General features: G+C 64.1%; 90 protein-coding genes (1 of these 90 running past the window's edge). 28 read left to right on the top strand and 62 right to left on the bottom strand.

The window, feature by feature from the left end; translation table 11 throughout:
• The 4 genes from AC07VH_RS22070 to AC07VH_RS22085 form a co-directional block, all read right to left on the bottom strand.
• A partial coding sequence (locus tag AC07VH_RS22070; RefSeq protein ID WP_494804034.1) for a beta strand repeat-containing protein occupies positions 1-4854 on the bottom strand: 4854 nt, incomplete at its 3' end.
• A gap of 16 nt (positions 4855-4870) precedes the next feature.
• The gene (locus AC07VH_RS22075) at positions 4871-6481 is read right to left on the bottom strand and encodes a ShlB/FhaC/HecB family hemolysin secretion/activation protein (RefSeq protein WP_494788976.1); all 1611 of its coding nucleotides are present in this window, start codon (positions 6479-6481) and stop codon (positions 4871-4873) included.
• A 210-nt stretch (positions 6482-6691) separates the two neighbouring features.
• Positions 6692-8947, bottom strand: a complete 2256-nt coding sequence (locus AC07VH_RS22080; protein WP_494788977.1) for a CHASE2 domain-containing protein — start codon at positions 8945-8947, stop codon at positions 6692-6694.
• Positions 8944-10566, bottom strand: a complete 1623-nt coding sequence (locus AC07VH_RS22085; RefSeq protein ID WP_475415567.1) for a GAF and HD-GYP domain-containing protein — start codon at positions 10564-10566, stop codon at positions 8944-8946. Before AC07VH_RS22085 ends, AC07VH_RS22080 begins: the two co-directional genes overlap by 4 nt.
• A gap of 198 nt (positions 10567-10764) precedes the next feature.
• On the opposite strand from AC07VH_RS22085, the gene AC07VH_RS22090 reads away from it, so the two are divergent.
• Positions 10765-11661: an MBL fold metallo-hydrolase gene (locus AC07VH_RS22090; protein ID WP_475415568.1), complete on the top strand. Its 897-nt coding sequence runs from the start codon at positions 10765-10767 to the stop codon at positions 11659-11661.
• 169 nt (positions 11662-11830) lie between these two features.
• Here the strand turns inward: AC07VH_RS22090 and AC07VH_RS22095 are convergent, their stop codons facing one another.
• The 7 genes from AC07VH_RS22095 to rpsF form a co-directional block, all read right to left on the bottom strand.
• Complete coding sequence (locus AC07VH_RS22095; protein ID WP_072452470.1) at positions 11831-12844, bottom strand: inorganic phosphate transporter; 1014 nt, start codon at positions 12842-12844, stop codon at positions 11831-11833.
• Between the two features lie 39 nt (positions 12845-12883).
• A complete protein-coding gene (locus AC07VH_RS22100) occupies positions 12884-13510 on the bottom strand; it encodes a DUF47 domain-containing protein (protein WP_010400015.1) in 627 nt (208 codons plus the stop codon).
• Between the two features lie 94 nt (positions 13511-13604).
• Positions 13605-14990, bottom strand: a complete 1386-nt coding sequence (locus AC07VH_RS22105; RefSeq protein ID WP_071322553.1) for a replicative DNA helicase — start codon at positions 14988-14990, stop codon at positions 13605-13607.
• Between the two features lie 135 nt (positions 14991-15125).
• Positions 15126-15581 (bottom strand): 50S ribosomal protein L9, encoded by a 456-nt coding sequence (gene rplI / locus AC07VH_RS22110; protein WP_034783456.1) that lies wholly within the window; start codon positions 15579-15581, stop codon positions 15126-15128.
• 27 nt (positions 15582-15608) lie between these two features.
• Entirely contained in the window at positions 15609-15899 is a 291-nt protein-coding gene (gene rpsR / locus AC07VH_RS22115; RefSeq protein ID WP_010400024.1) for a 30S ribosomal protein S18, read from the bottom strand.
• A gap of 25 nt (positions 15900-15924) precedes the next feature.
• Positions 15925-16224, bottom strand: coding sequence for a primosomal replication protein N (gene priB / locus AC07VH_RS22120; RefSeq protein ID WP_086144118.1), 300 nt, complete (start codon positions 16222-16224; stop codon positions 15925-15927).
• A gap of 20 nt (positions 16225-16244) precedes the next feature.
• Positions 16245-16631, bottom strand: a complete 387-nt coding sequence (gene rpsF, locus AC07VH_RS22125; protein WP_010400028.1) for a 30S ribosomal protein S6 — start codon at positions 16629-16631, stop codon at positions 16245-16247.
• 275 nt (positions 16632-16906) lie between these two features.
• Between rpsF and lexA the strand changes: the two genes are divergently transcribed.
• The gene (gene lexA, locus AC07VH_RS22130) at positions 16907-17542 is read left to right on the top strand and encodes a transcriptional repressor LexA (RefSeq protein WP_475415637.1); all 636 of its coding nucleotides are present in this window, start codon (positions 16907-16909) and stop codon (positions 17540-17542) included.
• Between the two features lie 65 nt (positions 17543-17607).
• On the opposite strand, the gene AC07VH_RS22135 is transcribed toward lexA, so the two are convergent.
• From AC07VH_RS22135 to leuC, 16 genes are all read right to left on the bottom strand, one after another.
• Positions 17608-18849: a cystathionine gamma-synthase family protein gene (locus AC07VH_RS22135; protein ID WP_489630184.1), complete on the bottom strand. Its 1242-nt coding sequence runs from the start codon at positions 18847-18849 to the stop codon at positions 17608-17610.
• Positions 18850-18892: 43 nt separating this feature from the next.
• The gene (purF, locus tag AC07VH_RS22140; protein WP_475415570.1) at positions 18893-20416 is read right to left on the bottom strand and encodes an amidophosphoribosyltransferase; all 1524 of its coding nucleotides are present in this window, start codon (positions 20414-20416) and stop codon (positions 18893-18895) included.
• 39 nt (positions 20417-20455) lie between these two features.
• On the bottom strand, positions 20456-20944 hold the full coding sequence (locus AC07VH_RS22145; RefSeq protein WP_251350435.1) for a CvpA family protein: 489 nt from the start codon (positions 20942-20944) through the stop codon (positions 20456-20458).
• Positions 20945-20964: 20 nt separating this feature from the next.
• Positions 20965-21969 (bottom strand): SPOR domain-containing protein, encoded by a 1005-nt coding sequence (locus AC07VH_RS22150; protein WP_494788978.1) that lies wholly within the window; start codon positions 21967-21969, stop codon positions 20965-20967.
• A 24-nt stretch (positions 21970-21993) separates the two neighbouring features.
• Positions 21994-23292, bottom strand: coding sequence for a bifunctional tetrahydrofolate synthase/dihydrofolate synthase (gene folC, locus AC07VH_RS22155; RefSeq protein WP_494788979.1), 1299 nt, complete (start codon positions 23290-23292; stop codon positions 21994-21996).
• A 101-nt stretch (positions 23293-23393) separates the two neighbouring features.
• Positions 23394-24266 (bottom strand): acetyl-CoA carboxylase, carboxyltransferase subunit beta, encoded by an 873-nt coding sequence (gene accD / locus AC07VH_RS22160; protein ID WP_010400390.1) that lies wholly within the window; start codon positions 24264-24266, stop codon positions 23394-23396.
• Positions 24267-24463: 197 nt separating this feature from the next.
• Positions 24464-25261 carry a tryptophan synthase subunit alpha gene (trpA, locus tag AC07VH_RS22165; protein WP_494788980.1) on the bottom strand — a complete coding sequence of 266 codons (798 nt, stop codon included), beginning with the start codon at positions 25259-25261 and terminating at the stop codon, positions 24464-24466.
• Between the two features lie 86 nt (positions 25262-25347).
• On the bottom strand, positions 25348-26598 hold the full coding sequence (gene trpB / locus AC07VH_RS22170) for a tryptophan synthase subunit beta (protein WP_475415575.1): 1251 nt from the start codon (positions 26596-26598) through the stop codon (positions 25348-25350).
• A complete protein-coding gene (locus tag AC07VH_RS22175; protein ID WP_475415576.1) occupies positions 26591-27274 on the bottom strand; it encodes a phosphoribosylanthranilate isomerase in 684 nt (227 codons plus the stop codon). Before AC07VH_RS22175 ends, trpB begins: the two co-directional genes overlap by 8 nt.
• 22 nt (positions 27275-27296) lie before the next feature.
• Entirely contained in the window at positions 27297-28127 is an 831-nt protein-coding gene (truA, locus tag AC07VH_RS22180; protein WP_071076099.1) for a tRNA pseudouridine(38-40) synthase TruA, read from the bottom strand.
• A 146-nt stretch (positions 28128-28273) separates the two neighbouring features.
• Positions 28274-30835, bottom strand: a complete 2562-nt coding sequence (locus tag AC07VH_RS22185) for a motility hub landmark protein FimV (protein WP_494788981.1) — start codon at positions 30833-30835, stop codon at positions 28274-28276.
• 183 nt (positions 30836-31018) lie between these two features.
• On the bottom strand, positions 31019-32146 hold the full coding sequence (gene asd / locus AC07VH_RS22190) for an aspartate-semialdehyde dehydrogenase (RefSeq protein WP_494788982.1): 1128 nt from the start codon (positions 32144-32146) through the stop codon (positions 31019-31021).
• 45 nt (positions 32147-32191) lie between these two features.
• Entirely contained in the window at positions 32192-33262 is a 1071-nt protein-coding gene (gene leuB, locus AC07VH_RS22195) for a 3-isopropylmalate dehydrogenase (RefSeq protein WP_409028109.1), read from the bottom strand.
• Positions 33263-33272: 10 nt separating this feature from the next.
• The gene (leuD, locus tag AC07VH_RS22200) at positions 33273-33920 is read right to left on the bottom strand and encodes a 3-isopropylmalate dehydratase small subunit (protein WP_436553080.1); all 648 of its coding nucleotides are present in this window, start codon (positions 33918-33920) and stop codon (positions 33273-33275) included.
• Between the two features lie 51 nt (positions 33921-33971).
• The gene (locus AC07VH_RS22205) at positions 33972-34094 is read right to left on the bottom strand and encodes an entericidin A/B family lipoprotein (protein ID WP_010400408.1); all 123 of its coding nucleotides are present in this window, start codon (positions 34092-34094) and stop codon (positions 33972-33974) included.
• A gap of 164 nt (positions 34095-34258) precedes the next feature.
• Positions 34259-35662: a 3-isopropylmalate dehydratase large subunit gene (gene leuC / locus AC07VH_RS22210; RefSeq protein ID WP_475415581.1), complete on the bottom strand. Its 1404-nt coding sequence runs from the start codon at positions 35660-35662 to the stop codon at positions 34259-34261.
• A gap of 312 nt (positions 35663-35974) precedes the next feature.
• On the opposite strand from leuC, the gene AC07VH_RS22215 reads away from it, so the two are divergent.
• The gene (locus AC07VH_RS22215) at positions 35975-37111 is read left to right on the top strand and encodes a S41 family peptidase (protein ID WP_494788983.1); all 1137 of its coding nucleotides are present in this window, start codon (positions 35975-35977) and stop codon (positions 37109-37111) included.
• A gap of 52 nt (positions 37112-37163) precedes the next feature.
• Here the strand turns inward: AC07VH_RS22215 and AC07VH_RS22220 are convergent, their stop codons facing one another.
• Together AC07VH_RS22220 and AC07VH_RS22225 are read right to left on the bottom strand one after the other, a co-directional pair.
• The gene (locus AC07VH_RS22220) at positions 37164-39053 is read right to left on the bottom strand and encodes a chemotaxis protein CheA (protein WP_494788984.1); all 1890 of its coding nucleotides are present in this window, start codon (positions 39051-39053) and stop codon (positions 37164-37166) included.
• On the bottom strand, positions 39053-39913 hold the full coding sequence (locus AC07VH_RS22225) for a protein phosphatase CheZ (protein ID WP_494788985.1): 861 nt from the start codon (positions 39911-39913) through the stop codon (positions 39053-39055). The genes AC07VH_RS22220 and AC07VH_RS22225 overlap by 1 nt, the downstream gene beginning before the upstream one ends.
• Before the next feature lie 466 nt (positions 39914-40379).
• Between AC07VH_RS22225 and AC07VH_RS22230 the strand changes: the two genes are divergently transcribed.
• The 6 genes from AC07VH_RS22230 (at position 40380) to AC07VH_RS22255 (ending at position 44906) form a co-directional block, all read left to right on the top strand.
• Positions 40380-40847, top strand: coding sequence for a universal stress protein (locus AC07VH_RS22230; protein WP_326457199.1), 468 nt, complete (start codon positions 40380-40382; stop codon positions 40845-40847).
• A gap of 142 nt (positions 40848-40989) precedes the next feature.
• On the top strand, positions 40990-41634 hold the full coding sequence (locus AC07VH_RS22235) for a response regulator (protein ID WP_034750556.1): 645 nt from the start codon (positions 40990-40992) through the stop codon (positions 41632-41634).
• 337 nt (positions 41635-41971) lie between these two features.
• Complete coding sequence (locus tag AC07VH_RS22240) at positions 41972-42778, top strand: Crp/Fnr family transcriptional regulator (RefSeq protein ID WP_475415638.1); 807 nt, start codon at positions 41972-41974, stop codon at positions 42776-42778.
• A gap of 240 nt (positions 42779-43018) precedes the next feature.
• A complete protein-coding gene (hemP, locus tag AC07VH_RS22245) occupies positions 43019-43216 on the top strand; it encodes a hemin uptake protein HemP (RefSeq protein WP_034750559.1) in 198 nt (65 codons plus the stop codon).
• Between the two features lie 85 nt (positions 43217-43301).
• Entirely contained in the window at positions 43302-43628 is a 327-nt protein-coding gene (locus AC07VH_RS22250; RefSeq protein WP_494788986.1) for a hypothetical protein, read from the top strand.
• 48 nt (positions 43629-43676) lie between these two features.
• Positions 43677-44906, top strand: coding sequence for a DUF2325 domain-containing protein (locus AC07VH_RS22255; protein WP_489630173.1), 1230 nt, complete (start codon positions 43677-43679; stop codon positions 44904-44906).
• Positions 44907-44918: 12 nt separating this feature from the next.
• On the opposite strand, the gene AC07VH_RS22260 is transcribed toward AC07VH_RS22255, so the two are convergent.
• From AC07VH_RS22260 to AC07VH_RS22280, 5 genes are read right to left on the bottom strand one after another with little or no spacing between them, the layout of a single operon-like run.
• On the bottom strand, positions 44919-46283 hold the full coding sequence (locus AC07VH_RS22260) for a sulfite reductase subunit alpha (protein ID WP_494788987.1): 1365 nt from the start codon (positions 46281-46283) through the stop codon (positions 44919-44921).
• A 12-nt stretch (positions 46284-46295) separates the two neighbouring features.
• Positions 46296-47336 carry an FAD:protein FMN transferase gene (locus AC07VH_RS22265; RefSeq protein WP_494788988.1) on the bottom strand — a complete coding sequence of 347 codons (1041 nt, stop codon included), beginning with the start codon at positions 47334-47336 and terminating at the stop codon, positions 46296-46298.
• Positions 47337-47362: 26 nt separating this feature from the next.
• Entirely contained in the window at positions 47363-48187 is an 825-nt protein-coding gene (locus AC07VH_RS22270; protein ID WP_494788989.1) for a DUF4198 domain-containing protein, read from the bottom strand.
• Positions 48188-48197: 10 nt separating this feature from the next.
• Entirely contained in the window at positions 48198-48713 is a 516-nt protein-coding gene (locus AC07VH_RS22275; protein ID WP_475415591.1) for a DUF2271 domain-containing protein, read from the bottom strand.
• 33 nt (positions 48714-48746) lie between these two features.
• Entirely contained in the window at positions 48747-49445 is a 699-nt protein-coding gene (locus AC07VH_RS22280) for a PepSY-associated TM helix domain-containing protein (protein ID WP_494789065.1), read from the bottom strand.
• 218 nt (positions 49446-49663) lie between these two features.
• Here AC07VH_RS22280 and AC07VH_RS22285 point away from each other — a divergent pair, with 218 nt between their 5' ends.
• Positions 49664-50161: a pyridoxamine 5'-phosphate oxidase family protein gene (locus tag AC07VH_RS22285; RefSeq protein ID WP_494788990.1), complete on the top strand. Its 498-nt coding sequence runs from the start codon at positions 49664-49666 to the stop codon at positions 50159-50161.
• Between the two features lie 87 nt (positions 50162-50248).
• The gene (locus AC07VH_RS22290) at positions 50249-50848 is read left to right on the top strand and encodes a DUF2239 family protein (protein ID WP_475415593.1); all 600 of its coding nucleotides are present in this window, start codon (positions 50249-50251) and stop codon (positions 50846-50848) included.
• A gap of 9 nt (positions 50849-50857) precedes the next feature.
• On the opposite strand, the gene AC07VH_RS22295 is transcribed toward AC07VH_RS22290, so the two are convergent.
• From AC07VH_RS22295 to AC07VH_RS22355, 13 genes are all read right to left on the bottom strand, one after another.
• A complete protein-coding gene (locus tag AC07VH_RS22295; RefSeq protein ID WP_494788991.1) occupies positions 50858-51124 on the bottom strand; it encodes a hypothetical protein in 267 nt (88 codons plus the stop codon).
• Between the two features lie 222 nt (positions 51125-51346).
• Positions 51347-51718 carry a KGG domain-containing protein gene (locus tag AC07VH_RS22300; protein ID WP_494788992.1) on the bottom strand — a complete coding sequence of 124 codons (372 nt, stop codon included), beginning with the start codon at positions 51716-51718 and terminating at the stop codon, positions 51347-51349.
• Between the two features lie 192 nt (positions 51719-51910).
• Positions 51911-52585 carry a ligase-associated DNA damage response endonuclease PdeM gene (gene pdeM, locus AC07VH_RS22305; protein WP_494788993.1) on the bottom strand — a complete coding sequence of 225 codons (675 nt, stop codon included), beginning with the start codon at positions 52583-52585 and terminating at the stop codon, positions 51911-51913.
• Positions 52582-55041, bottom strand: a complete 2460-nt coding sequence (locus tag AC07VH_RS22310) for a ligase-associated DNA damage response DEXH box helicase (RefSeq protein ID WP_494788994.1) — start codon at positions 55039-55041, stop codon at positions 52582-52584. Before AC07VH_RS22310 ends, pdeM begins: the two co-directional genes overlap by 4 nt.
• A gap of 7 nt (positions 55042-55048) precedes the next feature.
• Positions 55049-56689, bottom strand: coding sequence for an ATP-dependent DNA ligase (locus AC07VH_RS22315; RefSeq protein ID WP_494788995.1), 1641 nt, complete (start codon positions 56687-56689; stop codon positions 55049-55051).
• Entirely contained in the window at positions 56682-57722 is a 1041-nt protein-coding gene (locus AC07VH_RS22320; RefSeq protein WP_494788996.1) for a ligase-associated DNA damage response exonuclease, read from the bottom strand. Before AC07VH_RS22320 ends, AC07VH_RS22315 begins: the two co-directional genes overlap by 8 nt.
• 86 nt (positions 57723-57808) lie before the next feature.
• Positions 57809-59488 (bottom strand): RecQ family ATP-dependent DNA helicase, encoded by a 1680-nt coding sequence (locus tag AC07VH_RS22325; RefSeq protein ID WP_494788997.1) that lies wholly within the window; start codon positions 59486-59488, stop codon positions 57809-57811.
• Between the two features lie 106 nt (positions 59489-59594).
• Positions 59595-59993, bottom strand: a complete 399-nt coding sequence (locus tag AC07VH_RS22330; protein WP_326457217.1) for an MAPEG family protein — start codon at positions 59991-59993, stop codon at positions 59595-59597.
• A gap of 48 nt (positions 59994-60041) precedes the next feature.
• Positions 60042-63440, bottom strand: coding sequence for a hybrid sensor histidine kinase/response regulator (locus AC07VH_RS22335; RefSeq protein ID WP_494788998.1), 3399 nt, complete (start codon positions 63438-63440; stop codon positions 60042-60044).
• Positions 63437-64561, bottom strand: coding sequence for a hybrid sensor histidine kinase/response regulator (locus AC07VH_RS22340; protein ID WP_494788999.1), 1125 nt, complete (start codon positions 64559-64561; stop codon positions 63437-63439). Before AC07VH_RS22340 ends, AC07VH_RS22335 begins: the two co-directional genes overlap by 4 nt.
• 105 nt (positions 64562-64666) lie before the next feature.
• On the bottom strand, positions 64667-65275 hold the full coding sequence (locus tag AC07VH_RS22345; protein WP_494789066.1) for a chemotaxis protein CheB: 609 nt from the start codon (positions 65273-65275) through the stop codon (positions 64667-64669).
• A gap of 1 nt (position 65276) precedes the next feature.
• Positions 65277-66101: a CheR family methyltransferase gene (locus AC07VH_RS22350; protein WP_475415603.1), complete on the bottom strand. Its 825-nt coding sequence runs from the start codon at positions 66099-66101 to the stop codon at positions 65277-65279.
• Between the two features lie 124 nt (positions 66102-66225).
• On the bottom strand, positions 66226-67212 hold the full coding sequence (locus AC07VH_RS22355; protein WP_475415604.1) for an aldo/keto reductase: 987 nt from the start codon (positions 67210-67212) through the stop codon (positions 66226-66228).
• Between the two features lie 89 nt (positions 67213-67301).
• Here AC07VH_RS22355 and AC07VH_RS22360 point away from each other — a divergent pair, with 89 nt between their 5' ends.
• Both AC07VH_RS22360 and AC07VH_RS22365 read left to right on the top strand, forming a co-directional pair.
• Entirely contained in the window at positions 67302-68192 is an 891-nt protein-coding gene (locus AC07VH_RS22360; RefSeq protein WP_494789000.1) for a LysR family transcriptional regulator, read from the top strand.
• 67 nt (positions 68193-68259) lie between these two features.
• On the top strand, positions 68260-68769 hold the full coding sequence (locus AC07VH_RS22365; RefSeq protein ID WP_494789001.1) for a GAF domain-containing protein: 510 nt from the start codon (positions 68260-68262) through the stop codon (positions 68767-68769).
• On the opposite strand, the gene AC07VH_RS22370 is transcribed toward AC07VH_RS22365, so the two are convergent.
• The gene (locus AC07VH_RS22370; RefSeq protein WP_475415607.1) at positions 68770-69357 is read right to left on the bottom strand and encodes an O-methyltransferase; all 588 of its coding nucleotides are present in this window, start codon (positions 69355-69357) and stop codon (positions 68770-68772) included.
• Positions 69358-69395: 38 nt separating this feature from the next.
• Complete coding sequence (locus AC07VH_RS22375) at positions 69396-70286, bottom strand: DMT family transporter (RefSeq protein ID WP_494789002.1); 891 nt, start codon at positions 70284-70286, stop codon at positions 69396-69398.
• A 107-nt stretch (positions 70287-70393) separates the two neighbouring features.
• Here AC07VH_RS22375 and AC07VH_RS22380 point away from each other — a divergent pair, with 107 nt between their 5' ends.
• Both AC07VH_RS22380 and AC07VH_RS22385 read left to right on the top strand, forming a co-directional pair.
• Positions 70394-71173, top strand: a complete 780-nt coding sequence (locus tag AC07VH_RS22380) for an AraC family transcriptional regulator (RefSeq protein ID WP_475415609.1) — start codon at positions 70394-70396, stop codon at positions 71171-71173.
• 83 nt (positions 71174-71256) lie between these two features.
• On the top strand, positions 71257-73719 hold the full coding sequence (locus AC07VH_RS22385) for a tetratricopeptide repeat protein (protein WP_494789003.1): 2463 nt from the start codon (positions 71257-71259) through the stop codon (positions 73717-73719).
• Here AC07VH_RS22385 and AC07VH_RS22390 read toward each other — a convergent pair.
• From AC07VH_RS22390 to AC07VH_RS22405, 4 genes are read right to left on the bottom strand one after another with little or no spacing between them, the layout of a single operon-like run.
• On the bottom strand, positions 73716-74363 hold the full coding sequence (locus tag AC07VH_RS22390) for an FABP family protein (protein ID WP_494789004.1): 648 nt from the start codon (positions 74361-74363) through the stop codon (positions 73716-73718). The genes AC07VH_RS22385 and AC07VH_RS22390 overlap by 4 nt on opposite strands.
• A 59-nt stretch (positions 74364-74422) precedes the next feature.
• Complete coding sequence (locus tag AC07VH_RS22395; protein WP_494789005.1) at positions 74423-74947, bottom strand: hypothetical protein; 525 nt, start codon at positions 74945-74947, stop codon at positions 74423-74425.
• A gap of 2 nt (positions 74948-74949) precedes the next feature.
• Entirely contained in the window at positions 74950-75753 is an 804-nt protein-coding gene (gene map / locus AC07VH_RS22400) for a type I methionyl aminopeptidase (RefSeq protein WP_100874007.1), read from the bottom strand.
• 17 nt (positions 75754-75770) lie between these two features.
• On the bottom strand, positions 75771-76370 hold the full coding sequence (locus tag AC07VH_RS22405; protein WP_474292289.1) for a TetR/AcrR family transcriptional regulator: 600 nt from the start codon (positions 76368-76370) through the stop codon (positions 75771-75773).
• A 113-nt stretch (positions 76371-76483) separates the two neighbouring features.
• Between AC07VH_RS22405 and AC07VH_RS22410 the strand changes: the two genes are divergently transcribed.
• The gene (locus AC07VH_RS22410; RefSeq protein ID WP_494789006.1) at positions 76484-77998 is read left to right on the top strand and encodes an AMP nucleosidase; all 1515 of its coding nucleotides are present in this window, start codon (positions 76484-76486) and stop codon (positions 77996-77998) included.
• Between the two features lie 439 nt (positions 77999-78437).
• On the top strand, positions 78438-80960 hold the full coding sequence (locus AC07VH_RS22415; RefSeq protein WP_494789007.1) for a TonB-dependent receptor: 2523 nt from the start codon (positions 78438-78440) through the stop codon (positions 80958-80960).
• A 135-nt stretch (positions 80961-81095) separates the two neighbouring features.
• Here AC07VH_RS22415 and AC07VH_RS22420 read toward each other — a convergent pair whose 3' ends face one another.
• Both AC07VH_RS22420 and AC07VH_RS22425 read right to left on the bottom strand, forming a co-directional pair.
• The gene (locus AC07VH_RS22420; RefSeq protein ID WP_475415614.1) at positions 81096-81566 is read right to left on the bottom strand and encodes a cyanophycin metabolism-associated DUF1854 family protein; all 471 of its coding nucleotides are present in this window, start codon (positions 81564-81566) and stop codon (positions 81096-81098) included.
• A 2-nt stretch (positions 81567-81568) separates the two neighbouring features.
• Positions 81569-83851, bottom strand: a complete 2283-nt coding sequence (locus tag AC07VH_RS22425) for a cyanophycin metabolism-associated ABC transporter (protein WP_494789008.1) — start codon at positions 83849-83851, stop codon at positions 81569-81571.
• 467 nt (positions 83852-84318) lie between these two features.
• Between AC07VH_RS22425 and AC07VH_RS22430 the strand changes: the two genes are divergently transcribed.
• The 7 genes from AC07VH_RS22430 (at position 84319) to AC07VH_RS22460 (ending at position 98259) form a co-directional block, all read left to right on the top strand.
• On the top strand, positions 84319-86496 hold the full coding sequence (locus AC07VH_RS22430; RefSeq protein ID WP_475415616.1) for a cyanophycin synthetase: 2178 nt from the start codon (positions 84319-84321) through the stop codon (positions 86494-86496).
• A 194-nt stretch (positions 86497-86690) separates the two neighbouring features.
• Positions 86691-89261 carry a cyanophycin synthetase gene (gene cphA, locus AC07VH_RS22435; RefSeq protein ID WP_475415617.1) on the top strand — a complete coding sequence of 857 codons (2571 nt, stop codon included), beginning with the start codon at positions 86691-86693 and terminating at the stop codon, positions 89259-89261.
• 177 nt (positions 89262-89438) lie between these two features.
• Entirely contained in the window at positions 89439-92585 is a 3147-nt protein-coding gene (locus AC07VH_RS22440) for an EAL domain-containing protein (protein WP_494789009.1), read from the top strand.
• Between the two features lie 228 nt (positions 92586-92813).
• Positions 92814-95471 carry a TonB-dependent receptor gene (locus AC07VH_RS22445; protein WP_494789010.1) on the top strand — a complete coding sequence of 886 codons (2658 nt, stop codon included), beginning with the start codon at positions 92814-92816 and terminating at the stop codon, positions 95469-95471.
• A gap of 167 nt (positions 95472-95638) precedes the next feature.
• On the top strand, positions 95639-95911 hold the full coding sequence (locus tag AC07VH_RS22450; RefSeq protein ID WP_494789011.1) for a hypothetical protein: 273 nt from the start codon (positions 95639-95641) through the stop codon (positions 95909-95911).
• A 44-nt stretch (positions 95912-95955) separates the two neighbouring features.
• A complete protein-coding gene (locus tag AC07VH_RS22455) occupies positions 95956-96852 on the top strand; it encodes a MurR/RpiR family transcriptional regulator (RefSeq protein ID WP_494789012.1) in 897 nt (298 codons plus the stop codon).
• Positions 96853-96936: 84 nt separating this feature from the next.
• Positions 96937-98259: an aspartate aminotransferase family protein gene (locus AC07VH_RS22460; RefSeq protein WP_494789013.1), complete on the top strand. Its 1323-nt coding sequence runs from the start codon at positions 96937-96939 to the stop codon at positions 98257-98259.
• Here AC07VH_RS22460 and AC07VH_RS22465 read toward each other — a convergent pair.
• The 7 genes from AC07VH_RS22465 to tssF form a co-directional block, all read right to left on the bottom strand.
• A complete protein-coding gene (locus AC07VH_RS22465) occupies positions 98256-98519 on the bottom strand; it encodes a PAAR domain-containing protein (protein WP_494789014.1) in 264 nt (87 codons plus the stop codon). The two genes, AC07VH_RS22460 and AC07VH_RS22465, sit on opposite strands and share 4 nt — an antisense overlap.
• Before the next feature lie 28 nt (positions 98520-98547).
• Positions 98548-99846, bottom strand: a complete 1299-nt coding sequence (locus AC07VH_RS22470; RefSeq protein ID WP_494789015.1) for a hypothetical protein — start codon at positions 99844-99846, stop codon at positions 98548-98550.
• Positions 99843-100565: a hypothetical protein gene (locus AC07VH_RS22475; RefSeq protein WP_494789016.1), complete on the bottom strand. Its 723-nt coding sequence runs from the start codon at positions 100563-100565 to the stop codon at positions 99843-99845. Before AC07VH_RS22475 ends, AC07VH_RS22470 begins: the two co-directional genes overlap by 4 nt.
• Before the next feature lie 688 nt (positions 100566-101253).
• A complete protein-coding gene (locus tag AC07VH_RS22480) occupies positions 101254-103506 on the bottom strand; it encodes a T6SS effector phospholipase Tle3 domain-containing protein (protein ID WP_494789017.1) in 2253 nt (750 codons plus the stop codon).
• 25 nt (positions 103507-103531) lie between these two features.
• Entirely contained in the window at positions 103532-106276 is a 2745-nt protein-coding gene (locus AC07VH_RS22485) for a type VI secretion system Vgr family protein (RefSeq protein ID WP_494789018.1), read from the bottom strand.
• A 48-nt stretch (positions 106277-106324) separates the two neighbouring features.
• Positions 106325-107353, bottom strand: coding sequence for a type VI secretion system baseplate subunit TssG (tssG, locus tag AC07VH_RS22490; RefSeq protein ID WP_494789019.1), 1029 nt, complete (start codon positions 107351-107353; stop codon positions 106325-106327).
• Positions 107314-109146 carry a type VI secretion system baseplate subunit TssF gene (gene tssF, locus AC07VH_RS22495; RefSeq protein ID WP_494789020.1) on the bottom strand — a complete coding sequence of 611 codons (1833 nt, stop codon included), beginning with the start codon at positions 109144-109146 and terminating at the stop codon, positions 107314-107316. Before tssF ends, tssG begins: the two co-directional genes overlap by 40 nt.
• 291 nt (positions 109147-109437) lie before the next feature.
• Between tssF and AC07VH_RS22500 the strand changes: the two genes are divergently transcribed.
• The 4 genes from AC07VH_RS22500 to AC07VH_RS22515 form a co-directional block, all read left to right on the top strand.
• Complete coding sequence (locus AC07VH_RS22500; RefSeq protein ID WP_494789021.1) at positions 109438-111657, top strand: protein kinase domain-containing protein; 2220 nt, start codon at positions 109438-109440, stop codon at positions 111655-111657.
• On the top strand, positions 111654-112211 hold the full coding sequence (locus AC07VH_RS22505; protein ID WP_475417972.1) for a hypothetical protein: 558 nt from the start codon (positions 111654-111656) through the stop codon (positions 112209-112211). The genes AC07VH_RS22500 and AC07VH_RS22505 overlap by 4 nt, the downstream gene beginning before the upstream one ends.
• A 403-nt stretch (positions 112212-112614) precedes the next feature.
• Entirely contained in the window at positions 112615-115290 is a 2676-nt protein-coding gene (gene mutS, locus AC07VH_RS22510; RefSeq protein WP_494789022.1) for a DNA mismatch repair protein MutS, read from the top strand.
• A protein-coding gene (locus tag AC07VH_RS22515; protein WP_494789023.1) for a hypothetical protein crosses the window boundary here: on the top strand, positions 115287-115343 show its 5' end (the start). 969 nt of this gene lie beyond the right edge of the window; the window shows 57 of its 1026 coding nt (coding positions 1-57); the start codon lies at positions 115287-115289; its stop codon lies off the right edge, out of view. Before mutS ends, AC07VH_RS22515 begins: the two co-directional genes overlap by 4 nt.

Here is a 115343-nt window from a genome sequence, read left to right on the forward strand (position 1 = left end):
CGTCAAGGCATCGCCCTGGACGCGGTCGTCGCCAAAGCCCACTTGCGCGCCCGTCGTGCCGTCATACGTCTTGTTGATGCCAGTAAAACTCACGTTCAGGGTGCGCGCCGCGATGTCGGCCGTGGTGCTGCCAGAGTTGGCGCCCAGCACATAGTTGCCGGCGTCGCCGCCGCTCACGCCCACATTGGTCACCGTGACGGTTTTGCCAATACCTGCGTTCTTGTTGCCAAACGCGGCAGTGCCCGCCACCGTCAAGGCATCGCCCTGGACGCGGTCGTCGCCAAAGCCCACTTGCGCGCCCGTCGTGCCGTCGTAGGTCTTGTTGACGCCGTTAAAGCTTACGTTCAGGGTGCGCGCCGTGATGTCGGCCGTGGTACTACCCGCATTTCCATTGAGTACATAGTTGCCCGCATCGGCGCCCGTCAGGTGACCCGTCGCCACCTGATAATCGACCACTTTGCCAGTGCCGACATGCTTGTCGCGGAAGCTGCCCTGCAAATCCGCCATGGCGACCTGGTCGCCCGTTACCAGGCCTTCGAAGTAGCCATTCAGGGCCGCCTGCAAGGTGCCGTCGTAGACGCGGCTCTGCGCGCCCGAAACGCCATAGTTCAGGACGCGCGCCGTGATGGCCGCCGTGCCATCGGCCGTCGTCGCGGCCAGGCTGTAGTTGCCCAGTTCATTGCCGCCCAGGGCCAGGCCGCTGGCGTGCACGGCCTTGCTGGCGCCCACATTCTTGTCGAGGAAGGCGGCGCTGCCGCTGACGCTGATGTTGTCGCCAGTGACCACGTTGCCCAGCAGGAAACTGACGCCATCGTAGCCCAGGGTGCCGTCATAGACCTTGCCATTGCCGCCGAGGCTCACCGTCAGCGCGCGCGGCGTGATGGCGAAGGTGGTCGTGCCGCCCATGGTGATGTCGTACTTGGTCGACCACAGGCCCGTCGCTTCGTAGCTGCCCACGTTGCGCGCGTTGCCGTAGCCGAGGCTGCCATTCACGCCCACATCACCGTCGAGCAGTCCCACGTAGCCGATCGAGCCGAGGAAGGCGGCCAGCTGGCCATCGTAGACCTTGCCCGTGGCATTGCCCGAGAGATTCACCTGCAGCGGCTTGAGGAAAGCCTTCAGCATCGGCGTCGTGTAGCCTTCGTAGATGCGCCACACGCTGCTGAAATTGTAATCGTTGAAACTGCCTTGCTGCCGCATCTGCGCCGTGCTGCGGCCGCTGGAGCCGCCGCCATCCATCTGCACCAGCGACGTTTCATAATTGAAAAAACCATAGGCGAACGGCGAACCGGTAGCCACGCGGCCGGCCACCGCGCCCACCGCCGCATAGCCGTCGCCGGTCACGGCGCCGCTGCTGAAGACATGGCTGACGCTGCCCGTGCTTTCACCGACCAGCCCGCCCATGTTTTCCCAGGGTAAGATGGAATCGGCAATGCCGGCCCGGCCCACGGCGCCGCTGGCATACGCATCGTCGATGCTGCCGCCGTTCAAGCCCACCAGGCCGCCGATGCTGCGCGCGCCGCTGACCTTGCCGGTGGCATAAGACTGGCTCAGCGCCCCCTGGTTGTTGCCGACCAGGCCGCCGATCATCTCGCGCGCGCCCGTCACCGCGCCGGTGGCGTACGAGGTCGCGATGCTGGCGCCGGACGCATTCGATCCCGCCAGGCCGCCGATGGCGCCGCCGCCATCGGCATTCACGCCGGTGACGGCGCCGCTGCTGGCCGACAGCGTGATGGCGCCGCCGTTGCTGCCCACCAGGCCGCCGACATTGCGCTGGCCGCTGACGGCCACGCTGCTGTTCACGCCGTCGATAGTGCCGCTGACGACCTCGCCCGCCAGCGCGCCCACGTTCGCCGTGCCGGTGACGCTGCCGCCGCTCAGGGTCAGGTTGCGCAAGGTGCCGCCCTGCACGGCGCCAAACAGGCCCGCGGCCGAACCTGGGACCAGGCTGCGGTCGATCTTCAAATTGCTGAGCGTAAATCCGCCGCCATCGAACACGCCGGAAAAACCGCTGCCGCCGCCGGCGATCGGCACGAAGCCCTGGCCATCGTTCCAGTTCGTCGTGCCGCTGGCGTCGATATTGCCGGCCAGGCGATAGCTGTTGCCCAGACCCAGGCTGGCGATGCCTTGCACGCCATAGATATCGGCGATCAGATAGGGCGAGGACGTGCCGCCGTCGCCGCCGCTCGCGCGCAGGAAACTCCCCTGCGCAATGCTGAAGCCGCGCGCGGAAAACCCGGGCAGGCTGGCACTGTTTTGCACCCAGCGGCCGCCATCGAGCAGGAAATCGCCACCCACGCTGACGGCGCCGCTGGCGCTGATGTTGCCGCCGGAAGCCAGGGTCAAGCCCCTGGCCACGCTGAGGGGACCGTTCAGGTTGATATTCCCGCCCGTGCGCAGCACAAGTTGGTTCAGCTCGCCTTGCGACGCCAGGTCCAGCGCGCCCATGAGATTGACGACCCCGCTAAAACTGTCGCCGCCCACCAGCACGGTACCGGCGCTGATGGTCTTCAATTCCGCTTCGCTCAGGCCCAGGCTGCTGGCATTGTCCGCCGCCCCCGTGCCCAGGGTAATGGTGCCCACGCTGGAACGGCGGTTCAGACTGACGGTGCCGCCCGCCGTGGCCGCTACCGATTGCGCACCGCCGCCGAGGCTCATATTGTCGGCAACCAGATGGAGCGCCCCTGCGGACAAGCCGCCGCCGCTGGCGACCGACAGCAGGCCGGCGGCCGTGACGGCGATGCTGCCGCCGTCCTGGCGCAGCGCCAAGGTGTTCGCTACGAGCACATTGCCGCCGCTTTCGAGCACGAGGTTCTTCACGCCGCCGCCCGCCGCGACAATCGCCAGGTCGATCGCCTGCTCCACCGTCAGGTCGCCGCCGGCGGCACTGCCGATATGCACGCTGCCGGCGGCGATACGGTTCAGTTCGGCATTGGTCAGGCGCAGGCCGTTACCGGGCTTGTCGCCCAGCACGATCTCTCGTCCCGCGCTGAACGCCTGCATGGTCACCCCGGCATTGCCGGCGGCGCCGCCAACATTGATGGCGCCGTTGATGCTGATGTTGTCCGCCTCCAGCAGCACCGTCTGGCCGGCGACGCCGCTGCCCAGCAGCTGATCGCCGCTGCCCGTCAGGTCGATGGAACCCCCGGCGACATTCGCGCGCAAGGTCAGGTTGCCGTTGCCGACATTGACCGAGCCGACGCCGAAAGTGATGCCGGCGCCGGACAGCCGTACCTCGCCATTGCCGCTGCCAAGCGCCGCGTTCAGGTTCACGTTCGAGCCGGCGCCATAGGCCAGGCCGGCGGCCGCATCGTTGGCCGACAGCGTGATATGGCCGCCATTGGTGGTGATGGGCGCATTGACATTGATGATCTCGCCCGCCTGCGCCGTCAAGCCCACGCCTTGCTGCGCGATGTTGATGGCGCTGTTGAAATTGATGCGATGCAGGGCCTGCAAGGTGACGTTGCTGCTGGCCCCGGAAATCAGGTCGGCGCCGATGCTGGCGTTGCCGGTGGATGGCGCGTCGGCGAACTGGTCGAAGCTGCTCAACTGACCGCCCGAACCGGCGACCACGGTGATATCGTAAGGATCGAGCAGCCAGTTGCCGCGCTTGCCATGCGCCGCACTGGTATCGACGCGGATGCCGTCGACGGCCAGGTAATGGCCCGACGTTTCCACAAAGCCGCCGTCGCCGCCCTGCGTGCCGCCGCGCGCGGACATGCTGCCGTGCACCTGGGCCGATTCATCGCCCCAGGCGATGACCTTGCCACCGTTGCCGCTGACGATGGCATCGGCGGTCACGCTGGCATCCTTGCCAACCAGCACTTGCCGCGCATTCTGCACGGCCGCGTTCTTGCCCTGGTAGTCGCCGCCCAGCAAGACCGTGCCGCCGCCCGTGGCACCGCTGGCGTCGACCTTCGCATTGCCCAGCAAACCCACCTGCTCGCCGAGCACCTGGATCTGGCCGCCCGTGCCGGCCGCGCCCGTGGCGCTGGTGACGCTGCCCGCTTCGAGCAGCGCCTTGCCGCTGGCCTTGAGCACGATCCTGCCGTTCTCGCCGACGACGGCGCTGTTGGCGTTGAGCACGCCGCGCTGGCTGACCAGTGCGCCGGCCATGCCGATGCTGCCGCCCTGGGCGATGATCTGCCCCAGGTTCAGGGCCTGGTCGGCTGGCGCCGAGACCAGCACGCGCAATTGCGGATTGCCGGGGTCGGCCAGCTGCACGCTGCGCCCGGCCGCCAGGATCACTTCGCCATTCGGCGCCGTGATGATGCCCGTGTTTTCCACGTTCGGCGCGATCAGCAGCACTTGCCCGCCCTTGCCAGCGTTGATGGTGCCCGCATTGCCGACGGCGCCGGCCACGCCGCCGGCCGTGAACTGGCGCTTGCCGGCCAGGAAGTCCTCATTCGACATGCCCAGGCTGGAAGCGACCAGGCCGTTCACGTCCACTTTCGCGCCCTGGCCGAAGACGATGCCGTTCGGGTTGATCAGGAAGACCTTGCCGTTCGATTCGAGCGCGCCCAGTATCTTGCTGGGGTCTTGTCCCGTGATGCGGTTCAGTACGGCGCTATTGCCGTTCTGCTGGATGAAGCGCGTGATTTCGCCCGCATGGATGGAAAAGCTCTGCCAGTTGATGATGGTGTTGGGCGTGTTCGTGATCGAGAAGACGTTGCCCTGCTGGTTGAACGTCGCCTGTCCATGGACCACCTGTGGCAAGGCGGGGTTGGCCTGCGCGGCGCCGAAACAGCCGGCCAGCAGCAGCGCCAGCGCCGTGCGGCGCAGCGGTAGCGCATAGGGTGACGAAAAGGCAGGCGTCAGGATGAAAACGGAGGCGTGCTGGACGTGGTTGTGCATGGTGTTCATCCTGATGCTAGTAGGCCAAGGCGAGGCGGAAATGCAGGCGGTTGGCGCCCCGCTGTCCCGTGTCGCCGCCATTGACGACATGGGCGTAATCGAGTTGCAGATTGGCGTCGCGGCTCAGCAGCAAACGCAGGCCGAGGCCGCCGCTGCTGATGCCTTGCGACGCGCTTTCGCCGGGCAGCGCATGGTTGCGGCGCAGCCAGGCCGTGTCATAGAACGCCAGCGCGCGGCACTGGTAAGCGAGCGCCTGGCCGCACCAGTTCGGCGTGTACAGTTCCAGGTTCAGGTTGACGCCCGAATCATTCGCTACCTCGCGCTCGGCAAAGCCGCGCACGGACGCGGCGCCGCCGGCGCCGAACTGCTCGCCCGGCACCAGCGCGTCGGGCGTCACCTGCGCGTTGGCCAGCGCGCGCCATTGCCAGTCGCCGGCCAGCACGCGGCCCGTGCTGGCGCTCAGGCGCAGCGTGTTGTAGGCCGCCTTGGCATGCGCGCGCACGCGGTCGAAATCGGCTTGCGCGCCATGCTTGCCGCCAGGAATGTTATGCGCGAAGGTGACCGCCACGCTGGTCTCGCCCTCGGGCAAGGTCCAGTTGCCGATATAGCTGATGCTGAGCGGATGCACGGTGACGTCGGCACCCAGTTCCATGCCGAACAGCTGCACGCTGTTGCGGTAAGCCTTGTAATCGACGCCGTACACGAGCTTGGGTTCGAAATCGCCGCTGCGGGCAAAGTTCTGGTTGTAGCGGATGCCGGCCATGCTGCCCTGGCCGCTGACGGCCAGGTCGAAAATGCCGGCCGAGACGCTGCCCGAATCGACGTTCGAATAGCTGGCGAAAAAGTCCATCGAGTCGCCCAGCGCATACAGCGGCAAGTGGTAGCCGGCGCCATACACGCCCACCTTGTCCGGCTTTTCCAGGCTGCTCGTGTATTGCAGGCTGGCGACGTGGTCGCGGCCGAACAGGTTGGCATGCTGCAGCACCACGCCCACGTGCGTCTTGCCCGTTTGCGCATTGCCCGTGTTGTCCACGTTGAGCATGGCCTTCCAGGGCTTTTCATCGGCCACCGTGACGATGGCATCGATGGCGCCCGCCGGCTCGTCGGCCTGCAGCCGCACTTCGATCTTGCGCGCCGGGTTTTCATTGGCCAGCTTCAGGCTTTGCGACAGGGCCGGCACGTTCGGCGTCCCGCCTTCGCGCAGGGATGGCAAGGCGCGCCGCACGTTGGCCTCGTCGACCCAGGCGTTGCCGCTGATAACAAGCTTGCCCAGCGGCGTTTGCAGCACGCTCAGACGCACCACGCCACGCTCCAGTTCCTGCTCGGGCAGTTGCACCTGCACGGCGCTGTAGCCGCGCTCGCGGTAAGCCCCTTCCAGCGCCTCGACGGCGCGGGCGATGTCGGAAAAATCGCGCTGTGCTCCCGTAAAGGGCGCCAGCAAGGCTTGCACCTGCGCGGACGTGAGCAGGGTATTACCCTGGACGTCGAAGCGGCGGATCTCGAAGCGCGGCACACCATCGTCCTGCGTGGCAGGAGCGGCTTCATCCATGGAAACGGCGGCGCCGGCGGCGCCGACGGCGAACAGCAGCGCGGAACCCGCAAGCAGGTGCACCAAACGATATGTCATGTGAAGGATTTCTTGTGTAACCGGACAAGCGCGCGGCCCGCAGGCGCCAGCGTGTCCGGCAATGGATTGAAGACAAATTTTAGACGGCTTTTAGTTTCCAGTCAGAAATTTCTAACATTTCTCCCTGATTTTTATCGCAACGCAACATACAACGCGCCGGGCATGCTGAAAAATGCCGGCATGGCCAGCCTTTTCCGGCGCGATGACAGGCTATTTGCTGTGCAATTCTGTCACGCCATCCCAGCCGGCCGGCGGTGGCGCGTTGCGGTATTGCGCCAGACGCGTCGCGTAGAGCCGGTACAGGCCATCATCGGGAAAGTCCGCCTGCAGGCCGGCCAGCTGCGCGCCAGCCGCCGCCCAGTCGCGCGCGCGCAGCCGGGCCAGCACCGCATGCCAGCGCTCGATCTGCGCCAGCTCGGCCGCTGCGGCACCGGCCAGCAGGCAGCGCGGCTCGAAGATGGCCACCGCTTCCTGCTTGCCCAGCACGCGTATGCGATCGAGTTCGCGGTACAGGAATTCCGGGGCGGCCGCGCGCGTGGCCCCGCCCACCACGATGCCCACGCCATACAGCTTGCTGGCGCCTTCCAGGCGCGCGGCCAGGTTGACGCTGTCGCCCATCACGGTATAGGCGCGGCGGATGCGCGAGCCCATGTCGCCCACATGCATGGGGCCCGTATTGAGGCCGATGCCGATGCGCAGCGCCGGCCAGCCGCGCGCGCAAAACCGCTGGTTCAGCCGCGCCGCGCTTTGCTGCATCAGCAGGGCGCTGGCCACGGCCCGGCTGGCGTGGTCGCCAAAGGCGACGGGCGCGCCCCAGAACGCCATCACGGCGTCGCCGATGTATTTGTCCAGCGTGCCGCCATGGCTGTCGCGGATATCTTCCGACATGGCCGTCAAGTATGCGTTGATGTATTCGCGCAGCGCAGCCGGCGCCAGCTGCTCGGAGATGGCCGTGAAACCGCGCACGTCGGCAAACAGCACCGTCAGTTCGCGGTTCTCGCCCTCCATGGTGTAGCGGCGCGGATCGTCGGCCATCTCGGCCACCAGCTCGGGCGCCACGTATTCGCCGAAGCGCGCCACCAGCGCGCGCCCCTTGCGCACCTCGAAAAAGTAGCCCCACGCCAGATTGGCGACGAACAGCGCAAGGATCAGCAACAGCAGCACGGCGCCGCCCAGCACCAGGTCGTGCACGGCGTACAGGTACAGGTTGATGCCGATGGCGGCGGCCAGCGCGGCCACGGTGGCCAGCATCACGCCAGCCGGCGGCAGCACGGCCAGGGCGCCCGCCAGCAGCAGGCCACACAGCACGATCTGCACCAGTTCCAACGCCAGCGCGTAGTCGGGCCGCGCCTTGAAGCGCCCGTCGAGCATGGACTTGATCAGGTTGGCGTGCACCTCCACTCCCGGATATTCGGCATTCACGGGCGTGGCGCGGATATCGTTCAAGCCGGGCGCCGTGGTGCCCACCAGGACGATGGCGCCCTTGAGCAGCGCGGGCGGCACCGTGCCGGCCAGCACATCGGCAGCCGACACGTAGCGGAAGGCGCCGCCATCGGGGCCGCCCGCGCCGCGGTACTGCACCGTGGTCGTCAAGGCTTCGCCGACAGGAATCGCCAGCGCGCCGCGCGGCGTGAACAGCATGATGTGTTCGAGGCCGCCGCTGGCCAGTTCGCGCGCCGACAGGGTATCGGCCGTGCCCGTGAAACGGGGGGAGATGGCGCGCGCCTGCAGGTAGACGGCGACGGTGGCCAGCGACAGCGAAGGGTAATAGCCGTCGCCGATGCGCTGCAACAGGGTCGAGGAACGCACGACGCCGTCGGCATCGGTCAGCGCCGTGAAGATGCCGGCGCCCTGCGCGGCCGCCTGCAGGGGCGCGATATTGGCTTCATAGCCGCGCGCCACATAGGCCGTGACCGTGCGCCCGTTCAAGTCGGCGACGGTGAAAGCGGGTTTGGGCAGCACGCCCTTCCTTTGCTGCTCCGAGACGCTGTAGCCCAGCACCACGGGCTGGCCGCGCATGGCCTCGGCAAACAGGCCGTCGTAGTCCATGGCCGGGCGCAGTTTTTCCAGCTGCGCCGGCAGGCCGGCCACGTCGGCCAGTGCGCCGCGCGCCAAGCCTTGCAGCACGGCGTAGCCGGAACTGGTATCGGCTTCGGGAAACGAGATATCGAAGCCCAGCGCGGCCACGCCGTAGTGGCCCGTGAGCTGGCGCACCAGGCGCGCCTGGATGTCGCGGCTCCAGGGAAAGCGGCCCACGCGGGCCAGGCTTTTCTCGTCGATGTCGACGATGACGATGCGGCGGTCCAGCTGCGGCGCATCCAGGCGCATGCGCCAGTCGCCCAGCATGGCATCGAACCGTGCGATCGTGTCGTTGCCGGCCAGGCACAGCACGGCGGCCGCCACGCTGAGGAGCAGGCCCAGCGCGAAACGCGCGCCATGCTTGCGCCAGGCCAGCGGCAGCTTCACGGGGTATAGCCCGGAATGGCCGCCTCGTCGACGGCATCGATCTGGCTCGGATGCATGTGCTTTTCAGCGAAGGTCAGATAGACCTTGCTGCGGATGAACACGTCGAACAGCTCCGGGTCGATATGCCCGTTCAAACTGAAATTGCCGAGGATGCGCAGCGATTCGGACAGCGACTTGCCCTTTTTATACGGCCGGTCGCGCGCCGTCAGCGCCTCGAAGATGTCGGCAATCGCCATCAGCCGCGCCGGCACCGACATCTGCTCTTTCGTCAATCCCCGCGGATAGCCCTTGCCATCCATGCGCTCGTGGTGGCCGCCCGCGTATTCCGGCACCTTTTGCAGGTGCTTGGGCCACGGCAGCGCTTCGAGCATGCGGATCGACACGCTGATATGGTTATTGACGATGGCCCGCTCGGCCGCCGTCAGGGTGCCGGCGCGGATGGTCAGGTTTTCCGTCTCGTCGGCATCGAGGAAATCGCGCAGTTCGCCGTCGGCCGCGCGCCAGCGGCGACGGGCGATCTGCCGCACTCTTTCCTGATCGGCCTGCGCCATGCTTTCGCCGCCGATGTTGACCCTGCGGATGAAGTCGCGCTCCTCGCGCAGCGCCGCCTGTTCCAGTTCCAGCGCGCGGGCGATGGCATCTTTCTGCTGCGGCTGCGCCGCCTGCTGGCGCAGGGCCGCGATCTCGGCGTCGCGCAACAGCACTTCGTAGCGCGTGTCGATCAGGGCGATGCGGTCGAAAATCGTTTCCAGCTTGGTGGCCTTGTCGACCACGTGCACGGGCGTGGTGATCTTGCCGCAATCGTGCAGCAGGCCGGCCAGCCACAGCTGCTTGCGCTCGTTGTCGCTGAGCCGGAAATCGGCCAGCGGCCCCGTTTGCGTCGCGTGTGCGGCATCGGCCAGCAGCATCGTCAGCTCGGGCACGAACTGGCAGTGCCGCCCCGTGTAGGGCGACTTTTCGTCGATGCCGATATTGATCAGGGTGACCAGCGATTCGAGCAGCTCTTCCAGCTGCGAAATGAGCAGCTGATTGGTCAGCGCCACCCCAGCCTGCGCGGCCAGCGCCTCGATGAAGCGCTGGTCGGTGGAGGAAAAGGCGCGCACCTGGCCCGTCTCGCCATCCTTGGCATTGACCAGCTGCAGCACGCCGATCAAGTCGCCCTCGTGGTCGCTCATGGGCACCGTCAGGATCGATTGCGTGTGGTAGCCGTGGTGGCGGTCGAAATCGCGCATGCCGGAAAAATTGAAGCCCTCGTCGCGGTAGACGTCGGCGATATTCACGCTGCGGCGCAGGTTCGCCGCATACGCCGCCACCGAGGCCAGGTTGGGCTGGCCCGCGCCATCGAACAGGGGCACGCCGGGCAAACCCATGTCCGCCCCCTGCGCGATGCCCAGGCTGTCGTTGACGCTGATGTCAAACGCCAGCTGGCGGCCCTCAAGCGCGGGCCGGTACAGGGTCGCGCCGTCGGCGCCGCTCATGCTTTTTGCCAGCAGCACGATGCGCTGCAACAGCGCGCCGATATCGTGCCCTTCGCCGCCCAGGCCATGGCCGAGCGCGACACTGAGTTCGGTCAATTGCTCCAGTCTGTGGGCGATTTTCTCAGGGTGCAACTGAGGCATGTTGGCGGCAATCAGGTAATGGGCAAGCAAAAAAGGGGAAGTCGGCAAGCGCCAGTGTAACGGCCACCCTGCGCACTGTACATTACTTAGTCACAACAAAATGAAATAACTTTCCGTATTGCAACACACATAAATGTTGCCGCCAATCTCATTAATTAGAATAGAATTAACAATAATTACACCGTAACAAGGTACTGAATGAAATTCACGTTCAGGGGCGTGCGCGGCTCCATCCCCTCCCCCGGCCCGCGCACGGCGCGCTATGGCGGCAACACCACGTGCATCGAGGTGCGCACCGACAACGATAGCCTGATCATTCTCGATGCGGGCAGCGGCATCTTTTCACTGGCGCAGCAGCTGCCGCCGGGCCAGCCCGTCGACGCGCACGTCTTCATCACGCACAGCCACTGGGACCACATCCACGGCTTGCCCATGTTCTCGCCCCTGTTCGTGGCCGGCAACCGCATGCGCCTGCATGGCGCCCTGGACGGCACCAGCGGGCGCGGCATCGAGCACGTGATGGCGGTGCAGCTGCAGGGCAGCTATTTTCCCGTCAGCGAAGCGGCCATGGCGGCCAGCATCGAGTACCGCACCCTGGCGCCGGGCGACATCGTCGACGTGGGCGGCGCGCGCGTGCGCGGCGCGGAAATGAACCATCCGGTGGTCAACCTCGGCTACCGCATCGACTGCGGCGGCGCCTCGTTGTTTTTCAGCGGCGACCATGAACCGTTCTACAACCTGCATCCGCCCGGCCACGCCGACCACGCGGCCTGCGCGGCGCGCAATGCGCAGCGCCAGGCCGGCATCGATGCGCTGGTCGCCGGCGTCGACGCGCTGATCATGGATTGCTCGTACACGCGCGAGGAATACCCGGGCAAGCAGGGCTGGGGCCACGGCACCTTCGACGCCGCCTTCGACCTGGCCCTGCGCTGCGGCGCGCGGCGCCTGTACTGCACCCACCACGAACCGACGCGCAGCGACGAGCAGCTCGAAGCCGTGTTTGCCGACGTGATGGGCCGCTATGCCAGCCGCCTGGCCGGCCTGCAGGTGTTCCTCGCCAGCGAGGGGCTGACGGTGGAACTGGCCGGCGCATAAAAAAAGGAACCTTACGGTTCCTTTTTTATACATGCGCCCAGTTGGCCCGAGGCCCTCTGAAAACCGTAGCGAGCAAGCCCGATATCGGATTGAGTAGCGGAGCTGTACTTTAGTACAGTGAGCAACGGAGATTCGATAGTGGGCTGCGCAGTAGGTTTGCAGAGGTGCCTTACATGATGTGGTGGCCAATCCACCAGGCGACTGCGGCAACAAACGCGGAAGCGGGAATCGTGAAGATCCAGGCCCAGACGATGTTGCCCGCCACGCCCCAGCGCACGGCCGACATTTTCTGCGACGAGCCGACGCCGACGATGGCGCCCGTGATCGTGTGCGTGGTCGACACGGGAATGCCCAGCGCCGTCGAGACGAACAGGGTGATGGCGCCGCCCGTTTCGGCGCAGAAGCCGCCGACCGGTTTGAGCTTGGTGATCTTCTGGCCCATGGTCTTGACGATGCGCCAGCCGCCGAACAGGGTACCGAAGCTGATCGCCGTGTAGCACGAGATGATGACCCACATCGGCGGCATGGCATCGGCCGCGCTGGAGTAGCCGGCAGCGATCAGCAGCATCCAGATGATGCCGATGGTTTTTTGCGCGTCGTTGCCGCCGTGGCCCAGGCTGTAGGCGGCGGCCGATACCAGTTGCAAACGGCGGAACCACTTGTCGACCTTGCGCGGCGTCGAGCGCACGAAGATCCACGACACGAGCAGCATCATGATGGAACCGAACACGAAGCCCAGCACGGGCGCGATGACGATGAAGGCCACGGTTTTCCACAGGCCGGCCGCGACCAGCGCGCCCGTGCCCGACTTGGCGACGGCGGCGCCCACCAGGCCGCCGATCAGGGCGTGCGAGGACGACGATGGAATGCCGTAGTACCAGGTAAACAAATTCCAGAAGATGGCGCCCATCAGCGCGCCGAAGATCACGTACTGGTCGATCACGGCCGGGTCGATGGTGCCCTTGCCCACCGTGGCGGCCACGGTCAGCTGGTGGAACACGAAGATGGCGACGAAGTTGAATGTGGCGGCCATGGCAACCGCGGTCTGCGGTTTCAATACGCCCGTCGAGACCACCGTGGCGATCGCGTTGGCGGCATCGTGGAAGCCGTTCATGAAGTCAAACAGCAGCGCCAGGACGATCAACAGGCCTAGCACGTAGATGCTGATTTGTATGGTCATTATAGTTTCTTTTCTGATTCTGGTTCAGGACAGGCCCAACGCTTACGCGTTTTCGACGATGATGCCTTCGATAATATTGGACACATCTTCGCAACGGTCGGTCACGGTTTCCAGAATTTCGTAGATCGCTTTCAGCTTGATCAGGTTGCGCACGTCCGGCTCGTCGCGGAACAGCTTGGACATCGCGGCGCGCATCACGTGGTCGGCGTCCGATTCCAGGCGGTCGATCTCTTCGCAGATGGCGACGATCTTGCGCGAGTTGTCCATGTTGTGCAGCATGGCGACGGCGTCGCGCACTTTCTCGGTGCAGGCCAGGACCAGTTCGGCCAGGCGCTTGGCTTCCGGCGTGACGGCCTTCAGGTCGTACAGCGAGACGGTTTGCGCCGCATCTTCCAGCAGGTCGAGGATGTCGTCCTGGCGCGTGATCAGCTGATGGATGTCATCGCGGTCGATCGGCGTGATGAAGGTCTTGTGCAGCATTTCCACGGTGGCGTAGGTGACCTTGTCCGCCTGTTTCTCGATGCTTTCGATCGCATGCACGCGGTTTTCCAGGTCGTCGAAATTGGTCATCAGGCCGAGCATCTCTTTCGCGCCCTTGACGCACAGTTCCGCGTGCTGGTTAAACAATTCAAAAAACTTGCCCTCAGTGGGCATCAAGCGTCCAAACATGTCATTCTCCGTTAAGCATTGAGTCGTGTTATTTACTACAGAAAGCCGCCCCGTATGAGGGGGCGGCCAATGGAATTGCCAGTGCTGCTGAGTCTTAGTCGCCTTGGTAAAGCGCCAGGCCACCACTGTAATTGCCAAATTTGGTGTACTGCCCCATGAAGGTGAGGCGGATGCTGCCGATTGGGCCGTTACGCTGTTTACCGATGATGATTTCGGCCGTTCCCTTGTCCGGCGAGTCGGGGTTATACACCTCGTCGCGGTAAATGAACAGGATCACGTCGGCATCCTGCTCGATAGCGCCCGATTCGCGCAAGTCGGACATGACAGGACGTTTATTGGGACGTTGTTCCAGCGAGCGGTTCAGCTGGGACAGCGCGATCACGGGACAACCGAGTTCCTTCGCCAGGCCTTTCAAGCCCCGCGAAATCTCGGAAATCTCCGTGGCGCGGTTGTCGCCCGGGGTATTGGCCGACATCAGCTGCAAGTAGTCGACGATGATCAGGCCCAGCTTGCCGCACTGGCGCGACAGGCGGCGCGAGCGGGCGCGCAATTCGATCGAGTTGAGCGCCGGCGTTTCATCGATGTACAACTGCGCGTCGTTCATCTTCTGGATCGCATTCGTCAGGCGCGGCCAGTCCTCGTCGTTCAGGCGGCCCGTGCGCAGGCGGTGCTGGTCCAGCTGTCCGACGGAGCCGAGCATACGCATGGCCAGCTGGGCGCCGCCCATCTCCATCGAGAACACGGCCACGGGCAAGCCGCTGTCGATGGCCACGTTCTCGCCGATGTTGACGGAAAACGCCGTCTTGCCCATCGACGGACGGCCCGCCACGATCACCAGGTCGCCCGGCTGCAGACCCGAGGTCATGCGGTCGAGGTCGATGAAACCGGTGGGCACGCCCGTGATTTCACTCTGGTTGTCGCGGCTGTACAGCTCGTCGATGCGCTCGACCACCTGCGTCAGCAGGGGCTGGATGGCGGTCCAGCCCTGGGCGCCGCGCGCGCCTTCTTCGGCGATGGCGAAAATCTTCGATTCGGCCTCGTCAAGCATCTGCTTGACTTCCTTGCCTTGCGGGCTGAAGGCCGTGCCGGAGATATCGTCGGCGACGGTGATGAGTTTACGCAGCACGCCGCGGTCGCGCACGATCTCGGCGTAGCGCCGGATGTTCGCGGCCGATGGCGTGTTCTGCGCCATGGCGTTCAGGTAAGCGAGTCCGCCCACGTCCTCGGCCTTGCCGAGCTGGGTCAGGGTTTCAAAAACAGTAATGACATCGGCTGGCTTGGAAGCGTTAACCATCTTGACGATTTGCTCGAAGATGATGCGATGGTCATAGCGATAGAAATCCTCCGCATGCATGAAGTCGGCGATGCGGTCATAGGCGGCATTGTCGCGCAGCAGACCACCGATGACGGATTGTTCTGCTTCGATCGAATGCGGCGGAATACGGAGGGAATCCAGTTGCGGATCAGAGGGGGCGTTCATGGCGCGAATTATACCCGCTTCGGCGTGCCGGCAAAAATAAAGGGCTGAAAATGAGCGAAAAAAAGGCCACAAAAAAGCCGGGCGAACCCGGCTTTTCATAGTGCGGCAGCGCTTGCGGGCCAGGCCCGCAGACGATTACGCGTTCGCGTCTGGAACGACAGCGATCACCACTTCCACGACCACGTCGGTGTGCAGAGCAACCGAAACGTTGTGCTCGCCAACGATCTTCAGCGGGCCGGTAGGCATGCGGATTTGTGCTTTTTCAACAGCAAAACCTTGCTTGGTCAGCGCTTCAGCGATGTCGAAGTTGGTGACGGAACCGAACAGACGGCCATCGACGCCAGCTTTTTGAGCAACTTGAACGGTCAGGCCGCTCAGTTTTTCGCCCTGGGCTTGCGATGCGGCCAGTTTGGCGGCAGCAGCTTTTTCCAGTTCGGCGCGCTTGACTTCGAATTCAGCCACAGCGGTTGCCGTAGCACGACGTGCCAGGCGTTGCGGGATCAGGAAGTTACGTGCGTAACCGTCTTTGACTTTGACGACTTCGCCGAGGTTACCGACGTTTACAACTTTTTCTAACAGAATGATTTGCATAGTTCTTCTCCAGGAATATCTGACCGATTAAGCGTGGTGCAGATCGGTGTATGGCAGCAGCGCGAGGAAGCGAGCGCGCTTGATTGCGGTGTCGACTTGGCGCTGGTAGTGCGCTTTGGTACCGGTCAGGCGTGCTGGCATGATCTTGCCGTTTTCCTGGACGAAGTCTTTCAGCGTGTCGACGTCTTTGTAGTCGACTTGCTCAACGTGAGCTGCCGTGAAGCGGCAGAACTTCTTACGTTTGAACAAAGGGTTTTGCTGTTTGCGTTTTTCTTTAAGCTTGAGCTTATTTTTGTCGAACTTTTTACCGAATGCCATGTCAGGCTCCTGTATCTAAAATGCGCTAGTCGGGAATGACTGCACTAAAATCAATGATGTGAAACACCAAACTCTTGCTGTTGCGGCTCTTCCTGGCCAGGAAACCCGTGAACTGATACACCCCGCCCAAGCTTGCCTGACTGAACCGGCCTGAAATTTCGCCAGCGGCTAGCGCGGCAACATCAAACTCGGTCAAACGGGCAATCCCTGCTTCCATCTGCTGCGAACTGTGTTGCAATACTGCATTCACAATCGGCAGCCCTGCCGGGGTATAGCGCAATATTTCGCGCTCGGCAATGATGGCGGTGACTTGTAGCTGGTTCAGCGCACGATCCTGGTCAAAAATTAAGCGGCTGCGGCTGGAGCGGCTGCTGGTGCTTCGGTGCGGTGGCTTTTGGCCGCGTCTTCGCGTTGTACCGATTTCATCATCGGCGAAGGAGCTGTTTCAGCTTTCTTCATTTTAACGGTCAGGTGACGCAACACGGCATCATTGAATTTGAATGCTGTTTCCAACTCGACCAGGGTCTCGTTGTCGCATTCGATGTTCAGGCAGATGTAGTGTGCTTTAGGCAGCTTTTGGATCGAGTAAGCCATTTGGCGGCGGCCCCAATCTTCCACGCGGTGAACCGAACCGCCGCGGGTGGTTACGCTGGCTTTGTAGCGTTCGATCATCGCGGGCACTTGCTCGCTTTGGTCCGGATGGACGATAAAGACTATTTCATAATGACGCATGCAAACTCCTTCAGGTCGGATTGATAATCGCCCACCCCGGCGTCAAGACGGGTGTGGGAAGGTCAGCCGAAGATTATAACCGCCTTTTGCAAACGTTTCAATCATTGCTTGCGCCAGCGCCCGAAAAGACCGCGCGCGAACGCGCTTTCCGCCCATGGACAAGTATTTCTTGCGAAATTCGCCGAAAACACGCAAATCCCCTTGCATAGTGGGCGATACTGTACAAAAATACAGTCTGTTCATATAGACAGCATTTCAGTATGCACCCACCGCTCATGATCAAGCTGACAGCACGACAAGAACAAATCCTGAACCTGATCAAGGACGCGATTGAAAACACGGGCTTTCCTCCCACCCGTGCCGAAATCGCCAATGAACTGGGTTTCAAATCGGCCAACGCGGCCGAAGAGCATTTGCAGGCCCTGGCCCGCAAGGGCGCCATCGAGATTTCGCCCGGCACCTCGCGCGGCATCCGCCTGATCGGCGCGGCGGCTGAAGCCCTGCCATCGAAAGTGCCGGCAGCGCTGCTGATGTCGCTGCCCCTGATCGGCCGCGTGGCGGCAGGCTCGCCCATCCTGGCACAGGAAAACCTGGAAGCGAGCTACAACGTGGACCCGGCCCTGTTTTCGGCCAAGCCCGACTTCCTGCTGAAGGTGCGCGGCTGGTCCATGCGCGACGCCGGCATCATGGATGGCGATTTACTGGCCGTCAAGAAGGTCGACAGCGCCAAGAACGGCCAGATCGTCGTCGCCCGCATCGGCGACGAAGTCACCGTCAAGCGCTACAAGAAGACGGGTTCCGTGATCGAACTGTTCCCGGAAAATCCCGACTTCAAGGTCATCACCGTATCGCCGGAAGATGAATTCGCCCTGGAAGGGCTGGCCGTCGGACTCATGCGCAGCTGGCATTAAACGACTGCACGAAAAAAGGGCCGCAACAGCATGACTGTTGCGGCCCTTTTCATTTATCCGGCGACTTATACATCGAGTGCCTGGCGGAAATCCTCGAGCAGATCCACCTCGTCCTCGATGCCGACGGAGACGCGGATCAGCGATTCGGCGATACCCATGCTGGCACGCCGCTCGGCACCCATCTCATAGAAGATCGTGTGGGCGACGGGAATGACCAGGGTGCGCGTGTCGCCGAGGTTGCTCGCGGGAATGGCCAAATTCAAACGATTGAGGAAATCGAAGCAGTCGATGCCATCCTTGAGTTCAAAGCTGAACAGGGAGCCATAGCTGCGGAACAGGTCGCTCGCCAGCGCATGCTGCGGGTGCGACGCCAGACCCGGGTAATGCACGGCCGCCACGCGCGGATCGGCGGCCAGCATGGTGGCCAGGGCCAGGGCGTTCGAGCAGGTGCGGTCCATGCGCAAGGCCATGGTTTCCGCGCCGACGGCGATATGGTGCGCCGCTTCCGGCCCCAGCGAGGCGCCGAAGTCGCGCAAGGCCTTGGCGCGGATTTGCGCGATACCCCATTGCGCCGGCGCCGCCTTCTTGTAGTTCTCAAAGATGTTCGGATACTGCGTCCAGTCGAACACGCCCGTGTCCGTCAAGCTGCCGCCCAGCGCATTGCCGTGGCCGCCGATGGATTTCGTCAAGGCATTGACCACCAGGCCCGCGCCCACGGCTTTCGGGCGGAACAGATACGGCGTCGTCATGGTGTTGTCGACGATGTACAAGATGCCCTTCTCGCGGCACAACTCGCCGATCTTTGCCAGGTCGGCGATCTGCGTGCGCGGATTGGCGATGGTTTCCACGAACACGATGCGCGTGGCCGGCGTGATGGCGGCCGCCACGTTGGCCACCTCGGTGGCGTCGACGAACGATACATCGATGCCCTGCCCCGTCACCGTTTGCCACAGGCTGTTGGTGTTGCCAAACAAAAAGGCCGACGACACCACATGGTCGCCCGCGCGCAGCAGCGACTGCACCACGGCGCCGATGGCGCCCATGCCGGTGGCGAAGCACAGGGTGGCCACGCCATCTTCCATCTGGTTGACCTTGTCTTCCAGCGCGGACACGGTCGGGTTGCCCTGGCGGCCATAGCGGAAGCCCGGCTCCTTGCCCTGGAACACGGAAGCGAGCTGGCGCGCATCGCCATAGCCGAACGCGACGGAAGTGTGCACGGGCTTGTGCAGGGAGCCGTGCTCGATGCCCTTGCGGCGGTCGTTATGCAGGATGGTGGTGGTAAAGCCGTAGTTTTTTTTATCGTTCATGATCGCGGAGCAAAAAAAGCCCGGCGCTAGCCGGGCAAGATAATTACGCTTCTGTCGTGGCCAGGTTCAGGTTCAGCTGGGAACGCGGCGTATCTTCGGGCGCCGCCGCCTTCGGATGGTGGCGCGCATATTCCAGGCGGTCCAGGTATTCCTGCGACACGTCGCCCGTCACGTAGACGCCGTCGAAACACGAAGCCTCGAAGTTGACCAGGGCCGGGTTGACGTCGGCGATCGCCTGCTTCAGGGCGCCGATATCCTGGTAGACCAGGTAATCGGCCGTGATTTCGCGGCACACTTCTTCCGTCGTGCGGCCGTAGGCGATCAGCTCGTCGCGCGTCGGCATGTCGATGCCGTACACGTTCGGGTAGATGACCGGCGGCGCGGCCGAGGCGAAGATGACTTTCGTCGCGCCCGCTTCACGCGCCATCTGCACGATTTCACGGCTGGTGGTGCCGCGCACGATGGAATCGTCGACCAGCAACACGACTTTATCCTTGAACTCGGACGGGATCGCGTTGAGCTTCTGGCGCACGGATTTCTTGCGCGCCGCCTGGCCCGGCATGATGAAGGTACGGCCGATGTAGCGGTTCTTGATGAAACCTTCGCGGTACTCGATGTTCAGCGCCATGGCCAGTTGGATGGCGGCCGGACGCGAGGAATCGGGAATCGGCATGACCACGTCGATATGCACGCCGGGCAGTTCGGTGCGGATCTTCTCGGCCAGGTATTCGCCCATTTTCAGGCGCGTGGCGTATACGGAGGCGCCGTCGATGACGGAATCGGGACGGGCCAGGTAGACGAACTCGAACACGCATGGGTTCAGGCTGGCGTTGTCGGCGCACTGGGCGCTATGCAATTGCTTGTCGGCGTCGATAAAGACGGCTTCGCCGGGACCGATGTCGCGCACGAAGCGGAAGCCCATGCCTTCCAGGGCCACGGATTCGGAAGCGATCAGGTATTCGGGTCCCTGCTCCGTTTCATTGATGCCCAGGCACAGCGGGCGGATGCCGTGCGGGTCGCGGAAGGCCAGCAAGCCCACGCCGGCGATTTGCGCGACGGCGGCGTAGCCGCCCTTGACGCGGCGGTTCAGTACGGTAACGGCCTTGAAGATGGCTTCCGGGTCCAGGTTCAGGCCCGTCGTCGCTTCCTGGATTTCATGCGCCAGCACGTTGAGCAGCACTTCCGAATCGGAATCGGTATTGATGTGGCGGCGGTCGTTCTTGAACATTTCCAGCTTCAACTGTTCCCAGTTGGTCAGGTTGCCGTTGTGCGCCAGGGTGATGCCGAACGGCGCATTCACATAGAACGGCTGCGCTTCCTCTTCGCTCGACGAACCGGCCGTCGGATAGCGGCAATGACCGATGCCCGAATTGCCTTGCAGCGAACGCATGTTGCGCGTACGGAAGACGTCACGTACGAGGCCGTTGGCCTTGTGCATGGAAAACATACTGCTGTGATTGGTCGCAATCCCTGCCGCATCCTGACCGCGATGTTGCAGGAGCAACAATGCATCATAGAGCAATTGATTGACAGGTTGATGGGAAACGACGCCGACGATGCCACACATGGTGTGCTCCTAAACTGTGCTACTGATTTTAAAAAAAATTCAAAATTTCACATGCTGCGCGTAAGCGGCAGGCAGATAAGGCTTGATGGCGCGCGCGCCCTGCTCCGCGAGCGGGCTGAGCTGCGCGTTTTTCCAGAATGGCTGCTGCGGTATGGACGTCATGCCACACAAGATGACGGCGGTCAGCACGATCACAAGGCCCCGCGCCACGCCGAACAGGCTGCCCAGGGTGCGGTCGGCCAGGCTCAGGCCCGTCACCTTGACGAGGGCGTCGACCGTCATGGACAGCAATCCCATCAAAATGCGCACGCCGATGAACAGCACCACGAAGGCCAGCAACAAACGGATCGCTTCGCCCGGCACGGCTTCCGGCAGGAACTTCGCCAGGGTGGCGCCATAGGCGTTGGCAATGACGAACGCCACGACCCAGCTGACCAACGACAGTATTTCCTTGACCAGGCCGCGCATCATGCTGATCAGCACGGACGTCACCAGCACGAACAGCACCAGGTAATCGAAGATCGTCACGCGCGTTCAGCCTTGCAACATCACGCCGGTACCAGGCTGCCGCCCAGGCCCAGCTTTTGCAGCTTGGCGCGGGTCTTTTCGGCGTCTTCACGGCTGCCAAACGGCCCCACGCGCACGCGGATGCGCTCGCCCGCCGGGCTGGAGACTTTCTGCGTGTACGACTTGATGCCCGCTTCGCGCAGCTTGTCCTGCAATTCATCGACCTTGTCCTGCGTCGCCAGCGCCGCCACCTGCACCACGAACTTGCCGCTGCCGGCGTCGTGGGCCTTGTCTTGCGCTTTTTCTTGTGGCTTGTCTTGCGGCTTGCCTTCCAGGATAGCCAGCGCGCGCGCGGCATCGTCGGCCGATTGCGCCGGCTTGGCAGGCTTCGCTTCGGGCTTGGCTTCCGGTTTTACCTCATGCTTGGGTTCCGGCTTGGACTCGGGCTTGGGCTCGTGTTTCGGCTCCGGCTTGGCTTCGTGCTTCGGCTCGGATTTCGGTTCCGGTTTCGGCTCCACCTTGACAGGTTTCGGTTCGGGCTTGGGCTCGTGTTTCGGTTCCACGTAGGCCGGCTTGACCGGCGCAGGCTGGGCGGCGGCCAGCACGGGGGCCGGCGCCGCTGCCGGCTTGGCCGCGGGCGGCAGCGGCGCGTCGACGATTTCCTCGGACTGGTCCAGGCCATCCGCTGCGGCCCGGGCCGGAACGGCCGGCACGGGCGCCGGCGCAGGCACCGCCTTTTCCTTCGACGGAATGTCGATGGCGATATCGTTGAACGGCGCTTTCGGCTCGGAATCGAGCAGCATCGGCAAGCCGACGGCCACGCCCAGGGCCAGGGCGATGGCCCCGACCAGGCGGCGGCGTGCGCGCTTTTTTTCAGGCAAGACCGGGTCCGGCGCTTCCTTGCCGCCACGGCGCGAACCGCCACCACCGGAGGTGTTGGCGGCGCGCTTGCGGGTCGGCGACTGCGCTTCGCCAGGGACATAAAAGCCGCTGTCTTCGCCAGAGGATTCTTGCTTGTTTTTAAACAGTTTCGAGAACAAGCCCATGCGTGATTTTCAGTCGAGTGCGTTTCAGTGAAGTGAGGATTTTCGGGCCTTCATCACGCCGGCAACGGTGAGGAAAGAACCAAAGACCACAATTCTATCATTCTCACCGGCCCGGCTCATTGCATTTGCAAAAGCTTGTGCCGGATCATCGAAAATAGACACAGTATGCTCGCTGCTGTCGGGCTTATCTTCGAGCATGATCTGCACCTTGGCGGCCAGTTCGGAAGCCGTGGCCGCGCGCGGCGAAGGCAGGCCCGCCAGGCACCAGTGGTCGACGTGCTCGCTCATCGCGGCCAGCACGCCATCGATATCCTTGTCCTGCATGGAGCCGAACACGGCATAGGTGTACGGGTGGAAACCCATATTGCCCAGGTTCTGGTTCAGGGCCGACGCCGCGTGCGGGTTGTGCGCCACGTCGAGGATCACACTGGGGCGGCCAGGCAAGACCTGGAAGCGGCCCGGCAGCTCCACCGTCACGAGGCCCGTGCGCACTTCCTGCGCGCCCACGGGCAGTTTCAGCTTCAGCACTTCCAGCGCGGCCAGCACGGCCGTCGCATTGAGGATCTGGTTGGCGCCGCGCAAGCTCGGGTAGGCCAGCGAATTGCGGCGCTGCTCGCGCCCGCCGTAGTTCCACTGCTGCTTGTCGCCCGAATAGTTGAAATCGCGGCCCATCAGCCACAGGTCGGCGCCGATGGCCTCGGCATGGTCGATCAGCGACTGCGGCGGCACGGGATCGCTGCAGATGGCTGCCTTGCCCGGACGGAAGATGCCGGCCTTTTCAAAGCCGATCGCTTCGCGCGTGTCGCCCAGATAATCCGTGTGGTCGATATCGACGCTGGTGACGATGGCCACGTCGGCGTCGATCACGTTGACGGCGTCCAGGCGCCCGCCCAGGCCCACTTCGAGGATGGCCACGTCGAGCTTGGCCTGCGACAGCAGGTGCAGGATGGCCAGGGTGGTGAATTCGAAATACGTGAGCGGCGTGTCGCCGCGCACGGCCTCAACCGTCTGGAAGCTGGCGACGATCTGTTCGTCGCTGGCCATCTCGCCCAGCACGCGGGCGCGCTCGTTGAAGTCGAGAAAATGCGGCTTGATGTACAGCCCCACTTTGTAGCCGGCACGCAACAGCACGGATTCCAGCATGGCGCAGGTGGACCCCTTGCCATTCGTGCCCGCCACCATGATCACGGGACAGGTAAAAGCGAGCTGCATGCGTGCCTTGACGGCTTGCACGCGGTCCAGGCCCATATTGATCTGGGTTTCCGAATGGCGGTTTTCCAGCAGGGCGAGCCAGTCCGGCAAGGTGGTGGGGAGGTTTTGCATGGGAGACTTCTTGATGAGGAGACAGTGCGCGAGGCGCGGAGACGGTGTTGCGTGGCAACCGGGCGGATCCGCAGGACACCGCCCGGCCTGTTACGTTGGCGTTACGCCAAGACTTCCACAGCCTGGTTTTGCAGCAAGGCCAGCAGACGGGCGATTTCTTCGCGCATCTTGCGGCGGTCGACGATCATGTCGACGGCGCCCTTGGTGACGAGGAACTCGGCGCGCTGGAAGCCTTCCGGCAGTTTTTCGCGCACGGTGTTTTCAATCACGCGCGGGCCGGCAAAGCCGATCAGGGCTTTCGGTTCGGCGATGACCACGTCGCCCATGAAGGCGAACGAAGCGGACACGCCGCCCATGGTCGGGTCGGTCAGCACGCTGATGAATGGCAATTTCTTTTCGGACAGCTTGGTCAGCATGGCCGTGGTTTTCGCCATCTGCATCAGCGACAGCAAGCCTTCCTGCATGCGCGCGCCACCGGTGGCGGTGATGCAAATGAAAGGCACTTTCTGCTCCAGCGCGATCTGCGCGCCGCGCACGAAGCGCTCGCCCACGACGGAGCCCATGGAACCGCCCATGAATTCGAATTCGAAGCACGCCACGACCACTGGCAGGCTCATGATGGCGCCGCCCATGACGACCATCGCATCCGTCTCGCCCGTCGCTTCCATGGCGGACTTCAGGCGGTCCGGGTATTTCTTGCTGTCCTTGAACTTCAAGGTATCGACGGGCAGGATTTCCTGGCCGATTTCATAGCGGCCGCCCGCGTCGAGCAGGCTGTCGAGGCGTTCGCGCGCGCGGATGCGCATGTGGTGGTCGCATTTCGGGCACACGTGCAAATTCGATTCCAGATCCGTACGGTACAGCACGGCTTCGCACGACGGGCACTTGACCCACAGGCCTTCCGGCATGGTCTTGCGCGCGGCGGCATCTGAACGCTGGATGCGCGGTGGCAGCAGTTTTTCCAACCAACTCATATTTTCTCCTTGGGCCCTTGTAGGGGTAGCGTCGGTGGACGCCCCCGGCAGACGGTCAACGGCGACGCCCCGCGGGGCGCCACCCAAAATTTTATCTATTGCACAATAACAGGCAAATCAGTGGCCGAAGTGTAGCCGTTTATCGCCGGGCTGTCGAACTTTGCCGCCAACGCATCTTGCGTAAACGGCAAGCTTGCTCAGGCGTCCAGTGCGGCGCGGATGCTTGCCGTAAAGCTGCGCACGGCATCGACGGCGCCCCCTTCCGGCGCATTTTCTATCTCCTGGATGATGCGGCTGCCGATCACGACGGCGTCGGCCACCTTGGCAACGGCCTTGGCCGTGGCGCCATCGCGGATGCCGAAGCCCACGCCGATGGGTAATTTTACATGCTGGCGGATGGCCGCGAGGCGCTCTGCCACCTGTTCCGTATCAATGTTGCCGGCGCCCGTGACGCCTTTCAGCGACACATAATAGCTGAAGCCGCCGCCAACCTTGGCCACTTGCGCGATGCGCTCTTCCGTCGAGGTGGGCGCCAAGAGGAAAATCAGGTCGAGGCCCGCCGCGCGCATGGCGCCGGCAAATTCCTCGCACTCTTCCGGGGGATAGTCGACGACGATGGCGCCATCGGCGCCGGCCGCTTGCGCTGCATCAATAAACGCGGCACTGCCGATGCGTTCGATGGGATTGGCATAGCCCATCAGCACCACGGGCGTCGTCTGGTTCGTTTCACGGAACTGGCGCACATAGCCGAACACGTCGTGGATGCCGACATTGAATTTCAAGGCCCGTTCGCAGGCGCGCTGGATGACAGGGCCTTCGGCCATGGGGTCGGAAAACGGCACGCCCAGTTCCAGCACATCGGCGCCGCCCTCGACGAGCGCGTGCATGAGGGGCACGGTGGCGTCGGGGCCGGGGTCGCCGGCGGTGATGAAGGTGACCAGGGCGGTCTTGTTGTTGGATTTTAAATTGGCGAAGGTGGTGGCGATACGGGACATGGTGAGCTTTCTTTATCGGTGGAGGATGTCGGATTACGCGCTTGCGCGCTAATCCGACCTACGCGTTATTGAGAATTGACAGTTGTTTAACTGAAATTCAATCCCATGCGCTCCGCCACGGTATGCATGTCCTTGTCGCCACGGCCCGACAGGTTGGCCAGCACGATCTGGTCTTTCGGCAAGGTAGCCGCCAGCTTGGCCGCGTAGGCCAGCGCGTGCGACGATTCCAGGGCCGGGATGATGCCTTCGATATGGCAACAGTCGTGGAAAGCCTGCAGCGCCTCGTCATCCGTGATCGACACGTATTGCGCGCGGCCGGAATCTTTCAGCCACGCGTGTTCCGGGCCGACGCCCGGATAGTCCAGGCCGGCCGAGACGGAATGCGTCTCGATGATCTGGCCGTTGTCATCCTGCAGCAGATAGGTGCGGTTGCCGTGCAGCACGCCCGGGAAGCCGGCCGTCAGCGATGCCGAATGCTTGCCCGTGTCCAGCCCTTCGCCGGCCGCCTCCACGCCGATCAGTTTGACCTCTTTCTGGTCGATGTACGGGTAAAAGATGCCCATGGCATTCGAGCCGCCGCCGATGCAGGCCAGCACGTAGTCGGGCTGGCGGCCCGTCATTTCCGGCATCTGCACCAGGCATTCCTCGCCGATCACGGACTGGAAGTCGCGCACCATCATCGGATACGGATGGGGGCCGGCCACGGTGCCGATGATATAAAAGGTGTTTTCGATGTTGGTGACCCAGTCGCGCATGGCTTCGTTCAGCGCGTCCTTGAGGGTCTTCGAACCCGATTCGACGGGCACGACGGTCGCGCCCAGCAATTTCATGCGGTACACGTTCTGCGCCTGACGCTTGACGTCTTCGCTGCCCATGTAGACCACGCATTCGAGGCCGAAGCGGGCGCAGATGGTGGCCGTGGCCACGCCGTGCTGGCCGGCGCCCGTCTCGGCGATGATGCGCGGCTTGCCCATGCGCTTGGCCAGCAGGGCCTGGCCGATCACGTTATTGATCTTGTGCGCGCCCGTGTGGTTCAAGTCTTCGCGCTTGAAATAGATTTGCGCGCCGCCCGCCATCTGGGACCAGCGCTTGGCGTGGTAGATGGGCGACGGGCGGCCGACGAAGTGCTTCAGCTCGTAGCGGAATTCTTCCAGGAATTCCGGATCGGCGCTGTAGCGCGCATAGGCGTCCTTCAGCTCGGCCAGCGCATGCGTGAGCGTTTCGGCCACGAAGGAGCCGCCGTACGGGCCGAAATGGCCGCGCAGGTCGGGAAACGGGTAATCGGTGGCGTGGAACAATGCGGCGGCTGCGCCGGGCGCTGTGGTATGGTCATTCATGGTGGTTTCCTCTGGCAATGATGGCATCGGCATCCCCCACCGCGGCGATGAACGCGCGGACTCGGGATGCGTCCTTGATGCCCTTGGACGCTTCGACACCACTGCTGATGTCGACGGCGTAAGGGCGCACGCGCACCACTGCGTCAGTCGCGTTTTGTACGCTCAAGCCACCACTTAAAACGACCCGAGGCGCGAGTTCTTCTGGAATGAGGGACCAATCGAATACCTTTCCTGCACCGCCATACGCATCCACATAGGTATCGAGCAAGAGGCTCGAGAACAAGGGGCTGGCGGCGCGATAGCGCTGTTCGTATTCTAGCAAATCTTCAAAGCTGGTGTCGGGTTTGACGCGGAACACTTGCGTAAACGGCGTCTGCACGGCGCCGGCGAGCGCCGCGCTGTGCTCGGGCGTCTCGTCGCCGTGAAATTGCAGCAGCGACAAGGGCGCCACGGCCCGGGTCGCCCGCACTTCTTCCACGGATGCATTGACGAACAGGCCCACCGTCGTCACATACGGGGGAACGGCGGCGATCAAGCTGGCGGCCTGCCCGGGCGTCACGTAACGGGGGCTTTTCGGATAAAACACGAAGCCGATGGCGTCGGCACCCGCCGCCACGACAGCCTGGATGTCTTCGACGCGGGTCAGGCCGCAGATCTTGATGCGTGTGCGTGGCATGGCTATCCTTTATTGATGCAGATCAAAACCAGGGCAAGGCGCTGCTGCTGTCTTGCGGTAATTCCCATTTCGGATCGTAATCGATCTGCGCCAGATACAAGCCGTCCGGCATGAAGGTGGGCGCCGCCGCGTGGCGATCCTTACTTTCAAGCAAGTGCCCGAGCCAGTCCGGCTTTTCCCGTCCCGTGCCGATATACACGAGCGAACCGACCAGGTTGCGCACCATGTGGTGCAGGAAGGCATTGGCCGTAATGGTGAAAATCACACAATCACCGCGCCGCTCGATGCGGATGTCGTGCATCAGCTTGACAGGCGACTTGGCCTGGCATTGGGCGGCGCGGAAGGCCGTGAAATCGTGCCAGCCCAAGAGCGGCTGCACGGCTTGCCGCATCAGTTCCACGTCCAGCGGACGGAAAAAGAAACCGGCGCGCCCTTCCACCAGCGGCGAACGGGTGGCGTTGTTATACAACACATAATGATAAGTACGCGCGCGGGCGCTGAAACGGGCGTGGAAAAAGTCATTGACCGTCGGATCGCCTTCGAGTTCCTTGGCCCAGCGCACGGCGATCGATTTCGGCAGGAAGGCGTTGACGCCGCGCACCCAGGAGTGCACGTCGCGGTTCAGTTCCGTATCGAAATGCACCACTTGCTCAAGCGCATGCACGCCCGTGTCCGTGCGGCCGGCGCAGGTGGTGGCTAGGCGCACGCGGGCAAACTGCTCCAGCGCGTTTTCCAGCTGGTCCTGCACCGTCTGCCCATCTTCCTGTTTCTGGTATCCGTGCCAGGCCGTGCCATCGTACTGCAGGCCGAGGACGATACGCTTGAATGGCGTTGCTGTCGTAATATTTTGCATCGAAGCATTATACCGGCGCAAAGGCGGCCCCGCCTCCCGGCCACACAAGCGCCTGAGACGGCATTCAGGGCCAGGCGCGCGGTCGAAGACAGTACGAATAGTACGGCGAGACCGTGCAACGCCGCCATGGACGTCGTATCAGGTGCTTAGCTCAGCAAAGCTCGCATGGTATTCGCCTTGGCAACCTGCTCTTCGCTGCCGCCCTTGATGACCTCATCGATCAGCTCGCGCGCGCCTTCCTTGTCGCCGATTTCCTGGTAAGCGATCGCCAGGTCCAGCTTGGTATCCATTTCCATGTGGATGGCCGACAGCGGGTCGTCCACGCCCACGCTGGCCGTCTTGCCGTCGTTGAGGTCCAGGTCGATGCCGGACAGATCGAACTCTTGCGCAGGCGGGATGGCCTCCGGCAAGGTGGCCGGCGCCTGCGCATCGTCGAACAGGCTGTCGATCGACGGTTCGGCCGCCGCGACGGGAGCGGCAGCCGGCGCCACGGGTTCGTCGAGGTCGAAATGGGCCAGGTCCACGTCTTTCAACGGATCAGGCAATGGCGTCAAGCCGGCGCCCACGCCATTGACGGGGCCGGCAGGCGGCTCCAGGTCCAGGCCGAAATCCATGCTGGCGTCATACTGCACATCGTGCGCATCGTGCGTATCGTGCGCGGCCGGCTGCGGCTTGCTGTCCGGCCCCGGCATGACGATCGGGTCGCTGGTGGAAACGGGCTCGAAATCGAGGCTGTCGAGGTCAAAATCGAGGGGATCGCGCGCATCGCGGGCCGCCACGGAGGCCACCGGCTCGGCCGGCGCCAGGTCGGCCAGCGGCGCAGGAACCGGCAAATCGTCGGGCAAGTCCATGCTCTGGCCATGCACGTCGCCACCGGCACCCTTGCTCAGGCTGACCACGGCGTCGTCTTCCGTATCGCCATACAGGGGGTTGGTGGGATCGAGCGCCAGGCCCAGCGCGGCCGCCTGCGGCCACTCTTCGCCCTGGCCCCGCGTCAGGCTGTACAGCTCGCTGGCCTGGTCTTCAAACGCGCGCACGTCGTTGCGGGCCGAATAGATTTCCAGCAGCTTCAGGCGGGCCGCATGGCGCTCCGGGTGGATGCGCAAGGCTTCCTTGAGGATATCTTCCGCCTGGCCATCGCGGCCATAGGCGATATACACGTCCGCTTCGGCGACCGGGTCGGTTTCATTCGCGTCGAGCATGCTGGCGCCCGCCGCCGCGGCCACGCCGGCAGCGGCGGCGCCCGTACCGAACAGATGGTTGCTCGCTTCGGACTGCTGGTCTTCCGGCGCCAGGCCGGACGGCGGCGCGACGGGTGGCTCCGGCTCGAACACGGGAGCCACGCTCTCCGGCGCGGGCGGTGCATCCTTGCGGCGGCGCGCGACCACCAGCGCCGCCACGGCGGCCAGCAGCGCGGCGAGGCCGATGCCGATGGCGCCCAGGTGGTCATTGATCTTGTCGGTAATCGTCGGTTCCAGCGGCGACGGTTTCTTCACCAGCGGCACCGGTTTCGCCTTGGGCACGGGCGGCTGCGCCTCGGCCGGCGCGCTGGCGATGGCGCTGGCCGCTGCGCTGGCAGCGGCCTCGGCCGGTTTGGCCGGCGCCGGGGCGCTCTTGTCGGCCATGGCCTTGCTCTTGACCGCCATCAACTTTTCCAGGTCGCTGACGTTCTTTTCCAGCTCCTTGACGCGGGCAGCGGCTTCATCGACCTGTTTCGCCTTGGCGATCTTGTCTTCCTCGCTGGCGACGGCGCTCTTGCCGGCCGACTTGGCCGCCGGCTCCGCCTTCGACAGTTTCAGCTTGTCTTGCGACTCGCTCACGGCCGTCGGCTTTTCCTGCACCTTGGTCGCACCGATCTTGCCGGCCGTGCTTTGCGTCGCTTGCGCGGCCTTGGCCGGCTTGCTTTGCGACACCTGACCTGCCAGCTTGTTGCGGTAGGCTTCGAAATCGATGGCGTGCGCCGTCACGATGCCCTTCGCTTCAGCCGCACCGGTGGCGCGCACGGCGTCCGCGCCCGGCACGGCGAGGATGCGCCCGGCCTGCATGCGGTTCATGTTCTCGCCCTTGAAGGCGTCGGGATTGGCGCGGTACAGGGCGACGAGCATCATGTCGAGCGACACGCCCGAAGGCTTCAGTTCGCTGGCGATGCGGCTCAGGGTGTCGCCCGTCTTGACCTTGTATTCCCCGGCCGGTTTTTTCGCCGCAACTGGCGCAGCATCGGCCGCCGGCTTGGCCTTGCCCGGCTCGACTGGCGCCGTCACTTGCGCGCCGCGCGTCTGGCGCGCTTCCGGCGTGTCGAGCACGAATGCGTATTCGCGCACCTGGCGACCGCTCTTGCCGCTCAATTCCAGCAAGAGATCCACCATGGGCTCGGCCACCGGCTGCGCCGAGCTGATGCGGATGAAGGGCTTGCCATTGCGGTTTTCCACGGCAAACGTCAAGGCGTTCAGCGCGGGATTGAATTCCACGTTGGCCTGGCGGTAGGCCTCCGGCGGCGCCAGCTTGGCCAGCAGGCTGGCTGCCTCGCCTGGCTTGACGGCCGATAATTCGACCTCGGCGCGCAGCGGCTGGCCGGCGGCGGACAGCACCGTGATCTTGCCCAGCTCGGCTGCGGATGCCGCCGGTGACAATAACACCGCGCAGGCGACAGCGCTGCTGAGCGTTTTGATGGCAAGGGAGGCGACCCGGGGACGAGTGTGTACAGGCATAGTTGGCGGCATCTTAGTTGACATGGGAAAACTGTTACTTTTCCAGAGGTATCAACATATCATCATGCCCAGAGCTATGCAAGCTCCGCATGGTTGAGCCTTGACGGGTCCGGCACGAAAAAAAAGCCGGGAAAACAGCCCCGGCTTGATCTGCATCAGCAATTGATTGCTGATTTATGGCTGTTACGCATCCAACAAAATACGCAGCATGCGGCGCAGCGGCTCGGCCGCGCCCCACAGCAGCTGGTCGCCCACGGTGAACGCGGACAGGTATTCACCGCCCATGCTCATCTTGCGCACGCGGCCGACGGGAATCGTCAGGCTGCCCGTGACGGCCGCCGGCGACAGGTCGCGCACGGACGCTTCGCGCGTGTTCGGCACGAATTTCACCCATTCATTGTTGCTGGCGATGATGTCGTTGATTTCATCGAGCGGCACGTCTTTCTTCAGCTTGATGGTCAGCGCCTGCGAATGGCAGCGCATGGCGCCGATGCGCACGCACAGGCCGTCGACGGGAATTTCCTTGGTGCCAAAGTCGATGCCGCGGCCCAGGATCTTGTTCGTTTCCGCGCCCGCCTTCCACTCTTCCTTCGACTGGCCGTTGCCCAGGTCCTTGTCGATCCATGGAATCAGGTTGCCGGCCAGCGGCGCGCCGAATTGCTTGATTTCGTCCGGGGAATAGCCGTGCTGGGTGGCCAGCACCTGGCGGTCGATTTCCAGGATGGCGGAAGCGGGGTTTTCCAGCAAGGCCTTGACAGCGCTGTTGATGGTGCCAAATTGCGTCAGCAGTTCGCGCATGTGCTGCGCACCGCCGCCCGAAGCCGCCTGGTAGGTCATCGACGTCATCCAGTCGATCAGGTCGTGCTGGAACAGGCCGCCCAGGCCCATCATCATGCACGACACGGTGCAATTGCCGCCGATGTAGTTCTTGACGCCCTTGCCCAGCGCATCCTTGATGACGTGCAGGTTGACGGGGTCGAGCACGATGACGGCGTCTTTTTCCATGCGCAGGGTCGAGGCCGCATCGATCCAGTAGCCGTTCCAGCCGCTAGCGCGCAGCTGCGGGAACACAAAGCTCGTGTAGTCGCCGCCCTGGCAGGAAATGATGATGTCGCACTTGGACAGTTCGGCGATGTTGTTGGCATCCTTGAGGATGGTTTCATTCTTCGCCATGGCCGGCGCGGCGCCGCCCGTGTTCGACGTCGTGAAAAACACCGGTTCGATGTGGGCGAAATCGCCCTCTTCCTGCATGCGCTGCATCAGGACTGAACCGACCATACCGCGCCAACCTACCAAGCCAACTAATTTCATTACCATTCCTCAAGATGAGACGGCGACTGCCGTCATTGAAATATTTTATCCTAATGCACGTACTACGGCATCGCCCATGGCCTCGGTACCGACCAACGTGGTGCCCGCCTCGTGGATGTCGGCCGTGCGCAGGCCCTGCGCCAGCACCTGCTTGACGGCGCCCTCGATGCGGTTTGCCTGCTCTTCGCGGTTGAGCGAATAGCGCAGCATCATGGCGGCCGACAAGATCGTCGCCAGCGGGTTGGCGATGCCCTTGCCCGCGATATCGGGCGCCGAACCGTGCGACGGCTCGTACAGGCCCTTGTTGTTGGCGTCCAGCGAAGCGGACGGCAGCATGCCGATCGAGCCCGTCAGCATGGCGGCCGCGTCCGACAGGATGTCGCCGAACATGTTGCCGGTCACCATGACGTCGAATTTCTTCGGCGCCCGCACCAGCTGCATGGCCGCGTTATCGACGTACATATGATCGAGCGCCACATCGGGGTATTCCTTGTGCACGTCGATGACGATGTCTTTCCAGAACTGGAAGGTTTCCAGCACGTTCGCCTTGTCCACGCTGGTCAGGCGCTTGTCGCGCTTTTGCGCCGCCTGGAACGCCACGTGGGCGATGCGGCGGATTTCGCCTTCCGCATAGCGCATGGTGTCGAACCCTTCGCGCTGGCCCTTGAACGGACCGTCCGGACACTCGCGCACGCCGCGGGGCTGGCCGAAATAGATGTCGCCCGTCAATTCGCGGATGATCAAAATATCCAGGCCGGACACCACTTCCGGCTTCAGGGTCGAGGCGCCCGCCAGTTCCGGATACAAGATGGCCGGACGCAGGTTGGCGAACAGGCCCAGGTTCTTGCGCAGGCCCAGGATCGCCTGTTCCGGACGGAACTGGCGCTCGAGGTTGTCGTACTGGTAGTCGCCGACGGCGCCGAACAGCACGGCATCGGCCGCTTTCGCCAGGGCCAGGGTGCCTTCCGGCAAGGGGTGGCCATGGGCCGCATAGCCGGCGCCGCCCACGGGCGCCGTTTCCAGCTCGAACGATTCGCCCAGCACATTCAAGACCTTGACGGCTTGCGCGACGATTTCAGGACCGATGCCGTCGCCGGGTAAGATTGCAATTTTCATGGAATGATCTTTAGATAACGTTGGCCAGCCAAGGCTGATTGGTCAAATGCCGTTCTTCGAAGGCGCGGATATCGTCGGCGTGGCGCAGGGTCAGGCCGATATCGTCGAGCCCATTCATCAGGCAATATTTGCGGAAGGCATCGATCTCGAACGGATACGAGACGGAACCGTTGCTGGTGCGCACGCACTGCTGTTCCAGGTCCACCACCAGCTTGTAGCCGGGGAAGGCCTTGACTTCATTGAACAGGTGCTCGACCTGGCTTTCCGACAGCACGATGGGCAGCAAGCCGTTCTTGTAGCAGTTATTGAAGAAGATGTCGGCAAACGAGGGCGCGATGATGGCGCGGAAGCCATACTGGTCCAGCGCCCACGGCGCGTGTTCGCGCGAGGAGCCGCAGCCGAAATTCTTGCGCGTGAGCAAGATCGAGGCACCCTGATAGCGCGACTCGTTGAGCACGAACTCGGGGTTCAGCGGGCGGCGGCTGTTGTCCTGGCCCGGTTCGCCATGGTCGAGGTAGCGCCATTCGTCGAACAGGTTGGGGCCGAAGCCGCTGCGGTGGATCGATTTCAGGAATTGCTTCGGGATAATCGCGTCGGTGTCGACGTTGGCGCGGTCCAGCGGGGCGACCAGGCCTTCGTAAATCGTAAATTTATCCATGCTGTTTCTACTCGGTAAGACGCGCGGCGCGGGGCGCCGCCACGTCACGGTTTATTTTCCGCCGGCGCCAGTGACGACCTGGCCGACTTTCTGCACATCGCGGCCGATGCCGGAGACGGTGTTGCAGCCGGACAAGATGACGGTGGCGATGAGGAGGGCGAAGAGTTTTTTCATGATGAGTTCGTATGCGTATGTTTGAGAAAGCCGGAAGCGTCAGTGTAACCCAGCGGCTTAAAGCTGGGGTCAGTCCTTACGGATCGGAATTTTTCTCACTGAAAAAAATTCCCCCGGCGGGTCTGACCCCTGATTTCCGCTGCGTTGCCACGCAGATCTTCAGCTTATCGCAATCCCCGCACGTCGACAAAGTGGCCCGCGATACCGGCCGCCGCCGCCATCGCGGGCGACACCAGGTGGGTACGACCGCCCTGCCCTTGCCGGCCTTCGAAGTTGCGGTTCGACGTGGACGCGCAGCGCTCGCCCGGTTCCAGACGGTCCGCATTCATGGCCAGGCACATGGAACAGCCCGGCTCGCGCCACTCGAAGCCGGCATCCTTGAAGATGCGGTCGAGTCCCTCGCGCTCGGCCTGGTCTTTCACCAGGCCGGAACCGGGCACCACCAGCGCCAGGGTCACGTTCGAGGCGCGGTACTTGCCGCGTACCACGGCGGCGGCCGCGCGCAGATCCTCGATGCGCGAATTGGTGCAGGAACCGATGAAGACCTTGTCGATGCGGATGTCCGAGATCGGCGTGTTCGGCTTCAGCGCCATGTAGACGAGCGCCTTTTCGATGGCGTCGCGCTTGACGCTGTCTTTCTCATTGTCCGGATCCGGCACGCGGCCATCGATGCCGACCACCATCTCGGGCGAGGTGCCCCAGGTCACTTGCGGCTCGATCTCTTGCGCGTTAAGCGTGACGACGAGGTCGAAGCGGGCGCCCGGGTCCGAATGCAGGGTGCGCCAGTAGGCGACGGCGCGTTCCCAGTGCGGGCCGGCCGGCGAAAACGGACGGCCCTTGACGTAATTGATGGTGGTGTCGTCGACGCCGATGATGCCGGCGCGCGCGCCCGCCTCGATGGCCATGTTGCACACCGTCATGCGGCCTTCCATCGACAGGGCGCGGATGGCCGAGCCGCCGAACTCGATACAGTAACCGGTGCCGCCGGCCGTGCCGATCTTGCCGATGATGGCCAGCACGATGTCCTTCGCCGTCACGCCCGCCGGCAGAGCGCCGTCGACCTGCACCAGCATGGACTTCGATTTCTTTTGCAGCAAGGTCTGCGTGGCCAGCACGTGTTCCACTTCGGACGTGCCGATGCCGTGCGCCAGCGCGCCGAACGCGCCGTGCGTGGATGTGTGCGAATCGCCGCACACGACCGTCATGCCGGGCAGGGTCGCGCCCTGTTCGGGGCCGATCACGTGCACGATACCCTGGCGCTTGTCGTTCATATTGAAGTAGGTCAAGCCGTAGTGCTTGGCGTTCTTATCCAAGGTTTCCACCTGCAGGCGCGAGACGGGATCAAGAATGCCGTCGACCCGGCTGGTGGTGGGCACGTTATGGTCGGCCACGGCCAGGTTGGCGGAAATGCGCCACGGCTGGCGACCCGCCACGCTGAGGCCATCGAAGGCTTGCGGGCTGGTGACTTCGTGCAGCAAGTGCCGGTCGATGTACAAAATTGTCGTGCCATCATCTTCGGCCCGAACAACGTGGGATTCCCAGAGTTTGTCGTAAAGCGTCTTCATCATGATTTATGCAGCGTTGCCACAGCCTGTAGTAAGTGATCAAGTGATACCAGGTCATACGGTGATCCACAAGGATTATGCCATATATTGGACGACACAGAACCGAAACAGGCAAAAGCGTGGGATTGGCGATACAAAGTTTGGCTACATTGTTGGATATGAGCTGGAAATTGCCGATATCGGCATATCGGCGACATGGCGGCCCCATCTGCGTGCAGGCCGCCGAACGAGCCACGGCGCGGCCAGGAATTGATACTTTTTCTTTAATTTTTCGTGTATTGTATTTCGACAACAATTTCAGGAAAGACTGTACTGATGAGACTGTGTTTTTTTGCCGCCACGCTCCTGGCTACTTTGACAGTCAGCCATACGCAAGCGGCCACACCGGGCGAGACCTGCCTGCAGGACTTGCGCGTCCTTCCCGCCTTTTTGCTGGAAAACGATACTGGCGCGCGCCAGCATCTGGCACAAAAAGGTCAAGCGTATTTCGATCAGGCATTGGCCAGCGCCAGCACCGCGGCGGCCAGGGTGAACGATGAGGCTGCCTGCAATACGGCACTGTCCGGTTACCTGAGCCAGTGGCGCAAAGGCCACCTGCAGATCATGCCGACCGGTGCGCTGAAGCATACGACACCAGTTGCAGCACCATCCTCAACCGCCGCGCCAACGGCCACCACCGATGACAGGGCGCCATCGCTGCAGCTGCTGTCGCCGCATACGGCGCTGCTGACCTTACCGAGTTTTTTCCCCGGGTACGCCGGGCTCATCACTGATTTACTGGAAAGCAAGCGCGACGAACTGGCCAGCCGTCGAAACTGGATTATCGATGTGCGGCGCAACGACGGCGGCAGCGACAGCACATATGCGCCCTTGCTGCCATGGCTAGCTTCAGGCGAGAGCGTCAATATCGGTGGTGAATGGCTGTCCACGCCGGCCAATATCGCCAGCCAGGAAAACATCTGCGCGCTGTACGCTCCAGGCGATGCCACCTGCACGAAATATATGGCACTGGCCGTCACCCGCATGCGCAGCGTGCAGCCCGGCCAGTTCGTGGCGCAAAGCACCAACGGGCCTGTCAGCTATGCGAGTGTGTCTGGCCAGGCAGTACAGCCGTCCAGGGTGGCGGTACTGGTCGACCGCGACTGCGCCAGCTCCTGCGAAGAATTCCTGCTGGCGGCGCGGCAAAGCTTTCATGTGAAATTGATCGGCCGCAACAGCGGTGGCGCGCTCGATTATTCGAACCTGCGCATGCAATCCCTGCCTTCAGGCCTGCGCCAGTTGGCCTACGCCACCTCGCGCTCGGCCCGCCTGCCGCAGCTGCAGGTGGACCTGGGCGGCATCATGCCCGACATCTACCTGCCGCCGCCGAAGGACGAGGCGGAGCGCGCCCAGGAAATCGTGCGCGTGCAGCGCTGGCTGGAAGGCGGCACGCTGCGACCGGACGGCGCATAAAAAAAGCCCGCTGCGCAATCTCCGCAGCGGGCTTGATTTTTCCAAGCAGAGCTTACGCCGCCATGCGTACCGTGCCGCGGCAGCCGTCCATCAGGAAGGACAGTCCCACCACCAGCACCAGTTCGCCTTCGGCCGAGCGGGCCGTACCCGTGATGCCTTCCACGGTGATGGCCGTCATCGGCTTGATCACCAGGTCGGCCGTGCCATCGACGGCTGCGACGGCCAGGATATACGGCTGTGGCGCGGCGACGACGATGCCGACGCGCTCGCTGCACGATTCGTAGCCCAGGGCGCCGGCCAGCGACCGCACGGGCAATGGACGGCCCTGGTCTTTCAGCACGGGCGCGCCGCCCACTTCCATGAAGGTTTCCGGCAATTCGACGACGCGCTGCACCACGGCCATCGGCAGCGCCAGCGCGGCGCCCGAGGTCGACACCAGCATGGTCGGCACGATCGACAGTTCGATCGGCAGGCGGATGGCAAACTTGGTGCCCTTGCCCAGCATGGATTCGATGTGGATGGCGCCGCGGTTTTTCTCCACGGCCGTCTTCACCACGTCCATGCCCACGCCGCGTCCGGAAACGCTGGACGCCACTTCCTTGGTCGAGAAGCCTGGCAGGAATACCAGCTGGAAGCATTCGTCGTTGCTCAACTGCGCGTTTTCGCTGATCAAGCCCTTTTGCTGGGCCTTGCTGCGCAAGAAGACCGGGTCCATGCCCTTGCCGTCATCCTGCAGCACGATCATGACGCTGTTGGCCTCTTGCCAGGCTTTCAGCGAAATATACGATTTGGCGGGCTTGCCGGCGGCCAGGCGCGCTTCCGGCGATTCGACGCCATGGTCGAGCGAGTTGCGCAGCATGTGCACGAGCGGATCGTACAGGCTGTCCACCACGACGCGGTCGACTTCCGTCTCCGCGCCCTCGATGGTCAGCTCGACGTCCTTGCCCAGGTCTTTCGCCAGTTCGCGCACCAGGCGCGGGAATTTCTGGAACAAACGGCCCACTGGCTGCATGCGCGTGGCCAGGGTGGCCCGCTGCAGTTCCGTCGAGTAGCGCGAGGCGCGTTCCAGGGTTTCCGCCAGGGTCGCCATCAGGGTGGCGGCCTGGCCTTCGAATTTGAATTGCAGCAGGCGCTCGAGCAGCACGGCAGCCTGGTTGGCGGCCTGCACGGATTCGCCGGCCACTTCCAGCAGCGCGTCGAGCTTGACGGCGTCGACGCGGATGCTGTCTTCCTTGACGGGCGCGGCATGGCGCACTTCCGGACGTTCTTCGCGGCGTTCCGCGCCATCCCAGGCCTTGGCGGCCGGCTTGGCGGCAGCGGCAGGCGCGGCGGCCACGGCGGCTGGCGCAGCAGCGACGGCGGACACGGGTGCCGCAGCGATCTGGCTGGCGGCCGGCACGACGGCGTTGTACATCGCCTCCCAGTCCAGGCCATCGGCGCTGGCCGTGGAAACGGCGGCGGCAGCGGCCGGCGCGGCGACAACGACTTCGGCGACCTCGGCAACGGCCACGGCCGCTTCCGCCACCACGGCGGCGGCCGGCGCAGGCGCATCCATGCCCTTGCCTTCGATGGCGTTCGTCAGGATGTGTTCCAGCTCTTCCGGCATGGCCGGCAAGCTTTCCGGCGCGGCGCCATTGGCCAGTTCCGTCAGCTGGTCGGCCACGAAACCGGAAGCTTGCAGCGCCGCCTCGATGGCGATCGGGGTCACGGGCGCGGCGCCCGTGCGCAAGGCGTCGAACAGGTTTTCCGTCAGATGGCAGGCCGCCACCAGCGCGGGCAGGCCCATGAAGCCGGCGCCGCCCTTGATGGTGTGGAAGGAACGAAACACGGCATTCAGTGTTTCCTTGTTGTCAGGATCGCGCTCGAGGCGCAATAAGTGCTCTTCAACATTAACCGCAAGATCCATCGCCTCAACGACGAAATCCTTGAGCATATCGTCCATTAGAATCCCAAATCCGCAAGAAGGTCGTCTACATTATCCTGGTCCAGCGCCACCGACGGCACGGAGGGGCCCTGCATCAGCGGCGCATCCTGCTTCTGTGCCAGCTTTTCGCGCACCTCGGCCGGCGCGTTGTCGCGCAGCAGCTGAGCCAACTCGTGCTCTACCGTCTTGGTGATGTTGACTACTTTTTTGATCAGCTGGCCCGTGATGTCCTGGAAGTCCTGCGCCATCATGATTTCCAGCAAGCGCGCTTTTTCCGCTTCCGTCGCTTCGGCAACGGCTTGCGCGAACTGGCGCGAATCGCCGGCCAGGGCCTTGAATTCTTCCAGGCTCAGCTTGCCGTCGAACAGGGCCGTCCAGCGGCCATCCATGTCCTTGGCTTTCTTCGACAGCACATCCTGCGCCGGCATGCCTTCGTCGAGCGTGTTCAAGACCTTGTTGGCGGCCTGCTCCGTCAGGGTGGCGACATACTCCAGGCGGTCCTGGGCGTCGACGATCTGCGACGACGCTTCCGTCAGTGCCTTGTCGTAGCCCAGTTCGCGCAGCGAATCGTGCAGCAGGCGCACAATGCCGCCCAGGCGCTCGAACATCGGCTTGTCGGACTGGTCGACGGGATCGGCCGCGTCGCCGGGCGCGTCGGCGCTGGCGGCGGGCGCCGCTTCCGGCGCGGCGGCCACGGGCGCCGCTGCGGCTGCCGGCACGGCGGCGCTGGCCGACACGGAGTCGAACAGCGCGTCGAAATCGTCGTCCGCAATCACGGCGGGAGCGGGCGCGGCGGCAGGTGCGGGCTGAGCCGCGGCCGCACTTTGCGCAGATACTTCATCGAATAATGCATCGAAATCATCAGCGGCGTTGGTCATATCCCTGCTTCTCCATAATTTGTCAAAATTCCGCCTGAACTGTGCGTTTTACAGACTGATACCCGCAATTTCTCGATTAAGATGATTTGAGGCAATACCGCTGCGATGGTGCGAGTGTAGCAGGGCGCCGCCCTGTTGGTAAATCTCAAAACGCGCTTCCTGGTGCAAAGCTGCTGCATAAGAGCTTTTCCACCAGGAAATAACTGTTCCTGCTGTTGTATTTTGAAATACTACCATTGGCGTGCGTGCAAGACCACGCGCCGCACAAGAAATCCTGCCTGCGGGCGCCTGCGCAACAGCGCCGCATCGATATCGTTGCAGCCAAATACGATCTTTCTGCCAATGTTGTCTATACTGAAGGTGCAGTTGTGTTGATAATTATCAAGTCTTTACATGAATACAATGCTGCCGCCGCGTCTACAATAAGAGGCGTTGCGCGCGCCGAGTCACCGCCAAAGGAGCTGCCATGTATAAGAAAATTCTGATCGCCACGGACGGCTCCACCGTCTCCAACTTGACGGCCTGTGCCGGCGTTGCCTTTGCCGAACAGATGCACGCCGACATCCTTGCCTTGTACGTGGCGCCCGAATACCAGTACCCGGTGTACATCGAGATCATTCCGCCAAGCTATCCCAGCGAAGAGGAATACCGCATCGCCATGCGCAAGGCGGGCGCCGACCACTGGCAGCCCATCCTCGACGCCGCCGCCAAGCGGGGCCTGGAAGCGACGGGCTTGACGGCCTTTTCCGACAGCCCGGCCCTGAAAATCGTGGAAGTGGCGCAATTGCAGCATTGCGACCTGATTTTCATGGGCTCGCACGGCCGCAGCGGCTGGGGGCAGTTGCTGCTGGGCAGCGTCACCAATAAAGTGCTGTCGCACTCGAAATTGCCGGTGCTCGTGCATAGGCTGATCAAGGAACCCGCAACGAAATAAACGGTCACATGGCCACGGGGGCCGCCGCTGCCGGCACATGAAGTAAAAGGCAAACTTGCGGCCATTTCAGTTAAAATGACAACATTTCTCGTTTCTCAACATATGATTGTCCGGCGACGGACACCCTCCAGATTGCCCGCCTATGATACGTATTGTGATTGCCGACGACCACACCATCATGCGAGAAGGATTGAAGCGCATCCTTGACGGCGCGCCGGACATCGATATCGTGGGTGAGGCCATCGACGGCTTTGAAGTGCTCAACCACGTACGCCAGGGCGGCTTCGACCTGTTGCTGCTCGACCTGTCGATGCCGGGCCGCAGCGGTGTCGACCTGATCCGGCAAATCCGCAGCGAGGCGCCCAAGCTGGCCATCCTGATCCTCACCATGCACGAGGAAGAGCAATATGCGGTGCGCGCCATCCGCGCCGGGGCGCAAGGCTATCTGACCAAGGAAAGCGCGGGTACCCAGCTCGTGGGCGCCATCCACAAGGTGGCGTCGGGGCGCCCCTACATCAGCGCCGAGGTGGCCGAGCAGCTCGTGCTCAACATCATGATGCCGAATGAAAGCTTGCTGCACAAACAGTTGTCGGACCGCGAGTTCGAAGTGTTTTCCCTGCTGGTGGCGGGCAAGTCGATCACGGAAATCGCCAACAACCTGCACCTGAGCGTCAAGACGGTGAGTACGCACAAGACGCGCATCATGCAAAAAATGGGCATGAGTTCGCTGTCGGAAATGGTGCAGTATGCCGTGGCGCACCGCCTGCTCTCCCCCTTCAAGACGTAAGCCCCGCGACGCGCGCCCGCGCGTCCTCTGTAGGAACAATCCTACCCTCCCTACCGTAGCTCTTACTCCCATATTCAGCCACTGCTGATATTAATTGCATACGGTTGTTGGCATACTGAAACCAGTAATCAAGTTGCTGGGAAGTTATTTCATCACACAGCAAGTCGTCAGCGAATTGAGCTTTACCTGCCTGGACGCGCGCCGCCCCTTCACCGCCCGCCGTCCTGCGCACCCTGTTATTCAACTCTGAACTACCTGTCACCAGGAGATGAACATGCTGTCCACGCAAACGCCTGAAACCCGCGCCGCCGCCCCATCGCTGGCCCCCTCCTCTCCGATGGAAGCCGGGCGCCAGCGCCAGGGGCGGCTATGGTCGAACCTGAAGGAGGTGTGCGATCTGCTGCATATCTCCAGCGCCTGCACCATCGCCGCCGACGAACTGCTGTTCCAGCACGTGCAATTCAAGACGGGCCAGCGCGTGCACACCATCGGCCAGCCGTTCGACACCCTGTACATCGTCAATTCGGGCTTCCTGAAAACCGTGCTCATCGACGAATTCGGCAATGAACAGGTACTCAGCTTTCCCATGAAGGGCGACATGCTGGGCGTGGACGGCATCCACTCGCGCCATTACTCCTCGGAAGCGGTAGCCCTGTCCGACTGCGACCTGATCCTGCTGCCGTTCAAGAAGCTGACGGCGCTGGGACGTGTCCACCTGGAACTGGAAAACGTCATGTACGGCGTGATGAGCCGCGAACTGGTGCGCGAACAGGCGATGATCGGCATGCTGGGCGCCCTCAGCGCCGAAGCCCGCGTGGCGCGCTTCCTCGTCTCGCTGGCCGACCGCTTCGCGCAGATGGGCTACTCGAGCAAGCTGTTCAATCTGCGCATGACGCGCCATGAAATCGGCAGCTACCTGGGCCTGACCCTGGAAACGGTCAGCCGCACCTTGTCCGCCTTCAATGAAATCGGCCTGATCACGGTTGACCAGCGCACCATCGGCATCAAGGATCCGGACGCCCTGAAAACCCTGCGCCGCCTGCCGCCTTCGCGCTCGCGCGCCAAGCAACTGGCCGCCGCCAAGCTCAAGGCCGACAGCACCGCGGCCGCCACCGCCTCGGCGCAATTGCTGGCCACCATCTAAGTACGCCCGATTTCTTCCAGCTTGGCACAGGCTTGACCCGGCCGAGGCGCGCACCGCCTTGGCCGGGTCTTTTTTGCTGCCGCGCCGCGCCCGCGGCCGCCTTTGTGCAGCGCCATCCTCGACGCTGCCATCCCATCGCAAAAAAGCGCGGATTCCGCACAAATAAGCCTTGCTTTTCGGGCCACATTCAACAATAATGCAAATACGAATCATTCTCAACTGAGATAAAGAAAGCCCAACATGCAAAGCTCAAAACCAGCCTTGATCCAGGATGCCGCTACTGCCCACGTCCGTCCTCCCGTCAGCATGGCCCAGCCGGCGCGCCGCATCACCAGCGAAGCGCTGCTGCAGCAGGGCCGCGAAGTGGAAATTGAGCACAGCGGCAAGATCTATCGCCTGCGCGTCACCCAATTGAACAAGCTGATCCTGACTGCCTGAAGCAGCACGGCAGCCAGTCACCACACTCGCCAGCCAGTCGCGCCCCGTGCGCGCAGCCAGCCAAACCACCGCACAGGAGTGTTTGATGGCGAACGACCGACCTTCCCCGATGTTTCCCTCCCCGCAAGGCCAACAGCCTGAATTGCTGCTGTCGGCCGTGCTGCACCTGATGTCGCACTACCATGCGGGCAGTCCCTGCGAGAAACTGGCCGGTGTCATCGAACGCCATCTGCATGTGCTATCGAATTCGCCCGGCCTGGGCCCCGTGCTGCAAGCTACTTGCCAGCAACTGTCGCAGCAATGGGCCGCCCTGGTGGCGCTGCACCGCCCCGCGCCGCCGAAGGCCACCTTGCTCGAGCGCCTGGCGCGCATGCTGCGCGCCAGGCCGCCTGCCTCGCCCCTGCCGCAATAATTTCGATTTATCTTCAACTGCCGCCCCACCGCCCAACAGGATACCGCCATGTGTGACAAAGACCAGTCCCTGCCCGTCATCAGCAATTGCGCCCACGCCGGCACGGAAACGGCCGCGCTCGCTTCTCGCCGCCGCCGGCTGTGGGAACTGTCGCATACCTGCCATTGTCCGCTGGTCGGCGTGGGCTTGCCCTTGGGCTATCTGCGCAAGCTGGTGGGCAAGATGACGGGCGGGCGCGTGCTGGCCGACGACTACGAAGTGCACGTGGGCGCCGTGACGGAATGCGGCGCGCGCAACCGCCTGTCCGAGGCGCTGCAAAAGGAACTCGAACGTCGCTACGCCCCCGTGATCCTGCGCTTTCGCGGCGCCAAGACCACGGAACAGGTAGCGCAACTGTGGCGCACGGCCGTCGCCAACGGCGACGTGTCGGGCGCCTTCTGGGCCGGCCTGACCCACCCGCGCTGCGACGCCGAGCTGGAAGAGCAGATGTGCCGCGACTTGCACATGATCCAGCACCAGGCCGGCGCCTGCGTGCGCGCCGACATGGGCAAATTTACGGCCTTGCAGGAAGAAAACACGCGCCTGATGCAGGAACTGGCCAAGCTGCAACAACGCAGCCAGGCCGCGCTGATGGAAAAGACGGGCGAGCTGGAACGCCAGGAAGCCGTGCTGCTGCGCACGCGTGCCGAATCGATCGGCAAGGATAGCGTGATCGACGGCTTGCGCTTTGAGCTGGCGCAATTACAGGCCGCGATTCCCGCGCTGGAATCGCGCACGCGCCTGGTCGAACGCCTGGCGCAAATGGATGAGCGCGAAAAGGAATTGCGCCAGCAAATCGCCGAATTGAAACAGGCCCAGCCGCGCCCGGCCGCCGCCGTGCCGCCACCGGCGCCGAAGCTGGAAGTGCCGACGGGCGGCAAGCTGAAAATGCCGATCCGCCTCGTCGATCAAAGCGTCTTGTGCGTGGGCGGGCGCAGCGGCAACGTCGCCACCTACCGCGCCCTGATCGAGCGCGTGGGCGCGCAGTTCGCCCACCACGACGGCGGCCTGGAAGACAATGCCAACCTGCTCGACTCGAGCCTGGCGGCCGCCGACCTGGTGATATGCCAGACGGGCTGCATCAGCCACAGCGCCTACTGGCGCGTGAAGGATTATTGCAAGCGCACGGGCAAGCGCTGCGTCTTCATTGACAACCCCAGCATCTCCAGCCTGGCGCGCGGCTTGCAGGAAGTGAGCGGCGAGATGGAAGCGGCGCCGCTGGCCGTGCCCCAGCCCTAAACAATTCTTTCTTTAATACACGTCGCGCCGGTAGCGCCCTTCGGCCGCCAGCGCGTCGAGCGCGGGCCGGCCCAGTATCTCCTGAAGGGCCTGGTCGACGCCGCCCGCCATGCCGGCCAGGCTGCCGCAAATATAGATGGCCGCGCCCTGCTCCAGCCACAATTTGACTTCATCGGCATTGCCGCGCAGGCGGTCCTGCACGTAGGTGCGCTCGGCCTGGTCGCGCGAAAACGCCAGGTCCAGGCGCGGCAAGTCGCCGCTGGCATGCCAGCCTTCAATCTCTTCGCGGTAATGAAAATCGTGGGCCGCATTGCGCTCGCCAAAGATCAGCCAGTTGCGCCGCTGCCCTGCCAGCACGCGGCTCTTCAGGTGGCCGCGCAAGCCGGCGATGCCGCTGCCGTTGCCGATCAAAATCAATGGCCGCTGGGCATTGTCTTCCAGGCGGAAGCGTTTATGCTGGCGCAAACGCAGCTGCACCACGTCGCCCACCTTGGCCTGCGCCGTGAGCCAGCCCGAGGCCAGGCCCAGGCTGCCGTCGGGATGCTCATGCTGGCGCACCAGCAAGTGCACGCCGCCATCGCGCGGGATCGATGCGATCGAATATTCGCGCGGCTGGGATGGATCGGCGGGCGCCGTCACCTGCACCAGGTCGCCCGACTGCCAGTCGGGCAAGCTGCCGGCCACGGGCGCCAGTTCCACGTGATAGATGGCGCCGCCCGCGCTGCCCGGGTTGAGCAGCTGCCTGTGCGTCAGGCGCCAGTCGCCGAAGGCGGGGGCGCTCCAGTCGGGCGCGTCGCTGGTGCCGGCCAGGTGGCTCAGATGCTGGAACCACTGTTCGATGGCGGCATTCGCGCTGCGGTCCACTTCGATGCGTTCGAACAGGCGCGACGCGCCCTGCCCCGCCAGCCAGGCATCGAGCGCGCGGCCGAAGCCGCAGAACTGGCCATAGCTGCGGTCGCCCAGGGCCAGCACCGCGTAATGCAACTGCGGCAGCGCCAGCTCGCCCGTCATCAGGCGGCCCATGAAGGCGGCCGCATTGTCGGGCGCGTCGCCTTCGCCATAGGTGCTGACCAGGAACAGGGCCCGTTCCGCTTGTTGCAGATCGACGGCCGTGAGTTCGGCCAGCGCGCACAGGCGCACGGGGATGCCGGCCAGTTGCAGGCTCTGCGCCGTTTGCGTGGCCAGCTCTTCCGCATTGCCCGTCTGGCTCGCATACGCCACCAGCCAGGCGGGACTGTTGGCCAGCGCCGCCTTGGCGGCGTCCGACGCGCGGCGCCTGGCGCGCGCGCGCAGCCAGGGCGCCAGGCACACGCCCGCATAACTGAGGGACAGGGCGGCCAGCAGGGCCAGCCGCGTCGTATCGTGCGTAAAAATCATGGAATTAATCGTTCATTCGTCGAGCATGGCCAGCATGTGGCTGCTCAGCGTTTCGTGAAAGCCAGCGCCGTCGCGTTGCAGGAAGCGCGCGGCCAGGCCCTGCTCTTCGGCCAGCGCCATGCCGGCCTCGACACCGAGCACGGTCAGGGCCGTCGACCAGGCATCGGCCGCCATGCATTGCTCGTGCACGACGGTGACGGAAGCGAGTTGATTGGCGATCGGCATGCCGCTGCGCGGATCGATCGTATGGGAAAAGCGCGCTGTGCCATCCTGGAAGAAACGCCGGTAGTCGCCCGACGTGGCGACGGACAAGCCGTGCAGCGCCAGCAGCATTTCCGGCGGATGCTGCGCATTATCGGCACCATCGGCGGCGCCATCGACCTGTTCCAGCATGACCCACCACGGCTGGCCGTCGGGCTTGCTGCCGGCGCCGCGCAGCTCGCCGCCCACTTCGACCAGGTAATGGCCGATGCCCTGGCTGTCCAGATAGCGCGCCAGGCGGTCCACGCCATAACCCTTGGCGATGGCCGATAGATCGAGCTGCAAGCCGCCAGGCTGGCGGACGCGGCGGGCCGGCAAGTCCAGCTCCAGGCGGCGGCGCTGGCGCTGCGACAGCAGCAGGGCCACCGTGTCATCCTTCGGCGGCAGGAAGCCGGGCTCATCGTAGCGATTGCGGGGGCCAAAGCCCCACAGGTTGACAAGGGCGCCCGCGCACGGGTCGTACGCGCCGCCGGACGCCTGCGACACATGCATGGCAAAGCCCAGCACCTCGCAAAAGGCGGCGGGCAGGCTGTGCCAGCTGCCGGGCTCGGCCCGGTTGAAGCGGCCCAGGTCGGACGCCTCGCTCCAGTGGCTCATTTGCGCCACGACCAGGTCCAGCTGTTGCTGCAAGCCCTGCTGCAAATCGGCGCTGCCGGCGCGTCCCGGCATGGCGGACTCGAGCAGGCGCACCGACCAGCTGGTGCCCATGGACAGGCCGCGCAAGTCCCGGATCGCGGCGCCGGGCGGCGCGGTCTGATCGGAAATATGCTGCGGCAGCAGGACCCGGCGCATCGGCGCTCTCGTGACGATGCCGCCGCTTACTGCGGCAGCACTTCCACGGTGGCCGCGTACGTCATGCGGCGCTCGGGCATGGCTGGCGGCTGGCCGGCCACGGCAGGGGCGGCCGCCGGCCAGGTGCTGCTCAGGTAATACATGCCGGCCGCCGGCACGGTGAACGTGATCTCGCCCTTGGCATCGGTGCTCTGGCGGATTTCCCCCAGCACGCCACGGTAGCGCACGCCGCCCGGCACCAGGCTGAAGGCCTGGTTCGCCGCCGGCTTGCCGTCGACCAGGAAGCGCCACGTGGCTTTTTCGCCCGCGCGCAAGTCGTTCGGATGGGTCACCGGCACGAATTCCAGGCCCACGCCCGTCGGCTTGAATACTTCCGTGCTGGTTTCGCCATTGCTGAAGAAGGTTTCCAGACGGCTGGCCGTGCGCGTGACTTTCAACTCTTGCGCGTCGGCCGGCACGTCCTTCTTGAACGTCTCTTCGTTGCCGCGGAAACGCTTTTGCTCGCCGTTGAGCTTGTAGCTGGCCATGACGTTCTGCGACACGATGGCAGCCTTGTACGTGCCAGGCTTTTCCATCTTGACGTCGAAGACGCTGCGCAGCCGGCCCGTGACGGTGTTCGCGGGCGCCACTTTCGCGCCATCCGGACCGGTCACTTGCAGCGCGTCCAGGCGCAACGGCTGGTGGTCGATCTCGAACAGGCCATCGGAGACGGCGGCGTCCACCGTCACCCAGGCGTCCTTGCTTTCCACCATCGTGCTCGACGGCACCATCCAGCCGCGGTGGGCGTGGGCGTTCATGGCCAGGCCGGCCAGGGCCAGGGCGATCAGGGATTTGTTGTAGCGATTGAACATGATGTGCGCCTTATGGCTTGAGTTGGACGACGACATTACCGAGTTCTTCCTTGCCTTTGGCAGGCACGGACTGGGCCGATTTCAGCGGCCACTGGAACGGCACGCGCACCAGTTCGCGTCCGCCCGCTTCGCGCGCCGCTTCCACGACGACCTGGTATTCGCCGGCCGGCAGCTTGTCGAGCAAGGCCTTGGCGCCGGGGAAGGTCAAGGTATGTTCGCCCGGGGCGCGCGTGGCGCCGCTGACGCCGTCCACCGGCATGGCCAGGTCGCGGCCGCTCTTGCGCCACCATTGGCGCATGTCCTTCAGCCATTTTTCGCCGGCCTTGTCCTTCTTTTTCACGTCATACAGCACGGCCAGGTTGCCGACGACCTTTTGATCGGCCGTTTCCAGCCATGCCGCCACGTAGGGACGGTGGTATTCCGCCACGTTCAATTGCGGGATTTCAAGCTTCAGGGCCAGGTCGGCCGCCATCGCCGAAGTGCCGATCAGGGGAAGGCCAAGCGCCAGGGAGTAGCGTAATTTCATGGTGTGCCTGTAAAAAAGAAAAGGTAAAAACGATCAGTGAATAAACAGCAAGGCGATCGCGCAGGGTATCAAGATACCGAGGCCAACCATCGGCCACGTAAATGGCCGGTTGGCCGCGTGGAACTTCAAAATCAATAGACCCGTCAGGCAAAACACGATGCAGGCGCCGGCAAAGATGTCGATGAACCAGTTCCAGGCCACGCCCGTGTTGCGGCCCTTGTGCACGTCGTTGAGCCAGGACACCCAGCCCCGGTCCGTCAATTCGTATTCGGCGGCGCCGTCTTGCAGGCCGATGCGCACCCAGGCGTCGCCGCCTGCCTTGGGCAACGGCAGGTAGACTTCGTCGGCGCTCCATTCGGCGGCACGCCCGCCCGCGTTGAGCGACCATTGCTTTTTCAACCACGCTTCGGCGGCGGCCGGCATGGGCGCGTTGGCGCCATCATGCTGGGCGGCATAGGCGGCCAGTTCCGTGAGCAAAGGGGCCGGCAGGGTCGCCTGCTGGCGCGTGATCGACGGTTTCGACTCGATCTGGCTGGCGTGGTTCAGGGTAATGCCCGTGATGGCGAACAAAAACATGCCCAGCAAACAAAGTGCCGAGCTGATCCAGTGCCATTGATGCAGATTCTTCAGCCACACGGCGCGGCTGGCATTGTTCCTGGCCTTGTCGGCGGCGCCCGCATTACTCATGGCCCGCTCCCGGCGAGAGGCGAGCCAGGTGGCGCGACAAGTCAGTGTGCTTCATTCCCATCCTTCAATCCAAGTGCCTGCTGATATTTTCAAACAAATGATAATGATTATCATTTATTAAGTCAATACATGGGAGGCACTGCTAGGCCAGCGTTTTGTAACAGCGTTGAAACAAAGCTCCCCTGCTACGTAAGCTGCCGTACAGAGCCGCATGCAGCAAGCACCTATGCTGGTTGTTCAGGACAACCAATAAGGGAGCACCCATGCAATCGTATTCCAGCGAACAACTGGCCAGCATCGCGGCCAGGATCAAGGACGTCAAATTCGGCATGCTGACCACCAGCGACGACATGCGCACCCTCACCAGCCGGCCGTTGACGCAGCAGCAGGTCGACAGCGAGGGGCAGATCTGGTTCTTTGTTTCCGACGAGGCCAACTATACGCGCGACTTGCTGAACAATCCGCAAGTCAACGTCAGCTTTGTCGACACGGGCGACAGCCTGTATGTATCCGTCTGCGGCCACGCGCAGCTGCTGAAGGACCGCGCCAAGGCGGAGGAATTGTGGAGCCCGCTGGTGAAAGCCTGGTTCCCGGGCGGACTCGACGATCCGAAGCTGTCGCTGATCAAGGTGACGATCCAGTCGGCCGAGTATTGGGATAGCAGCGCCAGCAAGATGATGCAATTCTATGAAATGGCCAAGGCCGCCATCACGGGCGAGCCGCCGAAAGACATGGGCGAACACGGCCGGGTCGACCTGTAGCAGTCTTGCCCTATTTTACCCGGGTGATATTGACTTTTCATTTTACCCGGGTAAAATTTGCCGCATACGGACTCACTGGAGCAAGCCATGCACGCCCCCATTCAACTGACGGCATTTGCCGGCCCACACAAAGTGGCCGCCGGCACATTGCATGCCGTGGCGCAAACACTGAAGGAACTGGTGACGCGCGATCCCGATGCGCAGATCCTGATCTTCGACGATGCCAGCGGCAGCCAGGTCGACCTGAACCTGCACGGCAGCCTGGCTGAGGTGCTGCAGCGCCTGCCTCGCCTACCGCCCTCCCAGGACGACGACGCGCCCCCGGCCATACGCACGGCAGGCCGGCCGAAGCTGGGCGTCGTGGCGCGCGAAATCACCTTGCTGCCCCGTCACTGGGAATGGCTGGCGACGCAGCCGGGCGGCGCTTCCGTGGCCTTGCGCAAGCTGGTGGAGCAGGCGCAGCGCGGCAACAAGGCGCACGATGAACAGCGCCAGGCGCGCGAAGCGGCGTATAAAGTCATGAGTGCGCTGGCCGGCGATGCACCCGGCTTCGAGGAAGCCAGCCGCGCCCTGTTCGCCGGCAAGCAGCCAGCGTTCCTGGCGTGCGTGCAGGCATGGCCAGCCGACGTGCGCGAACACGTCTTGCAGCTGGCCCAGCGCGGGTGGTCCGGGAGTGAAGAAAGTTAGGCGGCCAGCTCAGACGCCCGTACTGCCCGTGGTGTCGGGCGCATCTTCGGCGCTCTGCCGGCTCTGCCCGGCGGAGCCGGACTGGTGATGGGGCAGGCGGTCGGCGCGCCGCACTTCGCCGATGGAAAACAGATCGTCGCCGATATCGAGCCCCTGCTCGCTATCGACCAGCACAAAGTTCTCGCCCGACTCGGCCGTACTTTGCTTGCTGCCCGCCGTGGACGGCGTGCCGCCCTGGCTGTTGCCGGCTTGCGGCGTGGTGGAGTTGCCCATCATTCTTCTCCCTGATCGTGAGTGCGTGAGTGCGATTTGACTGCGTTGACTGCGCGTGGGCCGTGGCCGGCGCAGCTATTTCATCATAGTCCATGCCTGCTGCATTGCATCAAAATTTTGCGCTGGCCGGCGGTAGCTGGCGGTAGCCGAATAAGCATGGCGTGGCCCTGGCCAGCGGCGTGCCTGCTTCCCGCTGGCCAGGGCGACTTGCGGCTTGCTACTCAGCTACTTGTTGCGCGACCCGGAGCTGGAACCGGAACCGCCGCTTTGCTTGTTGCCACTGTCGCGGTTGCCCTCCTGGTTCATGCTGGCATTGTCGCGCGAGCCGCTGGTGCTGGCGGCGCTTTGCCGGTTGGCATCATTCTTGTGGCTTTGGCTGCCTGCGCGGCGCGCCTCTTCCGACGTGAACTCATGCGCCGTGCCCTTTTCATGCGCGGCACGTCCGCCTTCGCTGGCGATTTCGCGCTGCTGGGCCGGGTCCATGGAAGCGAAACCCCGTTTGCTGGTATCGCTTTGCTTGCTGCCGCCGCTGCCGCCACTGCTGCTGCCGCTACTGGTTTTACTACCTTGCTGTTTATTGTCGCTCGATGTGGCCATGATGATCTCCTTGATCGATAGAATCGAAACAGTGCAAACCATGCAATTCTTCCCCCTCGCATGGCAAGGGAACCGTCATCTTAGTGCGCGCATGGGGCACAAGAAATAGGAGGATGGCAAGAGCGCATGTAGGATGAGTCCCGCTCACGGTGGCGCAGTTACTTTCAGTTTTCCACCAAAAGTACCAGACACTCAGCAGTTAGCGGGCAGCGGAAAAATCGCCGCGTCCGCCGTCACGTAGACGCGCTCGCCAGCGCCTGGCCGCACCGCATGGCCGCCCGTAAAGGCCCCAAACGAGGGCAGGATGGCGCGCTGCCCGCCCAGCAGGAAACACGGCAGGCGCAGGCCTCCACGCTCTGCGCGCAAGTGAAACACGGGATGCACGTGGCCCGCCAGCATATAGCCGGGCGCCACGGTGTCCGGGTGATGGCAGAACGACAGCTTGCCCACCTGGTGCGGTTCATCGACCATGCGGATGCCCAGCGCGGCGGCCGGATCGCCCGCATGCGCGTCGTGGTTGCCGCGCACCACCGTCAGGCGCACGTCGGGATGGCGCATGCGCCAGGCCAGCATGGCCGCCACCGTGGCGGCCGCATGGGCGGCGCGCGCATGCAGAAAATCGCCGAGAAAGACGATTTCCTCGCAGGCGTAGCTGGCCAGCAAGGCGTCGAGCGCCAGCAGGTTTTGCGTGGTGGTGCCGCGCGGCACGGGCACGCCCAGCGCGCGGAACGCAGCCGCCTTGCCGAAATGGATGTCGGCAATGATCAGCATCCTGCGCGCCGGCCAGTACACGGCCTTGTGCGCCAGCAGCCAGACCAGCTCGCCGGCCAGTTCCACCGCGCAATGCGCTTGCCGCGCCCCGTTCATGCGGCCGCCTTTTCCAGCGCCAGCACCAGCCGCGCCACCCGGTCCGACAGTTTTTCCGTCGTCAGCTGTTCGCGGAAGCGCTCGACCATCAGGCCGAAGGCAAATGGCGAGGCGCGCTCCAGCGCTTGCAGACAGAGGCTGCGTCCATGCAGCTCGCGCAAGGTGGCGCGCAGGCGCGTCAGTTCCAGTTCCTGCTCCAGCACTTCGCGCTGCGCCTGCGTGAGCAGCAAATTGGCCGCGTCGTGCTTGCGGAACACCTCGAAAAACAGCGAGGACGACGCCTGCAGCTGACGCGCGCTTTTCGGCTGGCCCGGATAACCTTGGAAGACGAGGCCGGCAATGCGGGCGATTTCGCGGAAACGCCGCTGCGACAGTTCCGTCGCGTTCAGGCTGGCCAGCACGTCTTCCAGCAGCTTGTCCGTGCTGAACAGGGGAAGATCGGCGCCGCTGGCGGCCGTCAACAGCGGGGCGAAATCGATATCGTCCGCGCCCAGCAATTCAAAGCCGTAATCGTTGACGGCGATCGACAAGGTGGCCGGCTGCACGCGCGCGATGCGGTAGGCCAGCAGGGATGCCAGACCCAGGTGCACGGAGCGGCCCGCGAACGGATACACGAACAGGTGATGGCCTTCGCGGCTGGACAAGGTTTCCAGCAAGAGACTGGCGCGCGTGGGCAGGCTCGACCATTTCCGCTGGATGGCCAGCAGGGGCGCCAGCGCGCGCATTTCCGGCCCGCTGGCCTTGCCCTCCTGCGCCAGCTGCAACTGGTCCAGCACGGCGTGCGCCAGTTCCGACGACAGCGGCATCTTGCCGCCCTGCCAGCGCGGCACGGCGCCCCGGCTGCCCGTAGCGCGCCGCACGTAGGCCGTCATCTCGTGCACGCGCACGAATTCCAGGATGCGCCCGCCAAACAGAAAATGGTCGCCCTGCTTCAGGCGCGCGATGAACGATTCCTCGATGCTGCCGATCCGCCCCCCGCCGAGGAACTTGACCTGGATCGCCGCTTCCGAGACGATGGTGCCGATGCTCATGCGGTGGCGCCGCGCCAGCGCCACGTCCGGCACGCGGTAGACGCCTGCATCGTCCGGCAGCACTCTGCGGTATTCCGGGTACACGGTGAGGCTTTGCCCGCCGCGCGCGACGAAGTCGAGCGCCCATTGCCACTCGTCGGACGTCAGGTGGCGATACGACCAGGCCGCGCGCACTTCCGCGTACAGCGCCGGCGAATCGAAGCCGCCGCCCAGCGCGATCGTCACCAGGTGCTGCACCAGCACGTCGAGCGGCTTGTCCGGCACGGGCCGCGCTTCCAGGTGGCCCTGCGCCAGGGCGGCGCGGGCGGCCGCCGCTTCCAGCAATTCCAGGCTGTTGGTGGGCACCAGGGTGACGCGCGAAATGCGCCCCGGCGCGTGGCCGCTGCGCCCGGCCCGCTGCACCAGGCGCGCGATGCCTTTCGCGCTGCCCACCTGCAGCACCCGTTCGACGGGCAGGAAATCGACGCCCAGGTCCAGGCTGGACGTGCACACGACGGCTTTCAGCTCGCCCGTCTTCAGGTGCTGCTCGACCCACTCGCGCACTGCGCGGTCCAGCGAACCGTGGTGCAGGGCGATCAGGCCCGCCCAGTCGGGCCGCGCATCGAGCAGGTGCTGGTACCACAGCTCGGCCTGCGAACGCGTATTGGTGAACACCAGGGTGGTGGCGCTGCCCTCGATCTCGGCGATCAGCGGCTGCAGCATCTGGATGCCCAGATGCCCGCCCCAGGGAAAGCGCGTGGGGTTCACGGGAATCAGGCTGTCGACGAGGATGCGCTTTTTGATTTTGCCTTCGACCAGCACGCCATCGTTTTGTTCTCCCAGCAAGACGTCCTGCGCCTGCCGCAGATTGCCCAGGGTGGCCGACAAGCCCCACGTCATCAAGGTTGCATTCCAGCGGCGCAGCCGGGCCAGCGCCAGCTGCACCTGCACGCCGCGCTTGCTGCCCATCAATTCATGCCACTCGTCGACGATCACCGTTTCCAGCAGGCTGAAGCGTTCCTGCGCGTCCGCCTGGCTCAGCATCAGGGACAGGCTTTCCGGCGTCGTGACGAGCACCTCGGGCCAGGCTTTCGCCTGCCGCGCCCGCTGCGCGGCGCTGGTATCTCCCGTGCGCGCCTCGACGCGCCAACCGGGCGCCAGCGTTTCGCCGGACGCCTGCAGCGCGCGCACGGTGTCGGCCGCCAGCGCCCGCATGGGCGTGATCCACAGCACGCGCAAGCCCTGCTTCCTGCCCTTGCGTTGTAGCCGCTCGGCGCGCAGCAAGGCGCCGAACCAGACGGCATACGTCTTGCCGGACCCCGTGCTCGCATGCAGCAGGAGGGACTGGCCCTGCGCGCCAGCCCGCCAGACGGCGCGCTGGAAGGGAAACACCGTCCAGCCGCGCCCCGCGAACCACGCATCGATGCGCTGCGCCAGCGTGCTCATCGCCTGCTCATGCGGCGCCCGCCAGCATGGCCTTCAGGGTGGCCAGGGTATCGGCGTCGGCGACTGTCTTGTCTTGTCGGCGACGCAGGATGCGGGGAAAGCGCACGGCGATGCCTGCCTTGTGGCGGCTGGACGCGGCGATGCCCTCGAAGCCGATCTCGAACACCATCGTCGGCTGCACGCTGCGCACGGGGCCGAATTTTTCTATCGTCGTCTTGCGGATGGCCGCGTCGACCTGCGCGATCTCCGCATCCGTCAAGCCCGAATACGCCTTGGCGAACGGCACCAGCTTGCGCTCCCCCCGCTCGCCCTCCTCCACTTCATCCCACACGGCGAACGTGTAGTCCGTGTACAGCGACGCGCGCCGGCCGTGGCCCGCCTGGGCGTAGATCAGCACGGCGTCGATGACATACGGATCGATCTTCCACTTCCACCACGTGCCCACGTCTTTCGTGCGGCCCACGCCATATGCGGCCGACACGGCCTTGAGCATCAGGCCTTCCACGCCGCGCGCGCGCGATTCCTCGCGGATGGCGGCCAATGTCTCCCAGCCAGCCGCTTCGACACGGGGCGACAGGCGCAGCGCGGGAGAGCGCACGCCGGCCACCACGCTTTCCAGCAGCGCGCGCCGTTCCAGCTGGGGCAGCTGGCGCACGTCCACGCCATCGAGTTCCAGCACATCGTAGGCCACCAGCACGGCGGGCAGCTCGGCCAGCAACTTGGGCGAGACCGTCTTGCGGCCCATGCGCTGTTGCAAATCGGCAAATGGCGCCGGCACGTCGCCCGGCTGCCAGATGAGGATTTCGCCATCGAGCACGGTACCCTCGGGCAAGGCCAGCTGCGCCAGTTCGGGAAAGCGCCCCGTGATCAATTCCTCGCCGCGCGACCACAGCCAGTTCACGCCATCGCGGCGCAGCAGCTGGGCGCGCATGCCGTCGTATTTCCACTCGGCCAGCCAGCCGCCGACGTCGCCCAAGGTTTCCGGCGCCGCCTGCAAGGGGTGCGCGAGGAAAAACGGATACGGCTGGCCGCCGCGCAGCGCATGTTCGCCCTCCGACTGCGCGGCGATCAGTTTCAAGAATCCCGCGCCCGTGGGGCTGACCTTGCCATCGGTCCAGCCCATCAGGCGCTGGGCGATCAGCTTGCTGTCGACGGCGGCGATGGACGCCAGCGCGCGCGTCACCAGCAGTTTCGACACGCCCACGCGAAAGCCGCCGCCGATCAGCTTGATCAACAGAAAGCGTTCGCGCGTTTCCAGCTCGTCCCAGTACGCCAGCAGGGCGGCGCGGATGGCGTCGGGCGCCGCGCCGCGCAACGGTGCGATGCGCTGCTCGACCCACTCGGCCAGGCCGACGTCGCTGCGTTTTGCGGGCGCGGGCAGGATCAGGGCGATGGTTTCGGCCAGGTCGCCCACGGCGTGATAGGCCTCGTCGAACAGCCAGGCATCAAGGCCCGCCCGTTCGGTCGCGTACTCGCGCAGCAATTTGGTGGGCACGGCCTGGCGCGGCTTGCCGCCGGCCAGGAAATACACGGCCCAGGCCGCGTTCTCGGGCGAGGCGCCGCGAAAATAGGCTTGCAGCGCCGCCAGCTTGCGGCTGGTGGAGGTCGTCTCGTCGAGTTCCGCGTACAGCCGGGCAAAGTCACGCATGGCTGACGTCCCCCGCCGCCGTGGCCGCACCAGGCGCACCGTCATCGGCCTCGTCGTCGCCGTATTCCGTCTCGAAGCCGCCCGCCTGCCAGCCGTTCTGCCGCAGCCAGCGCACCATCACGGGGATCGAGCCGTGGGTGACGATGATGCGCTCGGCCTGCGTGGCCGTGATCGCTTGCATCAGGCCGGGCCAGTCGGCATGATCGGACAGCACGAAACCCCGGTCCACACCGCGCCGCCGGCGCGCGCCGCGCAGCAGCATCCAGCCGCTGGCGAACGCATCGCTGTAGTCGCCGAAGCGCTTCATCCACGGCGAGCCGGCGGCCGACGGGGGCGCGATCACCAGCGCCGTTTTCAATGCGGCCTTGTCCGTCACCTCGCCCACCATCACGGTGGCGGGCAAGGCCACGCCCGACTCGCGGTAGACCTGCGTCAATGCCTGCGCCGCGCCATGGCAGACGATGGGGCCGATGCTGGCGTCGAGGCCCGCCAGGATGCGCTGCGCCTTGCCGAAGGCATAGCAGAACAGCACGCTGGTGCGCCCTTCGGCCGCATTCCTGCGCCACCACTGGTTGATGTCGTCGTAGATTTCCTGCGGCGCCTGCCAGCGGTAGATGGGCAAGCCGAAAGTCGATTCCGTGATGAAGGTGTCGCAGCGCACGGGGTCGAATGGCGCGCAGGTGGGGTCGGGCTGCAGCTTGTAGTCGCCGGATGCCACCCACACTTCGCCGCCGTGCGCCATGCGCACCTGGGCCGAGCCGAGCACGTGGCCGGCCGGATGCAGCGAGACCTGCACGCCGTGGTGTTCGATGGTGTCGCCATACGCGAGGCCCTGGACGGACACGGGGCCCAGGCGGGCGCGCAGCACTTGCTCGCCGGGAGCGGCGCACAGATAATGCCGGTGCCCGACGCGCGCATGGTCGGCGTGCGCATGCGTGATGATGGCGCGCTCGACGGGGCGCCACGGGTCGATGTAGAACTGACCCGGCACACAGTACAAGCCTTCCTTGCGCACCACCACCATGTCCGCCATGCCCTGCTCCTACGTTAACACGCGTTGGAATGGGCTGATTCTAGCGCTCTTGCGCCAGATCATCTGTCAGACAGCGCACACTGGGTTCACGCCGGAGCGACAAACTCGGCCATGAAGGTGCGCGTGGTGTTTTCCGGAAAGGCGATCGTGACCTGGTCGCCCGCCACCGACAGCACGGTGCCGATCTGGTAACGGGGCACGCGCACGCGGCTGCCGACGGCGATCTGCGGCGCCGGCGGCTCGGCGGGTGCTGGCGGAAGCTCGTCCAGGGAAATGGGCATGGCCAGCGCGGGCGGCGACTGGCAATTGTCGCAGGTGCAGCAACGCTCGAAATCGCCGGCGTCGCCAAAGTAATCGAGCAGCAGTTTCCAGCGGCACAAGCCGCTTTGCGCATACGCCACCATCTGCTCGAGCGCCTGCTTGTCGCGCTCCTGCTTGTCGACATAGATCTGCGCCAGCTGCGCATACGCGGGCGAGCTGGCCGAGGGCGCTTTCAGACCGTAGCCCAGCTTGCGGTCCTGGCGCAGCAGCTTGCCATCTTTCAACAGTTTCAGGCACACCTTCAGGTGGCCGTCGGAAAACTCGGGCAAGCCTGCTGCCAGCGAGGCAAAAGTGAAGGTGGCCGGCAATTCTTGCGCTGCCGCCACGATGGCGGCCAGTTCTTCCGCCATCGGGTAATGCTTCGCCAGGAAAAACTGCTGCACCCGCTTGTCTTCCTGGAAGTACAGCAAGGTGCAGTCGGCGGGCAAGCCGTCGCGCCCCGCCCGGCCCGATTCCTGGTAATACGCTTCCAGGTTGGCCGGCACCTGCAAGTGGATGACGAAGCGCGTGTCGGGCTTGTCGATGCCCATGCCAAACGCGTTGGTGGCCACCATGATGCGGCGCTCGCCGCCCATGAACAAGTCCTGGTTGTGCTTGCGCTCGCGCGCCGCCAGCTTGCCGTGGTAGCAGGTGACGCTCTCGCCCAACGCTTCCAGCCGCGCCGCCAGGTCTTCGACGGCCTTGACGGTGGCCGCGTACACGATGCCCACGCCCGGCGTTTCGCGCAGCAGGCGCAGGACTGCATCCTGTTTTTCTCCGGCATTCGTGACCTGGATCACGCGGTAGCGCAAATTGGCGCGGTAGATGCCGGTATTGATGACGTTCAGCTTGCGCGCTTCCAGCTGCGTATCGATATCGGCCACCACTTCCCCGGTGGCCGTGGCCGTCAAGGCCAGCACGGGCGGGCGGCCCAACGCGCGCAGGGCGGCCGCGATTTCCAGGTAGGCGGGACGGAAGTCGTGGCCCCACTGGGAAATGCAATGGGCTTCATCGATGACGACCAGGCTGGGCGGCGCGCCGGCCAGCAGAGACAGGAAGGCGGCATTGGCGAGGCGTTCCGGCGTGCAAAAGATGATGATCCTGCCGCCCTCGGCGATGCGGGCGATGGCGGCGTCCTCGTCCGCGCGCGACAGGCTGCTGTTGAGCTGTACGGCCGTGATACCCAGTGCGTGCAGCTTTTCCAGCTGGTCTTTCATCAGCGAAATCAGCGGCGACACCACCAGGGTGGCGCCGGGCAACAGCGCGGCGGGCAGCTGGTAGCACAGCGACTTGCCGCTGCCGGTGGGCATGATGGCCAGGGTGTCGCGCCCGGCCAGCACGCTGTCGATGACGTCCTGCTGGCCCGCGCGCAGCCGCGCCACGCCAAACACGGCGCGCAGCAGGCGCTGGATCTTGCGCTGGCGGGCGCGGTCCGTATCTTTCACTGCAGAGGTAGTAATCGCCATCGTCGTCCGGTCCTTGACATGCCGGCGCCAATTGCCAGCTTGCCGCCACTTTACGGCCGGGCCTGGCGCACCGCCATAGGACGGGCACCACAGCTGGCGTAGGAATTCAGGAAGCGAACAGGATGGCCCAGAACAGCATCAGCAGCCCGGCAATCGACACGCACCACACGAGCGTGCGCACGACAGGCACGCCGAACGCGTACAGGGGCAGATACAGCACCCGGGCGGCCAGGTACAGGGCCGCGCCGTACAGGGTCAACGCGCTTTCCTGCGCCGTCACGTGGGCGATCAGCACGGCGGCGGCAAACAGGGGCAGGGTTTCGAACAGGTTCGCCTGGGCACGCTGCAAACGGCCCGTGATCTTGCCCACGGGCGGCCCGTCGCCGTCGCGCGCGCTCACGTTATAGGCCGTGCCCGTTTCGCGCGTGCGGAACAGCGCGGGCAGCAGGATTTGCACCAGCGCCAGCACCAGGGTACAGGCCAGCATCGTCAGTTCAGGGGTCATGCCTTACCTCTGCAGGTGAGACGGGCTGGCCGAAGCGGCGCGCGCCCGTCAGGGTTGGTCGAGTGCCGCTTGCAACTCCATCAAATCATAGGGCTTGCGCAGGACGCTGGCGGAAAAGCCCAGCTCATCCATCGATTCCTTGCCATAGCCGGTGGAAAAGATGATGCGCATGCCCGGTTTATCGCGCAGCACCATGCGCGCCAGCGCGATGCCGGACATGCCGGGCAGGCTGACATCCGTAAACAGGATATCGAAGTCTTGCTCGTTGAGCAATTTCCACGCCGCCTCGCCATCGGACACGCCGCTGACCGTATGGCCCAGCATGCCCACCAGTTCGCACACCATCAGCTGCGAATCGAGGTTGTCTTCCACCACGAGTATCTTCATCGATGTCGGCATGTCCCCCTGCGGTTCCGGCGCATGGCCCGTCAAGTCCAGCCCCGGCGTGCCGCCTCCCCGCACGCCGGCCGCCAGGCTGCCTGTCGCCAGTGTGCCGGCCACGGGCGCGCCGGACCGTTCAAACTGGCGCGCGCGCATTTGCTGCTGGCGGTTGGCCAGCACATGGCGCAGCTTGCGCGCCAGCTCTTCGCGCCGGTATGGCTTGCTGAGCAATTCCACGCCCGCGTCGAGACGCCCTTCGTGCACGATGACATCCTGCGCGTAGCCCGACGTAAACAAGACGGCGATATCGGGCTGCAACTCGCGCGCCTGGCGCGCCATCTCCGTGCTGCTGACGGGACCGGGCATGATCACGTCCGTAAACAGCAAGTCGATCTGCGCGCCGCTGTGCAGCACGGCCAGCGCGCTTTCGCCATCCTCGGCCTTGAGCACCGTATAGCCCAGCGCGCCCAGCATATCGACGACGGTGGTGCGCACGCCCACATCGTCTTCCACCACCAGCACGGTTTCCGTGCCGCCCGTGACGACGCCGCTCAATTCCAGTTCCTCGTCCGCTTCGGCCATCAGGGAACGGGGCAAATAGATTTTGACTCCCGTGCCCACGCCAGGTTCACTGTAAATGCGGATATGGCCGCGGCTTTGCGTGACAAAGCCATACGCCATCGACAAGCCCAGGCCCGTGCCCGCGCCTTCCGGCTTGGTGGTGAAGAACGGCTCGAACGCGCGCTGCAGCACGGCGCCGCTCATGCCGCGGCCCGTGTCCGTCACCGACAGCATCACGTACTGGCCCGCCGGCACGTCGACCAGGTTATGCACATACTGTTCGTCGAGCACGACGTTGCCCAGCTCGATCGTCAGCTTGCCCACGCCATCCATGGCGTCGCGCGCATTGATGGCCAGGTTGAGGATGACGTTCTCGATCTGGCTGCGGTCGACCAGGGTATTCCACAGCCCGCCGCCACCCACCAGCACGATGTCGATCGCTTCGCCCAGCGCGCGCCGCAGCAGCGCATCCATGTTGCGCACCACGCGGGCCAGGTCGGCCACCACGGGTTTCAACGGTTGACGCCGCGCAAACGCCAGCAGGTGCGACGACAGCTTGGCGCCCCGCTCGACGGCGGCAATCGCCGTGTCCAGGCGCTGGCGCATGAGGCCATCCGTGCCCGCCAGGTGTTGCAGCAAATGCAAATTGCCGGAAATGATTTGCAGCACGTTATTGAAATCGTGCGCGATGCCGCCCGTCAGCTGGCCCACGGCTTCCATCTTTTGCGCTTGGCGCAAGGCGTCTTCGGCCTTGGTGCGCTCGCTCACTTCCTGTTCGACCCGGTGCTCGAGCGTTTCGTTCAATTCATGCAGCGCTTTTTCCACGCGGCGCCGGTCCGTGATGTCCGTCTTGACGGCGATCAGGGAACGCGTCTGTCCCTGCTCATCGACCAGGCGGCTGACATTGCTCGACACCCACACTTGCGAGCCATCGGGCTTCAGGTAGCGCTTTTCCAGCGAGAACGACTCGCCCGTTTCCACCAGGCGCCGGAACAGCACGTTGTTGCCTGGCACGTCGGCCGGATGCATGATGTCGTTCATGTTCAGGCTCAGCAGCTCTTCGGCGGAACGCCCCAGCATGCAGCACAGGGCGCCGTTGACCCGCTGGAAACGGCCATCGAGGCCCAGTTCCGACAAGCCCACGGAGGCCTGGCCGAAAATGGCCGCCATGCGCTCCTGGCTGGCATTGAGTTCATCCTCGATCTGGCGCCGCTCCGTCACGTCGAACGACACGCCCACGTAGCGGCGCTGGCCCGGCACGCGGCCGGCCACCACCTCGCCCTGGCGCGCGATCCAGCGCAGCGCGCCATCGGCGGGGCGGCGGATGCGGTACTCGACGTATTCGAGGGGATTGGGCGCGACGTCAAGCTTGCTGGGGCCGACCTTTTGCTGGTCGCGCGCATCGACCAGGCTCACCAGCAGGCGCTCCGTCACTTCTTCTTCGTCGGCAATGCCCCACAGGCGGCGGAAGGTGGGCGACACCACCATCGCGCCCGTCTCGGGGAACCATTCGAAGGTGCCGATGCCGCCCGCCTGCTGGGCCAGGCGCAAGCGCTCCTCGCCTTCCATGCGCTCGGTCACATCGATGCCTTCGACGAGGATGCCCGTCACCGCGCCCTCGTCATCCTTGATGGGCTGATAGACGAAATCGATCTGGCGCTGGCCCGTCTGCCCGTCCGCCGTCTGCAAGTCCACCTTCACCTGGCGCCCTTCGAAGGGCACGCCCGTGCGGTAGACCTGGTCGAGCAAGTCGATGAAACCTTGCGCCTTAACTTCAGGCAAGGCCTCTTCGACGGTCTTGCCCAGCAGATCGCGGTGCCCCACCAGGCGCAGATAATGCTCGTTCGCCAATTCGAACACGTGCCGCGGCCCGCGCAGCAGGGTCATGAAGCTCGGCGCCTGCTGGAACAGCGCGCGCAGCAGCGCCCGCTCCTCGCCCAGGCGGCGGTTGGCCGCGCGCACGGCCTCGCTCTCCAGCTGCAAGGTGGTGTTGAGTTCGCCCAGCTCGGCCGTGGCCAGCTTCAGCTGGCGCCCCTCTTCCATGCGCGCCGTCAATTCCAGCGCCGTGCACAGCACGCCGTCCACCTGGCCGTCGGCGCCATGCACGGGCGTGTAAAACAGATCGAAACAGACGTCCGTGCGCTGTCCGCCGCGCAACAGCGGCAAACAGCATTCGCGGTGCACCTGCGTCTCGCCGCGCAATCCCGCTTCGAGGATGTGCGCGTTCCAGTCCCAGATTTCGGGCCAGATGGCCGGCACCGTGCCGCCCAGCGCCGCCGGATGGCGCGCCCCGGCGATCTGGATGTAGTCATCGTTGTAAATCATGACGTGCTGCGGCCCCCACATCAGCACCATCGCCATCGGCGAATTGAGCACGATGTCGACGCTGGTGCGCAGATGGGCGGGCCAGCCATCAAGGGCGCCCAGGCTGGTGGCGGACCAGTCGAACTGGCGCACCAGTTCGCCCATGCTGCCGCCGCCGCGCGGCAAGGCCGGCGCGCTCATGTGGTCAGTCCCGCTTGCACGCACACCTGGCATTGGCGCGGGATGCGCACCGTCGCCAGCGTGCCCTGCGCGGCCGTCGAACTGATCTCGACCGTGCCGCCGTGGGCCTTGACGAACATGTTCACCGTGTACAGGCCCAGCCCCAGGCCCTGCCCCGTCCTGCGCTTCTCGCCCGCCTGCTGGAACGGTTCGAACAGGGTCGGCAGCAAGGCGGCGGGGATGACGCCACGATTAGCGACGCGCAACTCAATGCTGTCGGCGGCGCGCCCGTCGAGGGCAAGCTGCACCGGCGTGCCTGCCTCGCCATGCGTGATGGCATTGTTCAACAGATTCGAGATGACTTGCGACAGCAAGCCCGCATCGCATTGTCCGTGCAGCTCGCCCACGCTGCTGACCTCGACCAGCGGCGCCTGGCCGGCCGTCTCGAATTCCTCGACGATGGCGCGCGCCAGCGCCAGGTAATCGTGCGTGCTGCTGCGCAATTCCATCGTGCCGGAACGGATGCGCGCCAGGTCCAGCAGCTGGTCGACCATGCGCGCCATGCGCTTGGCGCTGCTTTCGATGCGCTGCGCCGTGACGATCACCTTCGGGTGGTCGCTCATCATCGGCAACAGCATGGCGCCGTTCATGACCACCGACAAGGGCGTGCGCAAGTCGTGACCCAGCACGGCCGTGAACAGTTCGTTCAAATGCAGCGCATGCTTGAGCTCGTCGAGCTGGGCCGACAATTCGCGTTTTTGCCGGTACAGCTGGACCAGCACGGCCACCTTGCTTTGCAAGGCTTTCACGTCAATGGGCTTGTACAGGAAATCGACGGCGCCCGCCTCGTAGCCGCGGAAACTGTAGCTCGGTTCGCGCGACGCAGCCGTGAGAAAAATCAAGGGAATGCTGCGCGTGCGTTCGCTGCCGCGTATCAACTCGGCCAGCTCGAAACCATCCATCTGCGGCATTTGCACGTCGATCAGGGCCAGTGCCACTTCATGCGTCAACAGCAATTCCAGCGCTTGCGCGCCCGAGCTGGCTTTCAGGATGACAATGCCGGGCCGTGCCAGCACGGCTTCGGCGGCGACCAGGTTTTGCGCGATGTCGTCAACGACGAGGATATGAATAGGGGCGGTCACGGATCAGTCTTCAGGCATCGTCACGGCAAGTGCCATAATATTTTGATATGGAAATTAATATTGTTTCAGTCTTTGCATATATTACACGCACTGTCATGCCCCCATTCACTTGTCCCCCGTGTCATCCAGCAGGGCCAGGCTGGCGGCCATTTGCGGCAAATCGAGCACGCGGTCGGCGCCGGCACGCTTGAGCGCGGCGGCCGGCATGATGCCACAACTGGCCCGCTGCGGGTCTTGCACCCAGGCGCTGCCGCCCAGCTGCCGCACGCGCGCCAGGCCCGCCGCGCCATCGGCCGACGCGCCCGTCAGGATGATGGCCAGCATGGCGCGCCGGTAGGCATACGCAGCCGTTTCCAGCAAGACATCGATGGAAGGACGCGAAAAATACACGGGCTCTTCCTGCGACAAAGAAAAACAGCCATCGGGCTCGACTTGCAGGTGGTAATCGGGCGGCGCGAAATACACGGTGCCCTCTTGCAGCGGTTCCTTGTCCTGCGCTTCGCGCAAGGGCAGCTGGCAGCGTTCCGCATACAGATGCGGCAACTGGCTCGAGCGGCCCGGCGCCAGGTGCAGCACCACCACCACGGTGGCGCGGCAGGTGGCGGGCAAGGCGCGCAGCACGATGCCCAGCGCTTCCACGCCGCCGGCCGAAGCGCCGATGGCGATCAGGCGCAGGCCCGCTGGCGGCGGCGCCACGTCGCAGGTCGGCAACATGTCAGGCACGCTGGAAGATCCGTTCGGCCGGGCTCAGCTCGTTGAAGCTGGCTGCGTGGCGGCTGAAATGCAGGCTTTCCTTCATGCCCAGGCCCAGGAAGCCCCGGTTCACCAGCGCTTCATGGAACAGGCCCAGGCTGCGGTCTTGCAAGTCTTTATTGAAGTAAATCATGACGTTACGGCAGGAAACCATATGGACCTCCGAAAACACGCTGTCCGTCGCCAGGCTGTGGTCGGCAAAGACGAACTGGCGCCGCAGGCGCCGGTCAAAGATGGCGCCCTTGTAGGCGGCCGTGTAATAGTCGGACAGCGAGCGCCTGCCGCCCGCCAGCTGGTAATTCTCGCTGAACTGGGCGATGCGCTCGACCGGATAGATGCCCGCTTCGGCGGCGGCCAGCGCCTCGACATTGATGTCGGTCGCATAAATCATGCTGCGCTCGAGCAAGCCTTCCTCGTCCAGCAAGATGGCCAGCGACCAGACCTCTTCGCCGCTGCTGCAGCCGGCCACCCAGATCTTGATCGAGGGATAGGTGTGCAGGATGGGCACGACTTTTTCGCGCAAGGCGCGGAAATACGCGGGATCGCGGAACATCTCGCTCACTTGCACCGTAAAGAATTGCAGCATCTGCGCGAACATGGCCGGCTCGTGCAAGATGCGGTCCTGCAATTGCGACAGGCTGGCGCAGCCGAAACGCTCCATGGCCTGGCGCATGCGCCGGCGCAGGGACGCCACGGAATAATCGCGGAAGTCGTGCTGATAGCGCAGCAGTATTCCCTCAAGCAATAACTTCAGTTCTATATCGAAAATATCGTCATCTAACAACATTCACCTCATCGGATACCTGACCGTTGAACACGGTGCAACCTGCCAGATGCTAGCAGATCGTCGTGGATTATCCCGCAGGAAAAGCGTCAGTTAGGTACGCTGGCGTACGCTAGACCCACTTTTTTCACGCATCCACGCCCTTCATGCCTTCCTCCGTGTAGCGCGCACCCGCCGCCATGCCCAAGGGAAAGGCCGCGTTCATCGCCGCCAGTTCGCTCCCGTCCAGACGCACGGCCAGCGCGCCGAGGTTGTCGTGCAAATACGCGATGCGCTTGGTGCCGGGGATGGGAATGATGTCGTCGCCTTGCGCCAGCAGCCAGGCCAGCGCCAGCTGGGCCGGCGTGCAGCCTTTTGCGCGCGCAATCTCCCTGACCTGCGCGACGATGGCCTGGTTGCGTGCCAGGTTCTCGGCCGCGAAACGGGGATTGAAGTGGCGAAAGTCGCCTGCGTCGAGACTGGCCGCATCGGCGATGGCGCCCGTCAGGAAACCGCGCCCCAGCGGACTGTAGGCAAAGAAACTGGCGCCCACGTCGCGGCAGGCGGCCAGCACGCCCTGCTCCGGCTCGCGCGTCCACAGCGAGTATTCGCTCTGCACGGCCGCCACGGGGCAGAGCGCCGCCGCGCGCCGCAAGGTGGCGGCGCTCACTTCGCACAGGCCCACGGCACGAATCTTTCCTTCTTGCCGCAATTGCGCCAGCGCTCCCATCGAGTCTGCCAGCGGGGTATCGAGGTTCAGCCGGTGCAGATAGAACAGGTCGATGGTGTCCACGCCCAGGCGCGCCAGCGACGCCTCGCACGCCTGGCGGATGTAGGCGGGGGCATTGTCGACGCGGCGCGCATAGCTGCCCGCCTCGCGTGCCAGGCCGCACTTGGTGGCGACCAGCGCTTGCCCTGGGTGGCGCGCCAGGAAACGTCCCAGCAATTGCTCGTTGTGGCCGAAACCGTAGGCGTCGGCCGTGTCGAACAGGGTCACGCCCGCCGCCAGGGCCGCTTCCAGCGTGGCCAGCGATTGCGCCTCGTCCGTGGCGCCATAGAATTCCGACATGCCCATGCAGCCCAGACCCAGTGCCGAACTGTTCAAGCCGCTATGGCCGATGCGTCGTTGTTGCATGCTGCTCTCCTCATGTGTTGACTCGATGCAGCCAGTCTAGGCCGTGCCGGCTGGCAGGGGAATGCGCGATTTCGTGATACCTTTCTGGTATGAGAGCCCTCGATACCCACGCCCTGACCCTGTTTTGCGCCGTCGCCCGCTGCCTGAACTTCCGCCAGGCGGCCGAGCAATTGCACATGACCCAGCCGCCATTGTCGCGCGCCATCAAGACACTGGAAGAAAAACTGGGCGCGCGCCTGTTCGAGCGCGACACGCAGGGCGTCGCCCTGACGCAAGCGGGCCGCACCCTGCTGCCGCAGGCGCTGCACATCCTCGATTTGCTGGAGACGGCGCAAACGTCGCTGCAGCGCGATGCCGCCCCGGCACGCCTGCGCCTGGGCCTGACCAGCTCCGTGGCGGCCGGTCTGTTCCGCCCCCTGCTGGCGGCGCTGGAGGCGCAACTGGGCAATGTCCGCCTGGAACTGACGGCGGCGCCCTCGCCGCGCCTGGTGGCTAGCGTGCGCAAGGGTCAGCTCGACGCCGCCCTGCTCGCCTTGCCCAGCGCCACCTTCGATCTGGCCGTGCAGCCGCTGGCGCGCCAGCCCATGATGCTGGCCCTGCCCGCCGGGCACCGGCTGGCGAAGAAGCGCAAGCTCAGCCTGTCTGATATCGCGCAGGAATCCGTCTACTGGTTCGAGCGGGCGCGCCAGCCCGCCTTCTTCGACCATTGCCGGCAGGTGTTTCGCCGCCATGGCTTCGCGCCCGCCTTCCTGCGCGAGGCGCCCGACCACCATGTGCTGCTCGGCGACGTGGCGGCCGGCAAGGGCATGGCGCTGCTGGCCGACTCGTTCCGCGCGCTGCGCCTGGCCGGCGTGGCCTACCGGCCATTGCTGGAGGGCGAGGAATTGGCGGCCGGCATCGGCCTGGCCTGGCGGGAGGAACACGGCCATGCGGCCCTGCCCCTGCTGCGCCGGTTGGCGCAGGAACACCTGCACAAGTGAGGGCCACACGCGGATGCGCCGGACGCGCTACCATAACGCCTTCCCCATTTTGCGCCCCACCACGACCATGACGTTTACCATCAGCGACGCCGCCTACGGCACCGATACCCCCGCCGCCAAGCAAGCCATGTATGCGGACCTGCGCTCGCAGCTGCAAGGCTTGCTGTCGGGCGAAACCGACTTCATCGCCAATACGGCCAACTTCAGTTCGCTGGTCTTCCACACCATGCCCGGTTTGAACTGGGCCGGGTTCTACTTTCTGAAGGGCGAGGAACTGGTGCTGGGGCCGTTCCAGGGCAAGCCGGCCTGCATCCGCATCAAGAAAGGCCGCGGCGTATGCGGCACCACGGTGGTCGAAGGCAAGTCCATCGTCGTGCAGGACGTGCACGCCTTTCCCGGCCATATCGCCTGCGACGTCAATTCCCGCTCGGAACTGGTGGTGCCCGTGTTTGCGCACGGCCAGATCATCGGCGTGTTCGACCTCGACAGCCCATTGGTCGGCCGTTTCGACGATGTCGACGCGCAAGGCGTCGAATCGCTGGTGCGCGTGCTGGAAGCGGCTATCGTCGCAGCGTAATCAATTGCCCGACTTGACGGCGATGAATTCGCCCTTGCCGACAGTCGCCAGGCACGTCGTGTAGCGGCTGTCGGCGCGGATGGCGTCGATAAAGCCCGCCATGTCCGCGTAGTGCGAGCTGGCGTTGTCGACCACCAGCACGCCGCCGGCCGCCAGTGCGCGGTCCAGCTGCGGCCACCATTGTTCATATTGCTGGCGCGCGGAATCGAGGAAGATGAAATCGTAGGCGCCGTCCGCCGCATCGCGCAGCACGTCGCCCGCGTCCGCCAGCAGCTGGCCGATCACGCCTTGCAGTTGGGCGCGCACAAAGTTGTCATGCGCCATGTCGAACTTATCCTGCGCCTTTTCCACCGTCACCACGCTGCCGCCCAGCGCCTGCGCCGCGCGCGCCAGCCACAGGGTCGAGTAACCGTTCGAGGTGCCGATTTCCAGCAGCCGGCGCGCGCCGCGCGCGTGCACGAGCACGGCCAGCAATTCGCCCGTGTCGCGCGTGATATTGAGCATGCGGCTGGCGCGTTCCGTGTGCGCCGCATCGTTGCTGCTGCCGAAGGCTTCGAGTTCGCTCAACAGGGTATCAATGTCCGGCATGATGGCTCCTTGTGAAAAACATCAGCATAGCAAAAAAACTAGGCGCTGGCGCGGCGCAGGGGGCGCTTCAGCGTTTGCACCATCACCACGCCCAGCAGGGTCACGCCGCCGCCGATCACATCGTAGCCGTGCAAGGTTTCACCGAGGAACAGCATGGCGATGATGACGGTAAACACGGGCAGCAGGTTCATCAGGGTGGTGGCGCGGCTGGGCCCCAGCTTGGCCAGGCCATGCATCCACAAAAACGGCGCGATGATGGAGGCGGGGATGCCGGCGAACAGTACCAGCGGCAAGCCGGCGCCCGTGACGGGCGGCGCGGACTGGCTCAGGTAATACACGAACAGCACGGGCACGGCGCACCAGACCTGGATCAGCAGCGAATGCCAGTTATTCAGGGGAATCTTCCAGCGCTTGAGCAGCACGCCGTAGCCCGCATACGACAGGCAGGCCAGCAGCATCAGCGCGTCGCCGACGGCCGCGCCATGGGCGAGCAGGGCGGCCGGGTCGCCATGGCTGAGCAGATAGCCGAGTCCCAGCAAGGACACGATGCCGCCGAACACACCGCCCACGGTAGGCGCCTCCTTCAGCACCAGCACGGACAGGCCCACGGCCAGCAGCGGCATCATCGACGCCAAAATGCCCATGTTGGTGGCCGTTGTCGTCTGTGCGGCGATGTAGGCGAGGCACTGGTACATGACCATGCCCAACATACCCAGCACAAACAGTTTCCCCAGATACGGTTTCACCACGGAGCGCTGCTTCCACACGGGGCGGGCAAACACGAATGCCAGCAGCACGCCGGCCAGCAGCCAGCGGTAAAACGAGATGGCGGCCGGATCGATCACGCCGACGGCCAGCTTGCTGACGATGGTATTGATGGCCCAGATCAGCACGGCGATCACGGGCAACAGATAATGCTTGGGGTTCATGCAAAGACTCCACGATTCAATGAGCGCCATTTTCGCATGGTCCGATTCCATGGATATAATGAAAACCGGACAAACGATGCGAAGAACAGGACAAAACAGGACACACCATGGCCAGCAACCAGCATTTCCCCGCCGTTTCCGACGCCCTGCCCTATCCCGTGTACTTTCGCCTCGACGATTACCACGCGCACCAGCAGTTCGATTACCAGAGCCATCCGTGGGGTCAGCTCACGTATTGCTCCACGGGCGTGATGGAAATCATGGTGGCGGGCCAGCGCTATCTGTCGCCGCCCCAGTACGCCGTGTGGATACCGCCCGAGACCTTGCACGACGGCTATATCCGCCAGGATGTCGTGTTTCACTCTGCCTACATCGATGCCAGCCTGTGCGCGCAGCTGCCGGCGCAGCCGTGCGCCCTGGTCCTGAGTCCCTTGCTCAAAGCCATACTCGGCGACTTCGCCGAAAGGGGCGTCACCACGCCCGCCACCGAGGCCGACCAGCGCCTGGCGCAGGTGCTGGTCGACCAGCTGCAGCTGGCGCCGTGCAGCCGCAACTACCTGCCCGGCAGCGACGAACCCGTGATCGCGGCCTTGCTGGCCGCCCTGCAGGCGGAGCCGGGAAGTAACCGCTCACTGGCCGAGTGGGCCGCGCAATTGCATGTTACCGAGCGCACCCTGGCGCGCCGCTGTCAGCGCGAGCTGGGCATGCCGTTCGGCGAGTGGCGCCAGCGCCAGCGCTTCCTGGCCGCCCTGCCCCTGCTGGAACAGGGAGAAACCGTGCAGGCGATCGCGCTGGAACTGGGCTACAGCACGGCCTCCGCCTTCATCGCCATGTTCCGCCGCCAGAGCGGCGGCACGCCGGACCAGTTCCGCCGCGGCCTGCGCTGAAAAAGCGGGTCCGCTTTGTCATGGTTTGTCATATGGGGATGCTAAAATTCAAACATCTTTCCAGAGAGCAAAAGGACGCGCGCATGAATTCCAGCACTGAAACGGCCCATGACACCCCAGGCAGCGAGGATACGCCGCAGGTGACAGAGACGGCCGTGACGGCGCCAGCGCCCATCAAGCCCGGCAAGGAAGACCTACCCACCGTATTGGGCAAGCTGCGCACCCTGGTGCAGGACAAGACGCGCTTCGAACCACACGACATCACGCCGCTGGGCGAGGAAGACGTGCTGCAGGATTTTTCCCTGCAGGCCAATTACGCGCTGGAGGCGCGCTTCGAGCAGCGCGTCATCAATGGCTATTTCACGCCCTCGGGCAATGACTGCCGCTGTGGCTCCCACGAGGTGGGAGCACTCGCTCACGCGCAGGAAAAGGAGCGGCTGCGCCGCGCGGCGGGCAAGCTCGACGCTGCCCTGCGCCAGGCGGGCCAGGCCTACAACGCCATCGAAGCGGGCGTGTATCTGCCGCACGCCGTCAAGTACTGGCACCTCGATACCTGCAGCCCCTGTTCCGGCAAAGGCCGCATCGGCTGCCACACCTGCCACGGCGCGACGACGGAAACGTGCTGGAATTGCCACGGCGGACGCACCGTCAGCTGCGACGGTTACGGCTGCTACGGCAGCGGCAAGGTGTCGTGCTCGTATTGCAGCGGCAGCGGCACGGTGGCCGAACAAGTCACCGACTACATCACGGTGCAAGTGCCCACTACCACCTACAGCAACGGCAGCTCGCATACGAGCTACCACAGCGAAACGCGGCCCCAGTACCGCACCGAATACCGCTCTTGCTACCATTGCAGCTACGGCAAGGTCAGCTGCAACACTTGCCACGGTTCCGGCAACATCAATTGCGGCACCTGCCGCGCCAGCGGCAAGGTCACGTGCCGCACCTGCAGCGGCGTGGGCGACTTGCGCTGCAACCCGTGCGACGGTTCCGGCAAGGTGGGCAAGGCGGCCTGGGTCGACGTGCACGTGGCGCCCGGCTACAGCGTCAGCCTGCCCAAGCAGGCGCCCGACGACGCGCGCCGCATCCGCGACAAGGAGAGCGTGCACTCACTGGCCGCCATCGCCAGCAGCCTGGCCCTGGCGAAAGTGAGCATTTACAATGAAGACCAGCCGCAGGAAGTCGACGCCCTGTATGCGGCCAAGCTGCGCATCGTGCGCCTGGACGCATCGTGCAACGCAGAAAAACACCACCTGGTGGCGTACGGCACGGACTTGCGCTGGCTGACCCTGGACGACATCGTGGAAAAACTGCTGCGCGGCGACCTCAAAGCGCTCAGCGACGCGCTGGCCGGCAGCGCCGACGACGGCCTGTTCTCGGCCCACGTGCAAGGTTTGCTCACGCCGCTGCGCGACGTGGCCGCCTCGGAGCTGAATGCGGACGTGATCGAGTCTGTCCTCAGCGGCGACGCGGACCACGCCCACGTCGATGTCGTCTCCGCCGACTATGCCAACAATGTGCGTACCTGCGTGCTGGGCGCCCTGCGCCAGGTCTACACGCGGCTGGCCAAGCAATTCTGGTGGAAAAGCGCGCTGGCCGCCCTGGCCGCCGCCATCGCCGCCTGGTTCTTCGCCGGGCACGGCACGGCCGCCGTCGCCGGCCTGCTCGTCACGGGCGCCGGCTACTGGCTGTTCAACCGCAAGGTGAAAAGCGTGCTGAGCGAAGCGCTGGGCGGCGAGCGGCAGGCCGAACGGGCCATGGGCATCGCCGGCAAGGGCCGCCGCAACCAGCTGGCGCAAGTGCTGATCCTCGCGCCCGCCAGCGTCGCCGTGCTGGCCGCCAGCTATGGCTTGCCCGTGCGCGTGCGTCCCGCTGCGCCGCCGCAGGAGGCGGCCATGGCCTCGGCCCCCGTCGCGCCCCATGCGCCGGCCGCCGTGCCGCAGGACGCAAGTGCCGCCAAGGCCGTCAAGCTGTACGAAAATGGCGACAAGGCGCATGCGCTGGCCATGCTGGAAAGCCTGGTCGGCAAGGGCGACGCGGGCGCGTATGGGCTGTACGGCTGGATGCTGCTGATGGGCGAAGGAAAACCCGGCCCCGTCACGGCGCCGACGGCGCAGCAGCGCGCAGCGCGCCAGGTGGCCGCCAAGCCGCTGATCGGCAAGGGCCTGGTGAAGAATGACAGCTATGCCTTGACGGCGAAGGGCGTGATGCTGGCCGAAGGCTGGCAGGAGCCGCGCAACATGGCGCGCGGACTCGACCTGCTGAAACAGGCCGCGAACAAGGGCAATGCGCAAGCCATGCACTTGCTGGGCCTGTACCACGTGCGCGGCTACCAGATTCCCGTCAACCACAAGGAGGCGCGCAAATGGTTCACCCTGGCCGCCGACAAGGGCAGCGCGGGCGACATCTACAACCTGGGCCTGATGGACTGGGAAGGCGCGGGCTTGAAACGCCCCGACCGTGCCAGCGCCATGCAGCGCTGGAAGATCGCCGCCGCCATGGGCGAGGAGCGCGCGATCAAGGCCGTCGCCCAGGGACAGCCTTAAGCGGCCGCCGCCAGCGCCTGCAAGGCCATCGGGTTCGGCGTCGGTTCGCCGATTTTCGTCAGCAGGTTGCGGTCCGTGTGGTGGAACGGTTCATCCTTGCCGCGGATCAGCATGACCGTGTCCTCGTCGTAGCCCCAGGTGCCGTCGGCGTGGATATCGACCTTGATGCGGTATTCGACGGTGGTGAACGCGTGTTCGAGAAAAGGATTCGAGCAGATGCCGTAGGCCGTCGAGTCGCGCTTGGCCTCCAGTTCGAAACTGGTGGCGTCCGCCGTCGTCGTGCCGGACGCCATGGCGATCTGGCCGCGCGGGATGGCCAGGGTCTGGATCACGGCGCCCGTGGCCGGCTCCCACAGCCAGTAGCCCACCTGCTCATGATAGGTTTTCACTTGATCCGGCTTGGTGATGTGGATGTAGTAGCGCAAGCCGTAGAACAGTTGCGGACCGTTGGTGACGGGGTCGATCGGCTGCAGTTCGATGCGCTCGACGAAGGCCTGCTTGCGCGGACCGTCGGCTTTCGGCTTGACGTCCAGGCCGCGCGTGCCCGTCCAGATGCCGGCCATGCCGGTCAACGGACCCAGGTTGTTCAGGGTATGCACGTCGGCGGACGGCTCGGTGTAGATATCTTCGGGAAAATCGCTCATGCGGAAGTCTTCAAAATGGGGCAACAGTGCTTGCCGCCATTGTAAGACGCAGGCCGCTATCAGGGAAAGAGCGCGATGTGGCGTTCGATGAACAGCAAGGCCGCTGCCGCCAGCGAAGGGCGCTGCGCCTCGAACACCGTTTCGTCGCGCGCCTGCAGCAGATTGGCGGCCGCCTCGGGCAGCAGCAATTCATCGGCAATGAACGCCGCCACCGTATCGATATTGAGGTACAGGGCGCTGTCGAAGCCTTCCCAGTCCACATAGGCCAGCCACTCGGCCAGCAGCACCACGCCGGCGACGGGCGGCGCCAGGGCCGCGATGCGCGCGGCGCGCAGTACGCTGTCCGTGCCGATCTGCTCCTGCTGCTGCACGGCCAGCGCCACGTGCTGCAGCGCGTCTTCCGGATCGTGCCGGTATTTGTTCAGCAGGCGCTGCGTCAGCGTATAGCGCTCGGCGTCGATGCCGCGCAGGGCGGCCGCCACGTCGCCGTCATGCAGCGCCAGGTGGCGCGCCGCGCAGGCAGCATCCACGCCGGCTTTCGCGGCGACGATCTCGGTGAGCTGCTGCCGGCGCGCGTCATCCATGCTTACACCAGCGGCTCGGTCGAACCGGTCAGGGTGAAGATTTCAAAGCCCGTTTCCGTCACGGCCAGCGAGTGCTCGAACTGCGCCGACAGCGAACGGTCCTTCGTCACCGTCGTCCATTTGTCGGGCAAGACCTTGACCTGGTAGCTGCCCACGTTGAGCATCGGCTCGATCGTAAAGATCATGCCCGGTTCGAGCACGATGCCCGTGCCTGCGCGGCCATAGTGCAGCACTTGCGGCGTGTCGTGGAAGACCTGGCCCACGCCATGGCCGCAGAAGTCGCGCACGGAGGAAAAGCCCTGCGCCTTGGCCACCGCCTCGATGGCGGCGCCCACGTCGCCCAGGGTCGCGCCCGGGCGCACGGTGTGGATACCGGCCATCATGGCGTCATACGCCGTGTTGACGAGGCGGTTGGCCAGGATGGACACGGCGCCCACCTTGAAGGTGCGGCTGGTGTCGCCGAACCAGCCCTGGAACTTCGGCGTCACGTCGATGTTCAGGATGTCGCCCACTTTGAGGATCTTCGTTTCGGACGGGATGCCGTGCGTGACCACATGATTGACGGAGATGCAGCTGGCGTGCTTGTAGCCGTGGTAGTCGATGGTGCCGGGGATGGCGCCGGCGGCGCGCATGAATTCCTCGCACAGGGCGTCGAGCTTGGCCGTCGACACGCCAGGTTTGACGAAGGGTGCGATGTAGTCGAGCGTGTCGGCGGCGATGCGGCCGGCCGCGCGCATGCCGATGAAGCCTTCTTCGTCGTGCAGGGGGATTTTCTTGCCGTGTTCAAGCTGGGTGGAATAGCGCATGGGGATTCTTTTCTTTGTCAGTGTGTGATGGTTTGGGTCGCCCAGCCGCGCACGGCGTCGTGCGAGGCGCGCAGCATGGCGTCGACGCTGGCCGGTATCGGCCGCTCCTGGGTCAGGTAAGGCTTGACGACGGCCACGGGCGCGTCGATCAGCACGAATTTGAGCAGCATGTGATCGAGATCAAGCTCCTTGGTGGCGGGCATGGCTTCGGCGCAGCGGGCAAAGCAGGCGTCGAGCGCCGCCTGTTCCTCTTCCACGGCGGCCAGCAATTCCTCGCCAAGGCCACTGCAGAAATCGGGGCTGTCCTCGCATTGCAGCAGGAAGCGCGCATACACGGGCTTGCGCCGGCACCAGTCCAGCAGGCCGTGCACGCCAGCCCAGGTGTCGCCGCCGAGCCAGCGGCTGGCGACCTCCTCGCGGAAGTCGCTCTTCACGCGCAGCCAGGCGCGCGCCAGAATCGCGTTGCGCGAATCGAAGCGGTGATACACGGAACCGATAGGTGCGCCGGCCTTGACGGCGATGGCGGCCATCGACACGGCGCCCACGCCGCACTGGGCGGCGACGGCGATCGCGCTGTCGATAAAGTTGTTTTCGTTGAATTTGGCGAGTCTGACCATTCAAATAGAATACAGATTCTATTTGAATCCGTCAAGCGCCCCCGACATGCGCCAACATGAGTTGCCTTGCTGCCTTACAATGGTATGCACGAACCGCCACAAGGAGAATCCGCTTGCTTACGCCCCCCTTCATCGCCTCCTCCCGCTTCGACGATCCACGCCTGGCGTTGGAACAGGTGCAAGCCATTTACCGCAGCAGCATCGAACACCTGCGCGACGCGCTGCAGCGCTTTGTCGCCGGCGAAGACATGCACGAGCGGGTGCGCGCCTGCTACCCCTTCGTGCGCATCCAGACCGACACCGTGGCGCGCGCCGATTCGCCGCTGGCCTACGGCTTCGTCGCCGGCCCCGGCGTGTTTGAAACCACGCTGACGCGCCCCGACCTGTTCGGCGATTACTACCTGGACCAGTTCACGCTGCTGCTGAAAAACCATAACAGCGGCCAGAAGGTCCACCTGGAAGTGGGCGTGAGCGCCCAGCCCATCCCCGTGCATTTCTCGTTCGCCGAGCATGACCATATCGAAGGCAATATGGATGCGGGCCGCCGCCTGGCCATGCGCGACCTGTTCGACCTGCCCGACCTGTCGGCCATGGACGACGGCATCGCCAACGGCACGCACGAACCGGCGCACGGCGAAGCGCAGCCGCTGGCCCTGTTCACGGGACCGCGCGTCGACTACTCGCTGCAGCGCCTGCGCCATTACAGCGGCACGTCGCCGCAGCACTTCCAGAACTTCGTCCTGTTCACCAATTACCAGTTCTACATCGACGAATTCATCCGCCTGGGCCACGCCATGATGGACCGCGCGCCCGACGCCGCCGCACCATCGGACGACGACGGCTACGTCGCCTTTGTCGAACCGGGCAACGTGGTCACGCGCCGGGTCGGCCAGACGGTGGAAAGCGAAGATGCGCTGGGCGCCGCGCCGCCGCGTTTGCCGCAGATGCCCGCCTACCACCTGCTGCGCGCGGACGGCAGCGGCATCACCATGGTCAATATCGGCGTGGGACCGGCCAATGCCAAGACCATCACCGACCATATCGCCGTGCTGCGCCCGCATGCCTGGCTGATGCTCGGTCATTGCGCCGGCTTGCGCACCACGCAAAGCCTGGGCGACTACGTGCTGGCGCATGCGTATGTGCGCGAAGACCACGTGCTCGACGAGGATTTGCCGCTGTGGGTGCCGATCCCGCCGCTGGCGGAAATCCAGCAGGCGCTGCAAACGGCCGTGGCGGAAATCACCCAGCTCACGGGACACGACCTGAAACACATCATGCGCACGGGGACCGTGGCCAGCACGGACAACCGCAACTGGGAACTGCTGCCGCAGCGTACGCCGGAGCGCCGCTTCAGCCAGAGCCGCGCCATCGCGCTGGACATGGAGAGCGCGACGATCGCCGCCAACGGCTTCCGTTTCCGCGTCCCGTACGGCACCCTGCTGTGCGTGAGCGACAAGCCGCTGCACGGCGAAATCAAGCTGCCCGGCATGGCCAACCACTTCTACCGCGAACGGGTCGACCAGCATCTGCGCATCGGCATCCGCGCCGTGGAACTGCTGCGCCGCCAGGGCGTGGACCGGCTGCACAGCCGCAAATTGCGCAGCTTTGCGGAAGTGGCGTTTCAGTAAACTGCGCCGCCCCCCCCTAAGCCAGCCGCCCCCCCCCCGGGCGGCTTTTTTTTGGCCCGCCGCCCCGTCCCTGCCCTGCCGCGCCCCTGCTTAAACCGGCGCAAATGTCGTCACAAAAAAACAACAGCTGTCTAGACAGGCAAGCGGCGAATACCAAACTTTCAACGATCATTTTCCCAGATGGCAAATTTAATTTATTTAACATTTGAAATTTAATGCTTTACTGCCAACCATAAATAAAATTCATCCACGATCATTCTGACTTTCGCTGTGCACACGCACAAATACTCGGCAGTTCTTGACAGTCAAGTTCAAAAAATGGTCTGATGAATTGCAAATTTAAAATATTAAATTTGAAAACATGGTCATTTTGAAAATAATTTCAAATAGCTAAATAAAACCCTAAGGAAACTAAAGTTTCCTAGTTGGAGGATAGACAATGATCGAAAAGAAATTAAGCAAATCCCTGCGCATGATGTTTGCGGGCACCTTGATGATGGGCGCCGGCTTCATGCACCAGGCCGCCCAAGCGCAGGATGCCAAGGCTGACGAGAAATTGCAGCGCGTGGTCGTCACCGGTTCCGCCATCAAGCGCGTGGATGCCGAAACGGCCGCGCCGGTGGAAATTTACAGCAAGAAAGATATCGAGCGCACGGGCGCCACCAGCGTTGCCGAATTGATCAAGAATCTGGCCTCCATCGACATCAATGACCAGGGTGAACTGAGCGCCAGCTCGCCTTCCGGCTCCGGCACCACCAACATCAAGATGCGCGGCTTGAGCGAACGCAACGTGCTGATCCTCTTGAACGGCCGCCGCCTGCCGACCAATGCGCTGGCTGACGGTTCGGGCGCGGGCGCCGCGGTCGACGTCAACGCCATCCCGCTGAGCGCGCTGGAACGCATCGAAATCCTGAAGGATGGCGGTTCTGCCATTTATGGCGCCGATGCGGTTGCCGGCGTGATGAACTTCATCACCAAAAAGAACTACCAGGGCCTGGAAGCGAAAGCCAGCTATGGCCAAAGCTCGCGCTCGGATGCCAAGGAAAAGACCGCCAACCTCGTGTACGGTTTTGGCGACTATGACACCCAGGGCTTCAACGTGCTGGCCACGGTCGACGTGTTCAAGCGCGATCCGATCTACCGCAAGGACCGCGAGCTGACCCGTTCGGCCGACTTCCGCCGCTTTGGCGGTCCGGATGGCCGCAGCGGCTTCCATCCTAGCGGCAATATCGCCGGCGGCGGCACTCTGGTGCCATGCCCACCGGACGATTTGAGCGACGGCTCCTGCCGTTTCGACGTCAACAAGACCTTGCTGACCTCCACCAACGGCGCCGACCGCGTCAGCGGCATGTTGATCGGCAGCCTGAAAATCAGCGACAGCATCCGCGCGTTTGCGGAATTTACGTATTCCGAAAGCAAGGATGACTTTTCGTCCCAGCCTGCGCCAGGCAACTTCAAGGTCGGCAACCAGACCGTCGCCGGCCGCTTCATGCAAATGGGTCCGCGCCAGACCAACCGCAAGGGCACGATGACCCAGTTCTCGACGGGGCTGGAAGGCACGACGCGCGGCATCGACTGGGACGTCGCCATCGGCAAGGGCGTGAGCAAGGCCACCAACCGCGATTCGAACTACGCACACTACGACCTGTTCAACGAAGCAATCGCCAATGGTTCGATCAACCCGACCCGCACCGACAACCCGCAGGCCGCCGTCGACAAGATTCGCCTCACGCCTACGCGCGCCGGCAAGTCGGAACTGACCTTCTTCAACGCCAAGGCATCGGCGCCGATCATGGACCTGGCAGGCGGTGCGATGGCCTACGCCGTCGGCGTGTCGTACAACAAGGAAACGCTGAGCGACCAACCCGACCAGAACCAGATCGATGGCCTGGTCTTCGGCAGCATCCAGCAAGCCTCCGTGAAGGCGGACCGCAATTCCAAGGGCATCTTCGGCGAACTGTCGATTCCCTTCCTGAAAAACGTCGAAGCGCAGGTCGCCCTGCGCTATGACGACATCTCGAATGTCGGCAGCAAGACCAGCCCGAAACTGGCCTTGCGCTATCAGCCGCTGAACAACCTGATGTTCCGCGGTTCGTATGCGGGCAGCTACCTGGCGCCATCGCTGAAACAGATGTATGGCGGCGTCGATGCGGGTGCCTATACGACGAACGACAAGGAAATCTGCAATGCCTTCCCTTCGATTTCCGGCAATTGCACCAACTTCTCCTACTACCAGGTCTCCGGCTCCAACAAGGACTTGAAACCTGAAACGGGCAAGACCTACAACCTGGGCATGGTGTTCTCGCCAGTGAACTCGCTGACGGTCAGCATCGATTACTTCAAGATCGACAAGAAGAACGAGATCGGCACCCTGACGGAAACCAAGGCGATCGAGCGCGGCAATGTGGAAATCAAGAATGGCGATGCGCGCATCCTGCTGAACAACCAGAACCTGGCCACCACCGAAGTGCGCGGTTTCGATACGGACCTGCGCTACACCTCGCCGCAAACGATGTTCGGCAAGTTCACGCTGCGTAATGCATCCACCGTCTACACCCGCATGGAAACGCAGGATACGGAAACCGATCCGGTGCAAAGCACGCTGAAGACGTTCATGAATCCGAAGTACCGCAACACGTTCACGGCCAGCCTGGAAAAGGATAATATGTCCGGCTCCCTGGTCATCCGCACGACGGGCGACATGATCGACTCGGACTTGCGCCGCGACGAAATCAAGCCGGGTACCCGCACGATTCCTTCGCACACCGAAGTAGATCTGACGGGCCAGTACGTGGCGATGCAAAACCTGACCTTCACGGCCGGCATCAAGAACCTGTTCGACAAGATGCCACCGTTTAGCGCGATGGGCGCGGGCAACCAGTACGGCACCCTGGGCTTTGCCCAGCTGTACAACGTGCGCGGCCGCTACTTCTACATCGGCGCAGGCTATAAGTTCATGTAATGCAGCGCAATCGCCGGCGGCCTGAAAAGGGTTGCCGGCGTTACCCTCGAAAGCCGCACGCCTGTGCGGCTTTTTTCATGCCCGGCAGACGAAAAAAAACCGCTGCTGGCAGCGGTTTTCAGCTAAGTCCGACGCTTACAGGAATCGATCCAAAATCTTGCGCGTCGTCTTGTCGATATTGAACATATCGCGGATCAAGAAATGGATGCCGTGGTTGTCGGCGATCAGCAGCGACGCGGCGCCGATGCGGCGGATGTCTTCCTCGCCTTTCAGCACGAACTGCGTCTCGCCCCGGTCCGTGTCGACGTACCAGGTGCAGGGCGTGGCGAAGCTGGAGACGCTTTTCACGCGCGCGATCTCGGGCATGAATTCGCGTCCTTCCAGCTCTTCCTGCAGCAGGCTGCGCGCCGGTTCCGGCAAGGCGTCGAGGCGGTCGATCCACGCCACCTCCTTGCCGTTGCCCAGCACCAGAGAAATACCCTCGTCCGGCGACTGGATGGGGAAGGCGCGCACGGGTGCCACGCCTTCAAAGACCTGGCCGTCCGCGTCCGTCATCACCAGCTTGCCGAAGGGGTCGCGGCTTAATGTAAAAGTTGTACTGGCCATGCTTATTCCTTGTCATCCAGGGCGAGTTCGTTGTTGCGCGCCTGTGCTTCGTAGAGGCGGAAATAGGCGCCCTCCTTCGCCATCAGTTCATCGTGACTGCCCACTTCGACGACCTGGCCCCGGTCCAGCACCACCAGGCGGTCGGCCCGGTGCAGGGTCGACAGCCTGTGCGCGATGGCGATCGTCGTGCGGCCCTGCACCAGGTTGTCGAGCGCCTTCTGGATCTCTTTTTCCGTTTCCGAGTCCACCGACGATGTCGCTTCATCCATGATCAGGATGCGCGGATCGATCAGCAGGGCGCGGGCGATCGAGATGCGCTGGCGTTCGCCGCCGGACAGCCCCTGGCCGCGCTCGCCCACCATCGAATCGTAGCCTTGCGGCAGGCGCAGGATGAATTCGTGCGCATGCGCGGCGCGCGCGGCGGCGATGATTTCCTGGCGCGTCGCGTGCGGCTTGCCGTAGGCGATATTTTCCGCGATGGTGCCGAAGAACAGGAACGGCTCCTGCAGCACCAGGCCGATATTGCGGCGGTAGTCGGACACGGCGAACGAGCGGATGTCGACGCCGTCGAGCAGGATCGCCCCTTCCGACACGTCATAGAAACGGCAGATCAGGTTGACCAGGGTGCTCTTGCCCGAACCGCTGTGGCCCACCAGGCCGATCATCTCGCCCGCCTTGATGTTCAGGGTGATGCCGCGGTTGACGGCCCGGTTGCCATAACGGAAACCGACTTCGCGCAAATCGATCCTGCCTTCGACCTTCTCCAGCTTCACAGGCTGCGCCGGTTCCGGCACGCTCGACACGTGGTCGAGGATATCGAAGATGCGCTTGGCGGCGGAAGCCGATTTCTGCGTCACGGAAACGATGCGGCTCATCGAATCGAGGCGGCCATAGAAACGCGTGCTGTAGGCGATGAAGGCGGTCAGCACGCCGACGGTGATTTCGCCGCGCGACAATTGCCAGATACCGAAGCACCAGATGACCAGCAAGCCCATCTCCGTCAGGAAGGAAACAGTGGGCGAGAACAGCGACCAGACCTTGTTCAACTTGTCGTTGACGGCCAGGTTGTGCGCGTTGGCGTCGCGGAAGCGGGCCGCTTCGCGCTTTTCCTGCGCAAACGCTTTGACTACGCGAATGCCGGGGATGGTATCGGCCAGCACGTTGGTCACTTCGCTCCACACGCGGTCGATCTTTTCAAAACCCGTGCGCAAACGGTCGCGCACCAGGTGGATCATCCAGGCGATGAACGGCAGCGGCGCCAGGGTCATGATGGCCAGCCACGGGTTCATCGACCACAGGATCACGCCCGTCATGATGATCATCAGCACGTCGGAAGCGAAATCGAGCAGGTGCAGCGAGAGGAAGACGCAGATGCGGTCGCTGCCGCTGCCGATGCGCGCCATCAGGTCGCCCGTGCGCTTGCCGCCAAAGAATTCCAGCGACAGCTTCATCAGGTGTTCATACGTGGCCGAGCGCAAGTCGGCGCCCATGCGTTCGGACACCAGGGCCAGCACATAGGTCTTGCCCCAGCCCAGCAGCCAGGCCAGCAGGGCCGAACCGAGCAAGCCGCTCATGTAGTACACCACCAGCCAAGGATTGATGTGCTTGCCGTTCTGATACGGGATCAGCACATTGTCCATCAGCGGCGCCGTCAGGTAGGGCGGAATCATGTGCGCTGCCGTGGAGAGCAGCATCAGCATGAACCCCAGCGCCAGCTGGCCACGGTAGGGGTGGGCGAAGCGCCACAGGCGGAACAGGGTCCAGGTCGATGGCGGCGTATGCAGCACCTTGGCGCAGATCGGGCATTCTTCCTGTTCCGGCTCCAAGGGCGCCTTGCAGCTCGGACACACTTCCTGCTCCGCTTCCAGCACGGGCTGGCCCGTCAGGTGGCTGTCGAGGCGCTCGACGAACTGTTCCAGCACGCGGATCGCATGCAGGTTCTGTCCCAGGGTGAAGCGCCACGAAGCCAGGCGGCCGTGGTCGTCGAACAATTCCAGGTGGCCGACACCGGCGTGGTCATGGTGCGTCAGGCGCAGTCCGTGGCGGAAAGACCAACTTTTCCAAGTGGTATCGCCCGGTGAACGGGCCAGTAAACGCTTCTCGGTGACAACAATTATGCCTTTTGTGAAACGTAATCGCGCATCGAGGTCAACCTCAACGCTACTTAAAACGTTCTCCCCTGGAGAAAGGTTGCTCTCCACTTCCGCCAGCCAGGCTTCTGCGACAGGCGCCGGCAGCGATGTGAGGGGAATAGTTGTTGCAGGAACACTCAGTTCAGTTGTCATCGTAAAGCATACTCCGGCTCGAGGCCAAGCCCTTCAGGGCGGGATTTGGGGGATGGGGCAGACGCCCGATCAATGTTTGTGTACTGCGCGATGGCGAGGTAGATGCACCAGTGGCAATTTCCTGTATTGTATCGAATGGATGCCTGCCGGTAAGGAATGATGGCAAAACGGAGCAAAAAAATGCGCAGCCATGGTACCGAGGCAAGTATACAACAGCCCGCTGTTGCGCAAATGCTCCAGCTTGGCCCGGAGTCGGTAACTTTATAACAAGTATGGCAACAATTAGTAACAATTAGAATGACAACACCAGCAGAATACGAGAAGCAAACGCGACAAGAGGCCGCTAAAAGTGGCACACTGCGCATACCCGGGATAAAGAACCAAGCACGAGCCTGAAAAGACTCTGTAAAGCCAACATAAAGTATCTGGCGCCCAGACGCCTGGCTTGTTATCAAGAAACCACTTACATGATCAAGAAGAAGAACATCGAATTTGCCCGCGTCACCCACCTGCGCGGCCCCAACATCTGGACTTACCGCCCGGTGATTGAAGCCTGGGTCGACATCGGCGAACTGGAAGACTATCCATCGAATACCCTGCCCGGCCTGTACGAGCGCCTGGTGGCGTGGCTGCCAGGCATGATCGAACACCGCTGCGGCGTGGGCGAACGGGGCGGCTTTTTCGAGCGCCTGCGCGAAGGCACGTGGTCGGCGCACATCCTCGAGCACGTGGTGCTGGAACTGCAAAACCTGGCCGGCATGCGCACGGGCTTCGGCCAGACGCGCTCGACGAGCCAGCGCGGCGTCTACAAGATGGCCTTCCGCACGCGCGAAGAGCACGTGGGCCGCGCCGCCCTGGCCGCCGCGCGCGAACTGCTGATGGCCGCCATCAACGATGAAGCCTACGATCTGGAAGCGGCCCTGGCGCCGCTGCGCGACATGGTCGACTCGCGCTGCCTGGGCCCGAGCACGGCCAGCATCGTCGATGCCGCCACCGAGCGCCGCATCCCTTCCTTGCGCCTGAACGACGGCAACCTGGTGCAACTGGGCCACGGCGCCGCGCAGCGCCGCATCTGGACGGCCGAAACGGACCGCACCAGCGCGATCGCCGAAGGCATCGCCAGCGACAAGGACCTGACGAAATTCCTGCTCAAATCGTGCGGCGTGCGCGTGCCCGAAGGCAGCCTGGTGCGCAGCGCCGAAGCGGCCTGGGAAGAAGCGCAGGACATCGGCGTGCCCGTCGTCGTCAAGCCGTATGACGGCAACCACGGCCGCGGCGTATCGCTGAACCTGATGACCGAAAGCGACGTGAAGGCGGCCTACGAACTGGCCGCGCGCAAGGGCGACAGCTCGGCCGTGCTGGTGGAAAGCTTCATCACGGGCGATGAGCACCGCCTGCTCGTCGTCGGCAACAAGCTGATCGCGGCCGCCAAGGGCGAATCCCTGTGGGTCGACGGCGACGGCACTTCCAGCGTGCTGGAACTGGTGAACACGCAGATCAATACCGATCCGCGCCGCGGCGAAGGCGAGGATTTCCCGCTGGGCACCGTCAAGCCGCATGAATCGGGCGAAATCGTGCTGGAACTGCAGCGCCAGGGCATGACCGCCCTGTCCGTGCCGCAGGCGGGCCAGAAAGTGCTGATCCAGCCGAACGGCAACGTGGCCATCGACGTCACGGACGACGTGCACCCGTCCGTCGTGCATGCGGCCCTGCTGGCCGCGCGCGTGGTGGGCCTCGATATCGCCGGCATCGACCTGGTCACCACCGACATCACGCGTCCGCTGGAAGAGCAGCGCGGCGCCATCATCGAAGTCAATGCCAGCCCAGGCTTGCTGGCGCATATCAAGCCGGGCGTGGGCCAGCCCCGCCCTGTCGGTGCGGCCATCGTCGACCACCTGTTCGCGCCAGAGGAAACGGGCCGCATTCCGCTGATCGGCGTGACGGGCACGCGCGGTGCCAGCCTGATCGTGCGCATGCTGTGCAAACTGCTCAATCTGTCGGGCCTGCACACGGGCGCCGTCTGCAGCGAAGGCATGTATCTGGACCAGCGCCGCGTCGTCAGCAGCGATTGCGTGAACTGGGACGCGGGCCAGCGCCTGCTGCTCAACCGCACCGTGCAGACGGCCCTGTTCGAGAGCAATCCCCGCATGATCCTGGCCGAAGGCCTGGCCTACGACAAGTGCCAGGTCGGCATCGTCACGGACATGGGCAGCCTCGATAGCGTCAAGGATTTCGACGTGCTGGACGAAGCGGGCCTGTACAAGGCCGTGCGCAGCCAGGTCGACGTGGTGGTGCCAACGGGCGTGGCCGTGCTCAATGCCGCCAACGCGCACGTGCTGGAACTGGCCGAGCTGTGCGACGGCACGGTGACCCTGTATGCGCAGGATGGCAGCCTGCCCGCCATCGCGGCGCAACTGGCCGCCGGCCAGCGCGCCGTATTCGTGCGCGGCAACCATATCGTGCTGGCCGAAGGCGGCATCGAAACGGTCTTGCTGTGCCTGGACCTGCTGAAACCGGCCACGGCCGGCAATGTCGACAGCGTGCTGGCCGTCGCGGCCGCCGCCTGGGCCATGAACCTGCCCGTCGATTTGATTTGCGCCGGCCTGCGCACCTTCGACGCGGCCCCCGGCTGCATCGGGAACTGAAAACCAGGAACGTCAAACCAAACCTACTGCGCGTCGCGATTTGCGGCCTCCGATGCTCACTGTGCATCCGCACAGCTCCGCTTCTCGGGCCAACGGGGGCGCCGAGCCTCCCATCCGCTCGCTACGGTTTGATTTGACGTAAAAGCCCGGCTACGGCCGGGCCCACAAGAACACAACAGGATTACGGTTTAATTATGGAAGTATCTCGCGTACGGGCCTTGCGGGGCCCTAACCTCTGGAGCCACGACACCGCCGTGGAAGCCATTGTTTCCTGCACCACGCAGGAACTCGACATCGCCCAGCTGCCCGGCTTCGAAGCCCGCCTGCGCGCGCGCTTTCCGCAACTGAGCCCGCTGCAACCGCTGGGCAATTACAACGCCGCGCCGATGGCACAGGTGCTGGAACTGGCGGCGCTGGGACTGCAGGCGCAAGCCGGCTGCCCCGTCACCTTCAGCCGCACCACGCCGACCCTGGAAACGGGCATCTTCCAGGTCGTCGTCGAATATTCGGAAGAAGCCGTCGGCCGCCTGGCCCTGGAACTGGCGCAGCAGCTGTGCCGCGCCGCGCTCGACGATGCGCCGTTCGACCTGGCCGGCGCCCTGCACCAGCTGCAGGAACTCGATGAAGACGTGCGCCTGGGCCCTTCGACGGGCGCCATCGTCAACGCCGCCGTGGCGCGCAACATCCCGTTCCGCCGCCTGACCGAAGGCAGCCTGGTGACGTTCGGCTGGGGCAGCAAGCAGCGCAAGATCCAGGCCGCCGAAATGGACGGCACCAGCGCCATCGCCGAAGCCATCGCGCAGGACAAGGAACTGACGAAGAAGCTGCTCGACTCGGCCGGCGTGCCCGTGCCGCAAGGCCGCGTCGCCATCGACGTGGACGACGCCTGGGCCGCCGCCTGCGAAATCGGCCTGCCCGTCGTCGTGAAACCGAAGGATGGCAACCAGGGCAAGGGCGTCACCGTCAATGTCACCACGCGCGAACAGCTGACGGCCGGCTTCCTCGCGGCGCAGGAATTCCGCGACGACATCCTCGTCGAACGCTATCTGCCGGGCCACGATTTCCGCTTGCTCGTCATCGGCAACAAGATGGTGGCAGCGGCCCGCCGCGACCCGCCGCAAGTGGTGGGCGACGGCCAGCACACGGTGCGCGAACTGGTCGACCAGGTCAACCTGGACCCGCGCCGCGGCAGCGGCCACGCCACCTCGCTGACGAAAATCCGCTTCGACGACATCGCCCTGGCCAGCCTGGCCAAGCAGGGCTACGTGGCCGAATCCGTGCCGCCCGTGGGCCAGCGCGTGATCTTGCGCAATAACGCCAACCTGTCGACGGGCGGCTCGGCCACCGACGTCACCGTCGACGTGCATCCGGAAGTGGCGGCGCGCGCCGTCGCCGCCGCGCACATGGTGGGCCTGGACATCTGCGGCGTGGACGTGGTGTCCGACAGCATCCTGAAACCGCTGGAAGAGCAGAACGCCGGCATCGTCGAAGTCAACGCCGCACCGGGTTTGCGCATGCACCTGGCGCCCTCGTTCGGCAAGCCGCGTCCCGTGGGCGAAGCCATCATCGCCGCCATGTTCGCCGAGGGCGATGATGGCCGCATTCCCGTCGTCGCCGTCACGGGCACCAACGGCAAGACCACCACCGTGCGCCTGATCGCCCACCTGCTGACGGCATCCGGCCTGCGCACGGGCATGACGAACACGGATGGCGTGTACATCGAAGGACGCCAGATCGACAGCGGCGACTGCAGCGGCCCGCGCAGCGCGCGCAACGTGCTGCTGCACCCGGACGTGGACGCGGCCGTGTTCGAGACGGCGCGCGGCGGCATGCTGCGCGAAGGCCTGGCTTTTGATCGCTGCCAGGTCGCCGTGGTGACGAATATCGGCGCGGGCGACCACCTGGGCCTGAACTACATCACCACCGTGGAAGACCTGGCGGTGCTGAAACGCGTGATCGTGCAGAACGTGGCCGACAGCGGCGTGGCGGTGCTGAACGCCACCGACCCGGCCGTGGCGCGCATGGCCAAGAATTGCAGCGGCACGGTGACCTTCTTCGCCGCCGACAAGACGCATCCCGTGATGGCCACCCACCGCGCGCAGGGCAACCGCGTGGTCTACGTGGAAGACGGCAAGCTGGTCGCCGCGCAAGGCAAGGAACGCCACGAAATCGCCCTGTCGCAGGTACCGATCACGCGCAACGGCGCCATCGGCTTCCAGGTCGACAACGTCATGGCCTCGCTGGCCGCCGCCTGGGCCGTGGGCCTGGACTGGAAAACCATCGCGCTGGGCCTGAAAACCTTTGCCAATGAAGCCGACAATGCGCCGGGCCGCTTCAACGTCTTCGACTATCGTGGAGCCACCCTGATCGCCGACTACGGCCACAATCCGGACGCCATCCTGGCGCTGGTGCAGGCCGTCGAAAGTATGCCGGCCAAGCGTCGCTCGGTGGTCATCAGCGGCGCCGGCGACCGCCGCGACGAAGACATCCGCCAGCAGACGGAAATCCTCGGCGCCGCCTTCGACGATGTGCTGCTGTACCAGGACCAATGCCAGCGCGGCCGCGCCGACGGCGAAGTGGTGGCATTGCTGCGCCAGGGCCTGGACGGCGCCAAGCGCACCAGCCATATCGATGAAATCAACGGCGAATTCGTCGCCATCGACAAGGCCCTGGCGCGCCTCGGTGAAGGCGACCTGTGCCTGATCCTGATCGACCAGGTGGAAGAAGCGCTGGCGCACATCGCCAAGCGCGTCGCCGAAGCCTAAGCCTAAGCGCAGCCTGACGGCATACGAGGGCGGCCTGCGGGCCGCCCTTTTTACTGGCGCGCGCCGCCTCCCTGCGCGCACCGGCATGGTGCAAAAGCCCCCTTGCAAGCTTGTAAATTCAGGCATGGAAATTGCACATAAGAAAACATAAATGGGCTGACAAAAGGTGGGGAACGCATGCTGGGCAAAATCTCGCGCATGATCGGAAAATTGACGGTGGGGCGCAAACTGGCGCTGATCTATTTGCTCGACCTGTCCGCCGTCATCTTCATTTCCGGCATCCTCATCAACGAAAAATACCTCGCCATCGATTTCTCGCGCAAGGAGATGGCAGGCAATGACTACATCGCCGCCATCCGCGATGCCCTGCTGCCGCCGGGCGCGCAAGCCGCGGCCGTGGAACAGGCCGAACGCCGCTTCGGCGCAGGCATGCACAGCGCCGAACTGAATGCGCAATTTGCCGCCCTGCTGCGCCAGGCCGGCCATACTTCCGCCGCGCCGGACGCCGGCATCGCGCCCTCGCCCGCCTTTGTGGCCGGGCGCGCGCTGCTCACGCGCGTGGGCAACCAGTCGAACCTGATCCTCGACCCGGACCTGGACAGCTACTACACGATGTCGCTGGTGATCCTGCGCTTTCCCGAACTGTTGGAATTGATCAACAGCACGCGCGCCCTGGCCCTGCAACTGGCGACGGCCGAAGGCGCGCAGCGCCAGCGCCTGCAGACCCAGTTCCTGATCCTCGAAGGGCGCATGGATGCCACCATGGGCGGCATCGGCAGCGACTACACGGAGGCGTTCGCGGCCAGCACGCCGCTGCTGCGCCAGCATCTCGACGGTTCTCGCGCGGCCCTGCAGCGCGCCGTGGCGCAGTTACGCGCCAGTAGCCAGGCGCTGGCAGGCGTGCAAGCCAGCCCCGCCGGCGCGCGGGAACTGCTGCGCCGCAATGCGGTGGCGCTCGCCGCGCTGCGCCTGGCATGGCGCGATGCCGGCAACGAATTGCAGCGCCTGATCCAGCTGCGCGTGGATGGCTTTTTCACGCGCATGTGGCTGCACCTGGGCACGGCCGTGCTGCTGCTGGCGATGATACTGGGCCTGGTTTTTTTCGTCGCGCGCCAGATCGCCCTGCCCATCCGGCGCCTGGCGCGCGTGGCGCAGGAAGTGCGCGAAACGGGCGACCATAGCCTGCGCGCCATCTGGGACAGCGAGGATGAAACGGGGCGCCTGGTGCGCGCCTTCAACACCATGCTGCAGCAGCTCGACTTCCAGCGCATGGCGCAGCAGGACCTGGTGGCGCGCGCCAGCGCGGCCGATGCGCAGCGCCAGCTGGTCGACGCCATTCCCATCCCGCTGATGGTCACCTCGATCCCCCATCACCAGGTGCTGCACGCGAACCAGGCCGCGCACGCATGGCAGGGCGGGCTGGAACTCGATCCGTGGGTGGGCGGCATGCATCCGCAAGCCCGTTCGCGCTTCTTCCAGCGCTTGAGCGACCTGGGCGCCGTCGACGAATTCGAGGTGTGCTGGAGCGGCGGCGGCACGCCCACCTGGGCCCTGATTTCCGCGCGCCTGATCGACTACCAGGGCCAGCGCGCCGTGCTGTCGACCTTCACGCCGATCAACAAGATGAAGCTGATGGAGTCGCGCCTGGAACTGTGGGCCAAGGTATTCGAGGCCTCGGCCGAAAGCCTGATCGTGATGGACGCCGGCATGCGCATCATCACCGTCAACCAGGCCTTCCGCCGCCATTCGCTGTACGACATGGTGGAGCTGATCGGCAAGCGCCCCGCCTTCCTGCTCGCGCCCGATAACGCTCCCGAGCAGCTCGACAGCCTGCGCCGGACCCTGGCGCGGCGCGGCTACTGGCAGGGCGAAATCTCGGTGCAGCGCAAGTCGATGGAAAGCTATCCGGCCTGGCTGGTGATGAACGCCGTGCGCGGCCTCGATGGCGTCACCACGCATTTCATCGCCAGTTCGCTCGACATCAGCGAACGCAAGGCCAGCGAGCGGCAGATCGAGCACATGGCCCACCACGACGCGCTCACGGGACTGGCCAACCGCCACGTGTCGAAACTGCGCCTGGCGGCCGCCATCGCGCAGGCGCGCCGCAGCGGCGAAAAGGTGGGGGTGCTGTTCGTCGACCTGGACCGCTTCAAGCACGTCAACGACGCGCTGGGCCACCACGTGGGCGACGCCCTGCTGCAATCGGTCTCTAAGCGCCTGCTGCAGCTGGTGCGCGAAGGCGATACCGTCAGCCGCCTGGGCGGCGATGAATTCGTCGTCATCCTCAACGGCGTCGGCGACGCAGATGCCATCGGCGCCCTGCTCGACACGCGATTGATACCCGCCATGCGCGAGCCGCACCAGGTGGCAGGCAACGAGCTGTATGTCTCGTGCAGCGTGGGCGTGGCCATCTATCCGGACCACGGCGACGACATGGATACCCTGATGCGCCACGCCGATGCGGCCATGTACCAGGCCAAGAGCGGCGGACGCGATCATGCGCGCATGTTCACGCCGCAGATGCAGGAGCAGCAGTTGCAGCAGCTGCACCTGGAAAGCGATCTGCGACACGCCATCGAGCGGCAGGAACTGGTGCTGTACTACCAGCCGCGCATCGATGCCAGGAGCAGCCGCCTGAATGGCGTGGAAAGCCTGATCCGCTGGCAGCATCCGCAGCATGGCCTGATCGCGCCCGACAGCTTCATTCCCGCCGCCGAGGAATCGGGCCTGATCGTTCCCATCGGCGCGTGGGTCATCCGCGAAGCGTGCCGCCAGCAGGTGGCCTGGCGCGAAGCGGGCGCGGGCGACATCGCCGTGTCGATCAACCTGTCGGCCATCCAGCTGAAAAGCGGCGGCCTGGTGGCCACCTTGCGCGAGGTGCTGCGCGAGTTTCCCGTCACGCCCGGACGGATCGAATTCGAACTGACCGAATCGATCCTGATGGACAACGTGGACGACACCATCGCCACCCTGCACGCCATCAAGGCGCTGGGATTTGCGCTGTCGATCGACGACTTCGGCACCGGCTATTCGAGCCTGAACTACCTGTGCCGCTTCCCGCTCGACAAGCTGAAGATCGACATGAGCTTCGTGCAGGACATCCACGGTTCGCCGCAAAACCTGGCCGTGACGAAAACCATCATCGGCCTTGGCCATACCCTGGGCTTGACGGTCACCGCCGAGGGCGTGGAAAGCGCGGCCGATGCCGACGTGCTGCGCCACGCCGGCTGCGATGAATTGCAGGGCTTTTACTTCGCCCGCCCCATGCCGCAGGCGCACTTCATGGCCTGGCTGGCGCAAAGCGCCGCGCCCTGCGCCGCCTGACGCCTGCTGTGGAGCGCCCGCAACGCGCATGCGCCAGCTTCGACAACGCGCGGTGCGCCGCCAGGGCGCATGAATGCAGCAGGGATACCGGAATTGATATGGACATCGCAAAAGAAGTCATTTGTGGGGCAAAGTCATTCCCACCTACCATGTTTCTTGAGCATGTTCCAGCTCTGGCGGCGACTGCCGCAGCGTTCTCAACATAACTAAAATACAGGTGGAGACAAGATGATGCAATCGATGGCAACGGGCACCCGCACGTCCCGGCACAACACACGGCTGACCTTGAAGGCCACGGTGGCCGCGCTGGCCGGCGCAGGCCTGCTGAGCAGCGCTTCCGTCTGGGCGCAACAGGCGCCCGCCGCGGAAACACCAGTGGAAGAAATGGCACCAGCGGCAACGCCAGCCGACAGCGGCATCGCCGTCGTCGCCGTCACGGGCGTGCGCCGGGCAGCGCAAAGCGCGCAGACGATCAAGAAGAACAACGACCAGGTGGTCGATTCCATCGTCGCCGATGAAATCGGCAAATTCCCCGACAAGAACGTGGCCGAAATCCTCGGCCGCGTGACGGGCGTGCAGATCCGCCGCGAAGGCGGCGAGGCCGGCTCCGTCATCATCCGCGGCTTGCCCGGCGTGGTGACCCTGCTGAACGGCCGCGAGATGTTTACCTCGGTGGGCCGCAGCCTGTACCTGGCCGACATTCCGACGGCCATGCTGCAGCGCGTGGACGTATATAAGTCGCAGGGGGCCGACATGGTCGAAGGCGGCACGGCCGGCGTGGTCGACGTGCGCACCAACCGCCCCTTCGATTTCAAGGGCTTTACGGCATCGGGCAACGTGCGCGCCGAGCACCGCGACAAGTCCGGCTCGACGGACCCGAACGTCAGCGGTATGCTCTCGAACCGCTGGAAGACCCCATACGGCGAATTCGGCGCCCTGCTCGGCCTGTCCTACCAGCGCAGCAAATACTATGACGAGACGATCTGGAACGCCGAACCCGTCAAGCGCCCCGAAGCGGGCAACATCACGGGTCCCGATTCCGTCGGCATGATCCCGACCGTGGGCGACCGCAAGCGCTACGCGGCAAATGCCGCCTTCCAGTGGCGGCCGAACTCGCAGGTGGAAGTGTATGCGGAAGGCATGTCGACCCTGATCAAGCATGCGTTCGACAGCCAGTTCTTCGTCGGTTCGCTGCCCTGGGGCCAGAACCCGGACATCACGCTGATCCCCGGCACCAGCCAGGCGGCCACGGTGGGCAAGATCGACGGCCCGTGGTCGCCGTTCACCCTCGGTTCGACCCAGGCGCGGCGCGACCGCTCGATCGGTTCGCAAGGCGCCATCGGCGCGCGCTGGGACATCACGCCGCAGCTGCGCGCCACGACGGAACTGGCGCGCACGGTCAGCAACTTCGAACGCGAATTCCCCATCCTCGACTTCCTCGCCCATCCGACCAGCGTGATCGGCAGCACGAACGTCAACGGCGGCGCGCAGATCAGCTACCCCGGCTACAACATGACCGATCCGAAGAACTACACCCTGCTCGGTTTCTACGACAATCATAGCCACGACGAAGGCAGTTCGACCGACTGGCGCGGCGACGTCAGCTACGACATGGACAGCACGGGCTTCTTCCGCGAATTTTCGGGCGGCGTGCGCCTGGCCAAGCGCAAGGCTGAATCGATCCGCGAAAAAAATGGCCAGGGAGGCTTGTCTTCGACCATGTATGCGGACGCGATTCCCGGCCTGGCGTGCGCCTCGCACGACAACACGGGCAACTTCGGCCTGCAAAGCTGGCTCACGCCATGCCGCGACTTCATGCTCAACAACACAGCCGTGCTGCGCCAGCTGTTTACGGGCAGCAGCGAACGCAGCCCGGACGATCCGATGACCCATTACAAGGATGTGGAAAAAACCAACGCCGTGTACGGCAAGGCGCGCATCGGCTTTGACCTGGCGCAGGTACCGGTGGATGGCACCTTGGGCGTGCGCGTGGTGCAGACCAAGCAGGACTTGCAAGGCAATTCCTCGCAAAACGGCATCGTCACGCCCGTGCGCGTCAAGACGTCGGATACGGACGTGCTGCCCAGCCTGACCCTGAAAGCCATGCTGCGCCAGGACCTGATCGCCCGCCTGACCGCCGGCAAGGCCGTGCAGCGCCCGAACTTCGCCGACTTCAACCCCGGCGTGAGCCTGGGACAGAGCCTGGAGATGGTGCGCCCGACTGGCAGCGGCGGCAATCCCGACCTGAAACCCGTGGAAGGCAAGAACCTGGACCTGGCGCTGGAATGGTATTTCGCCCAGACGGGTTCCGTCACGGCCACCGCGTTCCGCCACAACTTCAAGAATTACATCCTGTCCGGTTCGGCCAAGGAAACGTACGGCGGCATCGAGTACGACATCACGCGCCCGCGCAACACCTCGAAGGGCCATCTGCAAGGCATGGAAATGGCCTACCAGCAGTTCTACGACAAGCTGCCCGGCTGGATGAGCGGCCTGGGCCTGCAGGCCAACGCCACCTACATGACGGGCGAGCTGGAAGAACTCAATGGCAGCGCGCACCCGTTCACGGGCATGTCGAAGTGGTCGGCCAATATCGTCGGCCTGTACGAACAGGGACCGTGGTCGGCGCGCCTGGCCTACAGCTGGCGCGACAAATATGTCGACGACTACAACTACCGCGGCAAGGGCATCCACCTGACCGTGGCGCCGACCAAGACCCTGGACGCGTCGGTCTCATACAAGCTCAACCCGCACACCACGGTGACGCTGGACGCGAACAACCTGCTCGACTCGACCTACCGCGACTACCACGACACGCCGGAGTATGTGCGCGATGTGCGGCGCTATGACAAGGTCGTCGGTTTATCGATACGCTGGAGCTACTAACTCATTCCCCCTTTCTTCCTTCGAGGGTTTTCAGCGCCAGCCGGCAACGGTTGGCGTTTTTTTGCCTTGTGGAATCTATCCGCCATAGGAATTGATCTGGCGCAAAGCGATGGCGCCGGGGCGCTTTTATGCTGGCAGCTTGACTAGCGAACCCGGCGGGGGACAGCATGCGCGATGCACGGCACGTCGATATACAGTTATTTCAACCCGACATCCCGGTACGGCTCGACATGCGCACGGCGGCGCTGGTCGAACATGCGCTGGCCTTGCAGGAAATGGCCGGCACGGGCGCCGCCGCCCTGTTTTTGCATTGCCACGACGTGCCGCTGCCCACCGCCTTGCGCGTGCTGACGACGGGACCGCGCCGCAAACCTGCCGGACCGCATCTGTTTGCCCGCCTGCGTCCGCGCACGGCCGCCCTGCCGCTACCGGTGCGCTGACGAATCCTGTACCATCGCCGCAACCTACTACATGAGGCACGGCGATGCAGGCAGCGACACCCCACGACACCTATGCGGCACTGATGGACCTGATCAAGGCGCGCCATGCGGAACTGAGCCCGCAATTCCAGGCCGGCGCCCGCTACCTGGCCGACCATCCGGACGAAGTGGCCGTGTCCTCGATGCGCAGCATCGCCACGCGGGCCCAGGTGCAGTCGGCCGCCCTCGTGCGCCTGGCGCAGCAGCTGGGCTTTGCCGGCTGGCCCGAACTGAAAGCCATCTTCGTCGAACGCCTGCGCGCGGGACCTGCCGGCTACGCGGCCAAGGCGGGCGCGCTGGCCGGCAAGGAGGGGACAGAGCGCGACCTGGTCACCGAAGTGTTCACTGTGCAGCAGCGCAACCTGGCCGCCACGGAAAGCGCCAACCACGCCGCCCTGGACGCGGCCGCCAGCCTGCTGCAGGCGGCGCCCCGCGTGCACGTGGCCGGCTTTCGCGCCGCCCACCCGATCGCCTACACCCTGCATTATCTGTACCGGCTGCTGCGCCCCAGCGTGCAGCTGTTGAGCGGTCAGGGCGGCACCCTGGAAATGGACTTGCGCGCCCTGCAGGCGGGCGAAGCCGTCGTCGTCGTCAGCTTCGCGCCGTATTCGAGCGAAGCACTGCTGGTGGCGCAGGCGGCGCGCCAGGCCGGCTGCCAGGTGGTCGCCATCAGCGACAGCGCCATGTCACCGCTGGCCCTGCAGGCCGACGCCAGCATCGTCATCGCCGTCGACAGCCCCTCGTTCTTCCCTTCCATCGTGGCCGGCGTCGCGGCCGTGGAAAGCCTGGTGGAATTGCTGGTGGCGCGCGCGGGACCGGATGCCGTCACGGCCATCGGCGCGGCGGAAAGCCAGCTGCGGGCGCTGGGCGCCTACGCAAAAACATCGAATGATGCAAATTAAAAACAAATACATCAATCGTTGCAATGCGGCGTAACGCCTCCTATAATCGGCCATTCCCCCCTTTGCCGATAAGAAAGCGATGCCATGAGCCATGTCTTCCACCGCAGCCTGACCGCCACCTACCCTATCGCCACAGGCGGCGATGGGCCTTACCTGATCGACGCGGACGGCAAGCGCTACCTGGACGCCTGCGGCGGCGCGGCCGTCTCTTGCCTCGGCCATTCGGATACGGCCGTGATTTCCGCCGTGCAGCGGCAGATTGCGACGATGGCGTATGCACACAGCTCGTTTTTCACCAGCGAGCCGATGGAGCAGCTGGCCGATTTCCTCGTCGCCAGGGCACCAGCCGGCATCGACAGCGTGTATTTCGTCTCCGGCGGCTCGGAAGCGATGGAAAGCGCGCTGAAGCTGGCGCGCCAGTATTTCGTCGAGCGGGGCCAGCCGCAGCGCCGCCACGTCATCGCCCGCCGCCAGAGCTATCACGGCAATACCCTGGGCGCGCTGGCCACGGGCGGCAACGCCTGGCGCCGCCAGCAGTTCGAGCCATTGCTGATTGGCGTGACCCATGTGTCGCCCTGCTATGCCTGGCGCGACCAGCAGGCGCATGAAACGGATGCCGCCTACGTGGCGCGCCTGGGCCAGGAGCTGGAAGACCATATCGCCGCACTGGGCGCGGAGAACGTCATGGCCTTCATCGCCGAACCCGTCGTCGGCGCCACGGCCGGTGCCCTGCCCGCAGTAAACGGCTATTTTGCGCGCATGCGCGCCATCTGCCAGCGCCACGGCATCCTCCTGATCCTCGACGAAGTCATGTGCGGCATGGGGCGCACGGGCAGCCTGTTCGCCTGCGAGCAGGAAGCCATCACGGCCGACCTGATCTGCATCGCCAAGGGCCTGGGCGCCGGCTACCAGCCCATCGGCGCCGTGATGGTGTCCAAGGACATCCGTGAGACCATCCGCGCCGGCACAGGCTTCTTCCAGCATGGCCACACGTATATCGGCCACGCCACGGCGTGCGCCGCCGCCCTGGCCGTGCAGCAACAGATCGAGGAGCGCGATTTATTGGCCAACGTGCGCGCCATGGGCGGCTTGCTGCAGGAGCGGCTGCGCCAGTGTTTCGGCGAGCACCCGCACGTGGGCGACATCCGCGGCCGCGGCCTGTTCCTGGGCCTGGAACTGGTGCAGGAGCGCGCCGGCAAGCAGCCGTTCGACCCGGCCCGCCGCTTGCACGCGCGCATCAAGGCGCAAGCCATGCAGAATGGACTGATGTGCTACCCCATGGGCGGCACCATCGACGGCCTGCACGGCGACCACATCCTGCTGGCGCCGCCCTACATCATCGACGCCAGCCACGTCGATGAGCTCGTCGACAAGCTGGGCGCAGCCATCGACACGAGCCTGGCCTAAGCGCGCCCGCTGTTGCCCACGGTAGACATCAGGCTGGCGCCGCAGTTGGTCTTGTGGCCATCAAAGGCCACGGGCACGCCGTCGATCAGCACCTGCGGATCGCCCTCGGCGATCACGCAGCGCACGTGGCCCTTGATCGGACACACGCAAGGGTCGCCCTTGCGCGCCACGGCCACGCCCAGCACCGTGCTGTTCGGTGCCGCGCCCACCACCTTGCCGCCATGGCTGGTGGGATCGTTCAAGCGGATCACGCCACGCATGCTCTTCTCCTTGAATAGGTAAAACGCTTCATTGCGAAAACCCCTGGTAATACTCGGGCGCATCGTGGCGCAAGCCCCACCAGGGCAGGTAGGCATGATTGCCGCCGCGCGCGCGGAACCAGGGCTTGCCGGGCTGGATCGGCCGTACGACGGCGGGCGGCGCCACCACCAGCGCCACGGGGGCAAGCAGGTCGCTGGTGCCGGCCACCAGCACGGGTTTGCCGAAATGGTGCGCGTAGGCGATGCCCAGCGCCACGTTCGTCAGCGCCGTACCGGCACCCGTCTCGCCCAGCACGGCCGTCAAGTTGAAGCTTTGCTTCAGCAGATCGAATTCCGGCAATTGCACGGTGAGCGTCTGCGCCAGCGCACCCAGCCGCGCGGACGAATCCGGGTGCGAATTGCCGGCATCGTGGATGAGATAGCCGATGTCAGTATCCGGCCTGTTCGCCTTCGCCGCCGCCTCCTCGATGGCCGCCGTCCACGCCTGCACCAGGCGCGGCGGTTCGCCCTTTTTGACTTCAAAATCCGCCGCCTGTTTCGTGCTTGGATACCCTAGCCACGCCAGCGGCGCCCGCTCCGTCTTGTAGTCGGGGCCAGCCAGCACCAGCAGCACCAGGTTCTCGTTGATCTGCCGGTCAAGGGGCCGGCTGGGCGCATCCCAGTTCATGGCCCAGACGGTTTCCTTGGGATGGCTTTGCAGGTAGTCGAGCGCGGCGGAAAGTGACGTAAAACCGGCGTTGGGGCCGCCCATGGTGACGCGGACGTCGGGTGGGGTGGAGCGGGTCCACAGGGTGGGAGAGTGGATGTTGCCGATGCTAAAAGTCCTTGCTACGCGCTGACGAACGAATTCCGTTGTCTCGACTGGATCAAGTTTCCCTTCTGGCAAAGCATATTCGATATGGATGCCGGCCAATTCACGCCAGCGCGACTTATTTTTAGTTGAATGGACATTGTAGAAATATTCTGGGTCGGAGTAGTACACGTCATGAATTAAATTGAAAGTCTTCGCTATGTATTTTTCATGGTAACCATCGAACGTTTCAGAACCATCATTTCCAACCGCGACAGAGGCAATACTTTGCAGCCGGGTATATTTCTCTGGTTTTTCCTTGACCATATCGTCGCCTGGATTCGGCTGCACCAGCCCCAAGGTCCACAGCAATTGCCATTGCGTGGGGTAATCCCGACGTTGCAAAGGATTCAGCCATTGCAATCCCACCACCTGCGCCATAAACGGACCGCTGCGTGGAACCGTTGCCTCCGGCAATGGCGGCGTCGCGCATGCGCCAAGCAAAAGCGACATGAGAACCGCGAGCAGCGCCCTCATTGCGAAAACCCCTGGTAATACTCGGGCGCATCGTGGCGCAAGCCCCACCAGGGCAGGTAGGCATGATTGCCGCCGCGCGCGCGGAACCAGGGCTTGCCGGGCTGGATCGGCCGTACGACGGCGGGCGGCGCCACCACCAGCGCCACGGGGGCCGACAGGTCGCTGGTACCGGCCACCAGCACGGGTTTACCGAAATGGTGCGCGTAGGCGATGCCCAGCGCCACGTTCGTCAACGCCGTACCCGCACCCGTCTCGCCCAGCACGGCGGTCAGATTGAAGCTTTGTTTGAGGAAATCGAATTCCGGCAATTGCACGGTGAGCGTCTGCGCCAGCGCGCCGAGCCGTGCCGACGAATCACGATGCGTATTACCGGCGTCGTGGATGACGTAACCGATCCCGGTCTCCGCTTGATTGGCCTTAGCCGCAGCCTCCTCAATGGCCGCCGTCCACGCCTGCACCAGGCGCGGCGGTTCGCCCTTTTTGACTTCAAAATCCGCCGCCTGTTTCGTGCTCGGATACCCGAGCCACGCCAGCGGCGCCCGCTCCGTCTTGTAGTCGGGACCGGCCAGCACCAGCAGCACGAGGTTCTCGTTGATCTGCCGGTCCAGGGGACGGCTGGGCGCATCCCAATTCATGGCCCAGACGGTTTCCTTGGGGTGGGTTTGCAGATAGTCGAGCGCGGCGGAAAGTGAAGTGAAACCGGCGTTGGGGCCGCCCATGGTGAGGCGAACGTCGGGTGGGGTGGAGCGGGTCCACAGGGTGGGAGAGTGGATGTTGCCGATGCTAAAAGTCCTTGCAACTCTTTTGCGCACAAATGCTATCGTTTCGACCGGATCGAGCTTACCTTCTGGCAGGGCATATTCGATATGAATACCAGCCAACTCTCGCCAGCGTGATTTGTCCTCGGCTGAATGAACGTTATAAAAATATTCCGAGTCGGAGTAATACACATCATGGTACAAGTTCATTAACTCATTAATGTATTTTTCATGGTATCCATCGAAAGTTTCAGAGCCTTCATTACCTATAGCAATGGAGGCAATACTCTGCAACTTAGAATATTTTTCAGGTTTTTCTTTTACCATATCATCGTTCGGATTAGGCCGTGCCAGGCCAAGGGTCCAAAGTAGCTGCCATTCAGTGGGATAGTCTCTACGATGCAAAGGATTTAACCATTGCAACCCGACTACCTGAGCCAGAAATGGTCTCTGCACTAAAGATCCATCAATAGGAACGACAGGAGTCACTATGTTTGCCGATGTACGTAAACGGGCGCAAGCTGACAAAACTAAAACAATCAAAAACGCACCGAGTATAGATAACAATATAGATCTAGCCATGACATGATCTCCAACAAGATAAATATTTACTTAATATTTAGGAATTTATATGAAATGTGATTTCTCTTTATAAAAATGCTCGTTCACCGGAATTAGGACGAGAATCAAGAGCAGGGTTCTCTCTCACGTCAACTATGGATACAGGAAGATTTCCTTCTCCACCAGTCTGCTGAGACCATTGAGTAATGGTAAAACCATGCAATTTCCCATCATTAAAATATTCTTCGAACAATTTAGCGGATTCAGTATTATTTAGTGCCCTCAACAACCGCCAATCCGCCGCCACCCTCAACTTGCGCAGCTGGTCCGGCTTGATGCGGCACACGCCCACCGCCACGTCATACGCAAGCGCCCGCTCTGAGTGCATGGGGTTGGTCAGGATGGTGGAATGGTCGGTGGCGTAGGCGCCGGCCTGACTGGACATCATTTCCCCTACCCGCGTGCTGCGCCATTGCAGGTACTCGGCGTCGGGCGTGGCGTTGGGCATTTCCTGCTGCACTTTTTGACCCTCGGGACTTTTCCCTTCCCGTATGGCTTGCGCGCGTATCACCGCGCGCTGCTCGAATCGCAGGCGCGCCTCGTCATCGGCCGTGCCCCTGGCGCTGTCCATGCGTTTGGCTTCGTTTTTCCCAGCCTGCCCCTGCAAGCCGCCGGGCGGAATCTCATGATCGGTAAGGTAATCGTCGCCGGGCGCGCGTTGCTTGCCGGCCTGGCGCGATTCGCCGGGCGGCTCGTAGCCTTCGTCGAATTCCTCGCTGGTCTGTCCAAAGCGCAAGGACTGCGGCTTAAAGGGCGGCAGCAGGTCGGGGGCGTTCAGTTCGATTTTCCAGTCTTTGTGGGGCGAGGCATTGCAGGGGCTGCGAGCCAGGCCCGTGGCCACGATGAACAGGGGCGCAAACCCGACAGTCAGGATGGTGGACAAGCGGCTCTCCTGGCTGGCCTCCACGCCCTGCTTGATGGAATACGACGCATATTTCTGCGCCGGAAACCAGAAGTCCTTGCCGCCCGGCGCGGGCTTGCGCCAGTGATCGGTCCAGTAGTGATAGCTGCCCTGCTTGCCCACCTCAAACCCCTGGGCAAACACGCGCTGCACGCAGACGCCTGCGGCCTCGGTGGCAGCGAGCTCGCCGCCGTCCTTGCTGTCCTTGGCCAGCGAACCCGACAGGCCGCGCCAGCCGATGCCCTCGATGGCGACGGACGACACCACCACGTCGTGCGGATTGCAATAGATGGTCACCCTGCCATACGATGATTTCTTGCCGCCCCGGGCGGCGCCGGCGATCCCGTATTGTTCACGATCTTGGGCGGCGGAAAAACCGTGCTCCAGGTTGGCCATGCAGCGGTCGATTTCCTCGTCCGTCTGCGCCTCGCCCAAGCTGGCGCGCTGGCCGATGATGGCAAAGAAGTTTTTCAAGGTGGCGATGCGCGCCTGCACCGTCACCCTTCCCGTGCTGCCGTCCGCCGCGCGCAGGTTGCCGGCCACCCAGTTCTCGGCGCTATTGCGTTTCGCCAGGCTGTACGGCGAATTGCAAATGACATAGTTGTCGGCCACGCAGGGAAAACTGTCCTTTACCTTGGGCAGGTTTGCGCCCAGAAAGGCGGCCGCCATCGCCACCATCGTGCCCTGGCTGTGGCACACAATGGTGACGGGCACGTCGGCCTGCTGCTGGCGGATGGCTTCGACCAGCCTGGCCAGGCGGTAGGCGGCCAGCACGAAATACGCTCGCGGCGGGCAGCTGTACACTTGCCGTTCCGGGAAAGGATTCATGTGCTGGATCTTGTTCCACAAGAATAAACCCTCGCTCAGCCCGTCCTTCCACAGGTCGGCCAGCGCGCTGCAGCCATTGGCAAAGGGCCCGCCACCCCAGTAATTGTCTTCGTTCAGGTAGATGCCCTTGCCGTATTGTTGCAGTTCCTCGCCGGAAGCCTTGTAGCCCCAGCGAAAACGGATCACGGGAGAAAAAGTGCCGGCATCGCGGATCAAGGTATCGGCCGACATCTCCGGATGGAGAAAGCCTTCGGCCGTGATTTCGGCGCCATAATTGACCGCCTTCAGTTCGCCGCCTTCCACGCCAAGGTGCTGCATATGATGGCAGGAACGCTTGAGGCGTTCGTTGAGGCCGTTGCACAGTCCCTCTTCGGCTGCCGCGTACCACTCGCCATCGGAATTGACGCCGTGCACGAAGATCACGATGCCGGGCAGCGGCAGTTGCTGCAGCGTGTCCCGGTCGCTGCTCTGGAAATTGGCGTTGCAGGAAAACTGACCGAGGATATCGATTTCGGGGTCGTCGCACAGCGGCGGGTGGGGATCGAACTGCATGGCGTGCTCTCCAGTGACGGGGGGTTCAGGAACGGCGGCGGAAGAAAAATCCCTTCAGCCGCTGCAGGTGGTCGGTCGCCACCTTCGGCCCGCGCCCGTCGGCACCGCTGACGCCCGTCACGGGACCGTCGCCTTCGCGCTCGATGTGCACTTCCACGCCTTCGACGGGCAAGCCGTCGGTGGGACGCAGCAAGCGCGGCACGCGGCCCAGCTCGCCTTCGCCGAAGGTGGGCAGTTCCGCCTTCATGCTGCCGGGACCGTTCCAGTGGTGGCCATCGGTCTTCACCGTCAGCGCGCCGGGTCCGCCCAGTTCCACCGCGCCGCCGGACAGTTTCAGGTAGGCGCCGCCCGCCGTCATGAAGGTGATTTCGTCCTGCGCCATGCCGACCAGGCGCGTGCCTGCCGTCAGGCGGATGTCCTTGGCGGCGTCCGCCTGCAATAAATCGTGCTGGCTTTGCAGCAAAAACTTGCCGAAATGGGCCACCTGCACGATGCCGTCCTGGTGCGCGAACAGGGAAATGCCCTTGCCCCCGTTGACGTTGCAGCGCTGGGCCGCGCTCAGTTGCAGATGCTGCTGGGCCACCAGGTCGATATTCGCGCCCGCGTTGCCGGCAATGGTCCGGGGCGTGCTCAGCGCCACACCCTCGGGCGCCGTGATGCTGACGGCGGGCTGGTCGGCGGCAATCGCCGCTCCCAGCGCCTTGCTGCCGGCTGCGTCCAGAGCCAGCGCCTGGTGCTGGGCGGCAAAATCGCCCAGGGAGGTCAACAATTCCAGGCACTCTTTCATCAGGGCGGCATGCTCGCTGCCGTCGAGCTGCTTGCCGCTGGCGCCCAGCTGTTTCCAGGCCGAGATCAGCAGCGAACGGGCCGTGCGCACGCTGCCGCTGGCGTCGCTGCGCAACTCGAAGCCATCGCCGCGCTGCCGCCCTGCGCCGTCGCTGCGCGGCTCCGTCAGGTAGCCGAGGTTCAATTGCGTGGCCGCCTGGTCGCTGGCCAGCTGCGCGCTGATCTGCGACGGCGTGTCGTCGAAGCACAGCTGGTTGCCGCGCCCGCCCCGCACTTCGCGGCTGCGCATGCCGGACAGATAACGGTTGCCCGGCAAGGCGCCGCGCGCGCTCAGGCCCGGCGGCACGCCCACGGCGTTGTACAGCTGGCCGACGATGATGGGCCGGTCCGGGTCGCCGCCGAGAAAGTCGATCAGCACTTCCGTGCCGATGCGCGGCAAGCTCAAGGTGCCGCATTGTTTGCCGCTGCCCGGGCCATTGCCGGTCCAGCTCGATGCCACGCGCACCCAGGCCGAATCGCGCTCCGTATCGGACGCGCCGGAGCCGTTGGCATGCGCGTGGTCCGGGGCGCGCGTGGCGCCAAAACGCACCTTGACGCGCCCCAGCGCATCGCAATGCACTTCTTCGCCGGCGGGCCCGACGACCAGCGCGCTTTGCAGGCGGACGACGGGGAAATCGCTGCGCGGGTCAAAAGCGGGCACGATGGCGATGCCGCGCCGCACGCAAGTAAAGCGGTTGCGGTAGCGCAAGGCCGGCTGGCCATCGGCGCCGGCTCCTTGTGCCGGGCCGGCATCGCACTGCCAGCCGCTCTGCGCAAACAGGCGCCCGACACGGGCATCCAGGCCTGTCGGCAAGTTATTGCTGGCCGCTACGCTCAAGGCCGTGATGACGAAACTGCGCTCGGCCGCCGGGTGGCTGTCGATGTCGGCATGCCCTTCCAGGCTGAACCATTGGCCCGCGCAAAAGTCGCGCACGCAGCCTTCTCCCTGGAAACACTTGCTGTCCAGATCGTGACGCGCCATCGCCAGCTGGCCCAGTTGCCGCAATTCGTCATTGCTGCCGGCGGCCAGCGGCGGCTCCACGATATAGTCGTCGAGACTGGCCGCCAGGCGATTGCCATGACCGCCCTGATCTACGCCGCCGTGCGACTGCGTGGCCATGAACTGCGGACTGTGCGGGTGACCATCGTCCCAGCTGTAACGTTCGGATTTTCCCGCTTGCAAGCGGCGCACGGCGCTCCAGGCCGTCACGGCATCCCTTTCCTCGGTGGCGTCATCGCGGTGATAGCGCACCGTGCCAGCCGCATTTTCCGCCAGGCGGCTGGCGTCGTCGAACAGCAGCAGGGCATGCACGGGCGTGGTGGCGGCATTGGGGCCGGACGGCGCTCCCGCCTGGAAGTACCAGGCGATGCCGCGGCGCCTGAGCAGGCGGCGGATAAAGGCGGCATCGGATTCATTGTGCTGCATCGTGAATTCGCGCACGGGCAGGCTGCGCGCCGCCAGCGCCGCATCGATGGACAGATCCAGGCTGGCGGCGAGCACGCTATTGCCCTGCCGCCATTCTTCAAACAGCAGCTGGACGATCTGCAATTCATGCTTGTTGCGAAACACGCGCGTGTTGACGCGCTTTTCCATCAGGGCCAGGCCGTCGCGCAGTAGCAGCTGATAAGTGGCCAGCCCGCCGTCGCTTTGCCCCGCGCACGCTTCGGCGACGATGCCGCAGACCCTGCGCAGCTGCCCCTGGTCCGTCACGATCTGCAATTCGGCCGGTACGGCGATGAACTGTTTCAGCGGCAACCGCGCTTCGGTGGCGACGCACAGGATGCGGTACTCGATCCCGCCGCAGATGGCCTCGCTGCCGCTGATGCGCTGCGGCAGCAAGACATCCTCATTGCTGCCGTCCGGGTAGGCGAGGCGCAGCCGCAGGGCCCGGTTGCCGGCGGTCAAGGCCTTGTCCACGGCCATCCATTGCGCGAAGTCTTCCATGGTTTTCTTCCTTCCAGCGGTCATCGGGACACAATATGTATGGCGGTCTCAGGCGGAACCATCGAAGCGTATGTCGTAATGCATGTCGTCGCGGTCACGGGCCGGCAGCTTGCCGGCCAAAAAAGCATCCTGCGCCAGGCAGGTGCCCGTGCCCAGCACGCAGGTGCGCACGTCTTCCCGCCGCAGCACCAGGCGTATTTCAAAGCTCATGCCGGGCAAGCCGAACAGCGCCAGCATCTGGCGCAGGGCCAGCGCGCCCGGCCGGCCGGGCAAGAAATCCTCGTAGACACGGCGCTCCAACGGTCCCAGCACCAGGCGCACGCGCAAGTCGGCGCGCCGGCAGCGCTCGCCCAGCATGGCGCCGTGCCCCAGCCGGGCGTGCGCGGTGGCCAGCAGGGTGCGCTCCTGCGGCGCGCGCCGGAACCAGGCACCCACAAAACGCTGCATGCGCACGGGCACGCCGAAATACTCGGCCAGCACCGCCTGCATCACGTCGGCCGCCACGGGCCGATGCCGCAGCAAGGCCGCGTAATGGGCCAGCACATGCGCAGGCAAGCCATCCTCCTGCCGTGCCACCTCGGCAGGCCAGGCACCGGCCAGGGCCAGTTGCAGGGGCAGGAAATCGCCGCCGTCGGCGTCCATCTGGCATTCGATGCGGTAACGTGCCCAGGCCTGGTAAAACAGGGCCAGCGCGCGCTGCGACAGCGTATCGAGCCAGTCACGGGGACCGCCATCGCCCGTTTGCCGTTCGTGGCGCGCGAGCGTTTCCGTGTAATGCAGCGGCAAGCTGCCATGCACGCCCAGAAAACCCAGCATTGCCGCTCGCACATGCACCTGCATATCGCCGTCCGCCTGCGGCTCCAGCCACAGCTGTTCGATTTCTCCCGGCGCAAACGACAGCGATGCGCTGCCATGCAGGCGCAGACAATCATCAAACACCTGCTCCTGCGAGATGCCCTGCTGCATCAGCCAGGCAGACAGCAGCCGCACCGCCTGAAAGAAAGCGGTGCCGGACGGGTCGGCCAGCAGGCGCGCGACTACACCAGCGCCTGGTTTCCATTGCGGGGCAGGCAGCACAGCAACTCCTTTCCAGTCTTCTGCGACAAGACGATCAGGCGGGTAAACGAGCCCAGGTGCACATACAGCCCGAGAAAGCGTTCGATCACCTGGGCAAATGCATGCAAGCCGCTGCCGACAAAGGCTTCCTCATCGACGGATAGCAGGACGTCGATGCCGAACACCAGACTGCCGCCCGCCTCATCCTGCAGCCAGGTACTGGCGGCGCGCTGGCACAGTCCCGTCATGCCCGCGATCTGGCGCGCGGCGCTGGCCGAACCGGACAAGTTGTACAGCTCGAGTATTTGCTTGAAGAGCGGCAAGCCTTGTTCACTGAGCGACTGATGATTCAGCGACAGTTGCGCGATCAGCCGCCAGTGCGACGCCACTCCCGCAGGGAAGCGGCAGGCAGCGCTGGGCTTGCGCAGCAGGCGCACCGGCAAGGCGCTGGCCACGCCGTCATGGCGCAAATCGCCCGCGGCATTGCCGAACACCAGGCGGCTCGGCAAATCGCGGTTGCTGCAGGTGAGCATGATGGACACCGTTTGCGTGGCGTCGTGCAGCGGCTGCATGGCGCCGTCGACAAAGGCGATGCGCATGTCATAGCCGGGATTGCTCAGCGCCATGTCTTCGTCGCGCCGCGTCACCCAGTAGCGCCCCTGGCGCCCGCCCGCCTCGCCGTGGCGCATCGAATAGAACGGGTGGAACGTGTCCAGCGCGGCGCCCTGCGCCGTTTCACCGAGCACCTGCACACTGTCGACGCTGTGGATATCGTAGCAATGCGCCTGTCTGACCGATGGCAGCAGCACATGGTCGGCGCTCGTGTGCGTCAGGCGGATGGGATTGGCCGCCTGGCGGAACAGGTTGACGACGGGCGTGCATCCCGTCACCAGATGCCTTGCCGACAGGGGCCGCAGGATGCGCGCGATATCCGCATCGGCCGGCACATCGGCCAGCAGCAGATGCACGGTGCAACGCCGGCACACCGGAGGCAACAGCGGGCGCAGCGCGGCCATGTCCAGGTCGACGAAATTGAATTTATCCGGAAAGGCAAACCATTCGCCCAGCAGGCGGTAAGCGGGATGCGAGGCGGCTCGGGCCGGTATCAAGGCGTCTGCGGCGGAAAAACCGACCGGATGCAAGGGCACCGCGTCCAGCGCATGCCAGGCGCCATCGACTTCCACACAGGCGCGCCGGGTGCGGAGGAACAGGCTGTCGCGCAAGGTGGCGCAAAACGCAGGCTCGCCGTCGAGGAACAGACGCAGCATAGCCAGCGGCAGCCCGTCCAGCATGGCTGTGGCCCCCGTCGCTTCGAGCGTGATGCTGATCGCCGCCCCCAAATCCGGCGTCAGGCGCAATGCGGGCGGCGCCGCCACGATGGATTGAAAGCGCACGTCGGACAGGCGCAGCGGCGCCACGGCGACATCGTAGACAGTGGTGAACTTGCAGGTGACGCCCTGATGCTCGGCAGCATGCATGACCGTGCCGCGCGGAATCATGGCCGGCTCGGTCAACGTCGCAAGGTCGTTATCGATGCGCGCAATGGCGCAGGCAGGAAACGGGCGCAAATAATGGGGAAAGTTCACTTCCAACAAGGTTTCGCTGAAGGTGCCGAAACCATCGGCCAGCCGTTTGGCCGTACGTGCGTTGAACATGGCAAACGCCTGCAGCATGCGCGCCAGGTGCGGGTCGCCCATGTCGCCGCCCTGGATGCCCAGCGCCCCCGCGATGGCCGGATAGCGCCGGGCAAACGCCTGGTTGTGCGCATGCAAGGTGCCCAGTTCGCGCTCGTAAAATTGCAACAACTCATCCATGCCCGCTCCCAACGCCTGACCCGCACATGTAGGTACAGCCCCATCAGCATTATTGAGGAAGCGGGGAAAGGGAAAATTGAGTTTGAACAAGATTGCAAGCATGAATCGGCAAGCAATGCCTCGCCCACGGCAGCGGCTTTTATTCACTCCTTGTCAATACTAATTGACTTATTCGAAACAATCGTTTTAAATCAGGAAGTTACTCAAAATCAATCATTTTGCGCACACAGCCATCGCAGTTCCCTCTCCGATGCCTGCTGCGCACCTTGATGCACTCCGAAGCCAAGGTATATGGAACTGCTCGACTCCCTGCGTCAGACCCCGTCGCAAGACGACACGATCAGCGGGCACTACGAAGTGCGCCGCTTGCTGGGCGAGGGCGGTTTCGGCCATGTCTTCGAAGCCTGGGATGCCAAGCTGTGCCGCAGCGTGGCGCTGAAACGCCTGAAACCGCAAGCCGACGTGCTGCATCCCGAAAAACTCATCAATGAAGCGCGCCTGGCCGCCTCGCTCAAGCATGCGGCCTTCGTGCGCATCTTCGCCATCGAGGGCCAGGGCACGGGCCAGTCCATCGTCATGGAACTGGTCGAAGGCCAGACCCTGGGCCAGTTCATGCACAACGGCAAGGCTGACCTGCGGTCGGCGCTCGACATCGCCTACCAGATCGCCGACGCGATGGACGAGGCGCACGCCATGGACTTGGTCCACGGCGACCTGAAACCGTCAAACCTGATGCTGGAAGCAAACGGCAAGGTGCGCATCCTCGACTTCGGCCTGGCCCGCCACATCGACCCGCAAGCGACGCAAACGACCACCCTGTGCGACTTGCAGGGCACCATCGCCTACATGGCGCCCGAGCGCCTGATGGGCCGCCTGCCCGACACGCGCGGCGACGTGTATGCCTTGGGCGCCATGCTGTACGAAATGCTGGCCGGCCAGCGCCACTTCGCCCACCTGAACGGCCTGGCCCTGGCCGCCGCCCACATGCAGGCGACGCAGCCGTGGCCCGACCTGCCGGATACGGTGCCGCCCGCCATCAACGCCGTCGTGCGCGCGATGACGGCGCACGACCCGGCCGAACGACCGCGCACCATGCGCGACGTGCGCGACGTCATACTGGCGTGGCAAAGCGGACCGGTAACACAGGCAGCCCCGGTAGCCGATGCGCCAACGGTCAAACCACCGGCCTCGATTGCCATCCGCCTACAACTGCCGCTCAAGCGCAGCCTGCTGGCGGCTGGCGCCATCCTCGTATTGGGCCTTACTGCATGGCAAGGCCCCGAGCTGATGATGTCCTGGCGTGACCACCATGACACCTTGCTGTACTCCGAAGTGGGCTCCATGAAGGCTGGCATGGACGCCATGCGCACGTTTGATCAGGACAATAGCCAGAAACAGGCGGTCACGCATTTCTCAACTGTATTACAGCACAACCCCAATAATGCCGCGGCCGCAGCAGGGCTGTCTATCGCATCGAGCCTGCGCTATATAGGAGAGGGCCGCGACGATACCTGGCTACATCGGGCCGAAGTCAATGCCAGGCAGGCTCTGGAAGCAGACAATCAACTGGCACTCGCGCATGTCGCGCAAGCATGGGTATATGAAATACAGGGCAAGACCGACGAAGCGCTGCATGCGACGACGAACGCCCTGAATCTCGAACCGAACAGTTTTCTCGGCTTGTATTGCAAGGCACGCGTACTGATCGCCAGCAATAAATTCGATCTGGCCCAGTCCATACTGGACCAGGCCATGACGGCCTATCCCGGCGAGCATGTGTTTGTCACATTGCTTAGCGTCATGCACTATAGGCAGGGAGACTACCCCCGTGCCGAACAAGGCTTCCGGAGAAGTATTTCCATGTCGCCCCACTCCCCCAGCACCTATGCCTTCCTCAACGCCACGCTGTTAAGACTGAATCGCGATGTGGAAGCGCTACAGGTCTTGCAACAAGGCCTACAGATCGCTCCATACTGGGAGCTTTACACCAACCTAGGAACAACGCTGTTTGCCAAGGGCGACTACCTGGGTGCCGTGCAGGCGTTTGAAAATGCCGTATCCGAAACCAAGGGCAGTCCCGGCATCTACTTGCTGTGGGCCAATCTGGCCGATGCACAGCGCTGGGTTCCCGCGCAAATGCAAGCGTCCAAACAATCCTATGCGCGCGCCATCGCCCTGCTACGGCCCATCGTCGAGCGCAAACCCAACGATGTCACCGTTATTTCACGCCTGGCGCTTTACCAGGCCTACACGGAAGAAAAGCAAGCCGCGCTCCTGGGCGTGCGGCACGCACTTAGCCTCGCCCCAAAAATGGCTGACGTACAGTTTCGCGCCGCCCTGACGTATGAACTTACGGATATGCGCGGAGAAGCGCTGGCTGCGCTGCAACAAGCCAGCACGCTTGGCTATCCCCTCAATCTGATCGAGTCAGCCCCCGATCTGTTGAACCTGCGACGAGATGCTCGCTACCAGCAGTTTATTATTAACCTGAAAAGAGATCGTAAAACATGACGCCTGTAAGCCCTTGGATGAAGTTATCCGTGCATTTTGATGCAGATCAGATTACCAACCAGCTCGACTACAGCTTCACCTCGTGCGACGGCACGGCCGATCCACGCCATGGCCCCTATATGGGCGGGGTACACTTCCAGAAGGGACAACATGTCTATCTCGACGTGACTTGCTGCGGCTCCAAGGACAGCGGCTTCAGCTCGTTCCAGATCATCGATTGCTGCATCATCAGCGTGCCGCAACTGACGCAGATCGGTCCGAAAGTCCCGACCATCTATTCACCTCCATCGCCCTTCTTGCAAGCCGTAGGGGCCACTTATAGCTTGCCACTGGACTTCGAAATCCAGCAACTTCTGGGCGATACCGTACCGCCAACGCTGCACCATATCCGCCAGGAATGGAAACATACGCTGGACGTGGGCTATGCAAGCGGCCGCTGGGAATTGTCTTTCGTCATCACCGTACGCATCATGCGCGGCGAAGACACGCCGCCAGAATTGCGCGTATTTTCCTTTGACCCGGAAAGCTCAGTCGGCGGGAATGTCCTGATGTAATCCCACGCACCTGGTCCCGCCCATCAGCATAGCGTGCGGGATCAGGTGCGGCAAGCGGCACGGACACCGGCCAGCCATGCGCGTACACCCTGCAATCCGCGCGCGACAGGGCCGATGTCCGCGACTATCGGATAGGGAAATCCTGCCGGCACCTCAGCGGCGCCACGCGCCCGCCGTCAAGCGTACTGCTTTGACAAAAATTCATCTCACCCCTCACAAGTCGTCGCAGCCCTCGCCACCCGGTGATGGTAAAGTGTGGCCTGCTGCGAAAAATTTGATCACGCGTATATTTAATGAGCATCCCCGCCGTGCAAGGCGAGGGACGACAACGATGCGCGCAGGCTCCGCCAAGCACACGAACACGATACAGAACAACGCTTAAAATCAAAGACTTACAATGAATATGCAGTCAAATACCGAACTGACAAACATCGCCAAGAGCAAACTTACGCCGATGATGCAGCAATATATCGCCATCAAGGAAAACCACCCGACGATGCTGGTCTTCTATCGCATGGGCGATTTCTATGAGCTGTTTTTCGAGGATGCGGAAAAAGCCTCACGCCTGCTGGGCATTACCCTGACGGCGCGCGGCGTGGCCAGCGGCAACCCCATCAAGATGTGCGGCGTGCCGTTTCATTCGCTCGATGGCTACCTGGCCAAGCTGGTCAAGCTGGGCGAGTCGGTGGCCATTTGCGAGCAGATCGGCGACCCGGCCACCAGCAAGGGGCCGGTCGAGCGCAAGGTCATGCGCGTCGTCACGCCGGGCACCCTGACGGATGCGGACTTGCTGCCAGAAAAGGCCGAGCGCCCGCTGCTGGCCATGTGCAGCATCACGCAGCGCAAGACGGTGACCACGGGCCTGGCCTGGCTGTCGCTGGCCAGCGGCGCCTTGAAACTGATGGAGTTTTCCGGCGACAGCGCCACCGTGGCGGCGCGCCTGCAGCAGGAACTGGAACGCATCGTGCCGGCGGAAATTCTCAGCGGCGACAACGGCAACCTGTTCGACGACTACGCGGGCACCCACATCAACCGCGTGCCGGACTGGCATTTCGACGTGGTGGGCGGCCACAAGGCCTTGCTCGACCAGTTGGGCGTGGCGACCTTGACGGGCTTTGGCGCCGATGGCCTCGGCGCCGCATTCGGCGCGGCCGGCGCGCTGTTGCGCTATGCGCAATCGACGCAGGGACGGGGCTTGCAGCACGTGCGCTCGCTGACGACGGAAACGGAAAGCGAATTCATCGGCCTGGACGCGGCCACGCGGCGCAACCTGGAGCTGACGGAAACCATCCGCGGCCAGGAATCGCCGACGCTGTTTTCCCTGCTGGACCATTGCCGCACAGCCATGGGCTCGCGCATGCTGCGCCACTGGCTGCACCATGCGCGGCGCGACCAGAACGTGGCCCGCGCGCGCCATGAAGCCATCGCCGCGCTGGCGCAAAGCGAAGCGGCCGCTCCGCTCGCCGCCACCCTGGCGCAAGTGCCCGATATCGAACGCATCACCACGCGCATCGCGCTGCTGTCGGCGCGTCCGCGCGACCTGGCCGCCCTGCGCGACGGCTTGCTGCAACTGCCGGCCCTGCGCGGCGACGTGGTCCGTTGCTACAGTCCTGGCCAGGGCGGCGAAAGCGGTCTGCTGGCTGCCATCCACGCGGCGCTGGCGACACCGACGGCCTGCCTGGATTTGCTGGTGCGCGCCGTGGCGCAGGAACCGGCCGCCATGGTGCGCGACGGCGGCGTGTTTGCCACCGGCTTCGACGCGGAACTCGATGAACTGCGCGCCCTGTCGGAAAACGCGGGCCAGTTCCTGCTCGACCTGGAAACGCGCGAACGGGCGCGCACGGGCATCGCCAACCTGCGCGTCGAATACAACAAGGTGCACGGCTTCTATATTGAAGTCACGCACGGCCAGACGGACAAGGTACCGGACGACTACCGCCGCCGCCAGACCCTGAAAAACGCCGAGCGCTACATCACGCCGGAACTCAAAGTGTTCGAAGACAAGGCCCTGTCGGCACAGGACAAGGCCCTGGTGCGCGAAAAACTGCTGTACGACCTGCTGCTGGCCGAGCTGGCGCCGCACATCGGCACCTTGCAGACCATTTCTCAGGGCCTGGCCCAGCTCGACACCCTGAATGCGCTGACGGAACATGCGCAGCAGCACAACTGGGCCGCGCCGCAACTGGTCGACGAGCCGTGCATCAACATCGTCGAAGGCCGCCACCCCGTGGTGGAAAAGCAGATCGAACGCTTCATCGCCAACGATTGCCGCCTCGTCAACGAACGCCGCCTGCTGCTGATTACCGGTCCGAACATGGGCGGTAAATCGACCTTCATGCGCCAGGTGGCATTGATCACCCTGCTGGCCTACGTGGGCAGCTACGTGCCGGCCGCGTCCGCCACCATCGGCCCCATCGACCGCATCTTCACGCGCATCGGCGCCACCGACGACCTGGCCGGCGGCCGCTCGACCTTCATGGTCGAAATGACGGAATCGGCAGCGATTTTGAACGGCGCCACCGAGCATTCGCTGGTGCTGATGGATGAAGTGGGCCGCGGCACCTCGACCTTCGACGGCCTCGCCCTGGCCTGGGCCATCGCGCGCCACCTGATCGATACCAGCCGCAGTTTCACCCTGTTCGCCACGCACTACTTTGAGCTGACGCAACTGCCGGACAGCCACCCGAGCGCCGCCAACGTGCATCTGTCCGCCGTCGAACACAAGGACAGCATCGTCTTCCTGCACGCCGTGCAAGCCGGTCCCGCCTCGCAAAGCTACGGCTTGCAGGTGGCCCAGCTGGCCGGCGTGCCGCAGCCCGTGATCAAGGCCGCGCGCAAGCACCTGGCGCGCCTGGAAGCGCAGGCGCTCGACGCCACGCCGCAGCGCGACCTGTTCGCGCTGCCTTCCGCCGATCCGTATGCGCAAGAGGAAGAAGAGGCAGCGGCGGCGCCGCTGGCCGCGCTCAATGAAGCGCAGCAAGCCCTGCTCGACGCCATCGCCGACCTCGATCCCGATGCGCTCACGCCACGCGATGCGCTGGAACAGCTGTATCAGTTGAAACGGCTGGCCGCCGCATGACCACGATCCGCCTGCTGGCCGCCGGCTTGCTGGCCGTCAGCCTGCCATGGCAA

The organism is Janthinobacterium sp. GW821-FHT03C10, from assembly GCF_059420865.1.

Bases quoted from the DNA above. Each gene is read 5' to 3' on its own strand.
- AC07VH_RS22205 (WP_010400408.1), bottom strand. From the start codon at position 34,094: ATGAAAAAACTCTTCGCCCTCCTCATCGCCACCGTCATCTTGTCCGGC.
- truA (WP_071076099.1), bottom strand. From the start codon at position 28,127: ATGCAAAATATTACGACAGCAACGCCATTCAAGCGTATCGTCCTCGGC.
- AC07VH_RS22075 (WP_494788976.1), bottom strand. From the start codon at position 6,481: ATGACATATCGTTTGGTGCACCTGCTTGCGGGTTCCGCGCTGCTGTTC.
- AC07VH_RS22325 (WP_494788997.1), bottom strand. From the start codon at position 59,488: ATGGCGATTACTACCTCTGCAGTGAAAGATACGGACCGCGCCCGCCAG.
- AC07VH_RS22335 (WP_494788998.1), bottom strand. From the start codon at position 63,440: ATGAGCGCGCCGGCCTTGCCGCGCGGCGGCGGCAGCATGGGCGAACTG.
- AC07VH_RS22295 (WP_494788991.1), bottom strand. From the start codon at position 51,124: ATGATGGGCAACTCCACCACGCCGCAAGCCGGCAACAGCCAGGGCGGC.
- leuC (WP_475415581.1), bottom strand. From the start codon at position 35,662: ATGATGAAGACGCTTTACGACAAACTCTGGGAATCCCACGTTGTTCGG.
- AC07VH_RS22225 (WP_494788985.1), bottom strand. From the start codon at position 39,913: ATGACCAACGCCGCTGATGATTTCGATGCATTATTCGATGAAGTATCT.
- AC07VH_RS22375 (WP_494789002.1), bottom strand. From the start codon at position 70,286: ATGAACCCCAAGCATTATCTGTTGCCCGTGATCGCCGTGCTGATCTGG.
- folC (WP_494788979.1), bottom strand. From the start codon at position 23,292: ATGCAAAACCTCCCCACCACCTTGCCGGACTGGCTCGCCCTGCTGGAA.
- AC07VH_RS22220 (WP_494788984.1), bottom strand. From the start codon at position 39,053: ATGGACGATATGCTCAAGGATTTCGTCGTTGAGGCGATGGATCTTGCG.
- AC07VH_RS22260 (WP_494788987.1), bottom strand. From the start codon at position 46,283: ATGATTTTTACGCACGATACGACGCGGCTGGCCCTGCTGGCCGCCCTG.
- AC07VH_RS22270 (WP_494788989.1), bottom strand. From the start codon at position 48,187: ATGTTCAATCGCTACAACAAATCCCTGATCGCCCTGGCCCTGGCCGGC.
- rpsF (WP_010400028.1), bottom strand. From the start codon at position 16,631: ATGCGTCATTATGAAATAGTCTTTATCGTCCATCCGGACCAAAGCGAG.
- AC07VH_RS22370 (WP_475415607.1), bottom strand. From the start codon at position 69,357: ATGCCGGACATTGATACCCTGTTGAGCGAACTCGAAGCCTTCGGCAGC.
- AC07VH_RS22265 (WP_494788988.1), bottom strand. From the start codon at position 47,336: ATGCGCCGGGTCCTGCTGCCGCAGCATATTTCCGATCAGACCGCGCCG.
- AC07VH_RS22320 (WP_494788996.1), bottom strand. From the start codon at position 57,722: ATGGCGGACATGGTGGTGGTGCGCAAGGAAGGCTTGTACTGTGTGCCG.
- AC07VH_RS22345 (WP_494789066.1), bottom strand. From the start codon at position 65,275: ATGTTGCCGACCTGCGACGTGGCGCCGCCGCCAGCGGGCCTGCGCCTG.
- AC07VH_RS22230 (WP_326457199.1), top strand. From the start codon at position 40,380: ATGTATAAGAAAATTCTGATCGCCACGGACGGCTCCACCGTCTCCAAC.
- AC07VH_RS22485 (WP_494789018.1), bottom strand. From the start codon at position 106,276: ATGGAAGACTTCGCGCAATGGATGGCCGTGGACAAGGCCTTGACCGCC.
- AC07VH_RS22405 (WP_474292289.1), bottom strand. From the start codon at position 76,370: ATGGTCAGACTCGCCAAATTCAACGAAAACAACTTTATCGACAGCGCG.
- AC07VH_RS22215 (WP_494788983.1), top strand. From the start codon at position 35,975: ATGAGACTGTGTTTTTTTGCCGCCACGCTCCTGGCTACTTTGACAGTC.
- leuD (WP_436553080.1), bottom strand. From the start codon at position 33,920: ATGGATAAATTTACGATTTACGAAGGCCTGGTCGCCCCGCTGGACCGC.
- AC07VH_RS22465 (WP_494789014.1), bottom strand. From the start codon at position 98,519: ATGCGTGGCGTGATCCGCTTGAACGATCCCACCAGCCATGGCGGCAAG.
- accD (WP_010400390.1), bottom strand. From the start codon at position 24,266: ATGAGTTGGTTGGAAAAACTGCTGCCACCGCGCATCCAGCGTTCAGAT.
- mutS (WP_494789022.1), top strand. From the start codon at position 112,615: ATGCAGTCAAATACCGAACTGACAAACATCGCCAAGAGCAAACTTACG.
- AC07VH_RS22505 (WP_475417972.1), top strand. From the start codon at position 111,654: ATGACGCCTGTAAGCCCTTGGATGAAGTTATCCGTGCATTTTGATGCA.
- AC07VH_RS22460 (WP_494789013.1), top strand. From the start codon at position 96,937: ATGAGCCATGTCTTCCACCGCAGCCTGACCGCCACCTACCCTATCGCC.
- trpA (WP_494788980.1), bottom strand. From the start codon at position 25,261: ATGTCCCGTATCGCCACCACCTTCGCCAATTTAAAATCCAACAACAAG.
- AC07VH_RS22315 (WP_494788995.1), bottom strand. From the start codon at position 56,689: ATGCGTGACTTTGCCCGGCTGTACGCGGAACTCGACGAGACGACCTCC.
- AC07VH_RS22470 (WP_494789015.1), bottom strand. From the start codon at position 99,846: ATGAGGGCGCTGCTCGCGGTTCTCATGTCGCTTTTGCTTGGCGCATGC.
- AC07VH_RS22350 (WP_475415603.1), bottom strand. From the start codon at position 66,101: ATGTTGTTAGATGACGATATTTTCGATATAGAACTGAAGTTATTGCTT.
- AC07VH_RS22395 (WP_494789005.1), bottom strand. From the start codon at position 74,947: ATGGATGACGCGCGCCGGCAGCAGCTCACCGAGATCGTCGCCGCGAAA.
- AC07VH_RS22500 (WP_494789021.1), top strand. From the start codon at position 109,438: ATGGAACTGCTCGACTCCCTGCGTCAGACCCCGTCGCAAGACGACACG.
- AC07VH_RS22105 (WP_071322553.1), bottom strand. From the start codon at position 14,990: ATGAACGCCCCCTCTGATCCGCAACTGGATTCCCTCCGTATTCCGCCG.
- AC07VH_RS22240 (WP_475415638.1), top strand. From the start codon at position 41,972: ATGGAAGCCGGGCGCCAGCGCCAGGGGCGGCTATGGTCGAACCTGAAG.
- leuB (WP_409028109.1), bottom strand. From the start codon at position 33,262: ATGAAAATTGCAATCTTACCCGGCGACGGCATCGGTCCTGAAATCGTC.
- AC07VH_RS22290 (WP_475415593.1), top strand. From the start codon at position 50,249: ATGCACGCCCCCATTCAACTGACGGCATTTGCCGGCCCACACAAAGTG.
- AC07VH_RS22085 (WP_475415567.1), bottom strand. From the start codon at position 10,566: ATGCCTCAGTTGCACCCTGAGAAAATCGCCCACAGACTGGAGCAATTG.
- AC07VH_RS22450 (WP_494789011.1), top strand. From the start codon at position 95,639: ATGCGCGATGCACGGCACGTCGATATACAGTTATTTCAACCCGACATC.
- rpsR (WP_010400024.1), bottom strand. From the start codon at position 15,899: ATGGCATTCGGTAAAAAGTTCGACAAAAATAAGCTCAAGCTTAAAGAA.
- AC07VH_RS22425 (WP_494789008.1), bottom strand. From the start codon at position 83,851: ATGACAACTGAACTGAGTGTTCCTGCAACAACTATTCCCCTCACATCG.
- AC07VH_RS22445 (WP_494789010.1), top strand. From the start codon at position 92,814: ATGATGCAATCGATGGCAACGGGCACCCGCACGTCCCGGCACAACACA.
- AC07VH_RS22455 (WP_494789012.1), top strand. From the start codon at position 95,956: ATGCAGGCAGCGACACCCCACGACACCTATGCGGCACTGATGGACCTG.
- AC07VH_RS22355 (WP_475415604.1), bottom strand. From the start codon at position 67,212: ATGCAACAACGACGCATCGGCCATAGCGGCTTGAACAGTTCGGCACTG.
- AC07VH_RS22090 (WP_475415568.1), top strand. From the start codon at position 10,765: ATGAAATTCACGTTCAGGGGCGTGCGCGGCTCCATCCCCTCCCCCGGC.
- rplI (WP_034783456.1), bottom strand. From the start codon at position 15,581: ATGCAAATCATTCTGTTAGAAAAAGTTGTAAACGTCGGTAACCTCGGC.
- AC07VH_RS22300 (WP_494788992.1), bottom strand. From the start codon at position 51,718: ATGGCCACATCGAGCGACAATAAACAGCAAGGTAGTAAAACCAGTAGC.
- AC07VH_RS22380 (WP_475415609.1), top strand. From the start codon at position 70,394: ATGGCCAGCAACCAGCATTTCCCCGCCGTTTCCGACGCCCTGCCCTAT.
- hemP (WP_034750559.1), top strand. From the start codon at position 43,019: ATGCAAAGCTCAAAACCAGCCTTGATCCAGGATGCCGCTACTGCCCAC.
- lexA (WP_475415637.1), top strand. From the start codon at position 16,907: ATGATCAAGCTGACAGCACGACAAGAACAAATCCTGAACCTGATCAAG.
- cphA (WP_475415617.1), top strand. From the start codon at position 86,691: ATGGAAGTATCTCGCGTACGGGCCTTGCGGGGCCCTAACCTCTGGAGC.
- AC07VH_RS22480 (WP_494789017.1), bottom strand. From the start codon at position 103,506: ATGCAGTTCGATCCCCACCCGCCGCTGTGCGACGACCCCGAAATCGAT.
- AC07VH_RS22360 (WP_494789000.1), top strand. From the start codon at position 67,302: ATGAGAGCCCTCGATACCCACGCCCTGACCCTGTTTTGCGCCGTCGCC.
- AC07VH_RS22275 (WP_475415591.1), bottom strand. From the start codon at position 48,713: ATGAAATTACGCTACTCCCTGGCGCTTGGCCTTCCCCTGATCGGCACT.
- AC07VH_RS22420 (WP_475415614.1), bottom strand. From the start codon at position 81,566: ATGGCCAGTACAACTTTTACATTAAGCCGCGACCCCTTCGGCAAGCTG.
- AC07VH_RS22390 (WP_494789004.1), bottom strand. From the start codon at position 74,363: ATGAGCGATTTTCCCGAAGATATCTACACCGAGCCGTCCGCCGACGTG.
- AC07VH_RS22365 (WP_494789001.1), top strand. From the start codon at position 68,260: ATGACGTTTACCATCAGCGACGCCGCCTACGGCACCGATACCCCCGCC.
- AC07VH_RS22385 (WP_494789003.1), top strand. From the start codon at position 71,257: ATGAATTCCAGCACTGAAACGGCCCATGACACCCCAGGCAGCGAGGAT.
- trpB (WP_475415575.1), bottom strand. From the start codon at position 26,598: ATGAATGACCATACCACAGCGCCCGGCGCAGCCGCCGCATTGTTCCAC.
- AC07VH_RS22175 (WP_475415576.1), bottom strand. From the start codon at position 27,274: ATGCCACGCACACGCATCAAGATCTGCGGCCTGACCCGCGTCGAAGAC.
- AC07VH_RS22430 (WP_475415616.1), top strand. From the start codon at position 84,319: ATGATCAAGAAGAAGAACATCGAATTTGCCCGCGTCACCCACCTGCGC.
- asd (WP_494788982.1), bottom strand. From the start codon at position 32,146: ATGAAATTAGTTGGCTTGGTAGGTTGGCGCGGTATGGTCGGTTCAGTC.
- AC07VH_RS22440 (WP_494789009.1), top strand. From the start codon at position 89,439: ATGCTGGGCAAAATCTCGCGCATGATCGGAAAATTGACGGTGGGGCGC.
- AC07VH_RS22100 (WP_010400015.1), bottom strand. From the start codon at position 13,510: ATGTTTGGACGCTTGATGCCCACTGAGGGCAAGTTTTTTGAATTGTTT.
- AC07VH_RS22255 (WP_489630173.1), top strand. From the start codon at position 43,677: ATGTGTGACAAAGACCAGTCCCTGCCCGTCATCAGCAATTGCGCCCAC.
- map (WP_100874007.1), bottom strand. From the start codon at position 75,753: ATGCGCTATTCCACCCAGCTTGAACACGGCAAGAAAATCCCCCTGCAC.
- purF (WP_475415570.1), bottom strand. From the start codon at position 20,416: ATGTGTGGCATCGTCGGCGTCGTTTCCCATCAACCTGTCAATCAATTG.
- AC07VH_RS22415 (WP_494789007.1), top strand. From the start codon at position 78,438: ATGATCGAAAAGAAATTAAGCAAATCCCTGCGCATGATGTTTGCGGGC.
- tssF (WP_494789020.1), bottom strand. From the start codon at position 109,146: ATGGATGAGTTGTTGCAATTTTACGAGCGCGAACTGGGCACCTTGCAT.
- AC07VH_RS22475 (WP_494789016.1), bottom strand. From the start codon at position 100,565: ATGGGCGGCCCCAACGCCGGTTTCACTTCACTTTCCGCCGCGCTCGAC.
- AC07VH_RS22135 (WP_489630184.1), bottom strand. From the start codon at position 18,849: ATGAACGATAAAAAAAACTACGGCTTTACCACCACCATCCTGCATAAC.
- pdeM (WP_494788993.1), bottom strand. From the start codon at position 52,585: ATGAACGGGGCGCGGCAAGCGCATTGCGCGGTGGAACTGGCCGGCGAG.
- AC07VH_RS22310 (WP_494788994.1), bottom strand. From the start codon at position 55,041: ATGAGCACGCTGGCGCAGCGCATCGATGCGTGGTTCGCGGGGCGCGGC.
- AC07VH_RS22150 (WP_494788978.1), bottom strand. From the start codon at position 21,969: ATGGGCTTGTTCTCGAAACTGTTTAAAAACAAGCAAGAATCCTCTGGC.
- AC07VH_RS22235 (WP_034750556.1), top strand. From the start codon at position 40,990: ATGATACGTATTGTGATTGCCGACGACCACACCATCATGCGAGAAGGA.
- AC07VH_RS22285 (WP_494788990.1), top strand. From the start codon at position 49,664: ATGCAATCGTATTCCAGCGAACAACTGGCCAGCATCGCGGCCAGGATC.
- AC07VH_RS22250 (WP_494788986.1), top strand. From the start codon at position 43,302: ATGGCGAACGACCGACCTTCCCCGATGTTTCCCTCCCCGCAAGGCCAA.
- AC07VH_RS22330 (WP_326457217.1), bottom strand. From the start codon at position 59,993: ATGACCCCTGAACTGACGATGCTGGCCTGTACCCTGGTGCTGGCGCTG.
- AC07VH_RS22185 (WP_494788981.1), bottom strand. From the start codon at position 30,835: ATGCCTGTACACACTCGTCCCCGGGTCGCCTCCCTTGCCATCAAAACG.